The 112,874-nt window shown below is 68.9% G+C and carries 119 protein-coding genes, 1 pseudogene and 1 riboswitch (2 of these 121 running past the window's edge); of the genes and pseudogenes, 43 read left to right on the top strand and 77 right to left on the bottom strand.

The features are described from left to right. Window positions 1–938: the 5' portion of a cysteine--tRNA ligase gene (gene cysS / locus TPAU_RS02970; RefSeq protein ID WP_013125285.1), read on the bottom strand. 460 nt of this gene lie to the left of the window's left edge; 938 of the gene's 1,398 nt are visible here — the first part of the coding sequence; it begins with the start codon at window positions 936–938; its stop codon lies beyond the left edge, outside the window. 85 nt (window positions 939–1,023) lie between these two features. On the opposite strand from cysS, the gene rarD reads away from it, so the two are divergent. Further along, window positions 1,024–1,947 (top strand): EamA family transporter RarD, encoded by a 924-nt coding sequence (gene rarD / locus TPAU_RS02965; protein WP_013125284.1) that lies wholly within the window; start codon window positions 1,024–1,026, stop codon window positions 1,945–1,947. Here the strand turns inward: rarD and ispF are convergent. From ispF to TPAU_RS02950, 3 genes are read right to left on the bottom strand one after another with little or no spacing between them, the layout of a single operon-like run. Then, complete coding sequence (gene ispF / locus TPAU_RS02960; protein WP_013125283.1) at window positions 1,932–2,405, bottom strand: 2-C-methyl-D-erythritol 2,4-cyclodiphosphate synthase; 474 nt, start codon at window positions 2,403–2,405, stop codon at window positions 1,932–1,934. The genes rarD and ispF overlap by 16 nt on opposite strands. Then, window positions 2,402–3,064: a 2-C-methyl-D-erythritol 4-phosphate cytidylyltransferase gene (gene ispD, locus TPAU_RS02955; protein ID WP_013125282.1), complete on the bottom strand. Its 663-nt coding sequence runs from the start codon at window positions 3,062–3,064 to the stop codon at window positions 2,402–2,404. Before ispD ends, ispF begins: the two co-directional genes overlap by 4 nt. After that, entirely contained in the window at window positions 3,061–3,549 is a 489-nt protein-coding gene (locus tag TPAU_RS02950) for a CarD family transcriptional regulator (RefSeq protein ID WP_013125281.1), read from the bottom strand. Before TPAU_RS02950 ends, ispD begins: the two co-directional genes overlap by 4 nt. Window positions 3,550–3,883: 334 nt before the next feature. Between TPAU_RS02950 and TPAU_RS02945 the strand changes: the two genes are divergently transcribed. Genes TPAU_RS02945 through disA form a run of 3 tightly spaced genes read left to right on the top strand, consistent with a single transcriptional unit; the run spans window position 3,884 to window position 6,994 of the window. Then, on the top strand, window positions 3,884–4,474 hold the full coding sequence (locus TPAU_RS02945; protein ID WP_013125280.1) for a hypothetical protein: 591 nt from the start codon (window positions 3,884–3,886) through the stop codon (window positions 4,472–4,474). 41 nt (window positions 4,475–4,515) lie between these two features. Further along, window positions 4,516–5,901, top strand: a complete 1,386-nt coding sequence (gene radA / locus TPAU_RS02940) for a DNA repair protein RadA (protein WP_013125279.1) — start codon at window positions 4,516–4,518, stop codon at window positions 5,899–5,901. Window positions 5,902–5,911: 10 nt separating this feature from the next. Next, a complete protein-coding gene (gene disA, locus TPAU_RS02935; protein ID WP_013125278.1) occupies window positions 5,912–6,994 on the top strand; it encodes a DNA integrity scanning diadenylate cyclase DisA in 1,083 nt (360 codons plus the stop codon). Here the strand turns inward: disA and TPAU_RS02930 are convergent. Both TPAU_RS02930 and TPAU_RS02925 read right to left on the bottom strand, forming a co-directional pair. Next, window positions 6,991–7,785: a BsuPI-related putative proteinase inhibitor gene (locus TPAU_RS02930; RefSeq protein WP_013125277.1), complete on the bottom strand. Its 795-nt coding sequence runs from the start codon at window positions 7,783–7,785 to the stop codon at window positions 6,991–6,993. The genes disA and TPAU_RS02930 overlap by 4 nt on opposite strands. 60 nt (window positions 7,786–7,845) lie before the next feature. Continuing rightward, window positions 7,846–8,499: a carbonic anhydrase gene (locus TPAU_RS02925; protein ID WP_013125276.1), complete on the bottom strand. Its 654-nt coding sequence runs from the start codon at window positions 8,497–8,499 to the stop codon at window positions 7,846–7,848. Between the two features lie 18 nt (window positions 8,500–8,517). Between TPAU_RS02925 and TPAU_RS02920 the strand changes: the two genes are divergently transcribed. The 5 genes from TPAU_RS02920 (at window position 8,518) to TPAU_RS02905 (ending at window position 12,322) form a co-directional block, all read left to right on the top strand. Further along, the gene (locus tag TPAU_RS02920) at window positions 8,518–9,429 is read left to right on the top strand and encodes an HhH-GPD family protein (RefSeq protein ID WP_013125275.1); all 912 of its coding nucleotides are present in this window, start codon (window positions 8,518–8,520) and stop codon (window positions 9,427–9,429) included. Between the two features lie 45 nt (window positions 9,430–9,474). After that, complete coding sequence (locus tag TPAU_RS02915) at window positions 9,475–10,452, top strand: oxygenase MpaB family protein (RefSeq protein ID WP_013125274.1); 978 nt, start codon at window positions 9,475–9,477, stop codon at window positions 10,450–10,452. A 9-nt stretch (window positions 10,453–10,461) separates the two neighbouring features. Then, complete coding sequence (locus TPAU_RS02910; protein WP_013125273.1) at window positions 10,462–11,307, top strand: SDR family NAD(P)-dependent oxidoreductase; 846 nt, start codon at window positions 10,462–10,464, stop codon at window positions 11,305–11,307. Between the two features lie 88 nt (window positions 11,308–11,395). After that, the gene (locus TPAU_RS23075) at window positions 11,396–11,560 is read left to right on the top strand and encodes a hypothetical protein (protein ID WP_013125272.1); all 165 of its coding nucleotides are present in this window, start codon (window positions 11,396–11,398) and stop codon (window positions 11,558–11,560) included. 45 nt (window positions 11,561–11,605) lie between these two features. Then, a complete protein-coding gene (locus TPAU_RS02905; protein ID WP_013125271.1) occupies window positions 11,606–12,322 on the top strand; it encodes a DsbA family oxidoreductase in 717 nt (238 codons plus the stop codon). Here TPAU_RS02905 and TPAU_RS02900 read toward each other — a convergent pair whose 3' ends face one another. The 4 genes from TPAU_RS02900 to TPAU_RS02885 all read right to left on the bottom strand — a co-directional run bounded on the left by TPAU_RS02900 (window position 12,323) and on the right by TPAU_RS02885 (window position 15,454). Beyond that, window positions 12,323–12,892, bottom strand: coding sequence for a TetR/AcrR family transcriptional regulator (locus TPAU_RS02900; protein ID WP_013125270.1), 570 nt, complete (start codon window positions 12,890–12,892; stop codon window positions 12,323–12,325). It lies immediately after the preceding gene. Beyond that, window positions 12,876–13,811, bottom strand: coding sequence for an SDR family oxidoreductase (locus TPAU_RS02895; protein WP_013125269.1), 936 nt, complete (start codon window positions 13,809–13,811; stop codon window positions 12,876–12,878). Before TPAU_RS02895 ends, TPAU_RS02900 begins: the two co-directional genes overlap by 17 nt. 78 nt (window positions 13,812–13,889) lie before the next feature. After that, a complete protein-coding gene (locus tag TPAU_RS02890; RefSeq protein ID WP_013125268.1) occupies window positions 13,890–14,675 on the bottom strand; it encodes an Fpg/Nei family DNA glycosylase in 786 nt (261 codons plus the stop codon). Window positions 14,676–14,677: 2 nt separating this feature from the next. Beyond that, complete coding sequence (locus tag TPAU_RS02885) at window positions 14,678–15,454, bottom strand: alpha/beta fold hydrolase (protein ID WP_013125267.1); 777 nt, start codon at window positions 15,452–15,454, stop codon at window positions 14,678–14,680. 25 nt (window positions 15,455–15,479) lie between these two features. Here TPAU_RS02885 and TPAU_RS02880 point away from each other — a divergent pair, with 25 nt between their 5' ends. Then, window positions 15,480–15,815, top strand: a complete 336-nt coding sequence (locus tag TPAU_RS02880; protein WP_041944266.1) for an antibiotic biosynthesis monooxygenase family protein — start codon at window positions 15,480–15,482, stop codon at window positions 15,813–15,815. Between the two features lie 80 nt (window positions 15,816–15,895). After that, window positions 15,896–16,582, top strand: a complete 687-nt coding sequence (locus TPAU_RS02875; RefSeq protein ID WP_013125265.1) for an HdeD family acid-resistance protein — start codon at window positions 15,896–15,898, stop codon at window positions 16,580–16,582. Window positions 16,583–16,659: 77 nt separating this feature from the next. Here the strand turns inward: TPAU_RS02875 and TPAU_RS02870 are convergent, their stop codons facing one another. Further along, a complete protein-coding gene (locus TPAU_RS02870) occupies window positions 16,660–17,235 on the bottom strand; it encodes a TetR/AcrR family transcriptional regulator (RefSeq protein ID WP_049825757.1) in 576 nt (191 codons plus the stop codon). Between the two features lie 243 nt (window positions 17,236–17,478). Between TPAU_RS02870 and TPAU_RS02865 the strand changes: the two genes are divergently transcribed. From TPAU_RS02865 to TPAU_RS02850, 5 genes are read left to right on the top strand one after another with little or no spacing between them, the layout of a single operon-like run. Then, the gene (locus tag TPAU_RS02865) at window positions 17,479–18,828 is read left to right on the top strand and encodes a flavin-containing monooxygenase (RefSeq protein ID WP_013125263.1); all 1,350 of its coding nucleotides are present in this window, start codon (window positions 17,479–17,481) and stop codon (window positions 18,826–18,828) included. Beyond that, the gene (locus tag TPAU_RS02860; RefSeq protein WP_013125262.1) at window positions 18,825–19,625 is read left to right on the top strand and encodes an SDR family NAD(P)-dependent oxidoreductase; all 801 of its coding nucleotides are present in this window, start codon (window positions 18,825–18,827) and stop codon (window positions 19,623–19,625) included. Before TPAU_RS02865 ends, TPAU_RS02860 begins: the two co-directional genes overlap by 4 nt. Further along, the gene (locus TPAU_RS23390) at window positions 19,622–19,852 is read left to right on the top strand and encodes a hypothetical protein (protein WP_245537834.1); all 231 of its coding nucleotides are present in this window, start codon (window positions 19,622–19,624) and stop codon (window positions 19,850–19,852) included. Before TPAU_RS02860 ends, TPAU_RS23390 begins: the two co-directional genes overlap by 4 nt. A gap of 12 nt (window positions 19,853–19,864) precedes the next feature. Then, on the top strand, window positions 19,865–20,386 hold the full coding sequence (locus TPAU_RS23385; protein ID WP_281054802.1) for an acetoacetate decarboxylase family protein: 522 nt from the start codon (window positions 19,865–19,867) through the stop codon (window positions 20,384–20,386). Between the two features lie 5 nt (window positions 20,387–20,391). Further along, the gene (locus TPAU_RS02850) at window positions 20,392–21,618 is read left to right on the top strand and encodes an oxidoreductase (RefSeq protein WP_013125261.1); all 1,227 of its coding nucleotides are present in this window, start codon (window positions 20,392–20,394) and stop codon (window positions 21,616–21,618) included. Between the two features lie 471 nt (window positions 21,619–22,089). On the opposite strand, the gene TPAU_RS22825 is transcribed toward TPAU_RS02850, so the two are convergent. From TPAU_RS22825 to ftsH, 19 genes are all read right to left on the bottom strand, one after another. Then, a complete protein-coding gene (locus TPAU_RS22825; protein ID WP_147291141.1) occupies window positions 22,090–22,449 on the bottom strand; it encodes a hypothetical protein in 360 nt (119 codons plus the stop codon). A 14-nt stretch (window positions 22,450–22,463) separates the two neighbouring features. Further along, window positions 22,464–23,150 carry a hypothetical protein gene (locus TPAU_RS02840; protein WP_013125259.1) on the bottom strand — a complete coding sequence of 229 codons (687 nt, stop codon included), beginning with the start codon at window positions 23,148–23,150 and terminating at the stop codon, window positions 22,464–22,466. Window positions 23,151–23,248: 98 nt separating this feature from the next. After that, window positions 23,249–23,815 carry a 3-hydroxy-9,10-secoandrosta-1,3,5(10)-triene-9,17-dione monooxygenase reductase subunit gene (gene hsaB, locus TPAU_RS02835; RefSeq protein ID WP_013125258.1) on the bottom strand — a complete coding sequence of 189 codons (567 nt, stop codon included), beginning with the start codon at window positions 23,813–23,815 and terminating at the stop codon, window positions 23,249–23,251. A 72-nt stretch (window positions 23,816–23,887) separates the two neighbouring features. After that, window positions 23,888–24,676 (bottom strand): phytanoyl-CoA dioxygenase family protein, encoded by a 789-nt coding sequence (locus tag TPAU_RS02830; protein WP_013125257.1) that lies wholly within the window; start codon window positions 24,674–24,676, stop codon window positions 23,888–23,890. A gap of 336 nt (window positions 24,677–25,012) precedes the next feature. Beyond that, window positions 25,013–27,580, bottom strand: a complete 2,568-nt coding sequence (locus tag TPAU_RS02825) for an ATP-dependent Clp protease ATP-binding subunit (protein WP_013125255.1) — start codon at window positions 27,578–27,580, stop codon at window positions 25,013–25,015. Between the two features lie 310 nt (window positions 27,581–27,890). Next, the gene (locus TPAU_RS02820; RefSeq protein WP_013125254.1) at window positions 27,891–28,235 is read right to left on the bottom strand and encodes a histone-like nucleoid-structuring protein Lsr2; all 345 of its coding nucleotides are present in this window, start codon (window positions 28,233–28,235) and stop codon (window positions 27,891–27,893) included. Between the two features lie 139 nt (window positions 28,236–28,374). Then, complete coding sequence (gene lysS, locus TPAU_RS02815) at window positions 28,375–30,171, bottom strand: lysine--tRNA ligase (RefSeq protein WP_013125253.1); 1,797 nt, start codon at window positions 30,169–30,171, stop codon at window positions 28,375–28,377. Between the two features lie 34 nt (window positions 30,172–30,205). Next, window positions 30,206–30,580 (bottom strand): rhodanese-like domain-containing protein, encoded by a 375-nt coding sequence (locus tag TPAU_RS02810; RefSeq protein ID WP_013125252.1) that lies wholly within the window; start codon window positions 30,578–30,580, stop codon window positions 30,206–30,208. A 161-nt stretch (window positions 30,581–30,741) separates the two neighbouring features. Continuing rightward, window positions 30,742–31,599, bottom strand: coding sequence for a type III pantothenate kinase (locus TPAU_RS02805; RefSeq protein WP_013125251.1), 858 nt, complete (start codon window positions 31,597–31,599; stop codon window positions 30,742–30,744). Beyond that, a complete protein-coding gene (panD, locus tag TPAU_RS02800) occupies window positions 31,599–32,006 on the bottom strand; it encodes an aspartate 1-decarboxylase (protein ID WP_013125250.1) in 408 nt (135 codons plus the stop codon). The genes TPAU_RS02805 and panD overlap by 1 nt, the downstream gene beginning before the upstream one ends. Before the next feature lie 2 nt (window positions 32,007–32,008). Beyond that, window positions 32,009–32,935: a pantoate--beta-alanine ligase gene (panC, locus tag TPAU_RS02795; protein WP_013125249.1), complete on the bottom strand. Its 927-nt coding sequence runs from the start codon at window positions 32,933–32,935 to the stop codon at window positions 32,009–32,011. Continuing rightward, window positions 32,932–33,873 carry a Rossmann-like and DUF2520 domain-containing protein gene (locus TPAU_RS02790; protein ID WP_013125248.1) on the bottom strand — a complete coding sequence of 314 codons (942 nt, stop codon included), beginning with the start codon at window positions 33,871–33,873 and terminating at the stop codon, window positions 32,932–32,934. Before TPAU_RS02790 ends, panC begins: the two co-directional genes overlap by 4 nt. 111 nt (window positions 33,874–33,984) lie before the next feature. After that, on the bottom strand, window positions 33,985–35,130 hold the full coding sequence (locus TPAU_RS02785) for a DUF6779 domain-containing protein (protein ID WP_013125247.1): 1,146 nt from the start codon (window positions 35,128–35,130) through the stop codon (window positions 33,985–33,987). A 101-nt stretch (window positions 35,131–35,231) separates the two neighbouring features. Next, window positions 35,232–35,759, bottom strand: a complete 528-nt coding sequence (locus tag TPAU_RS02780; protein ID WP_041944264.1) for a DUF3180 domain-containing protein — start codon at window positions 35,757–35,759, stop codon at window positions 35,232–35,234. After that, a complete protein-coding gene (gene folK / locus TPAU_RS02775; protein WP_013125245.1) occupies window positions 35,756–36,244 on the bottom strand; it encodes a 2-amino-4-hydroxy-6-hydroxymethyldihydropteridine diphosphokinase in 489 nt (162 codons plus the stop codon). The genes TPAU_RS02780 and folK overlap by 4 nt, the downstream gene beginning before the upstream one ends. Then, window positions 36,241–36,624, bottom strand: coding sequence for a dihydroneopterin aldolase (gene folB / locus TPAU_RS02770; RefSeq protein WP_013125244.1), 384 nt, complete (start codon window positions 36,622–36,624; stop codon window positions 36,241–36,243). The genes folK and folB overlap by 4 nt, the downstream gene beginning before the upstream one ends. Continuing rightward, window positions 36,624–37,496 (bottom strand): dihydropteroate synthase, encoded by an 873-nt coding sequence (folP, locus tag TPAU_RS02765; RefSeq protein ID WP_013125243.1) that lies wholly within the window; start codon window positions 37,494–37,496, stop codon window positions 36,624–36,626. Before folP ends, folB begins: the two co-directional genes overlap by 1 nt. Further along, on the bottom strand, window positions 37,493–38,089 hold the full coding sequence (gene folE, locus TPAU_RS02760) for a GTP cyclohydrolase I FolE (protein ID WP_013125242.1): 597 nt from the start codon (window positions 38,087–38,089) through the stop codon (window positions 37,493–37,495). The genes folP and folE overlap by 4 nt, the downstream gene beginning before the upstream one ends. Window position 38,090: 1 nt before the next feature. After that, window positions 38,091–40,496, bottom strand: a complete 2,406-nt coding sequence (gene ftsH, locus TPAU_RS02755) for an ATP-dependent zinc metalloprotease FtsH (protein ID WP_013125241.1) — start codon at window positions 40,494–40,496, stop codon at window positions 38,091–38,093. A gap of 158 nt (window positions 40,497–40,654) precedes the next feature. Between ftsH and TPAU_RS02750 the strand changes: the two genes are divergently transcribed. Further along, the gene (locus tag TPAU_RS02750) at window positions 40,655–41,092 is read left to right on the top strand and encodes a DUF2628 domain-containing protein (protein ID WP_013125240.1); all 438 of its coding nucleotides are present in this window, start codon (window positions 40,655–40,657) and stop codon (window positions 41,090–41,092) included. Between the two features lie 3 nt (window positions 41,093–41,095). Here the strand turns inward: TPAU_RS02750 and TPAU_RS02745 are convergent, their stop codons facing one another. From TPAU_RS02745 to dacB, 5 genes are read right to left on the bottom strand one after another with little or no spacing between them, the layout of a single operon-like run. Further along, complete coding sequence (locus TPAU_RS02745) at window positions 41,096–42,406, bottom strand: amidase (protein WP_013125239.1); 1,311 nt, start codon at window positions 42,404–42,406, stop codon at window positions 41,096–41,098. Then, window positions 42,403–42,969, bottom strand: a complete 567-nt coding sequence (gene hpt, locus TPAU_RS02740; RefSeq protein WP_013125238.1) for a hypoxanthine phosphoribosyltransferase — start codon at window positions 42,967–42,969, stop codon at window positions 42,403–42,405. The genes TPAU_RS02745 and hpt overlap by 4 nt, the downstream gene beginning before the upstream one ends. Then, window positions 42,966–43,904, bottom strand: a complete 939-nt coding sequence (gene tilS / locus TPAU_RS02735; RefSeq protein ID WP_013125237.1) for a tRNA lysidine(34) synthetase TilS — start codon at window positions 43,902–43,904, stop codon at window positions 42,966–42,968. Before tilS ends, hpt begins: the two co-directional genes overlap by 4 nt. After that, window positions 43,901–44,938: a zinc-dependent metalloprotease gene (locus TPAU_RS02730; RefSeq protein ID WP_013125236.1), complete on the bottom strand. Its 1,038-nt coding sequence runs from the start codon at window positions 44,936–44,938 to the stop codon at window positions 43,901–43,903. The genes tilS and TPAU_RS02730 overlap by 4 nt, the downstream gene beginning before the upstream one ends. 6 nt (window positions 44,939–44,944) lie before the next feature. Next, window positions 44,945–46,315, bottom strand: coding sequence for a D-alanyl-D-alanine carboxypeptidase/D-alanyl-D-alanine endopeptidase (gene dacB, locus TPAU_RS02725; RefSeq protein ID WP_013125235.1), 1,371 nt, complete (start codon window positions 46,313–46,315; stop codon window positions 44,945–44,947). Window positions 46,316–46,428: 113 nt separating this feature from the next. Between dacB and TPAU_RS02720 the strand changes: the two genes are divergently transcribed. Next, entirely contained in the window at window positions 46,429–46,929 is a 501-nt protein-coding gene (locus TPAU_RS02720; protein WP_013125234.1) for an inorganic diphosphatase, read from the top strand. A 69-nt stretch (window positions 46,930–46,998) separates the two neighbouring features. Here the strand turns inward: TPAU_RS02720 and TPAU_RS02715 are convergent, their stop codons facing one another. The 7 genes and pseudogenes from TPAU_RS02715 to TPAU_RS02690 all read right to left on the bottom strand — a co-directional run bounded on the left by TPAU_RS02715 (window position 46,999) and on the right by TPAU_RS02690 (window position 53,707). Further along, window positions 46,999–47,676, bottom strand: a complete 678-nt coding sequence (locus tag TPAU_RS02715) for a hypothetical protein (protein WP_013125233.1) — start codon at window positions 47,674–47,676, stop codon at window positions 46,999–47,001. A 36-nt stretch (window positions 47,677–47,712) separates the two neighbouring features. Continuing rightward, entirely contained in the window at window positions 47,713–49,242 is a 1,530-nt protein-coding gene (locus TPAU_RS23380; RefSeq protein WP_245537873.1) for a tRNA-ribosyltransferase family protein, read from the bottom strand. Further along, a pseudogene (locus TPAU_RS23375) lies at window positions 49,237–50,901 on the bottom strand (MDR family MFS transporter); the annotation flags it as partial. The gene TPAU_RS23380 and the pseudogene TPAU_RS23375, both read right to left, overlap by 6 nt. Further along, a complete protein-coding gene (locus TPAU_RS02705) occupies window positions 50,902–51,375 on the bottom strand; it encodes a MarR family winged helix-turn-helix transcriptional regulator (RefSeq protein ID WP_013125231.1) in 474 nt (157 codons plus the stop codon). 108 nt (window positions 51,376–51,483) lie between these two features. Then, complete coding sequence (locus TPAU_RS02700) at window positions 51,484–51,975, bottom strand: YbaK/EbsC family protein (protein ID WP_013125230.1); 492 nt, start codon at window positions 51,973–51,975, stop codon at window positions 51,484–51,486. Window positions 51,976–52,002: 27 nt separating this feature from the next. Beyond that, entirely contained in the window at window positions 52,003–52,392 is a 390-nt protein-coding gene (locus tag TPAU_RS02695) for a hypothetical protein (protein ID WP_013125229.1), read from the bottom strand. A gap of 25 nt (window positions 52,393–52,417) precedes the next feature. Further along, complete coding sequence (locus TPAU_RS02690; protein ID WP_013125228.1) at window positions 52,418–53,707, bottom strand: aminotransferase class V-fold PLP-dependent enzyme; 1,290 nt, start codon at window positions 53,705–53,707, stop codon at window positions 52,418–52,420. A 65-nt stretch (window positions 53,708–53,772) separates the two neighbouring features. After that, window positions 53,773–53,884: riboswitch (SAM riboswitch) on the bottom strand. Between the two features lie 170 nt (window positions 53,885–54,054). Here TPAU_RS02690 and TPAU_RS02685 point away from each other — a divergent pair. Together TPAU_RS02685 and TPAU_RS02680 are read left to right on the top strand one after the other, a co-directional pair. Next, window positions 54,055–54,528, top strand: a complete 474-nt coding sequence (locus tag TPAU_RS02685; RefSeq protein ID WP_013125227.1) for a Dps family protein — start codon at window positions 54,055–54,057, stop codon at window positions 54,526–54,528. Window positions 54,529–54,546: 18 nt separating this feature from the next. Next, window positions 54,547–55,332 (top strand): HAD-IIA family hydrolase, encoded by a 786-nt coding sequence (locus TPAU_RS02680; RefSeq protein WP_013125226.1) that lies wholly within the window; start codon window positions 54,547–54,549, stop codon window positions 55,330–55,332. Window positions 55,333–55,401: 69 nt separating this feature from the next. Here the strand turns inward: TPAU_RS02680 and TPAU_RS02675 are convergent, their stop codons facing one another. Further along, entirely contained in the window at window positions 55,402–56,568 is a 1,167-nt protein-coding gene (locus TPAU_RS02675) for an RtcB family protein (RefSeq protein WP_013125225.1), read from the bottom strand. A gap of 214 nt (window positions 56,569–56,782) precedes the next feature. After that, complete coding sequence (locus TPAU_RS02670; RefSeq protein ID WP_083773754.1) at window positions 56,783–57,970, bottom strand: MFS transporter; 1,188 nt, start codon at window positions 57,968–57,970, stop codon at window positions 56,783–56,785. Window positions 57,971–58,194: 224 nt separating this feature from the next. Between TPAU_RS02670 and TPAU_RS02665 the strand changes: the two genes are divergently transcribed. Continuing rightward, complete coding sequence (locus TPAU_RS02665; RefSeq protein WP_013125224.1) at window positions 58,195–58,773, top strand: TetR/AcrR family transcriptional regulator; 579 nt, start codon at window positions 58,195–58,197, stop codon at window positions 58,771–58,773. A 93-nt stretch (window positions 58,774–58,866) separates the two neighbouring features. Here TPAU_RS02665 and TPAU_RS02660 read toward each other — a convergent pair whose 3' ends face one another. Further along, window positions 58,867–59,391 carry a GNAT family N-acetyltransferase gene (locus TPAU_RS02660; RefSeq protein ID WP_013125223.1) on the bottom strand — a complete coding sequence of 175 codons (525 nt, stop codon included), beginning with the start codon at window positions 59,389–59,391 and terminating at the stop codon, window positions 58,867–58,869. Between the two features lie 9 nt (window positions 59,392–59,400). Continuing rightward, entirely contained in the window at window positions 59,401–60,078 is a 678-nt protein-coding gene (locus TPAU_RS02655) for a DUF3885 domain-containing protein (RefSeq protein ID WP_013125222.1), read from the bottom strand. Between the two features lie 123 nt (window positions 60,079–60,201). Here TPAU_RS02655 and TPAU_RS02650 point away from each other — a divergent pair, with 123 nt between their 5' ends. Further along, entirely contained in the window at window positions 60,202–61,416 is a 1,215-nt protein-coding gene (locus tag TPAU_RS02650; protein WP_013125221.1) for an HNH endonuclease, read from the top strand. A gap of 13 nt (window positions 61,417–61,429) precedes the next feature. Then, a complete protein-coding gene (locus TPAU_RS02645) occupies window positions 61,430–62,095 on the top strand; it encodes a copper homeostasis protein CutC (RefSeq protein WP_218022122.1) in 666 nt (221 codons plus the stop codon). Between the two features lie 25 nt (window positions 62,096–62,120). Here the strand turns inward: TPAU_RS02645 and TPAU_RS02640 are convergent, their stop codons facing one another. Genes TPAU_RS02640 through TPAU_RS02630 form a run of 3 tightly spaced genes read right to left on the bottom strand, consistent with a single transcriptional unit; the run spans window position 62,121 to window position 64,210 of the window. After that, complete coding sequence (locus tag TPAU_RS02640; protein WP_013125219.1) at window positions 62,121–63,323, bottom strand: O-succinylhomoserine sulfhydrylase; 1,203 nt, start codon at window positions 63,321–63,323, stop codon at window positions 62,121–62,123. 9 nt (window positions 63,324–63,332) lie between these two features. Beyond that, window positions 63,333–63,746, bottom strand: a complete 414-nt coding sequence (locus tag TPAU_RS02635) for a rhodanese-like domain-containing protein (RefSeq protein ID WP_041944636.1) — start codon at window positions 63,744–63,746, stop codon at window positions 63,333–63,335. Beyond that, a complete protein-coding gene (locus TPAU_RS02630; RefSeq protein ID WP_013125217.1) occupies window positions 63,743–64,210 on the bottom strand; it encodes an Rv0361 family membrane protein in 468 nt (155 codons plus the stop codon). Before TPAU_RS02630 ends, TPAU_RS02635 begins: the two co-directional genes overlap by 4 nt. 148 nt (window positions 64,211–64,358) lie before the next feature. On the opposite strand from TPAU_RS02630, the gene TPAU_RS02625 reads away from it, so the two are divergent. Further along, on the top strand, window positions 64,359–65,747 hold the full coding sequence (locus TPAU_RS02625) for an FAD-dependent oxidoreductase (RefSeq protein WP_013125216.1): 1,389 nt from the start codon (window positions 64,359–64,361) through the stop codon (window positions 65,745–65,747). 93 nt (window positions 65,748–65,840) lie between these two features. On the opposite strand, the gene TPAU_RS02620 is transcribed toward TPAU_RS02625, so the two are convergent. Further along, window positions 65,841–66,209, bottom strand: a complete 369-nt coding sequence (locus tag TPAU_RS02620) for a hypothetical protein (protein ID WP_013125215.1) — start codon at window positions 66,207–66,209, stop codon at window positions 65,841–65,843. A gap of 147 nt (window positions 66,210–66,356) precedes the next feature. Next, on the bottom strand, window positions 66,357–67,202 hold the full coding sequence (locus tag TPAU_RS02615) for a S1 family peptidase (protein ID WP_041944263.1): 846 nt from the start codon (window positions 67,200–67,202) through the stop codon (window positions 66,357–66,359). 207 nt (window positions 67,203–67,409) lie between these two features. Between TPAU_RS02615 and TPAU_RS02610 the strand changes: the two genes are divergently transcribed. The 3 genes from TPAU_RS02610 to erm all read left to right on the top strand — a co-directional run bounded on the left by TPAU_RS02610 (window position 67,410) and on the right by erm (window position 69,790). Continuing rightward, a complete protein-coding gene (locus TPAU_RS02610) occupies window positions 67,410–67,928 on the top strand; it encodes a hypothetical protein (RefSeq protein WP_013125213.1) in 519 nt (172 codons plus the stop codon). Between the two features lie 188 nt (window positions 67,929–68,116). Next, window positions 68,117–68,839 carry a siderophore-interacting protein gene (locus TPAU_RS02605; RefSeq protein ID WP_013125212.1) on the top strand — a complete coding sequence of 241 codons (723 nt, stop codon included), beginning with the start codon at window positions 68,117–68,119 and terminating at the stop codon, window positions 68,837–68,839. Window positions 68,840–69,028: 189 nt separating this feature from the next. Beyond that, window positions 69,029–69,790, top strand: a complete 762-nt coding sequence (gene erm, locus TPAU_RS02600) for a 23S ribosomal RNA methyltransferase Erm (protein ID WP_013125211.1) — start codon at window positions 69,029–69,031, stop codon at window positions 69,788–69,790. A gap of 3 nt (window positions 69,791–69,793) precedes the next feature. Here the strand turns inward: erm and purT are convergent, their stop codons facing one another. Beyond that, window positions 69,794–71,554, bottom strand: coding sequence for a formate-dependent phosphoribosylglycinamide formyltransferase (gene purT / locus TPAU_RS02595; RefSeq protein WP_245537833.1), 1,761 nt, complete (start codon window positions 71,552–71,554; stop codon window positions 69,794–69,796). 120 nt (window positions 71,555–71,674) lie between these two features. Between purT and TPAU_RS02590 the strand changes: the two genes are divergently transcribed. The 5 genes from TPAU_RS02590 (at window position 71,675) to vanX (ending at window position 76,728) form a co-directional block, all read left to right on the top strand. After that, window positions 71,675–73,048: a sugar porter family MFS transporter gene (locus tag TPAU_RS02590; protein ID WP_013125209.1), complete on the top strand. Its 1,374-nt coding sequence runs from the start codon at window positions 71,675–71,677 to the stop codon at window positions 73,046–73,048. A 1-nt stretch (window position 73,049) separates the two neighbouring features. Beyond that, on the top strand, window positions 73,050–74,000 hold the full coding sequence (locus tag TPAU_RS02585) for a PfkB family carbohydrate kinase (RefSeq protein ID WP_013125208.1): 951 nt from the start codon (window positions 73,050–73,052) through the stop codon (window positions 73,998–74,000). A gap of 66 nt (window positions 74,001–74,066) precedes the next feature. Further along, on the top strand, window positions 74,067–75,065 hold the full coding sequence (locus TPAU_RS02580) for a D-isomer specific 2-hydroxyacid dehydrogenase family protein (RefSeq protein ID WP_013125207.1): 999 nt from the start codon (window positions 74,067–74,069) through the stop codon (window positions 75,063–75,065). Beyond that, window positions 75,062–76,096, top strand: a complete 1,035-nt coding sequence (gene vanA / locus TPAU_RS02575; protein WP_013125206.1) for a D-alanine--(R)-lactate ligase — start codon at window positions 75,062–75,064, stop codon at window positions 76,094–76,096. Before TPAU_RS02580 ends, vanA begins: the two co-directional genes overlap by 4 nt. Next, window positions 76,096–76,728, top strand: a complete 633-nt coding sequence (gene vanX / locus TPAU_RS02570; protein ID WP_013125205.1) for a D-Ala-D-Ala dipeptidase VanX — start codon at window positions 76,096–76,098, stop codon at window positions 76,726–76,728. The genes vanA and vanX overlap by 1 nt, the downstream gene beginning before the upstream one ends. Before the next feature lie 57 nt (window positions 76,729–76,785). Here the strand turns inward: vanX and TPAU_RS02565 are convergent, their stop codons facing one another. The 5 genes from TPAU_RS02565 to TPAU_RS02545 all read right to left on the bottom strand — a co-directional run bounded on the left by TPAU_RS02565 (window position 76,786) and on the right by TPAU_RS02545 (window position 82,409). Further along, complete coding sequence (locus tag TPAU_RS02565; RefSeq protein WP_013125204.1) at window positions 76,786–77,913, bottom strand: sensor histidine kinase; 1,128 nt, start codon at window positions 77,911–77,913, stop codon at window positions 76,786–76,788. After that, complete coding sequence (locus tag TPAU_RS02560; RefSeq protein ID WP_013125203.1) at window positions 77,906–78,580, bottom strand: response regulator transcription factor; 675 nt, start codon at window positions 78,578–78,580, stop codon at window positions 77,906–77,908. The genes TPAU_RS02565 and TPAU_RS02560 overlap by 8 nt, the downstream gene beginning before the upstream one ends. A 47-nt stretch (window positions 78,581–78,627) precedes the next feature. Continuing rightward, window positions 78,628–79,257, bottom strand: a complete 630-nt coding sequence (locus TPAU_RS02555; protein ID WP_013125202.1) for an LpqN/LpqT family lipoprotein — start codon at window positions 79,255–79,257, stop codon at window positions 78,628–78,630. Then, the gene (locus tag TPAU_RS02550; protein WP_013125201.1) at window positions 79,257–80,909 is read right to left on the bottom strand and encodes a RodZ family helix-turn-helix domain-containing protein; all 1,653 of its coding nucleotides are present in this window, start codon (window positions 80,907–80,909) and stop codon (window positions 79,257–79,259) included. Before TPAU_RS02550 ends, TPAU_RS02555 begins: the two co-directional genes overlap by 1 nt. A 213-nt stretch (window positions 80,910–81,122) precedes the next feature. Continuing rightward, on the bottom strand, window positions 81,123–82,409 hold the full coding sequence (locus TPAU_RS02545) for an adenylosuccinate synthase (RefSeq protein ID WP_013125200.1): 1,287 nt from the start codon (window positions 82,407–82,409) through the stop codon (window positions 81,123–81,125). An 84-nt stretch (window positions 82,410–82,493) separates the two neighbouring features. Between TPAU_RS02545 and TPAU_RS02540 the strand changes: the two genes are divergently transcribed. Next, window positions 82,494–83,129, top strand: a complete 636-nt coding sequence (locus tag TPAU_RS02540; protein ID WP_013125199.1) for a hypothetical protein — start codon at window positions 82,494–82,496, stop codon at window positions 83,127–83,129. Between the two features lie 4 nt (window positions 83,130–83,133). Here the strand turns inward: TPAU_RS02540 and TPAU_RS02535 are convergent, their stop codons facing one another. Together TPAU_RS02535 and TPAU_RS02530 are read right to left on the bottom strand one after the other, a co-directional pair. After that, on the bottom strand, window positions 83,134–84,300 hold the full coding sequence (locus tag TPAU_RS02535; RefSeq protein WP_013125198.1) for an FUSC family protein: 1,167 nt from the start codon (window positions 84,298–84,300) through the stop codon (window positions 83,134–83,136). Next, on the bottom strand, window positions 84,260–84,679 hold the full coding sequence (locus tag TPAU_RS02530; RefSeq protein WP_013125197.1) for a DUF3151 domain-containing protein: 420 nt from the start codon (window positions 84,677–84,679) through the stop codon (window positions 84,260–84,262). The genes TPAU_RS02535 and TPAU_RS02530 overlap by 41 nt, the downstream gene beginning before the upstream one ends. Before the next feature lie 104 nt (window positions 84,680–84,783). Here TPAU_RS02530 and TPAU_RS02525 point away from each other — a divergent pair, with 104 nt between their 5' ends. Both TPAU_RS02525 and TPAU_RS23070 read left to right on the top strand, forming a co-directional pair. Next, on the top strand, window positions 84,784–86,511 hold the full coding sequence (locus TPAU_RS02525; RefSeq protein ID WP_013125196.1) for an Rv0361 family membrane protein: 1,728 nt from the start codon (window positions 84,784–84,786) through the stop codon (window positions 86,509–86,511). After that, window positions 86,508–87,038, top strand: a complete 531-nt coding sequence (locus tag TPAU_RS23070) for a hypothetical protein (RefSeq protein WP_041944262.1) — start codon at window positions 86,508–86,510, stop codon at window positions 87,036–87,038. The genes TPAU_RS02525 and TPAU_RS23070 overlap by 4 nt, the downstream gene beginning before the upstream one ends. A gap of 7 nt (window positions 87,039–87,045) precedes the next feature. Here the strand turns inward: TPAU_RS23070 and fbaA are convergent, their stop codons facing one another. Next, a complete protein-coding gene (fbaA, locus tag TPAU_RS02515; protein ID WP_013125194.1) occupies window positions 87,046–88,074 on the bottom strand; it encodes a class II fructose-bisphosphate aldolase in 1,029 nt (342 codons plus the stop codon). 50 nt (window positions 88,075–88,124) lie between these two features. Between fbaA and TPAU_RS02510 the strand changes: the two genes are divergently transcribed. From TPAU_RS02510 to TPAU_RS02495, 4 genes are read left to right on the top strand one after another with little or no spacing between them, the layout of a single operon-like run. Further along, a complete protein-coding gene (locus TPAU_RS02510; protein WP_013125193.1) occupies window positions 88,125–89,996 on the top strand; it encodes a Na+/H+ antiporter in 1,872 nt (623 codons plus the stop codon). 18 nt (window positions 89,997–90,014) lie between these two features. After that, window positions 90,015–90,734, top strand: coding sequence for a DedA family protein (locus TPAU_RS02505; protein WP_013125192.1), 720 nt, complete (start codon window positions 90,015–90,017; stop codon window positions 90,732–90,734). Window positions 90,735–90,742: 8 nt separating this feature from the next. Further along, window positions 90,743–91,378, top strand: coding sequence for a DedA family protein (locus tag TPAU_RS02500; RefSeq protein WP_013125191.1), 636 nt, complete (start codon window positions 90,743–90,745; stop codon window positions 91,376–91,378). Further along, window positions 91,378–93,027 (top strand): ABC-F family ATP-binding cassette domain-containing protein, encoded by a 1,650-nt coding sequence (locus TPAU_RS02495; RefSeq protein WP_013125190.1) that lies wholly within the window; start codon window positions 91,378–91,380, stop codon window positions 93,025–93,027. Before TPAU_RS02500 ends, TPAU_RS02495 begins: the two co-directional genes overlap by 1 nt. Window positions 93,028–93,054: 27 nt before the next feature. Here TPAU_RS02495 and TPAU_RS02490 read toward each other — a convergent pair whose 3' ends face one another. From TPAU_RS02490 to TPAU_RS02465, 6 genes are all read right to left on the bottom strand, one after another. Continuing rightward, window positions 93,055–95,103: a tetratricopeptide repeat protein gene (locus tag TPAU_RS02490; protein ID WP_013125189.1), complete on the bottom strand. Its 2,049-nt coding sequence runs from the start codon at window positions 95,101–95,103 to the stop codon at window positions 93,055–93,057. A gap of 217 nt (window positions 95,104–95,320) precedes the next feature. Further along, window positions 95,321–96,442 carry a glycoside hydrolase family 76 protein gene (locus TPAU_RS02485; RefSeq protein ID WP_013125188.1) on the bottom strand — a complete coding sequence of 374 codons (1,122 nt, stop codon included), beginning with the start codon at window positions 96,440–96,442 and terminating at the stop codon, window positions 95,321–95,323. 87 nt (window positions 96,443–96,529) lie between these two features. Next, a complete protein-coding gene (locus TPAU_RS02480) occupies window positions 96,530–97,228 on the bottom strand; it encodes a TrmH family RNA methyltransferase (protein WP_013125187.1) in 699 nt (232 codons plus the stop codon). Next, complete coding sequence (gene pyrE / locus TPAU_RS02475) at window positions 97,225–97,788, bottom strand: orotate phosphoribosyltransferase (RefSeq protein WP_013125186.1); 564 nt, start codon at window positions 97,786–97,788, stop codon at window positions 97,225–97,227. The genes TPAU_RS02480 and pyrE overlap by 4 nt, the downstream gene beginning before the upstream one ends. Next, complete coding sequence (locus tag TPAU_RS02470; protein WP_013125185.1) at window positions 97,785–98,477, bottom strand: type III secretion system chaperone family protein; 693 nt, start codon at window positions 98,475–98,477, stop codon at window positions 97,785–97,787. The genes pyrE and TPAU_RS02470 overlap by 4 nt, the downstream gene beginning before the upstream one ends. A 32-nt stretch (window positions 98,478–98,509) precedes the next feature. Beyond that, a complete protein-coding gene (locus tag TPAU_RS02465) occupies window positions 98,510–98,956 on the bottom strand; it encodes a hypothetical protein (RefSeq protein WP_013125184.1) in 447 nt (148 codons plus the stop codon). 145 nt (window positions 98,957–99,101) lie between these two features. Between TPAU_RS02465 and TPAU_RS02460 the strand changes: the two genes are divergently transcribed. The 3 genes from TPAU_RS02460 to TPAU_RS02450 all read left to right on the top strand — a co-directional run bounded on the left by TPAU_RS02460 (window position 99,102) and on the right by TPAU_RS02450 (window position 100,950). After that, complete coding sequence (locus TPAU_RS02460; protein ID WP_041944261.1) at window positions 99,102–99,464, top strand: YidH family protein; 363 nt, start codon at window positions 99,102–99,104, stop codon at window positions 99,462–99,464. After that, window positions 99,461–99,733 carry a hypothetical protein gene (locus TPAU_RS02455; RefSeq protein WP_013125182.1) on the top strand — a complete coding sequence of 91 codons (273 nt, stop codon included), beginning with the start codon at window positions 99,461–99,463 and terminating at the stop codon, window positions 99,731–99,733. Before TPAU_RS02460 ends, TPAU_RS02455 begins: the two co-directional genes overlap by 4 nt. A gap of 65 nt (window positions 99,734–99,798) precedes the next feature. Beyond that, complete coding sequence (locus TPAU_RS02450) at window positions 99,799–100,950, top strand: glycerol dehydrogenase (protein ID WP_013125181.1); 1,152 nt, start codon at window positions 99,799–99,801, stop codon at window positions 100,948–100,950. 59 nt (window positions 100,951–101,009) lie between these two features. Here TPAU_RS02450 and TPAU_RS21720 read toward each other — a convergent pair whose 3' ends face one another. From TPAU_RS21720 to TPAU_RS02425, 5 genes are all read right to left on the bottom strand, one after another. After that, on the bottom strand, window positions 101,010–101,771 hold the full coding sequence (locus tag TPAU_RS21720; protein WP_049825753.1) for a hypothetical protein: 762 nt from the start codon (window positions 101,769–101,771) through the stop codon (window positions 101,010–101,012). Window positions 101,772–101,959: 188 nt separating this feature from the next. Then, window positions 101,960–102,340 (bottom strand): PPOX class F420-dependent oxidoreductase, encoded by a 381-nt coding sequence (locus TPAU_RS02440; RefSeq protein WP_013125179.1) that lies wholly within the window; start codon window positions 102,338–102,340, stop codon window positions 101,960–101,962. A 19-nt stretch (window positions 102,341–102,359) separates the two neighbouring features. Next, window positions 102,360–103,397, bottom strand: a complete 1,038-nt coding sequence (locus TPAU_RS02435) for an alpha/beta hydrolase (protein WP_013125178.1) — start codon at window positions 103,395–103,397, stop codon at window positions 102,360–102,362. Between the two features lie 97 nt (window positions 103,398–103,494). Next, the gene (clpB, locus tag TPAU_RS02430; RefSeq protein ID WP_013125177.1) at window positions 103,495–106,035 is read right to left on the bottom strand and encodes an ATP-dependent chaperone ClpB; all 2,541 of its coding nucleotides are present in this window, start codon (window positions 106,033–106,035) and stop codon (window positions 103,495–103,497) included. Between the two features lie 145 nt (window positions 106,036–106,180). Then, window positions 106,181–107,065 carry an SGNH/GDSL hydrolase family protein gene (locus TPAU_RS02425; RefSeq protein WP_013125176.1) on the bottom strand — a complete coding sequence of 295 codons (885 nt, stop codon included), beginning with the start codon at window positions 107,063–107,065 and terminating at the stop codon, window positions 106,181–106,183. Between the two features lie 266 nt (window positions 107,066–107,331). On the opposite strand from TPAU_RS02425, the gene TPAU_RS02420 reads away from it, so the two are divergent. After that, window positions 107,332–108,480: an FAD-binding oxidoreductase gene (locus tag TPAU_RS02420; protein WP_013125175.1), complete on the top strand. Its 1,149-nt coding sequence runs from the start codon at window positions 107,332–107,334 to the stop codon at window positions 108,478–108,480. Window positions 108,481–108,487: 7 nt separating this feature from the next. Here the strand turns inward: TPAU_RS02420 and TPAU_RS02415 are convergent, their stop codons facing one another. The 6 genes in view from TPAU_RS02415 to dnaK are tightly spaced (at most 54 nt apart) and all read right to left on the bottom strand, a layout consistent with a single transcriptional unit that may run on beyond the window. Continuing rightward, on the bottom strand, window positions 108,488–109,249 hold the full coding sequence (locus TPAU_RS02415; protein WP_013125174.1) for a S1/P1 nuclease: 762 nt from the start codon (window positions 109,247–109,249) through the stop codon (window positions 108,488–108,490). 54 nt (window positions 109,250–109,303) lie between these two features. Continuing rightward, a complete protein-coding gene (locus TPAU_RS02410) occupies window positions 109,304–109,564 on the bottom strand; it encodes a hypothetical protein (RefSeq protein ID WP_013125173.1) in 261 nt (86 codons plus the stop codon). A gap of 21 nt (window positions 109,565–109,585) precedes the next feature. Continuing rightward, complete coding sequence (locus TPAU_RS02405) at window positions 109,586–109,984, bottom strand: heat shock protein transcriptional repressor HspR (protein ID WP_013125172.1); 399 nt, start codon at window positions 109,982–109,984, stop codon at window positions 109,586–109,588. Continuing rightward, window positions 109,984–111,186: a molecular chaperone DnaJ gene (gene dnaJ / locus TPAU_RS02400; protein ID WP_013125171.1), complete on the bottom strand. Its 1,203-nt coding sequence runs from the start codon at window positions 111,184–111,186 to the stop codon at window positions 109,984–109,986. The genes TPAU_RS02405 and dnaJ overlap by 1 nt, the downstream gene beginning before the upstream one ends. A 16-nt stretch (window positions 111,187–111,202) precedes the next feature. Beyond that, on the bottom strand, window positions 111,203–111,802 hold the full coding sequence (grpE, locus tag TPAU_RS02395) for a nucleotide exchange factor GrpE (RefSeq protein ID WP_013125170.1): 600 nt from the start codon (window positions 111,800–111,802) through the stop codon (window positions 111,203–111,205). Beyond that, window positions 111,802–112,874, bottom strand: partial view of a molecular chaperone DnaK gene (gene dnaK / locus TPAU_RS02390; RefSeq protein WP_013125169.1) — the 3' portion only. The gene runs 769 nt beyond the window's last position; the window shows 1,073 of its 1,842 coding nt (coding positions 770–1,842); the start codon falls outside the window, past its right edge; its stop codon occupies window positions 111,802–111,804. Before dnaK ends, grpE begins: the two co-directional genes overlap by 1 nt.

Raw genomic sequence — 112,874 nt, 5'->3', positions numbered from 1 at the left:
TACGCGGTGGCGGCCTCGGCGAGCGCGCCGGCCGAATACTCCTGCATCGACCGGTAATGCGCCGAACCGAGGTAGTAGCGCAATTCGACGGCACGAACCTGGGTGAGCAGGTTCGGGATGGAGACCACGTTGCCGAGCGATTTGCTCATCTTCTCGCCGGACATGGTGACCCAGCCGTTGTGCAGCCAGTAGTTCGCGAACGGGTCTCCCGCACCATGCGCCTGCGCGATCTCGTTCTCGTGGTGCGGGAACACCAGATCCATACCACCGCAGTGGATATCGAACTGCCCACCGAGGTAGCTCGTGGCCATCGCGGAGCACTCCAGATGCCAGCCCGGACGGCCGTCCCCCCACGGGGAGGGCCAGCTCGGCTCACCCGGCTTCGCCGCCTTCCACAACGTGAAGTCCAGCGGATCACGCTTGCCCGCGGCAAGGGTCTCGCCCTGCTGCACGTCGTCGACCTTCTGCCGGCTCAGCGCGCCGTAGTCGGGCAGTGAACGGACGGAGAAGTACACATCCCCGGCGGAGGCGTACGCATGCCCGCGCTCGATCATCCGCTCCATGTAGGTGACCATCTGGGTGATGAAGCCGGTGGCCCGCGGCTCGGCGGACGGCGGCAGCACGCCGAGCGCGTCGTAGGCGCGGGTGAACTCGCGCTCATGCGTCGCGGCCCATTCCCACCAGGGGCGGCCCGCCTCGGCGGCCTTGCGCAGGATCTTGTCGTCGATATCGGTCACGTTGCGCACGAACGCCACGTCCAGGCCCGTGGCGAGAAGCCAGCGGCGCAGCACGTCGAAGGCGACACCGCTGCGGATGTGCCCGATATGGGGCACGCCCTGCACGGTGGCGCCACAGAGGTAGATGCCGGCCTTGCCCTCGACGAGGGGCACGAAGTCACGAACCTCGCGGGTCAGGGAGTCGTACAGGCGCAGCGTCACGCCGATTGATTCTACGGGTCGCGGTGCGCGCGCCTCGCAGGTCAGGGGCTTCGACGGTGCGCGCCCACAAAGGTAGGATCATTCGGTGACCGATCGCGATGTCTCCGAGGCGACCCGCGGCACCGCCATGGGCGTCGCCGCGTACCTGCTCTGGGGCCTCTTCCCGCTCTACTTCGACGCGCTCAAGCCCACGGGCCCGTGGGAGATTCTCGCTCACCGCATCCTGTGGACGCTGGTGCTGTGCGGCGCCGCACTGGTGATCCTGCGCGACCTCGGCTGGATCCGGCCGGTGCTGCGCCAGCCCCGGCTGCTCGCCGGGGTGACGATCGCCGCGTTGCTCATCTCCACCAACTGGATCGTCTACATCGTGGCGGTCACGTCGGGGCACACATCGGACGCGGCCCTCGGATACTTCCTCAATCCGCTGGTCACGGTGGCGCTCGGCGTGGTCGTCCTGCGCGAGCGGCTGCGGCCACTGCAGTGGGTCGCGGTCGGCATCGGCGTGCTGGCCTTCATCTACCTCGCCGTCGTGGCGGGGACCTTCCCGGTGACCGCGCTGGCGCTGGCGTTCTCGTTCGGGCTCTACGGTCTGGTGAAGAACAGGGTGGGCGTGCACCTGAACGCGCTGCAGGGCCTGACGCTGGAGACGGCGATCCTGGCGCCCATCGCCGCGGCCGTGCTCGTGGGCATCGGGATATGGGGCGGCGGCCTCGACTTCGCGCGCCACGGCGCCGGCCACGCCGCGCTACTCGCGTTCGCGGGTGTCGCGACCGCGGTCCCGCTGCTGCTGTTCGCCGCGGCCGCGCGCCGGATCCCGCTGGTGACCATCGGACTGATCCAGTTCGCGACGCCCATCATGCAGCTACTGTGCGCGGTGCTGTTCCTGGACGAGCACGTCTCGCCGGAGCGCTGGGTCGGCTTCGGGATCGTCTGGGTCGCGCTGATCCTGCTCACGCTCGACACCGTGCTGGCGCTGCGCCGCACGCGGTCCGGTCAGCTCGCGGCGTAGATCAGCGCCGTCGCCACCGCCGCGATGCCCTCACCGCGGCCGGTGAGACCGAGGCCGTCGGTCGTGGTGGCGGAGACGGAGACCGGGGCGCCGAGCAGCTCGCTCAGCACCTGTTGCGCCTCGTCGCGCCGCGGCCCGACCTTGGGCCGGTTCCCGATCAGTTGCACTGCGGCGTTGCCGACGGCGAAGCCGGCCTCGGACAGCAGTGTCCGCACGTGGGTGAGCATCTCGGCGCCGGTGATGCCGACGTTGTCGGAGCGGCCCACCCCGAAGACGGTGCCGAGGTCGCCGAGGCCGCCAGCGGAGAGCAGCGCATCGCACAGGGCGTGCACGGCCACGTCGCCGTCGGAGTGCCCGGAGCAGCCGTCCCCGTCGAAGAGCAGCCCGAGCATCCAGCATTCCCGGCCCGGCTCGACAGGGTGGACATCGGTACCGATACCGACGCGGGGAATTATCATTTGTGCTCCTGCGCAAGAACTTCCGCGATCCGCAGATCGAAGGCGGTGGTGATCTTCATCGCGAGCGGGTCGCCGGTCACGGTAGCGACGGTGCCGCCGGCCCGCTCGACCAGACCCGCATCGTCCGTGGCCGACTCGTTGGGCGCCGCATCGTAGGCGGCGCGCAGAGCCTGCGCGGTGAATCCCTGGGGCGTCTGCACGGCCCGCAGGTCGGCCCGGTCGACGGTAGCGGCGACGGCACCGCCGGCATCCACGCGTTTGATGGTGTCGGCGACGGGCAGCACGGGAATGACCGCGCTCGCCCCCTCCCGCAGGGCTGCGACCACTCGGTGGATCATCGGTCCCGGCGTCAACGGTCGGGCGGCGTCATGCACCAGCACCAGATCGGCGTCGCCCGCGGCGGCGAGGCCGGCCCGCACGGAGTCCGTGCGTTCAGCCCCACCCACGACGACGCGGGCACGCGGGACGAGGGCGCGGGCATCATCGACCAGGTCGGCGGGCACCATGACGACCACCTCGTCGACCGCCCCGGACGCGAACAGGCCGTCCACCGCCCTTTCGAGCAGTGAACGGCCCTGCAGAGTCACGAAGGCCTTGGGCCGATTGAGGCCCAAGCGCGTCCCCTGCCCAGCGGCGGGGACCAGCGCGACGACGGTCAGGAGGCCGCCGCCAGCGCCTCGTCCAGAAGGGACTCGGCCTTACCGTCGTCGGTGGCCTCGGCGAGTGCGAGCTCGCCCACGAGGATCTGGCGGGCCTTGGTCAGCATCCGCTTCTCACCCGCCGAGAGGCCACGATCCTGCTCACGACGCCACAGGTCGCGGACGACCTCGGCAACCTTGTTCACATCGCCTGAAGCGAGCTTCTCGAGATTCGCCTTGTACCGGCGCGACCAGTTCGTCGGCTCCTCGGTGTGCGGCGCACGCAGAACCTGGAAAACCTTATCCAGGCCCTCCTGGCCGACCACGTCGCGAACGCCGACGACCTCGGCGTTCTCCGCGGGAACCTTGACCGTCAGATCACCCTGCGCGACCTTGAGCACGAGGTACTCGCGCTCACGACCGCCGATGGTCTTGATCTCGATAGCTTCGATCAGTGCGGCACCGTGATGGGGGTAGACAACGGTGTCTCCGACCTTGAAAATCATCTGATCCTTGCCCCTTTCGATATGACCAGGATAACACGGGGCGATATCGGGCTGCTCGGCAACTCCAGGCAACACCGCAGGTCAGGCGTCATGAGCGGCTTGACAAACCCAGACCTGGTTGTTCTCCGGCGCGATCACCGAGCACCGAAACGCATCCCTTCCGGGGACGACGCCGGTCGGGACGGCCGTGCCGGAAGCCGCGCGACGGGCGCGGCCGACACGGCCGCCGGTGCCCGGCGGCGCGCCGCAACCGGCCTTCTACTACGCTGCGTGGTGACATACTCAGCTCGTCCGCACGCGGGTGCCGCCGCGCGGAGGGAACACTGGAGGAACCGTGTCCGCACGCACCGTCTCGACCCGACGCACCCTCACCGCCGCCGCGGGTGCCCTGCTCGCAACCGGCGCCCTGCTGTCGGTGTCCGCCTGCGGTGCGGGCCAGATCTCGCAGACCGCGAACCAGGTGGCTGCCATCAACGGCGCCAACCACAACTTCGTCGATCAGAAGAAGGTCCTGAGCGACGTGCACGTGCTGTATCCGGTCACGGCCGGCCAGGGCAAGCTCGCGTTCGTGCTCAGCAACATCGACCCGGACAACAAGAACGGCGGCGACCGCCTCGTCGCGATCACCGACCAGAACGGTCGCAACGCCACCATCAGCGGTGACACCTCGCTGCCCGCCGGCGGTTCGCTGTACGGCGCCGCGCCCCAGGGCAGCGACGACAACGCGGACCTCACCCGTCTGAAGGTGACCCTCCCGGTCGACGGCTCGTGGCGTCCCGGCCTCACCAACGAGCTCACCTTCCATCTGCAGAAGTCGGGCGCACTGAAGATCGCCGTGCCGCTCGACGCCGGCGCCCTCCCCGCCTCCGCCGCGGGAGTCACCGTGACCGGCGGCGCCGAGGGCGAGAAGAAGGGCGGCCACTGAGCCACGCCCCCGGCGGCCTGACAACCGCGAGGTAGGTCACCATCGCCAAGCCCAAGGTGCAGTACACCTGCTCCGAATGCGGTCACACCGTGGCCAAGTGGGTCGGCCGCTGCCCGTCGTGCGGCGCCTGGTCCACGATGGAGGAGGGTGCGCCCGCCCGTGTCGGAGGAGGCTCCGGCCCCACCGCGCACGTGGGGCTGACGCTCCCGTCCACCCCCGCAGTGCCGATCACCCGGATCGACCCGAACTCCACGCGGGCCCTACCCGTGGGGATCGGCGAACTCGATCGCGTGCTGGGCGGCGGCATCGTCCCCGGCTCCGTGATCCTGCTGGCCGGCGAACCCGGCGTCGGGAAGTCGACGCTGCTACTCGACGTGGTGCACCGCTGGGCCTCGACGGGTCGCGGGAAATCCCTTTACGTGACCGGTGAGGAGTCTGCGGGGCAGGTCCGGTTGCGCGCCGAGCGCACCGGCGCCCTCTCCGACGAGCTCTATCTCGCAGCCGAATCCGATCTCGGAACGGTTCTCGGCCACGTCGAGCAGATCTCCCCCACTCTCATGGTGGTCGACTCGGTGCAGACCCTGTCGGCCTCCGGCGTCGACGGGGTGCACGGCGGCGTCACGCAGGTCCGCGCGATCACTGCCACCCTCACCTCGCTGGCGAAGGCCTCCGGGATCGCGGTGATCCTCGTCGGCCACGTCACCAAGGACGGCGCCGTCGCCGGGCCCCGGTCGCTGGAGCATCTGGTCGACGTCGTACTCAGCTTCGAGGGTGACAAGCACTCCACGCTGCGTATGGTGCGCGGCATCAAGAACCGCTTCGGCGCGTCCGACGAAGTGGGCTGCTTCGAACAGCGCGAGTCCGGCATCGCTCAGGTCACCGACCCGTCGGGGTTGTTCCTGCACCACCGCGACCAGGCCGCGGCCGGTACCGCGGTCACCGTCGGTCTCGACGGTAAGCGTCCCATGCTGGGCGAGCTCCAGGCCCTCGTGACGCCCACCCCGCTGCCGCAGCCGCGGCGCGCGGTGTCCGGCCTGGACTCGGCCCGGGTGGCGATGATCCTGGCCGTGCTGACCAAACACGGCGGCATCGAGAACCTGGCACAGAAGGACGTCTACGCGGCGACCGTCGGGGGCATGAAGATCACCGAGCCGGCCGCCGACCTCGCGCTGGCGCTGGCCATCGCATCCGGTGCCGCCGATACCGCGTTGCGGCCGAATACGGTGGTGCTGGGCGAAGTGGGCCTGGCCGGAGAGGTGCGCCGCGTGACCGGCGTCGAACGCCGCCTCGCCGAGGCCCACCGGATGGGATTCACCCATGCGATCGTGCCGCCCGCGCAGGAGAGGCTGCGGGTGGGCGATATGCGGATCGCCGAAGCCGCCACGGTCGCCGAGGCCGTCCGCCTCTCAAGGCAACGCAAGGGTTAACCTGACCCGCATGGATCTCGACGTCGCGGACCGCGCCTTCGCGGGCAACGCCGCACTCCGCGAGACCGTGACCCGGGTAGCGCCCGGCACCGGGCTGCGCGATGGCATCGAGCGGATCCTGCGCGGGCGTACCGGTGCGCTGATCGTGCTGGGCTACGACGACACGGTGGAGCGGATCTGCGACGGCGGATTCCACCTGGACGTCGAGTTCGCGCCCACCCGGCTACGGGAGCTGTCCAAGATGGACGGTGCGGTGGTGCTGTCCACCGATGGCAGCCGCATCGTGCGGGCGAACGTGCAGCTCGTACCGGATCCGGCGATCCCCACGCAGGAGTCCGGTACCCGGCACCGCTCCGCGGAGCGCACCGCCATCGAGACCGGCTTCCCCGTGATCTCGGTGAGCGCGTCGATGTCGATCGTGCACGCCTATGTGGCCGGGGTGCGACACGTGGTCGAGGACGCTGCGCCGATCCTGTCGCGGGCGAACCTGGCGATCGCCACGCTGGAGCGGTATCGGCACCGGCTGGACGAGGTGCTCGGTGAGCTCTCGCGAGCGGAGATCGAGGACGTGGTCGCGGTGCGCGAAGTGGCGCACGTGGTGCAGCGATTGGAATTGGTGCGGCGGCTGGCCATCGAGATCGAGCAATCGGTCCTGGAGTTGGGCACATCGGGCCGGCAGATCGCGTTGCAACTCGAAGATCTTCTGGGCGAAGCGGTCTCGCTGCGCGACCCGGTACTGCGGGATTACCTGCCCGGCGACGCCGATGTAGGCGAGGTGGTCGCCCGCATCGATGGGCTCAGCGATGCGGACCTCCTCACCGCGTCGACAGTGGCTGCTGCCCTCGGCTTTTCGGACACCGTGGAGGCGCAGGATCAGCCGGTGTCGCCACGAGGCTATCGCCTGCTGGGCTCGATTCCACGGCTACAGCGCCACCAGATCGAAGCGCTGGTCGCCGCTTTCGGCTCGCTACAGACCCTCCTGGCAGCGTCGGCCGCCGATCTGCAGGGCGTACCCGGCATCGGAGCGGTGTGGGCGCGCCAAGTGCGCGAGGGGCTCTCGCGACTGTCCGAGCTCTCGGTGGAACGGTACTAACCCCCGGGGGCGGGAACGGGCGCCGGCGGAGCCGGTTTGGTCACGTTGAAGGTGACGGGTGCGCTGCGCTTGGCGCCGAACTGGGCGACCACCTGGTAGGCGCCGGGGGCGACGGGCACGCGCTGCGCCTGGCAGCCGGGCGCCGAGGTGGTGCCGGCCCACTGCAGCTTGTACCGGATCTGCTGGCCCGGCTGCAGCACCTCGTTCTTGATCTCGGGCTGGAAGGTGCAATCGAAGTTCGACCACAGCTGCTTCGAACCGTCCAGGGTGAGCACGGCCAACTGCTGCTGCCCGGTCCCGATATCGCGGGAGCAGGGCACCGACCCGGCATTGGTGACCGTGGCTTCGAAGGTCGGCTGCTCACCCACCGCGTACGAGGGCTTATCGGCAGCGACGACCACGGAGATGTTGGTATCCGGACACGGCCCACCGGCGACCACGGCGCCCGGCGTGGGCACGCCGCCACCGGACTGCGGCGCACCGGAGGACTGGGCGCCCGACTGCGGGGCACCGGATGGGGACGCGCCGGACTGCGGGGCACCGCTCTGCCCCGCGGCGGATCCGCCTCCGGGTGCGCCTGATTCGCCGCTCGACGGCGGCTGCGAGGACGGCAGGTCCGTCTGCGTGGCCGACGACGAATCGGCCGCAGCGGGCTCGGATGAGTCCTTGCCTCCGCCGACGAAGACGATCAGCAGCACCACTACGAGGACCGCCAGCGCCGCGAGGGCCGCCGCCAGTACGCGGCGGCGCCAGTAGATCTCGGGCGGCAGGGGTCCGTTGGGTTCAAGCACGGTTCAACGGTATCGTTTGTCCGGCCTTGGGCCGCTGACCTGCGGCGGCGTGTCGAGAACTCAGGACGCGTCGACGGCCTGGAAGGGAGTCGTCGGCGCCTCGCCGATATCGCCGACCACGCTGCGCAGGTGCACCTTGCCCTCGGCCAGCTCGTAGGTCAGGCCCACGATCGCGACACGGCCGTCGGCCACGTGGTCGGCGATGATGCGGGAGCGCTCCTGGAGCAGCTGCGCGGTTTCCTGCACGTGCTGTGCGGTGAATTCGTTGACCTCGGTGAGGCCTTCGCGGCGGCCCGCCAGGATCGACGGGGTGAGCCGCTCGACGATGTCACGGATGAATCCCGGCGGAACAGTGCCGGTGTCGATCGAGTTCACGGTCGCGGCGACGGCGCCACAGCTGTCGTGCCCGAGGATCGCGATGAGCGGCACGTTCAGCACCTCGATCGCGTACTCGATGGAGCCGAGCACGGCCGAGTCGATGATGTGGCCGGCGGTGCGCACGACGAACATATCGCCGAGCCCCTGATCGAAGATCACCTCGGCCGCCACGCGGGAGTCGCCGCAGCCGAACAGCACCGCGGTGGGCGACTGGCCGGCGGCCAGCTCGGCGATGCGGGCGTGCCCCTGGTTCGGGTGGATGGACTTACCGTCCACGAATCGCCGGTTGCCGTCGCGGAGGGCGCGCCAGGCGCCCGGAGGTGTCGAAGTAGGCATGGGTCCATACTGCCTGGTGTGCAGCGCTCTCACGACCCGGGCCCGAAGATCGATTCGGATTTCACATCGGTCCTTCATTGGTTCGACAGAACTGAACGAGACCTCCCGTGGCGGGCCGACGGCGTGACGCCGTGGCAGATCCTGATGAGCGAGGTGATGCTGCAGCAGACGCCGGTGGTCCGAGTGGAAGCGATGTGGCGGGAGTGGGTTCGTCGCTGGCCGACACCCGCCGATCTCGCTGCCGCGACCGGCGCAGACGCCGTGCGGGCGTGGGGCAAGCTCGGCTATCCGCGGCGCGCCATGCGGCTACACGCATGCGCGCAGGCGATCGTGGCAGAGCACGCCGGGGTGGTGCCCGAGACCGTCGAGGAGCTTCTTGCGCTGCCGGGAATCGGCGACTACACCGCACGGGCGGTGGCGTGTTTCGCCTTCGGACAGGACGTCCCGGTGGTCGACATCAACGTGCGGCGGGTCCTGGCCCGCGCCGTTGCGGGCGACTCCGACGCAGCGGCGCCGTCCGCCCGGCGCGACCTGGCGGCGGCCACCGAGGTTCTGGAAACGGTTCCGGCGCAGCGCCGGCCGCGACTGTCCGCAGCGCTGATGGAACTCGGAGCCCTGGTATGTACCGCCCGGTCGCCACGGTGCGGCGAGTGTCCGGTGCACGCGGGGTGCGCGTGGCTCGCCGCCGGGGCACCGGAGGGCACCGTGGCCCCGCGGAAGGTCCAGAAGTACGAGGGAACGGACCGGCAGGCGCGCGGACGACTGCTCGATGTGCTGCGCGCGGCCGACGGTGCCGTGCCGCGCGCGGCACTCGACCTGGCCTGGGAACGTGACACCGCGCAACGTGACCGGGCGCTGGATTCACTCCTACTCGACGGTCTCATCGAGCAGACCGATGACGGCCGGTTCGCGCTGTCCGGCGAGGCCTGACACATTTTTATTCACTGATGTAGGAATTGGTGATAGATTCGCCGCATGAAGCTCTCAGACGGCCCTCTTCGCGTTACCGACCAGGGATTCTTCGGCCCAGAATCTCCCACCTGGAAGGTGTGGGCGTCTCCCACCGCACTGATCGGTTTCCAGCGCTCCGTGGTACTGGAGCATTTCGATCCCAATCTCACGGCCGCTGTCGCAGACTCCGCCGGCATCTACACCGACCCGTTCGGCCGACTCGACCGGACACTCGCCTACTTCCTGCTCGTGGCCACCGCGGATTCGAAGACCGCGATCGAGGCGTCCGAACACCTGATGGATGTGCACCGCAAGGCCACCGGAATCGAACCGATCACCGGAAAGCGCTACAGCGCCAATAATCCCGCATCGCAGCTGTGGATCCACGTGACCGGCTGGCACTCGGTGCTCACCTGCTACGAGACGTACGGCCCCGGTCCACTGACTCCCACGGAAGAGGCGCAGTACTGGCGCGACTGCGTGCTCGCTGCCGAGTTGCAGACCTGCGATCCCGCCGAGGTGCCCACCTCACGCGATGAGGTGCGTGCCTACTTCGACCGGGTCCGGCCGGGCCTGGCGCTGACCGAACGCGCTCGACGTGGCATGCACTACCTGTTGCGCCCGCGCGACCGCGGCGCGCGGTTGCGGATCGGTGGCTCTCTCATCGCCCCTGCCACCATCGCCACGCTGCCCCGCTGGATGCGCGAGATGGGCGGCTTCGACCAGCCACGGATGGCCGACGCCGCCTATCCGCGGGTCGTGCGGCTCGCGGTGCGAGCAGCCTCCGCTCGCCACGCCGCCGGCACCGTCGCACTGGGCACCCTGGTCGCGCCGATGACGGGCGCCATCCTCCGGCGGCACTTCGCACAGCGAGCAGAACCCGCCGCGGGCGTCGTGACGCCGGCCCAGGCCCGCGAACGGTACGGCCGCACGGCGTCCGACAACGCTGATGCGACCCACTCGGTGGCGAGCAGCGAAGCACCGTTCCTTACTCCGAAGTAAGATAGCGGCATGACCACACCTACCTATGTTGTGACCGGCGCGAACGGCGGCCTCGGCCAGGTCGTCACGCGCCGCCTCGCCGCCACGGGCGGCCGCGTTGTGATGGCCTGCCGGGACATCGACGGCGCGCGGCGCATCGCCGACGGCATCGACGGCGATATCACCGTCGGGAAACTGGACCTGGGCGATCTCGACTCCGTGCGTGCCTTCGCCGATTCCGTTGGCGATGTCGACGTGCTGGTGAACAACGCCGGACTGATGAACATCCCGCTCAAGCGGACGAAGCAGGGCTTCGAGATGCAGTTCGGGGTGAATCATCTGGGGCACTTCCTACTCACCGGGCTCCTGCTGGACCGACTCACCGATCGGGTCGTGGCGGTCTCGTCGGTGGCGCACCGACAGAACTTCCGGTGGCGGATGGACGACCCGAACTACGAGCACCGCAAGTACCTTCGCAGCGAGGCCTACGGCCAGAGCAAGCTCGCGAACATGATGTTCGCGCGCGAGCTGCAACGCCGGTTCGAGGCGGCGGGTTCGGACAAGCGGGCCTACTACGTGCACCCTGGTGTGTCGCCGACCGGTCTGTTCACCCGCACCGAGACTCCGCTCGACCGGGTCGCCCGGCAAGCGGTCGCACTGCTGTCGAACCCACCCGAGCAGGCTGCGGAGGCCCTCGTCCTGGCCGCGACCGACCGCGATCTCGATCCGCACCCGTGGTGGGGCCCGAGCCAGCTGTTCCAGACCCGCGGCAAGGTGGGCAAGTGCTCGACCACCGCGGAGTCGAAGGATAAGACCAAGTGGGCCGAGCTGTGGGACGTCTCGGAGCGGCTGACGGGCTTCACCTACCCGGTGTAGTCCGGCGGCTCGCGGTCGCGGGCCGCGTGTGAGCGGATTGCTAGGCTGCCTCACCGACACTGGTACCAGCGAGACGAGGCGACGAGGGGTGTCCCCACTGAAGACGAGCGGCGATCGTGTGAATGCGGATCCGGAGGACGACCTGGACCCGTGGCCGGACCCGATGGTCACGGCGATCACGGCGCTCACGGCGATTCTCGTCGGCGCCCTGCTGGTGATCCTCTATCTGGCCTCGTCGCTGAATCTCTGGTGACGCATCCGGCGGAATGGCGCGCGGTGGCCCGGCGTTGACGCTGGTATGCGAGTGGACGTCTGGACCGATATCAACTGCCCCTTCTGCTACATCGGGAAGGCCCGGTTCGACAAGGCGCTCGCGACCTTCGAGCATGCGAGTGACGTTCAGGTGATCCACCGATCGTTCGAGCTCGATCCGTCGGCGGCCGAGGGCTCCTCGGAGCCGGTGGTGCCGATGATCGCGAAGAAGTACGGCATCTCCGAGGCCGAGGCCGCCGCGAACGAGCGCGGACTCGGCGCACAGGCGCAGGAGCTGGGGCTGCAGTACCAGGTGGCCGGCCGCGATGCGGGCAACAGTTTCGATATGCATCGCCTGCTGCACTGGGCGCTGGAGCTGGGGCGGCAGGAGGAGTTGCTGGACGCGTTGTACGCCGCCAACTTCGCCTCTCCGGAACCCGCTTTCGGAGACCGGAACCGGCTCGTGGCGATCGCTGAATCCGCCGGGTTCGACGGTGCCGCCGCCCGCGCGGTGCTCGACGATGAGACCGCCTACGCCGACGCGGTGCGCGCCGACGAGGCGACCGCATCGCGGATCGGCGTAGGCGGAGTCCCGTTCTTCGTCTTCGACGGCAAATACGCCGTGTCCGGTGCGCAGCTGCCCTCCGTATTCACCGAGGCCCTCGACCGGGCGTGGGCCGATCGGCCCGAACCGCTCACCGTGATCGGCGGTGACGATGCGGCCTGCGGTCCCGACGGCTGCGAGCTGCCCCCGCGCGGCTGATCAGGGTGCCGTGAGCTTCTCGACGGCCGCGGCAAGGGCCGCGTCGTCGAGCGCGAGGGCGGCCACATCGCCTCCGGCGGTGAGGATATCGCCGTGGATCAGCGCCAGGATCTCGATGAGCAGCGTGGGCGCCGGGGTGCCCGCGGTGACGGTTCCGGCGTCCTGCGCCGCCTGCAGCGCCGCGATCTTCTTCGCGTTCGACCCGGACGCCAGCTCCAGTTCCGCGAGCTCACCGGGACACTCGAGCGTGTGCCACAGCACCAGGCGCATCAGTTCCGGGTGTGCTCGATTGAAGGCACGTAACCGCACGGCGTAGCCCGAGAGGTCATCGGCGGTGAACGGCACGGTCTCCAACAGATCGGCCACGCGGAACTCGATCACTGCGTCGAAGAGCTGGCGCTTATTGCCGAAGTAGGCGTAGATCAACTGCTTGTTCGCCTCGGCCGCAGTGGCGATCCGGTCGACGCGGGCGCCCGCGAGTCCGTATTCGGCGAACTCGGCGGTCGCAGCGTCGAGCAGGCGGGCCTTGGTGGCAGCGGCATCACGCTGCTGCCTAGGCGCGGGCGGCATCGCTCGGCAAGTCGGTTCCGGTCACCTCCGCAGCGTACTTCCACAGCTTCGCGGCGACCTCGGCGTCCCGCATCCGGGAGTTCTTCTTCGTCACCCCGGTGGGGCCGACGAGGCCGAATCGCCGCTGCGGGCCGTAATACTCGCCGTTGCGTGCCTGCGGGTCGCTCGCGGCGAACAGCAGCGGCTCGGCGCCCTGTTCGGGCTGCTGCGACGGCAGGATCCGGCTGCCGAATCGCGTGATGATGGACTCGCGCTCGCGATCCTTGCCGAGGCTGGCGCCCGCGGTCTGCAGATTGGTCTGGGTATAGCCGGGGTGCGCGGCGTCACTGAGCAGGCCCCAGCGCCGTCGATCACTCACGGCGGCGAGGTGGTTCGCGAACAAGAGGTCGGCCAGCTTGGACTGCGCGTATGCCCGGGCGGGCGAATAGCGCCGCACGGACTGCGGATCCGCGAAGTCGATGCGGCCGAAGTTGGCCACCCCCGAACTCATCGTGGTCACTCGCGGCGCCGCCGACTCGAGGAGTACCGGCAGCAGCAGGTTGGTCAGGGCGAACGGGCCCAGAAAGTTCGAGCCGAATTGCAACTCGAATCCGTCTGCCGTCTCGAACCGCTCCGGCGGCGTCATCACACCCGCGTTATTGACGAGCACATCGATCGCGACGCGGTCCGCGAGGATGCCGTCCGCGAACGCCTGGACGGACGTCAGGTCCGCGAGATCGAGGCGCCGCACCTCGATGTCGGCTCCGGGCACCGCTGCGCGGATCTCCGCGCGTGCGGCCTCACCCTTCGCCGGGGTGCGGACCGCCATGACGACCTTCGCACCCGCTGCGGCGAGTCGCTTCGCGGCCTCCTTTCCGGTTCCGCTGTTCGATCCGGTGATCACGAAAGTCTTCCCCGACTGGTCGCTGACCTGGTACATCTCATTCTCCCTTGATGCAACTAACTGGTTAGTTGGAAGAATAGGCCGGCCAGGCACCCTTGTCAACCAAACGGTTAGTTAGTTGGCGTCCTGGCAGCGTGGACACCACCAGATGGTCCGCTCGGCCTCCCCGTCCGCACCCAGCGAACCTGCGCTGATGGCGGTCCCGCACCGCAGGCAGGGGCGCCGGGCGCGGTCGTAGACGAAGGCCCGCAGACCGTTCCGGTCGACGCCCGTGGTCACCCGCACCGACCGTCCGGCATTCGCTCGCAGCAGACGCGCGGCATCGTCGACCCAGCCCCGGAGGTCACCGCACGCCGCGACCTCCATCGCGGGATGCACTCCACGCACGAAGCACAGTTCGTTGCGGTACACGTTGCCGATCCCGGCCAGGTTCCGCTGGTCCAGCAGCGCAAGGCCGACGGGGCGCGCCGGTGTGGCCGCGAGGTTCTCCGCGGCACGCTCCGGATCCCATTGCGGTCCAAGCGGATCGGGCCCGAGGTGCGCGAGAGCATCGTCGACCGCCGCGGTGCGGAGGACCTCCAGAAAGCCGAGCGAGAAACCGACCACCTGCGCGCCGTCCACGGCGAGCACCGCACGGGCGGTGTGCCCGGGCCTGCGCCACCGCTCCCCGGGCCGGTACACATGCCACTGCCCCTCCATCTTCAGATGACTGTGCAGCGTCAGATCGCCGGCGGCGATCAGCAGGTGCTTGCCGCGGGCGCTGACATCGTCGACGGTGCGGCCGGTCAGATCGACGGTGGCGTACCGAGGCACCCGCAGGTCGCAGCCCGTGAGCACGCGCCCCGCGAGCACCGGCCGCAGGCGCGCGGCCAGGTTGTGCAGGGTGTCGCCTTCGGGCACCGCTAGTCCAGGCCGGAGAGGAAGGCCTCGACGGCGCCGCGGTAGCGGTCCGGGGCATCGTCGTGGGCGAGGTGACCGGCACCGTCGAACCGCACGTACCGCAGGTCGGGCCCGGCGTAGTCGCGCACCATCCGGTCCCCCACTCCGGAGGGAACGACGGAGAACTCCGCCTCGATCAACAGGGTCGGCACCGCTACCGCGCGCCATTGGTCCCAGTGATCGCGCAGCCCCCAGTGATCGGCGATGGCGCGGAAGGTCTCGAGGTCGCCGTGCAGCACTCCGTCATCGAAGGCCTCGTAGAAGTAGCGCCCTGCGACCGCGCCGAAGAGCTCCTCGCACTGCCCCTGCGTCGCGAAGCGATCCGGCCAGCTGGCGAACCACGGGGCCCAGGTGTCCGTGGACTGCCCGGTGAACTCGGGCGACATGTCCTCGACGACCAGCGCATCGACGAGTTCGGGATACTCGGCGGCGGTGCACCAGGCGTGCAACCCGCCCATCGAGTGGCCGACCAGAACAGCCGGGCCCTGGTCCAGCACCGTAAGGATCTCCGCCACATCGGCGACGAAGCGCTCGGTGGAGACGTCACCGCCGGGCACCGGGAGTCCCGTGCCGCGGTGGAACTCCGCATCGAAGGTGAACACCCGGCCGTACCGGCGCAGCCACGGGATCTGCCTGCGCCAGGTACGCCCCCGGCCCATCAGGCCATGCAGGAGCACGATCGGCCGACCGTCTCCATGACCGCCCCAATCCCGCAGGCCCACACACTCATCCACGAACACCAACTTACCGGGCTATGTTGGAGGCATGTCGGTAGTGAAGATCAACGCCATCCACGTGCCCGAGGCCGCGGGACCCGAGCTCGAGAAGCGATTCGCGGCCCGCGCGCACGCGGTCGAGAACTCGCCGGGATTCCTCGGCTTCCAGCTGTTGCGCCCGGTCAAGGGCGACGATCGCTACTTCGTCGTGACGCACTGGGAGTCCGAGGACGCCTTCACCGCATGGCGCGAGGGCCCCGCGCGCGAGGCGCATGCCGGCCGGCACGACCCGAACGGCGGCGAAGAGCGCAAACCGGTCTCCACCGGAGCCGATCTGCTGGAGTTCGACGTGGTGCTGGACTTCCCCGCCAAGTCCGCACCGTAAGTCCGCACCGTAGCGAAGTCCGGCCGCCACCGTGGGCGATGCGGTTTGTCGCGATTGTTGGGATCGCATAGGATCCGGTTATGACTACCAAATCGTTGCTTCGCGAAGATATTGAAACCAAGACCAAACAAGCCTGGTGGTCGCTTCTCGCCCTCGGCGCACTGTCGATCTTGTTCGGCGTGGTCGTCCTGGTGTGGCCCGGCCCGACCACTCTGGTCGCCGGGATCATGTTCGGCATCTTCTTGATCGTCGGCGGCATCGTCCAGGTGGTCGCCGGCATCATCGGCGACACCGAGAACCGCTGGCTGTCCGTGATCAGCGGCGCGTTGTCGCTCGTGCTCGGCGCGTTCTGCTTCCGCGACGACATCGCCAACTCGGTCGCCGTACTCGGCATCTTCATCGGCATCGGCTGGATCTTCGGCGGGGTCTGGCAGATCACCGCCGGGATCGCGGGCAAGCACCTGCCCAACCGCACCTGGACCGTCATCGCCGGCATCCTGACCCTGATCGGCGGATTCGTTCTGATCGCCAGCCCGTGGGACAGCATGATCATCCTCATGGTGGTCACCGGCATCTTCGCAATCGCCATCGGCATCGTCGAGATCATCGGCGCGTTCCGCCTGCGCAGCACGGCCAAGCAGGTCGGACAGGGAGTCGACGATGTGACCGGCGCGGTTTCGCAGAAGGTCGATGCGGTCACCGGCCGCGTCCAGGACGCGAAGGACCGGGTCCGCGGCACCGAAGGCGACCAGCCCACCGCCGAGTAAGAACGACAGAACGCGGCCCCCGTCCTTCGTCAGGGCGGGGGCCGTGTCGTGTCGATACGCTTGGCTGCCCTAGGTCGCTACCGGAGCCGGGCGAGCATCTCGCGTGCACCCAGAACGAGGCGTTCGCGGGGGAACACGTCCGGCCGGGCCAGCAACAGCCTGCCCGACTCGATCACCAGCGCGACGATCATCCGGGCGTACAACTCGGGATCGCCACCGCCCACACCGGTGTCGGTGTTCGCCGTCACCACATCGGCGACCATTGCAGCGGCCTGGTCACGCCCACGCTCCACAGTCCTGCGAAACTCCGGCGTGGCGCTATCGACCAACTGCAGAATCGCACTCCACAGATCAGGCGAGGCCTCGAACATCTCCAACAGATTTGCGTACAGCGCCACGACGAAATCCGGCTCAACCACCTGTTCCTTCGCCCGCGCTCCCGCTGCATAGCACTGCGCGAGTGCCCGCCCCTCCTCACGCGCCAACGACGCCCGCAACAACGCCGCAGAATCGTCGAAGTGTTTGTACACCACCGGCCGAGTTACACCGGCCGCCTCGGCCACCGACTCGATCGAGACCTTGTGCACACCGCGTTCGACCACCACCCGCAGTACCGCATCGAGGAGCTGTTCCCGGCGGTCCGCGGGCGTCATCCGGGGCGCGTACGGGCGCCTGGCCTCTGATTTCACGGCGTCCGTCATCACACCGGCCCTCCATCCGTCGACCGTCGAGTCCGCAGCAATCCTACGTCTTGCGTAGCTACACCGAACGAAGCTACAGTTTGTGTAGCTACAGTGGATGTAACTTTGGAGCCTAGCTCACATCGCGACTCCACTCCCGGATCCGCCGGATCCGACCGAACGCCGTTCGGTTCATCGGATGAGGAGCTTGTTGCAGTGGACAATCGACGTGATCGCGTCTGCGTGATCGGAGCCGGCTACGTCGGCAACGGTGTCGCGGGTGCCCTGAAGCGGGCCGGGGTGCCCTACGACCAGATCGAGGCCACTGACCGGATCGGCGGGAACTGGTCGCACGGCGTCTACGACTCGACGCACCTGATCAGCTCGAAGTCGTCGACCCAGTACGTCGAGTTCCCCATGCCCGCCGACTACCCGACCTTCCCCAGCCGGGCCCAGATGCTGGCCTACCTGCAGTCCTACGTCGACCACTACGGACTCACAGAGCACATCGAATTCGACACCGAGGTCGTCGATGTCCGGCCGGTCGACGCGAACGGCATGGCGGGCTGGTTCGTCCGCCTCGCCTCCGGCGAGGAGCGGCGCTACCGCGCCGTGGTGGTGGCCAACGGCCACTACTGGGAGCGCAACCTGCCGCAGTACCCCGGCGAGTTCACCGGCACACAGCTGCACTCGAAGGACTACAAGCAGCCCGCCGACTTCGCCGAGGGCGGCCGAGTGCTCGTGGTGGGCGCGGGCAACTCGGCCAGTGACATCGCCGTGGAGGCCTCGGCGACCTTCGGCTCGGCCGATATCTCCATGCGCCGCGGTTACTGGTTCATCCCCAAGGCCATGTTCGGCATCCCGGTCTCCGAACTCGACCGCGTGTGGTGGCCGATGCCCCTGCAGCGGGCGGGATTCAAGGTCATGCTGCGCCTGAGCTACGGCGACTACAAGCGGTACGGCCTCAAACGGCCCGACCACAAGCTGTTCACCCGCGACGTCACCGTCAACACCTCACTGATGTACGCGCTCCAGCACGGCAAGGTCAGGCCGCGACCCGAAATCGAGCGGTTCGACGGTGCCACCGTGCATTTCACCGACGGCACCTCAGCGGACTACGACACCGTGGTGTGGGCCACCGGATTCCACACCCGGTTCCCCATGCTCGACGAGTCGATGTTCGTCTGGGAGAACGGCGACCCCCTCCTGATCGAGCACGTGCTCGCGCCCCGGTTCGCCAACATCTACCTCATGGGACTTGTCGCCCCGCGTTCCGGGGCGGGCCGGATCATCTCGCACGGCTCGGCGTTTCTCGCCGAGGCGATCCCGGCGCAGGCGCACTTCGCCGAGCCGCTCTCCGATGTCGTCGCCCGCTGGATTCCGGCGCACTCATCGATGCTCGCCGGCTCCGCGGAGATCCTCGGCCGCATCCGACTACTACGCCAGGCGCTTCGGCTGCTGGTAGCCGCATCAGTGCTCCGCCCGCGGACCCCCGGCCTTCGCACCTCCGCACCCCCGGCCACCGCTCCGGTCGATTCCACCCCCAAGGAGAGCATCCCGTCATGAGCCTTCCCAACCCCACACCGGATTCCCGGATCGTCGTCACCGGCGCCTCGAGCGGAATCGGCGAGGCACTCGCCGAATCCTTCGCCCGCCGCGGACATTCGCTGATCCTCGTCGCCCGGCGCGAGGACCGACTGCGCACTCTCGCCGAGCGTCTAGCCGCCCGCTACGTGGTGCAGGCCGACGTCGAGCCCTGCGACCTGGCGGACGCGGCACAGCGCACCGAGCTGATCCGCCGCCTGGGCAAGGTCGACATCAGCGGGCTCTGCCTCAACGCCGGCTTCGCCACCTACGGCAGTATCCTCGAGTTGGACGCCGACCGGGAGCGTGAGCAAGTCGAAGTGAACGTGGTCGCGGTGCACGACATCCTCGTCGGCCTACTGCCCGCCCTGGTCGCGCGCGGCTCGGGCGTGGTCCTGATCACCGGCTCGACCGCCGGCAATCAGCCCAGCCCGAACAACGCCACGTATGCGGCCAGCAAGGCGTTCGCGAACACCCTCTCCGAGTCGCTGCACGGCGAGCTCGCGGGGAGCGGCGTCACCTGCACGCTGCTCGCCCCCGGCCCGGTGCGCACCGAGTTCGCGGAGGTCTCGAATCTCGGCGCCATCGAACAGCACCTGCCCGGATTCGCCTGGGTCAGCGCCGCAGCCGCGGCAGAGGCCGCCGTGCGCGGCGCCACCGCGGGACGCCGCCGGGTGGTTCCGGGCGCGACCGCGAAGCTGCAGGACTTCGGTGGCAAGTACACACCGCGCACCATTCTCAACCCGATCCTCCGCAAGGCGTACGGAGACTTCCGATGAACCGCCGCGGATCCGAGTACGGCCTGCGCGGCAGTCTGCGGCAGGCGCTCAAGCTGGCTCCCCCGCGCGGCATGCTGTATCGCGACGCCCACTACTTCACGGCGACGGTCGAGGTCGACGTGCCGACGATGCAGTCCTGGCTCCCGTCGGGCGTGCGGGCGGTCACGCCGGGCCGTGCCGATGTCTTCACCGCCTGGTTCCCCGATTGCACCTACGGTTCGGTCTAACACGAGGCCGGAATCTTCGTACATATCAAGACGATCGGCGGGCGCACCGGTATCCACTGCCCGTGGATGATCCTCGACGACGATGTGGCCCTGATTCTGGGTCGCGAGCTGTTGGGCTATCCGAAGAAGCTCGGCGAGATCGAGTGGAACCTCGACGATCCCTTCATCTCCGCTACGGCGTCGCGCCGCGGCACCGACCTGATCACCATGAGCGGCCGACTCGGCGCGGTGATCGAGACCGCTCCCCCGATCCTGGGGCGCCCGCACCGCAACGTCACCGGAACCCTCGGTGCCGCGCTTCCCCGGATCGTCGGATTCACCCCTGGCGAGCACCCGATCGAGGCCCGGGAGGTCCAGCTCGACGACTTCCGGATCGGCGGCACCGACCGCGATCCCATCGACCGGATGGGGTTGGGCCCCGTCGTCGAGGCCCGCCTGCACCGGGTGAATCTGTCGGCCGGCATCCCACCGGTTCCGCTGCGCCCCTTGACTCCCCTGTTCTCCCTGACCCGCCTGCGACCGAGAGTGCTGTGAGCATCATGACCGAATCCCTCCTGTCCGAATCCCTGGTGCTGCCCTGCGGGCAGGCCCTCTCCAATCGCATCGCCAAGGCCGCCATGAGCGAACAGCTGGCCAAGCGCGATGGCACCGCGAGCGACGAACTCCGCCGCCTGTACGCGGTCTGGGCCAGCGGCGGCGCCGGCCTGCTGCTCTCGGGGAACATCATGATCGACCGGGATGCGCTCACCGAGCCCGGCAACGTGATCCTCGACGACGCCCGCGGCCTGGACCAGATCCGTGCCTGGACGGGGGCCACCAACGGCACCGAGGCCAAGATCTGGGCCCAGATCAACCACCCCGGGAAGGTCGCGGTCTCGCCTTTCAACCGGCGGCCCATCGCACCGTCGGCGCGACGCAGTACGGTGCCCGGATACAACATCCGCAAGCCCCGCGAGCTCTCCTCGAGCGAGATCGGCCGCATGATCGCCAAGTACGCCCGGACCGCCGAACTGGCCGTCGCGGGCGGCTTCGACGGCGTGCAGGTGCACGCCGCCCACGGCTATCTGCTCTCCCAGTTCCTTTCGCCGCTATCGAACCAGCGCAACGACGAGTGGGGCGGAGACGAGACCCGACGCATGCGGGCACTCCTGGAGACCGTCGCCGCGGTGCGCGCCGCCGTCGGCACCGGCATCCCCGTCTCGGTGAAGCTGAACTCGACCGACTTCCTGCGCGGCGGATTCGACTCCGATCAGGCGCTCACCGTGGCACTCGCGCTGGGGGAGGCCGGGATCGATCTGCTGGAGATCAGCGGCGGCGGCTACGAGCAGCCCGCCATGACGGGGGTCGCAGCCGGCCAGGAGACGGGGGCCGACGGACGCGGCTACTTCTTCGAGTTCGCGCAGCGGATCCGCGCCGCATCGACGGTCCCGATCATGCTGACCGGCGGCCTGCGCAATCCCGTCGCCATGGAAGAGATCCTCGCCGGGGGCGTAGTCGACGTGATCGGAGTGGGTCGCCCCCTGACCTTCCTGCCCGACTATCCGCGGCAGCTACTCAACGGCCGGGCGCCTGCCCTCCCCAAGAGTGCTCCGCGGGTGGGATACCGACCCGCGGATGGATACCTCGAACTCGCCTGGCACAACAACCAGCTGCATAGGATCGCGGCCGGTAATACACCGCAGCGGCGACCCGGTATCCGCACGCTCGCCCAGTCGCTCTCGCGCATCACTGTGGCCGCCGGCAAGCAGATGTCGATTCCGCGGTAGCCGCACCCATCCGTCCACGCGATCTCAGGAGTTCGAGGTGGCCATCGCCGACTTCATACCGACCGAAGTCCGCACCATCCCGCGGTCCGATTCCGCCACCGGATTCACCCGCGTCGATCAGTTCGACCGCATGCACTCGGCCGGCGGCGGATTCGGGGCCAGGCTGCGCATCGCACGACCGTCGAGACCACCTACGAGCAGTACAACTCGGTGGTGATCGAGAAGACGCTGGTCGATCGCTCCCAGCTGGACAGTCGGTTCCTGCAGTTCTTCCCGTCGAGCGAGCTCACCGCAAATGTGGTGAACCCCGGACCCCTGCCTGAAGTCCGGCACGTGGACGGCACCGTCGACCATCGACTCCGAGCTGATCCACGCCTTCCGGCCGGATCTGCGGAACCATCGCGTCCGCGGCACCGAAGGCGATCAGCCCACCGCCGAGTAAGAACGACAGAACGTCGCGTCGTGTCGCGATCACCTCTTCGATCGGTACCCGTAGCGCCGGATCGCAGCCAGCGCCGCACGCGCCGCCGGTATCGAATCGACACGCTCGGACACCGCCGTCACGAGTTGCGACTCCCGATTGCCGAACCGCGGGTCGGCCTGGATGAGTAGCGGTACGGCACACGCCAGCAGGTACTCCTGATACGCCGCATGTGTCGCGTCGAGGTCGGCGAGTACTTGCTCGGCCGTCCCCCGCAGCCGTCCGGGCGGCAGCCGCACGGGCGCGGCGGCTGCCGGGGACAGGTCTTTGGAATAGCTGGCGAGCGACCAGATCTCCGCCCACTGCAAAGACGGCTCCCGGACGAGCAGTGCACGATAGTGCGACAGCACGTCCGCATCGCCGATCAGCAACCGCCCGTTACCGCGCCGCGGTGCTTGAACGCCGAGGAGAGCGGAAAGCCGTTCCGCTGCTCCGTCGGAGCGTGTTCGTATCCGCAGTTGCGAGTGAGCCTGTGCAACGCCATCCCGCGCCCGATCACCGCACGAGGCTCGTCGTTTGCCGGCCCGTCCACGATGCGCTCGGCTCCCTGGAGCACTGCCGTGGGATCGACGAACACACCTCCATCATCGGCAGGCCGGAAGATCGCGTCACAAACACCGTCCGCAGACTTCCCCCAGCACCGCGCGAGTGCCTGCGCCGCGTCTCGAGTCCCTCCCGCCATCGCGACTGCGGCCGTCATGGCCGGTACGAGGTCGCGTGCCGCGGCACCGTTGTCGACCATTTCGCCGACCCGCACCCAATCGACCTCGAGCCCGGCTTGTTCGCACACCTCGGCGCTGCGCTGCACCGCAACGGAATCGGCAGCACGGGCGGCGTAAGGCCGGACTCCCGGCACGACTGCCGCAAGCAGGTTCGCGTTAGCGCCCGAGATCTTGCCGAGCCACCCGGCATCGGACCACAGCCGCCAGATGGTCGAGCGGGAAATGCCGGAGAGCGCGACCACATCGGCAGCAGTGAGATCGGCAGCCGCCGCGATCTCCCCGAGGGTGCGCTGCCGGATCGACAATGCACCGTCGCCCTTGCCCTCCATCGCGCACCTCGCTGTCACCTGGGCACCGCGATGAGGTCACGGCGCACTGATGTTTAACGATACGAAATCATGCAGACGATCGCAGAGAAGCGGGTCGCTCAGAGCCAGGCGCCGGCGTCCCACGTGAGGAACGACTCCAGGCTGGAGGCGGGGTGCAGTCGCGGGTGTTCGGTGGAGAGGTAGGCGCCGCGATAGAACAGCAGCGGCTTCTCCTCGCTGACATCGCCGAGCGCATGCACGCGGCCGATCGCGATGTGGTGATCGCCACCGTCCAGCACGCTTTCCAGCGTGCAATCCATCCAGGTGAGCGAGCCGTCGATGGTGGGATTGCCGAGCGGCGACGGGCTCCAATCGAGGCCCTCGAACTTGTCGTCGACGGGCCGACCGAACGCCGCGCTCACCGACTCCTGCGCCTGGCCGAGCACCGACACCGAGAAGGTCTTCGACGCCTCGATGTGCTTCCACGTGCGGGAGGTCTTCATCGGACAGAACAACACCAGCGGCGGGTCCAGTGACAGCGCCGCGAACGACTGGCACGCGAATCCCACCGGCTTCGCGTCGGCCGAGGTGGTGCCGATGATGGTGACGCCGGTACAGAACTGCCCCATGACGTGACGGAAGGTGCGTGCATCGAATTCCGGCTCGTCCGGCCCCGCAACAGTCATACGACGAACCTACTCCGGCACCGATTCTCGCCCGCAGGCGGAATCGTGATGTTCACCACCGGCGCGACGAGGTCAGGTGCCGAGCAGGATCGCCCGCTCGACCGGAGTGTGCGCGGTGCGGCGCCGGTCGAGGTCGGTCCGGTACCGCGGTAGGAGTGGAGGCTGCGCGAGGAAGCGCGGACCCCGGCCGCGGCCGGGACGAAGCGGTTGCGCCGCGTGCACCAGGAACGGGTGGCAGAGGTAGACATCGCCGGCGGAACCAGTCGCGTGAGCCTCCGGCAGATCCTCTGTCGCCTCGTACTCGTCGCGCATGCCGAAGACCTCGACCCCGGTATCGCCGTAGCGCTGCAGCGCCGCCGCCATCCGCAGGTGCGATCCGACGCGGATGCGGGTGGGCGCATCGTCGGGCCCGGTATCCGAGAACAGGAACAGCATCAACAGAGCGCGACCGTCGCTGCGGTGATTGACGCGCCAGCGCAGGAAGTTGCCGGGATCCTCGCCGGGAAAGCTCGCATCGATGTGCCAGCCCGTATCCACCGGATCCTCGTCCGAGGGGAACCGAACAGGGAACGTGCCGAGCGAGACCCGCGGCAGCCAGCGGCCGCTGCCCACCAATCGGTTGGCGGCCTCGCTGATGGCCGGTGCGGTGGCCGCGACGCGGAACGGTTCCTCGCCGTGGTCGCCGAGCCGCACCACGGGCTGTACCCAGGTGGACGGGGCGTCGGGCCTGCAGCCCGCAGTCGCGGTGAGCTCGTCCCACAGGATCGCGCGGGCGGCCGCCGCAGTGGCGGCGCTGAAGGCGCCGTCGAGCCGCACGAATCCGTTGCGGATGAAATCCTCGACCTGCGCGTCGGTGAGCACTGGAGTCCTCTCAGTCGGTGAACACCCGACTGTGCCAGCGACCTCCGCGACTGCGCGACCGATTTTCGGCCGGGACGATCAGTCCGCGAGGACGAAGCCCACGGTGCTGCCCGGCACCGTGAGCGCACACAGCGACACGAAGACCCGAAGGTAGTACAGCAGTGACTGACGGAACGTGCGGTTGCTCATCTCGACCTCCACCCAGCCCGAGGAGAATGTGACACCCCGAGGGTACGCCCGTCTTTGCGATCACGCACGCCGTGGTGCGGCGATACGAAAGAGCCCGCCATCCGGTTGCGGATGGCGGGCCCCTCGGCGGTGCTTACGCGGTGATGCTTACGCCGACTCGCTCGGCGACTCGCCGGCCAGCGCGGGCACGGCATCGTCGGAGGATTCGGACTCGACCGGCGCCGGCTTGGGCTTACCGGAGAAGACGAACTTGGCGTCCTCCCCCTTGCCCTCGCCGTCCCAGCCCTCGACGTCGACCACGACGATCTGGCCGGGGCCGAGCTCGCCGAACAGGATCTTCTCGGACAGGTTGTCCTCGATCTCCCGCTGGATGGTGCGACGCAGCGGACGGGCACCGAGCACCGGGTCGAAGCCGCGCTTGGCGAGCAGCGACTTGGCCTGATCGGTGACCTCGATCTCCATGTCCTTGTTCTTCAGGGCCACGGCCACACGGCTGAGCATCAGATCGACCATCTCGATGATCTGCGGCTGGGTCAGCTGGTGGAAGACGACGATGTCGTCGATGCGGTTGAGGAACTCCGGGCGGAAGTGCTTCTTCAGCTCGTCGTTGACCTTCTGCTTCATCCGGTCGTAGTTCGCCCCGTCGGAATCGCCCTGGGTGAAGCCCAGGCCGACGGCCTTCGAGATATCGCCCGTACCGAGGTTCGACGTGAAGATCAGGACCGTGTTCTTGAAGTCCACGGTGCGGCCCTGGCCGTCGGTGAGACGACCGTCCTCCAGCACCTGCAGCAGCGTGTTGTAGATCTCGCTGTGCGCCTTCTCGATCTCGTCGAACAACACCACGGAGAACGGCTTGCGGCGCACCTTCTCGGTGAGCTGGCCGCCCTCCTCGTAGCCCACGTACCCGGGAGGGGCGCCGAACAGGCGCGAGGCGGTGAACCGGTCGTGGAACTCGCCCATGTCGATCTGGATGAGCGCATCGTCCTCGCCGAACAGGAAGTTCGCCAGCGCCTTCGACAGCTCCGTCTTACCCACACCGGACGGGCCGGCGAAGATGAACGAGCCCGACGGGCGCTTCGGATCCTTCAGGCCGGCGCGAGTGCGACGGATCGCCTTGGACACCGCCTTGACGGCGTCCTCCTGGCCGATGATCCGCTTGTGCAGCTCGTCCTCCATGCGGAGCAGACGGGTGGTCTCCTCCTCGGTGAGCTTGAACACCGGGATACCGGTCCAGTTGCCCAGGACCTCCGCGATCTGTTCCTCGTCGACCTCGGCAACCACGTCGAGATCACCGGCGCGCCACTGCTTCTCGCGCTCGGCGCGCTCACCGATGAGCTGCTTCTCCTTATCGCGCAGCGACGCGGCCTTCTCGAAGTCCTGCTCGTCGATCGCCGATTCCTTCTCGCGGCGGGCGTCGGCGATCTTGTCGTCGAACTGCCGCAGGTCCGGCGGAGCGGTCATCCGGCGGATGCGCATGCGCGCGCCCGCCTCGTCGATGAGGTCGATCGCCTTGTCCGGCAGGAACCGGTCGTTGATGTACCGGTCCGCCAGGGTGGCGGCGGCCACCAGCGCGCTGTCGGTGATCGAGATGCGGTGGTGCGCCTCGTACCGGTCGCGCAGGCCCTTGAGGATCTCGATGGCGTGCTCGACGCTCGGCTCGCCCACCTGGACGGGCTGGAACCGACGCTCCAGGGCGGCATCCTTCTCGATGTACTTGCGGTACTCGTCGAGCGTGGTGGCGCCGATGGTCTGCAGTTCACCACGGGCGAGCTTGGGCTTGAGGATCGACGCGGCGTCAATGGCGCCTTCCGCGGCTCCGGCTCCCACGAGCGTGTGCAGCTCGTCGATGAACAGGATGATGTCGCCGCGCGTGTCGATCTCCTTGAGCACCTTGCGCAGGCGCTCCTCGAAGTCACCGCGGTAGCGCGAGCCTGCCACCAGGGACCCGAGGTCCAGGGTGTAGAGCTGCTTGTCCTTGAGCGTCTCCGGAACGTTGCCGTTGACGATGGCCTGCGCGAGGCCCTCGACCACGGCGGTCTTACCGACGCCGGGCTCACCGATCAGCACCGGGTTGTTCTTGGTGCGCCGGGAGAGCACCTGCATGATGCGCTCGATCTCTTTGGACCGGCCGATCACCGGGTCCAGCTTGCCCTGGGCCGCCGCGGCGGTCAGGTTCCGGCCGAACTGGTCGAGGACCAGAGAGGTCGACGGGGTGCCGGCCTCGCCACCGCTGGAGGCGCGGGCACCGGCGCCGGCGGGCTCGCCGCCCTCCTTGCCCTGATAGCCCGACAGCAGCTGGATGACCTGCTGGCGCACGCGGTTGAGATCGGCGCCCAGCTTCACCAGGACCTGGGCGGCCACGCCCTCGCCCTCGCGGATCAGGCCGAGCAGGATGTGCTCGGTACCGATGTAGTTGTGGCCCAGCTGCAGCGCCTCGCGGAGCGAGAGCTCAAGGACCTTCTTGGCACGCGGCGTGAAGGGGATGTGGCCGGACGGGGCCTGCTGCCCCTGCCCGACGATCTCCTCGACCTGGCTGCGCACACCCTCCAGGGAGATGCCCAGCGACTCGAGAGCCTTCGCGGCCACGCCCTCACCCTCGTGGATGAGGCCCAGCAGGATGTGCTCGGTGCCGATGTAGTTGTGATTGAGCATCCTGGCTTCTTCTTGCGCCAGGACGACGACGCGACGAGCGCGGTCGGTGAACCTCTCGAACATGGCCATTTTCCTCACATCCCGGTTACGACGGGGACAAGCTGGCGGCGTGTCCCGTAGCTAGCCGTCTGCACTTGACGTCTTCTCACTGTAGTTCTTCACTGATCGGCGGGGTTGGGGCGCGTGCCCCCTGAGCGGGCTGGAGCCCGTTCTCCTTCGCCGTCAGCTCCGGATACACCAGGTCAAACGCACCCCCGGCGGGATTTGATCCCCGTTCCGCCGTGAGCGAAAACGGGCGTGATCGGCGTCGGACTCGCGTGAAACGCACGTCGCCCCGGTGCGCGGCGGCGCACCGGGGCGAAGCGGGGAAGTTCTAGTTGGCCTCGTTGTAGGCGTCGATCACGTCCTGGCTGATCCGGCCACGGTCGTTCACCTTCAGGCCGGCGCCGCGAGCCCAGTCCCGGATCGCGGCGCTCTGCGAACGGTCGATCGGGGTGCGGCCGCGCGGGGCGGACGCGGCACGGGCGCCGCGCTTGCGGCCACCACTGCGGCGCGCACTCGCGATCCAGGTATCGAGCGACTCTCGCAGCTGCGCCGCGTTCTTCGCCGAAAGATCGATTTCATACGTGACGCCGTCCAGACCGAATTCCACGGTCTCGTCGGCGGTCTGCGTATCGTCAACGTCGTCGACAAGCGTAACGGTGACCTTGCGCGCCATGAGTAGTCCTCTTCTAGTCTCGTATCAATGCTGGAATTGCTCCCCGAAACACGAGTCTATACACGGATCCGCGTTTACCGCGATTCCCCAGCGGTATTTCTGTCGCGATTCTGTAACGATTTTACATTTGGTTCGCGGACTAATTCGGTTGAATCCGGTCGCTCGCGACCAGTTCTCGTACGCGTTTCGCACCGATCGCAAGCAGCAGGGTAGGAAGACGGGGACCGGTGTCTCCGCCCACCAACAGCCGATAGAGAAGCACGAAAAATGCGCGTTGCGCTGCGCCGAGTTCCTTATCCCCCTTGACGATCTGATCCGCCCCCAGGCCGCGCTGCACCTTGGCGACGCCGTACACCTGATGCGTGATTCCGGCGAGCGTCCAATCGTCCTCGAGGCGGCCGAGCCCCTCCGGGGCCGGGGTGCCGGAACCGTCGAGCAGTAGTCGCAGGGCGGCACGTTCATCGTCGGTCAATCCGCGCAGCAGATCGGTGTCGGGCGCGGTCCGCACCACGGTCCGTTCCTGCGCCGGCATCTGCTCGGCGACCCAGGTGGTTGCCTTGTCCAGCCGCGGGCGCAGCACATCCAGGCCGGTCAGAGGCTCATCCGGTTCCAGGGCACCGAGGATGCGCAGGGTTTGCTCATCGTCGCCGGTGGTGATGTCGACAACGGACGCCAGGGTGCGATAGGGCATCGTGCGCGGTGTGAGCGCGAGCGCGCGCACCTGTCCCTCGACCGGATCGGCGACCGAGGCGGCGCGGGCGTAGGCGGCGATGTCACCGGGCTGTGCCTTGTCGCCGGCCACCTTGCGGGTCAGGGCGTCCCATTCGTCATAGGTGCGCGGCAGTTCTCCATCGAGCGCCACGTCGAAGGACTGATTGGGCTTCTTGCGTCCGTACAGCCAACGTAACAGCGGCGGCTCGAGGTATCGCAGCGCAATCGCGGCGGTCGGCACTCCGCCCTTCGAGGACGACATCTTCGCCATTCCACGGATTCCGACGAATGCATACATCGGCCCGAGGGGGCGCCGCCATCCGAAGATCGGCGCCACATCCTTACCTACGGCGAACGAAGAACCGGGCGACTGATGATCCACACCCGAAGGCTCGAATGTGATCTTCTCGAATGCCCAGCGCATGGGCCAATCGACCTTCCACACCAGCTTGCCATCAGTGTGTTCGCGGAGGATCACGGTCTCGGTGTGACCGCAGCGACACTGATATTTCAAAGCGGTCGACTCGTCGTCATATCCGATGACGGTCGTGAAATCGGTGCCACAAACGGAGCAATACGGCTTATACGGGTAGTAACCGGAATCGCCGGACCCGTCGGCCTCGTCCGCGGAACCCGATGCGGCGTCGGCGGCTTCCGCGTCGGCCTCAGGCTGATCGACCGTGACGCCGCCCTTCTTCGCCTTGTCCAGGGTTCGGTAGCGCTCCAGAATCGCGTCGATCCGCTGACGCTCGGCCATGGCGTGGAGCACCTGGTCGATGTAGGCACCCGAGGAGTACATCTGCGTCTGGCTGATCCCGCGGTAGGTCACACCCAGCTCGACCAGCGCCGTCTCCAACTCCCGGCGGAAGTGCTCCGCCCAGTTGGCGGCGTCGGATCCGTACGGTGCGGGCACCCGGGTCAGCGGCTTACCGATGTGCTGCTCCCAGGTCTCATCGACACCGTCGATCGTGGGGACCTTGCGGAAGCGGTCGAAGTCGTCCCACGAGATGATGTGCTCGACGGTGCGGCCGCGGCGGCGCAGTTCGTCCGCCACCAGGTGCGGCACCATCACCTCGCGCAGGTTGCCGAGATGGATCGGCCCCGACGGGGAGATACCCGATGCCACCTTCACCGGGGCGTCGTTCTGCTCCGCGAAGGCGACCGCCTCATCGGCGAGGCGGGTCACCCAGTCGTCCAGGGGCGCATTCACAGGGGCTACGGTCACGGACCGCAATACTACCGTCGCAGAATGCGCGACCTCACGCCTCGTGCGCGGCGAACTGCGCGACGGCGCGGCGGTAGGACTCGGAACCGGTGCCGGTGCCCGTACCACCGGTGACGCCGAGCGACAATGCGCGGAAGCCGCCGTCCACGGAGGACGCCTGCACTCCACGATCGCGCAGGCGGGTGGCGATCGCGGCGGCGGTGGCGCCGTTGCCGCTGACCAGCAACCATCGGGTATCGGGGCCGGCGGCGGCGAGACTGGTCGACAGGCCCGGCACGAGGCGGGCGATCACGGCGGCGGCATCGAGGGCGACGGCGCCGGGCAGGATGCCGTCGCGGCTGCGTTCGGACTGGTCACGCAGATCCACGAGGATGGCGTCGTCTGCGGGGGTGAAGTGCACGGGGTGCATCGGGATTCTCCAGGCGGGAGGCGAACGCTCGGACCGGCGTTCGGCAGCGGAAGGGGGTCGGGTTCCTAGCGGACCCGACAACACTCCATGCAGCTGCGCACCTGGCTCATGACAGCGAAATTAGCATCCGGCGTGCGGCGCGGCAACAATTGCGCTCACCACTACACCGAATCCCGCGGGTGGGCCTTGCGCTCGGCGCGGGTGGCCCGGCTGGCGATCTCACGCAGGTAGACGGCCCGCAAGCCCTGCAGGGTGAGGTCCGCGCGGCGGTCCGTGATGGTCGCGCATTCGGCGGCGACGCCATCGTCGTACCCGCCGGTGGCGATCACGCGAGCATCGGGCACGGTCTCGAGGGCACGGCGGACCAGCGCGTCGACCAGGCCGGCGAATCCGTAGATGATCCCCGACTGCAGCGCCTCGACGGTGTTCTTTCCGACCACCGAGCGAGGTGGGACCAGCTCGACCCGGCGCAGCGCGACGGTCCGTTCGGCGAGCGCGTCGAGGGCGCTGCCCACGCCGGGGGCGATGGCGCCGCCGAGGAACTCCCCCTTGGCGCTGACCACGTCGACCCGCGTGGAGGTACCGAAATCGACCACGATGCACGGTGTTCCGGCGGATCGGCCGCAGACCTCGAAGGCACCGGCCGCGTTCGCCACCCGGTCGGTGCCCACCTCACGCGGATTGTCCACGTGGAGCGGGACCCCGGTCTTCACACCGGGTTCCAAGATCACGTGCTGGGCGCCCGGGTAGTACCGCGGCGCCATGGCGCGCAGCGAACGCAGCAGCTCGGGCACCGTGGACAGCGCGGTCACCCCGGTGACGGCGGCGGGATCGAAGCCGGGCTCGGTGCCGGGGCCGGTGAGGAAGCCGCGGATCACCAGGGCGAGCTCGTCGGAGGTCATCCGGGGATCGCTGCGCAGCCGCCAGGTACCGAGCAGTTCGCCCGCGCCCCCGTCGGTTCCGGCCGCGAACAGTCCGACGGTGACGGACGTGTTCCCGGCATCGATCGCCAGCAGCACTAGATCCGCCCGGTCACGAGGCCGTAGCCGTCGGGGACACGGGCGGCGTCGGTGGACAGTTCGACCGGCTTGTTCTCGGCATCGACGAACACCACACTCGGTGCGTAGGTCTTCAGCTCCCGCTCGTCGAGCTGGCCGTAGGCGATGAGGATCACGATATCGCCGGGGCTCACCAGATGCGCTGCGGCACCGTTGATCCCGATCACTCCGCTGCCTCGCTCACCGGCGATGGTGTAGGTCTCCAGCCGGGCGCCGTTGGTCACGTCGACGATCGCGACCTGCTCTCCCTCCAGCAGGTTCGCGGCGTCGAGGAGATCGGCGTCCACCGTCACCGAGCCCACGTAGTGCAGGTTCGCTTCGGTCACGGTGGCGCGGTGGATCTTGCTGGTCATCATGGTGCGCAGCATCTCTACGCCTCCCCGCCGATCGCTCCCGCCGGCTCGGGCTCGGGCTCCGAGAGGAATCCGGTGCCGATCGCGACGCCCACGTTGTCGAGCAGCCGGGTGGTACCGAGCCGTGCGGCCACCAGCAGTCGGCCGTCGCCGTGCGCGGGTGCGGGGCCGAGGTCGGGGGCGCGCAGCTCCAGATACTCGACCTGGACGTCGGGGCGGGAGGCGAGCACCTCGCCGGCGGCGGCCAGGATCGCGGTCTCCCCGCCCTGGGCGGAGTAGGCCCCCGCGAGGAGGGCCGCGGACAGTGCCGTGGCGGCGTCGCGCTGCGCTTCGTCGAGGTAGACGTTGCGCGAGCTCATGGCCAGGCCATCGGGTTCGCGCACCGTCGGGACGCCGACGATCTTGACGTCCATGTCGAGGTCGGTCACCATCTGTCGCACCAGGACCAACTGCTGGTAGTCCTTCTCGCCGAAGTAGGCGGTGTGCGGGCGGACGATGTTGAGCAGCTTGTTCACCACGGTCAGCATGCCGGCGAAATGCGTCGGTCGGCTGTCGGCCTCGAGTCCCTGACCGGCCGGACCGGGATGAATGGTGGTGCGCGGCCCGTTCGGGTACATCGCGGCGGCGGACGGCGCGAAGACCAGCTCGACGCCCGCGGCGCGCAGCTTCTCGACATCGGCATCGAGCGTGCGCGGGTAGGCGTCCAGATCCTCGCCGGCCCCGAACTGCAACGGGTTCACGAAGATCGAGACCACGACCACGGCTCCGGTCAGCTTCGCGGCGTGCACCAGCTCCAGGTGGCCGTTGTGCAGCGCACCCATGGTGGGGACGAAGGCGATCTGCCGGCCGGTCGACTTCAGCGCCGAGGTCACCCGGGTCAGCTGCGCCGGATCATGGTGCACGGTCAGCTGACCCGGCGTGTACGGGCGGGTGGGAGCGCTCATCGGTCTTCTTTCTCGAGGACGGGATCGATCATGGCTGAGGTACCGGACTGGGCTGCTGCCCTCCGGGATTGGCCGCGGTACGCGTCGGTGATCAGGGGATCGACGGTGTCGAGCGCGGCGAGGTGGCGGGCGACCGCCTCGGCGTCACCGCGAGCGGCGGGACCCGTGAGAGCAGCCGGTCCGGTGCGGAGGGCGTTGTCCAGGGCGGCGCGTGCCAGCGGAGCGAGGACGCGTTCGGCGAGTCCGGCCTCCGGGCCCCCGACGGTATCGAGACCCACCCCGCCGGCGAGTGCGGCGCGGAGTGCGAGCACGGCATCGTCGACCAGCGCCACCAGGTGATTCGCACCGTGTGCGAGGGCGGCGTGGTACAGCGGACGCGAGATCTCGGGGACCCGCACGGGCTCGGCACCGATCTCGAGTGCGAGGGCCTGACCGACGGCGTGACCCACTTCGTCGGCGGCGGTGATCCCGATGCAGCTGGAGGCCAGCCGCGCGGTGTCCTCGGGATCGTCGACGAAGGTCATCGCGGGGTGGAAGGCGATCGTGGTGCAGCCGAGGCGGGCGAGCGGGGCGAGCACGCCCACGCCGAGGGCGCCGGAGGTGTGCAGCACGATCGCCGAGGGATTGATCGCGACGGCCAGGTCGTCGACCAGGGCGGGAAGGTCGGTGTCGGGTACGGCCAGGATGAGCAGCTCGGCCTTCTCGGCGATCACCGCGGGCGTCTCGATCCGGGCCTCCGGCAGCCGTAGTCCGGCACGGGTGCGGGAGCGGTGCGTCCGTGCGGCCGTTGCGGTGACGATGTGCCCGGCACGCTCGAATGCGGCTCCCAGCGCGGTTCCGACCCGGCCCGCGGACACCACGCCGACGGAGAGCCTGGCCGGCGCGGGGGGATTGGGGATGCCCGCCAACAGATCAGGCGAGTCCTGAAACTCGGGCATGGGAGATGAGCCTCCAAAGGGGTCGTTCCAGTCCCGCAGCGCGGGTACCAGACGGTCAGTGGAAGGTTATGCCCGCGGCGCGGCGCGGGCAATGCCGTGTGAGCTAGTTCATCACTCCGGCTTGCGCCGGCGGCCGCCGCTGCGCTCGGTGTCGGCGTTCATCCGGGCGATCAGCTCGGCCACGGTGCTGCCCGAGGAGTGCTGGCCGCGCGTGCTGTCCTGCTCGTGCACGTCGTCGTCCTCCGGCCGCGTCTCCTGCAGCGGCGCCGCGGGCGTGGGTTCGGCGGCGGGGAAGGGCGGCACGGTGGGGATGCTGTGCACCTGGTCCGCGGGCGCGGGCTGCTGCGGAGCGCGCTCCGGCGGGGCGTACTGAGCGAACTGCGGCGGCTGCTGCTGCGCGGCATCCGGGGTGAACCGGCGCGGAGGGAAGGGCGGGCGGTAGCCGGACTGCGGGGCCAGCGGGACGAAGGGCTCGTCGCCGTCGATGTGGTCGATGTGCTCGACGTCGACCGGCTCGGCATCGACCGGCGGCGCAGCGGCCGGCGACTGCGGGTCGACGACGGCCTCGAAGACCGCGGTGGGCGTGTCCTCCTGAGGCCGGTTCGGCGCGGAGGGCGCGTCGACGGGCTGCTCCGCGGCCGCCGGGAAGTCCGGGACGTCGTTCACCGCGGAAGCGGCGCCGTAGTAGCTGTCGACGTCGGGCACCGGGGGCGGCACGCCGGCGAAATCCTGCTGCGCGCGGAATCGGTCGTCGTCTTCGAACACGGACTTGGCGCGCTGGGCGTCGATCGCGCGCTGCTCGGCGGCGGCGTACAGCTCGGTGTACGACGGGCCCAGGTCGCGACCCAACAGCTCTTCGAGGTTGGCGCGCAACGCGAGCACCTCTGCCTTGAGTGCTGTGAGCTCTTCATTGGACTCGTGCCGCAGCTCGGAGCGCAGGTCGTGCTCGAGCTGCAGTTCGTATTCGCGCCGGGCGGAGATCTCGCGCTCGAGCTGGAGCTCGTAGACCGCCTTGAGACCGCTCTCCTTCGACTCCGCCGAGCGGATGTCGCGGGCGTTGCGAGCGATCAGGAATGCGGCGATCACCAGACCCCAGACCAGCAGTATCAGGGCGAGAAGACCCCAGCGCTTGTCGTCGGAGAAGATCCACATCCCGGTACCGGCCACGGCCAGCACGATCACCGCACCCAGCATCCACTGCCCGGCACCGGCGTTGGACCTACGCGGGGCTCGCTTCCGATTGCCGGGATCCATCATGATCGTGACACTACCGTTTACCGGCCACGATCCGACACATGCATCACGGAATGTCGCATACGCCGACTTCCGTCCCATCATTCACAAAAGCAACGGCAGGCTCAGGCGGGCGAGGTGTCGGCGGGTTGCTCGTCGGGGTCGTCCGGTGTGCGGCAGCACTGTTCGAGCCACAGCGCCGAGGCCAGCAGCAGCCCCGCGCCCACCAGGCCGATCCACGCGCCGGGCCGGTCGGCATGAGTCGCGGTCAGCTCACTGCCCTTGGTGAGCAGGAACGCGAGCGCGCCACCGAAGAAGCCCAGCGAGACGGCCCCGAGGTACGCCGAGGCCTTCGCCAGCGCCACGGCGCGGGCCACGGCGATCGGATGCAGGCGTCCGGGCCCCATCCCCACCTGCCCCTTGGCCAACCGAGAACGGATGAGCTGCGCGATCCACAGATCTGCGGCGGCGATGCCGTAGAGCATGGCGCCCGCCCAGATCGGGATCGGCGGCACCAGGTCCTTGACCAGGATGTACGTACCGAGACCGACGCCCAGCACGATCACCACCAGTTCGATCCACCCGGTGCTGCGCATGCCGGGGCCCTGCGGATCGCCGGACCGGCCCCGGGGATCGGGCGACGGTGCGCTCACAGCGGCGTCACCTCTGCGACCTCGCCGGCGGGCAGTGCGGCGAGCAGGTCGTCGACGGTGCCATGGCCGGGTAGCTCGGCCGCGGGGTCGACCGCGCGCCACGGCACCAGCACGAACGCCCGCTGATGGGCCCGTGGGTGCGGCAGGGTGAGCTCGGGATCGTCGGAGCGGATCGGTACCTCTGCGTCCCAGACCGCGATGACGTCCACATCCAGCGTGCGTGGGCCCCAGCGCACGTCGCGGATCCGGTCGGCGGCAGCCTCTTGATCGCGAGCGAAGTCCAACCAGCCGGCGGCGGTCCGCGACGGATCGTCGGCGAGCACGGTGGCGTTGATGAAGTCGTCCTGCTCCACCCCGCCCCACGGCGGGGTGCGATACAACGGCGACGCCGCCACCAGCGCCGGGCCGAGCGCCGTGATCGCGCCACGGACCGCGGTCTCGGCATCACCGAGGTTGGCCCCGATCGAGAGAACCGCGCGGGTCACTGCGGCACCCCGCGAGCGCCGGCGCGGGAGCGACGGGCGACGACCGCCACGTCCGCGAAGGTCAGCGGGATCGGAGCCGACGGCTTATGCACCGTGACCTCGGTGGCGTAGACCCGCGGGTCGGCGGCGATACCGTCGGCGATCTCAGCGGCGACGGTCTCGATGAGGTTGCGCGGCTCCCCCGCCACGATGTCGTGCGCGAGCTGAGCCAGTGCCCCGTAGTCGACGGTGTCGGCCAGGTCGTCGGAGGTCGCCGCGGGCCTGGAGTCGAGCCACAGCACCAGGTCGACGATGAATTCCTGGCCGTCGCGGCGCTCGTGGTCGAAGACACCGTGGTTCCCGCGCACCCGCAGTCCGGTGAGCTCGATGCGGTCGGCCATCAGATTCCGCCCTTCTTCCAGGCCCGCGCGACCGCAATGGCGTCGGCGGTGGCCCGGACGTCGTGTACCCGTACACCCCAGACTCCCTCCCGGGCGGCGAGGGCGGAGATCGCGGCGGTCGCCACCTCGCGACCGGCCGGAGCACGACCGCCGAGCAGCTCGCCCAGGAAACGCTTGCGCGAGGCACCCACGAGCACTCGGAACCCGGTGTCTTGCAAGGTGTTCAATCCCCGCAGCAGTGCCCAGTTGTGATCGCCGTTCTTGGCGAAGCCGAGCCCGGGGTCGAGCACGATCCGCTCGGGGGCGATACCGGCAGCGATCGCGGCATCGGCCTGGTGCAGCAGCTCATCGCGCACTTCGGTGACCACATCGGTGTAGTCGGTGACGCCGTGGTGGATTCCGCTCCAGGTGTCGGCCCCCGGCGCCCCGGGCGACGGCCTCCAGTGCATGAGGATCCACGGGGCGCTCGAGCCGGCGACCACACCCGCCATCGCGGGATCGGCACGGCCACCGGAGACGTCGTTGACGATGGCGGCGCCCGCGTCCAGGGCGGCGGCGGCCACGGAGGCCCGCATGGTGTCCACGGAGACGGCGATCCCCTCGGCGGCGAGCGCGGTGATGACGGGAACCACCCGGTCGCGCTCGACCTCTGCGGGCACACGATGTGCGCCGGGGCGGGTCGATTCGCCCCCCACGTCGACCACCGCTGCACCCTCGGCGACCAGCTCACGGGCGTGCGCGAGCGCGGCGTCCAGGTCGAGGTAGCGGCCGCCGTCGGAGAACGAATCGGTGGTCACGTTGACCACGCCCATGATGAGGGTGGCCCCGCCGGGCCGGGCCGGCGGTGCCGCGGCACGGCTGGCGGCGTTCACCGGCGCAGGATGAGTTCGAGCGCCTCAGCCCGCGAGGTGGCGCTGTCCTTGAACGCCCCGCGCACGGCCGATGTGGTGGTGCTGGCCCCGGGCTTGCGGATGCCGCGCATGGCCATGCACAGGTGCTCGGCCTCGATCACCACGATCACGCCCCGCGGATCGAGTTTGCGCACAACAGCATCGGCGATCTGGGCGGTGAGCCGCTCCTGCACCTGCGGCCGCTTGGCGTACAGATCGACGACGCGGGCCAGTTTGCTCAGGCCGGTGACGCGCCCGCTGGGGCCGGGAAGGTAGCCCACGTGGGCGACGCCGTGGAAGGACACCAGATGATGCTCGCAGGTCGAGTACATCGGGATGTCCTTGACCAGCACCAGCTCGTCGTGATCCTCCCCGAAGGTGGTGTCCAGCACCGAATCAGGGTCGGTATGCAGGCCGCCGAAGACCTCCTGGAAGGCGCGGGCCACGCGTTCGGGAGTCTTCTTCAGTCCCTCCCGTTCGGGATCCTCGCCGACCGCGATGAGCAGCTCCCGCACGGCGGCCACGGCACGCTCGTGGTCGAAGGGCGCGATCGCCGCCCCGTCGCCCGCCGCCACGTCAGCTCTCGCTCGAGCGGTCCGGACCCGACTTCTGCTCCGGGTCCTGCCCCTGCGGCGCTTGGCCCGGCTGCTGTCCGGGCTGCCCCTGCGGGGGCCACCCGGGTGCCGACCAGCCGGCGGGTGCGCCGTAGTCCGGGCGGCTGCCGCCGGCCGGCGGCTGACCGTACTGGCCCGGCTGCGGGTACGGATTCGGGGCCGGCGGGTAGCCGCCCGACTGGCCCGGGTAGGGCTGGTTCGGATACTGCGGCCCCGGATACCCCTGCGACTGCCCGCCCCACTGATAGCCCGGCTGGCCGTAGCCCTGTCCGTAACCCGGCTGACCGCCCGGCACGGGCCACGGCTGCGCCTGCGGCCCCTGCCCGTTGACCTGGCCGTTCTGGCCCGACGGTGCCGCCGCCGCGGCGAGCGCGGCCTGCTCGGCCTTCTTCCGCTCGGCCTCCTCATCGACCGGGGGCCACGGATCGCCGTTCTCGATGGCGATCTCCTTGGGCGTCTTGATCGGCGGCTTGGTCGACGGCGTGCGGGTACCGAAATCGTCGAACTGCGTGATCCGCGGGCGCTTCTCGACCGAGGCGAAGATCCGCTCGAGATCCTTGCGGACGAGTGTCTCCTTCTCCAGCAACTCCCCTGCGAGCACGTCGAGCACATCGCGGTACTCGTTGAGGATGGCCCAGGCCTCGGTGTGCGCGGCCTCGACCAGCGAGCGCACCTCCTCGTCGATCTGGCTCGCGACGGCCTCGGAGTACTGCGCCCCACTGCCGATGCCGCGGCCGACGAACGGGTCACCGTCGTCCTGGCCGTAGCGGACGGCGCCGAGCCGCGCGCTCATGCCGTACTCGGTGACCATGCCGCGGGCGATCTTGGTGGCCTGGTCGATATCACTCGACGCGCCCGTGGTGGGCTCGGCGAAGACCAGTTCCTCCGCGGCGCGACCGCCCATCGCGAAGATCAGTCGTCCGATCATCTCGTTGCGGGTGTACATGCCCTTGTCGTTCTCGGGCACGGCCAGTGCGTGACCGCCGGTGCGGCCGCGGGCGAGCACCGTGACCTTGTACACCGGGTCGAGTCCCTCGGTGGCCCACGCGGCCAGGGTGTGCCCGCCCTCGTGGTAGGCCGTGACCTTCTTCTCGTGCTCGGAGATGATCCGGTTCTTGCGGCGCGGTCCACCGACCACACGGTCCACGGACTCCTCGAGGATCGGCGCCGTGATCTGCGAGCCGTTCTCGCGGGCGGTGAGCAGCGCGGCCTCGTTGATCACATTGGCCAGATCCGCACCCGACATACCGGGGGTGCGCTTGGCCAGCCCGGACAGATCCACGTCGTCGGCGAGCGGCTTGCCCTTGGCGTGCACCTCGAGGATCGCCTTGCGGCCCGCCATATCCGGATTCGACACCGGGATCTGGCGGTCGAAGCGGCCGGGGCGCAACAGCGCCGGGTCGAGGATGTCGGGGCGGTTGGTGGCCGCGATCAGGATGATGCCTTGGCGATCGCCGAAACCGTCCATCTCGACGAGCAGCTGGTTGAGGGTCTGCTCGCGCTCGTCATGGCCGCCGCCCATACCGGCGCCGCGCTGGCGGCCGACGGCGTCGATCTCGTCGACGAAGATGATGCAGGGGCTGTTCTCCTTGGCCTGCTCGAACAAGTCGCGCACGCGGGAGGCACCGACACCGACGAACATCTCGACGAAGTCCGAACCGGAGATGGTGAAGAAGGGCACGCCGGCCTCACCGGCGACGGCGCGCGCGAGCAGCGTCTTACCGGTGCCGGGCGGGCCGTAGAGCAGCACGCCCTTGGGGATCTTCGCGCCCAGTGCCTGATAGCGGGCCGGGTTCTGCAGGAAGTCCTTGATCTCGTAGAGCTCCTCGACCGCCTCGTCGGCGCCCGCGACATCGGCGAACGTGGTCTTCGGCATGTCCTTGGTGAGCTGCTTGGCCTTACTCTTGCCGAAGCCCATGACGCCGCCACGGCCGCCGCCCTGCATCCGGTTCATCAAGAAGAAGAACAGGCCCACCAGCAGCAGGATCGGGAGCAGCATGAACAGCACCGACTGCCAGATCGACTCCGCGGTCACGTTGGTCGTGTAGTCCTGCAGCGGCTTGCCGTCGGGCGTCTTCGCGTCCTGGACATCGGCGAGGATGTCGCGCGAGGTGCCCGCCGGGTACTTCGCGAAGATTTTCTTGCCCTCGACCCCGTCGATCGGCTTGTCGATCGTCACGCGCAGCGTCTGCTCGCGGTCGTCGATCTGCACGTCCGTGACGTTGTTCGCCTGCAATTGACTGAGGACCAGCCCGGTGGACACCGGGGTGTAGTCGCGGTCCTTGCTGTTGACCATGGTGAAAGCCCAGATCAGGAGCACGAAGCCGGCGATGATCGCCAGCGTCCGGATGAGTGATTTGCGTTTCATATCGCTTCGCCTCGCGGCTCGTAGTCCTTTTCCAGCGGCGGGCGCGGGTAGCCGCGCAGGTCGACTTCCCAGGTTACCGTGCGCCCCGCACGTGTCGCCGGGCGCGGCCGTGCGCCCTGGGCGAACATGTCCGATTCGGCCCGGATAGGGTTCGCCGCGTGACCGATCCCCAGTATCCCCAGGCCCCGGTGGCCGCACCGTCGCCCACGTGGAACAGCCGCTTCGACTTCTACAACACCTATGGCCATCCCTCCGCATCGGCGCACGGGGCGGCCGCGTTCAAGCAGTTGTCCTTCGGGGAGCGGTTCCGGCTCACGGCGAACGGTCCGGCGTTCTTCTTCGGCCCGATCTACTTCGCGATCAAGGGACCGTGGCGCAAGGGTCTGAGCCTGTTCGGCGTCGCCGTCGCGATCAGCGCCCTGATCGGCGTGATCGAGCTGGCCTTCGACATCTCGTTCCCCGCTGCCGGGTTCGGCGCCGCTATTGGCGTGCTCTATTCCACGGCCGCGAACTGGGCGTACTACCAGCACGTGGCCTACGGCAGCACCAGCTGGAATCCGTTCGAGGGTGTTCCGCTGCTGCGGGCCCGGAAGTAGGGCTCAGGCCTCGAGCTTCGCGGCCACGGCCAGCAGATCGGCCTCGCCGCCCGGGCGTGCGATGAGCTGCACACCCTCACCGCGGAAGGGCACCGACATCGCGGGCCAGCCCAGTAGGTTCCACAGGCTCGGATAGGGCGCATAGTTCAGGCTCGCGGCTGCGCTGGCCACCCACGGCAACGCGCTGTACCGGCGTGCCTGCGCAGGCCGGCGGGCCAACGTCGGGGTCACCAGGACGTCGATCCGCTCATTCGCGAAGAACCGCTCCAGCTCGGATTCGATGGCCGCGGCATCGGCGGGCCGCACCAGGCCTCGTGCCGTCACGACCCGTCCGAGCGCGGCGTGCCTGCGGGTTCGGGCCTGGAGCAGTGCGGCAGTGGCGCCGCGGGCGACGATATCGTCGGCATCGGTGGCGGCCGCGGCCACCCACCGGGCCAGCAGCGGCAGCGGCGACGCCGGATAGGGCACGCGCACCTCATGCACCGAATGCTCCCGAGCCGTGAGGACAGCGGTGGCATCGCGCACCGCCGCTGCGATGGTGCGCGAGGTGACGGTGGCCGGGGTCGGACGGTTGAGTCCGAGGCCGATACGCAGCCCGGCACCCTCGCCGATCTGCGCGAGCTCGGGCCGTCCGGCCATCACCGACAGGCCGAGGGCAGCGTCCCCCACGGTCCGGGTCATGGGCCCGTTCTCGGCCATGCCGAACCAATTCGTGGGGCCGAGCTCGGCGGGGACCACGCCTCGGCCGGGCTTGATCGTCACGATCCCGGCGGCCGCAGCGGGTCCGCGCAGCGAGCCCAGGCCGTCGTTGCCGTGGGCCAGCGCGACGTGTCCGGCGGCCACCACCGCGGCACTTCCGCCGGAGCTGCCACCCGGGGTACGGCCGGGACGATGCGGGTTGGCGACCACGGCCTCCGCATCGTCGGTCATCGCCCACAGGCACAGCTCGGGTACCCGGGTGAGGCCGACCACCACGGCACCCGCCGCGCGCAGGCGCTTCACCACGGGGTGATCGCTCCGTTCGACCGGCAGTCCGGCGCCGCATTCGGCGGACACTCCATCGAGGATCCGGTGCCCGGACACCGCCACGTTGTCCTTGATCGCGATCGGCACACCCGCCAGCGGCAGTGCGTACCGGTCGGGGCGCGCGTCCACCGCTGCGGCTTCGGCGAGCGCTTCCGCGGGACGGAGCACCCGCCAGCCGTTCACCTCGTCGTCACCGATGCGGGCCAGTGCCTCGCGGGTCGTCTCGACGGCGGTGTGCCGGCCCTCGCGTACCCCGTCGGCCGTCGCCGCAGCGGTGAGCAGGGTCATTCGCTGTAGACCTTGGGCTCCAGGATGCCGATGTAAGGCATATCGCGGTACCGCTCGGCGTAGTCGAGCCCGTAGCCGACGACGAATTCGTTGGGGATGTCGAAGCCGACCCACTTCACGTCGACGTCCACCCGCACGGCGTCGGGCTTACGCAGGAGCGTGACCACTTCGAGCGAGTTCGGCTGCCGTGTCGCGAGGTTGCGCAGCAGCCAGCTCAGCGTGAGACCGGAATCGATGATGTCCTCGACGATGAGCACATCACGGCCGGCGATATCGCGGTCGAGGTCCTTGAGGATGCGCACCACGCCCGAGCTCGACGTCGACGAACCGTAGCTCGAGACGGCCATGAACTCGAGCTGCGTGGGCACCGGTAGCGCCCGGGCCAGGTCGGTCACGAACATGACCGCGCCCTTGAGCACGGTGATCAGCAGGAGGTCGGTCTCCCGGTCTCCGTATTCCTCCGCGATCTGCGCCGCGAGTTCCGCAATCCGCTGCTTGATCTGCTCCTCGGAGAGCACCACCGAGGCGATGTCTCCCGCGTACAACTCACCCGTGCCGTTCACCACGCACTCAGAATGCCACCTGTGCGGTGCACCTGCAGCCGCCGCCCCGCACTTCCGCCCGGCACCGCGGCCGGTCCCTGGCCGTGCCAGTCGCTGACCAGGGCATCGACCGCGGCGAGGTGTGCGGCGGTGAGAGCGCGGGCGCCGCGGCCGGCGAGCCAGGCGCGCAACGCCCTTCGCCGGAGCGCGGGCGGCAGATGTTCGATGTCGGCGACCGGAAGCTCATCGCCCGACGGCGCGGGAGTGAGAGCGTCGAGTGCGTCGTTGTCGTCACGCAGCGACGCGGCAGTGCGGGCCAGGGCCTGCGCCACTCCCCCGCCGAGAACCTCTTCCAGGAGCGGAAGCACCTCGTGGCGCAGCCGGACCCGGGTGTAACGCGCATCGGTGTTGTGGGGGTCGTCCCAGGGGTCGAGGCCGAGTTCGGCGCACGCCTGGCGGGTGACGGCGCGACGCACGCCGAGCAGGGGCCGCCCGTAGGGCTCGGCCCAGGCCGCCATGCCGGCGAGCGAGCGGGCGCCAGAGCCCCGACCGAGACCGAGCAGCACGGTTTCGGCCTGATCGTCGAGGGTGTGCCCGAGCAGCACGGGCAGGCCGTCACGGTGGGCGTCGAGTGCGCGGTAGCGGGCGGTCCGGGCCGCGGCCTCCGGTCCTCCGGCGGCGTCGACGATCACGGTCAGGACGTCGGCGCGGCGAGCCCCTGCGCTGCGGGCCTGGCCGGCGGCGCGAGCGGCGGTGGCCGCCGAGTCCGGCTGCAGACCGTGGTCGACGACCAGCGCGACCGGCTCCAGCCCCGCGGCGACGGCTCCGGCGAGCAGGGCCAGGGAGTCCGGACCGCCGGACACGGCGACCGCCACCGTCGACGGTGCGCCGTACCGTGCCGCCCAGTGCTGCACGGCGCGGCGGATCTGCAGGGCCGCGGGGCCGGGCCGGCTCACGGGGCCGGTGCGCCGAGGACGCGGGCCATCCACCGGGCGGGTTCGTCGAACTCCTCATCACGGGGCAGGGTGTCGGGACCGGACCATACGGTGTTGAACCGGTCCATGCCCACGTCGGCCACCACGGCATCGACGAACTTCTTACCGCGCACGTACTGCGCGATCTTCGCATCCACGCCGAGGAGGGCACGCAGCACCCGCTGCAGCGGATTCGCGGGCGAGGCGCGGCGCCGGTCGAAGGCCGCACGGATGGTGGCGACAGTGGGCACCACCGTCGGTCCGGCGGCATCCATCACGTGGTCGGCGTGCCCTTCCAACAGGGTTCCCAGGATCAGGAGGTTCTCGATGGCGGCGAACTGCTCTGCGGGAGCGGCGATCTGGAGTAGCCCGATCACCCCGTCGTGCCGTTTGCCACCGCGCAGTGCGGCGTTCACCCGGTGCAGCAGATCGGCGACTGTGCCGCTGTCTCCGTCGCCGGTCAGAGCGGCAACGTTGTCCCGCATGTGATCCCGCAGCCACGGGTTGGCGGCGAACTGCACCCGATGGGTCACCTCGTGCAGACACACCCACATCCGGAAGTCATCGGGGTCGAGACCCAGGGCGCGTTCGACACGCAGCACGTTGGGCACGACGAGAAGCAGCTCACCGTCGGAGGTGCCGAACGGATCGTATTGTCCGAGAATCGATCCGGAAACGAACCCGAGCATGCCGCCGGCCTGCAGTCCGGCGATCCGGGCTCCGATACCGGGGCGGCCGCTGTGATCGCCGTCGAGCAGAGCGGCCATGGACCGCGCCGCCGCATCGACCCACTCCCGGCGGTCGACGGTGCGCGCCGCCGGTATCCGCGCACCGGTGGCCAGGCCGGTGACGTCACGCACGTGCCGTTCGGCTTCGGCTGCGAAGCCGATGAGCTGGGCTGCGGCGCGGTCGCGGGTGTACGCGGTGGTCGCCGGTCCACCACCGGCGAGCCGTCGCGCGGCGGCGGCCGCGAGCGACCAGTCGACCTGCGGGCTGCGGTGACGGCGGGTGGCCATGGCGATTCAGCGGCAGCCGCAGCCGCGCAGCGCGGCCGTCACCGCGTCCATCGCGGGGCGCGCGACGTCGACGGGGGTTCCGGAGGACATGAGCGTGAAGGTGATGATCGAGCCCTCCCGGTCGGCGACGAACCCGGACAGGGTACTGACGCCGGAGAGGCTGCCGGTCTTGGCGCGGACGTATCCGGCACCGGGCCGGTTCGCAGTGACGTACCGGTCGGCGAGCGTTCCGCTGGAGCCGCCGACGGGCAGCATATCGAGCAGCGGACGCAGCTGCGGCTTGCCGTTCCCGGCTGCGGCGGTGAGGATCTCGTCGAGCACCTTCGCGGAGATGCGGTTCAGCGTGGAGAGGCCGTCGACATCGGAGAGCTCGACGCCCGTGAGGTCGAATCCGGCATTGCGCAGGGCCGCCGTCACGGCGCGGGCGCTGCCGTCGAAGGACAGCGGCTGGCCGCCCGCAGCGGCGACCTCGCGCCCGATGGACTCGGCGAGCACGTTGTCCGAGTGGATCATGGCGTCGCGCAGCCGCACATCGAGCGGTGCGCTGCGCACGGAGGCGAGTTGCGCCGCACCCGACGGAGCGGTCCCGGTCGAGACGGCGGTGGGCGGCAGACCCAGCGCGGTGGCGAGCGCGCGCCCCGCCGATACGGCGGGATCGGGGACGCGCGGCGAGTAGTCCTCGCCGGGGCGAATGCGACCCGCGTCTGCGGTGAGCGCTTGCATCGGCGTCACATCCCCGCCGGCGATATCGGCCCGCTCCCAACCACGAGCCAAGTCGGGGCCGGTGAACAATGCGGTGTCCACCACCACACGGGTGATCTTGGTACCGCCGCGCCGCAGCTGTGCGGCCAGATCGGAGATCTTGGGAGCATCGGTGAACATCGAATCGGATCCCGCGCGCAACGTCGGATCGCCCGCGCCCACGAACACCACTTCGCCCGGCTGTGCGCCGGCGACCACGGTGGTGGTGATCCGCTTGTCGGCCGGCAGAGTGAGCAGCGCGGCGGCCGCTGTGAGCACCTTGGTGGTGGACGCCGGAGTGCGGGGCCGGGCTGCGTCGCGTTCCCAGAGCACGCCGCCCGATGCGGCGTCGGCGATCACGCCGGTGAAGTCGCCGAGGTCGGGGTTCTGCAATGCCGCCGCGATCTGTGCGCGCACTCCCGCCGCGGTGGGAGCGGAGGTGGCGGCCACGGGCGCGATCGCCGGAGTGTAGGCCTGCTCGGCCGGGCGGGGCGGTACCTGCGCGTCGAGGTCACGGCTGTCGCGGTACGCGGCGTACCCGAGGGCCGCGGCGAGAACGCCGACGACGACCAGCGCCAGCACGATCACGGTGACCGCGAGGCGCACGAGGGTTCGTCGGATCCGCGAGCGTGGCACCGCACCACCCTAACGGCACCGTGGCGGCGGGGTGCGGAGTGAGCGGGTCGCATCGAGTGCACAACGGGTATCCTCAGCGTGCATGGTTGTCGCTGAGCGAAGGGAACTACAGCGTGGAATTCGAGGTCACCGTCGAGATCGCTAAGGGCTCGCGGAACAAGTACGAGGTCGATCACAAGTCGGGTCGTCTCAAGCTGGACCGCTACCTGTACACGTCGTTCGGCTACCCCACCGACTACGGCTACATCGAGGACACCCTGGGCGAGGACGGCGATCCGCTCGATGCGCTGGTCCTGCTGCCGGAATCGGTGATCCCCGGGTCGCTCGTGGACTGCCGGGCCATCGGCATGTTCAAGATGGAGGACGAGAAGGGCGGCGACGACAAGGTGCTCGTGGTGCCCGCCGGCGATCCGCGCTGGGACGCCATCCAGGATCTGGAGCACATCGACAAGTTCGAGCTGGATGCGATCGAGCACTTCTTCGTGCACTACAAGGATCTCGAGCCCGGCAAGTTCGTGAAGGGTTCGACCTGGGTCGGAAAGGCCGAGGCGGAGAAGGAGATCGCCGCGTCGATCGCCCGCGCCGAGGCGGCCGCCGAGGGCATCGACAGCTAGCTTCACCCGGACGCGACGAACGCGGCGGCGAGGATCACCTCGCCGCCGCGTTCGCCGTGTGGTGGGCGGTTAGAGCTTGGCCGCGACCCGCTTGACCATGTCCTCGAAACCTGTCCGGTCGAGGGTGCCATCGGCGCCGGGATTGGCGAAGACCATCGCGGTGACGCCGCCCTTGCTGAAGTAGGCGTTCGCGGACTCGGCCTTCTGATCGCCCACCGATCGGGCGAACTCCAGCACGAAGCCCTGCGCACCCGTCCCCGTCGGGAGGTCTTTGCGTGTCGTCGTCTGCTCGACCGCCCCGAGCCGCACCGCGGCGCATTCACCGGTACCGGCCGCCTCGAAGACGGAGAGCTTGGCTTCGGCGGGCAGGAAGTTCACGCCATAGGCCACCTGCTGAGCTCGGGCGACGTTCTGCTGGGTCCCGAACTTCACGGTGTCGGCCACCTCCTGCTGCGCCGCGACGTTCTTGTCCTTGCATCCCGCTGGCGTGATCTCCACGTCCTTCATCTGCTGAACGGCCTGCAACGAGCTCATCAGGGCGGTGTCAGCGGGCACCGTGGTCACGGTGAAGCCCTCGGGCAGATCGGCCTGTACCAGCGCCTTCGACGCGGCCGGCGACGGACCATCGGCCGTGGACGACGGCGCGGCGTCTCCTCCCCCGCCGTTGCCGCACGCCGCCAGGACGAGGCCGCCGACGGCGGCGCCGGCGAGGACGGAACTGAAACGGACCGGATCGAAGCGGCGCACGGGAGTCTCCTCAGACGGTGGAAGGACCGAAATCGGTTAGACCTTAGCGAAGCGCCGCAGGAAGGATTCGGTGAAGGCCGGGTACCGGCCGTCCGTCAGTGCACGCCGGGCGTCCGCCGCGAGGGTCGCGAAGAAGTGCTCGTTGTGCAGGGTGCACAGCGTGACTGCCAGGCCCTCGTTCGCGGCGAACAGATGATTGACGTACGCCCGAGTGAACTCGTCGGCCGGGTTGGCGGGGCCGCGACGATCTGCGCCGGGGTCGATCGGCCGGAAGTCGGCACGCAGCTGGGGGTCCGTGAGGTCCAGGACACCGTCACGGGTGAAGACGCGACCTTCCCGGCCCGCCTCCGCCGCAGCGGTTCCGTCGAACAGGTCGATACCGGCCTCGATGGCTGCGAACAGGTCCGCGGGGGTGGCGACGGTGGCGAGGTGTCGTGGCCGTTCCCGGTCGAGTTCCTCGGTGGCAGCACGCAATTGCAGAGCTTCCGCCGCCGCCGACCGCACTCCATCGATGCGGTAGCCGCCGAACCCGAGCCCGCCCGACTGCACATCCTGTTCGGACAGGCGACGCAGGCCTCGCGCCGCGGCGCGGCGCAGCCCGGCATCGGCGCCACCGGTGACGACGGCCCACAGGGACTGCCGGTCACCGCGGTCGGCGGTCTGCCACGAGTGTTCGACCAGCGCACGGGCCGCCCACTGCTGGCTGCGGTTGACGCCGGCCTCCAGCTGGGCACGGGGTGCGGTGGCGGCAACCGGATCGGCCATGGCGAACGCGATATCGACGCCGATCCGGTGCGCGACGCGCACCGCTTCCTCGGGGTCCCAGCGATGCGCACCGCCGTCGAGGCGGCTACGGAAGGCGATGCCCTCGTCGGTGACCCGGGTCTTCTTCGCGGCGGCGACGGCGGTGATGCCGGTGTCGCCGAGGACCGGACCGGCCCACGCCATGGCCCGACCGATCCCGCCGGCACCCTCGATCATCGCGGTGCCGGGTTGCAGGTACAGCTCGTGCAGATCGACGGTGACGGCCTGCACACCGAGCGCGGCGAGCATCTCGGGGGTGATGCCGGCAACGGCGCCACGAGCGGCGACGGGCAGGTAGGCGGGCGTGGCGATCTCGCCGTGCGGGGTGCTCAACGTGCCGGTGCGCGCGGCGCCCGGGCCCTGCACCTCGATCCGGAATCCGGTGGGATCGGAGGCGCCGACGGCACGCAGCCGGGTGTGGCCGGCGATCGCGCGGTATCCGGTGCGCAGTTCGGCGAGCTCCGCGGCGAGCTCCGCGTTCTGGCTGCGCAGTTCGGCGATCTCGGCGAGCGCCGGATCGACACGGACGGGTGCGGTGCGGTCGTCGTCGGGCGGCACGGGTTCGACGGTACGCGGCCCGGGCGCCCGTGTCTGCCTCGCGACCGCGCGCGATGCGGTGCCGACACCGGTCGTCCCGGGTGGGTGGGCGCCGACGGGAGCCGGGGAGACGGGCGCCGTATCCGCCGCGGCGGCGGGTTCGGGCTCGGCAACGGGGCCACCGGCGAGCACGGCGCCGACGACCTCCTCCTCAATCGTCTCCATGGCGGGTGCGGTACGCAGCGGCACCGACTTCCAGAACAGCACCAGGAGCAGACCGATCGCGGAGAGCACCGTGACCGCCAGGAAGACGGTGTCCATCGAGTCGGCGAAGCCGGCCTTGAACGGGTGAACCAGGGTCGACGGGAGCTTCTGCAGGGCCGAGGTATCGGACATGATCCCGCTCACGGCACTCGAATCGCGCGCGGCGAGCTTGTTCGCGAACTCCTGCGCGGCCTGGCCGTCGTGGCCCGCGGCGGCGCGCTGGAGTGCTGCCGTGTAGTCGGGATCAGCCGCGGCATCGGTCAGTCGCGACTGCATGTTCTTCGGCATCTCCGAGAAGAGCACGGAGAGGAAGACGGCGACGCCGAGTGTGCCGCCGATCTGGCGGAAGAAGGTGGCGGCGGCGGTGGAGACGCCCATGTCCTGGGGCGGAAGGATGTTCTGCATCGCCAGGGTCAACGGCTGCATCAGATTGCCGAGACCGAAGCCGATGAGTGCGGCGCCCGCCATCACGGCCGCGAGGCGCACATCGGCGGTCACGTAGTGCAGCGCCCACATGCCCACGGTGAGCAGCACGGCTCCGATGATCGGGTAGATCCGGTAGCGCCCCGTGCGGGAGATCATCTGGCCGGCCAGGATCGAGCCCATCATCAGTCCCAGCACCATGGGCAGCATCATGAAACCGGCCACCGTCGGGCTGGCACCGCGCACCACCTGGAAGTACTGCGGCAGTAGCGAGATCCCGCCGAACATCGCAGCGCCCACCACCACCGAGATCAGCACGCCCTGCGCGAAGATCCGGTTCCTGAAGATGCGCAGCGGGATGATCGCGTCCTCGCCCATCATCTTCTCGATGATGATGAACGCGAGCACGCCACCTGCCCCGACGGCGTAGCAGGTGATGGACTTGGTCGAGCCCCAACCCCATTCGCGGCCCTGCTCGGCCACGATCAGCAACGGCACGATGCCGACGGCGAGCATGAAGGCGCCCACCCAGTCGATCCGCACCCCCTCGCGGCGGGTGTGCGGCAGCTGAAGGACGCGATACACCACGAGCAGCGCAATCACGCCGATCGGCACGTTCACCAGGAACACCCAGCGCCAGCCGGTGATACCCAGGATGCTGTCGGCGCCGGAGAAGACGCCGCCCAGAACGGGGCCGAGCACCGAGCTGGTGCCGAACACCGCGAGGAAGTAGCCCTGGTAGCGGGCGCGTTCGCGCGGCGGCACGATATCGCCGACGATGGTGAGCGCCAACGACATCAAGCCGCCGGCGCCGAGTCCCTGGACGGCGCGGAACGCGGCCAGCTCGTACATCGATGTGGAGAAGCTGCACAGCAGTGACCCGAGCACGAAGACCGTGATCGCGAACATGAAGAACGGCTTGCGTCCGTAGATGTCGGAGAGCTTGCCGTAGAGCGGCGTCACGATGGTCGACGTGATCAGGTACGCCGTGGTCACCCAGACCTGCAACTGGTAGCCGCTGAGATCGTCGGCGATGGTCCGGATCGCCGTCGAGACGATGGTCTGGTCCAGTGCTGCCAGGAACATGCCGGTCATGAGTCCGGCGAGGATGTAGAGGATCTGCTTATGCGTCAGTGGTCCGCTCGGCACGCCGGCGGCCTGCTCGGGTGATTGGTTCTCCAGCGTCGTCGCCGTCATCTAATCCTCCCGGAGCAGCCGCAGGGCCTGCTCGAACTGGTCGAGGGCACGGCTGCCCAGTTTCACGAACTGCTCGATCTCCTCGTCGCTCCACTCCTGCAGGAGCGGGCGCAGCCGGATGTTGCGCTGTTCGCGGATGAACGCCACCTTGTCGCGGCCGGCCTGGGTCGCGGCGACGAGAGCCGCGCGGCGGTCGGACGGATCGGGGGTGCGTTCGGCGTAGCCCTGGTTGGTCAGGGTGGTCACGTACCGGCTCGCCGTGGACGGGTCGGTGTGGATCTGCTCCGCGAGCACCGAGGAGCGCATGGGCCCGTCCTTCACCAGGGCGAACAGTGCCGAGTACGCGGCCAGCTCCACACCGTCGGGCGCGACGGCATGCCGGGTCATCGCGGCGTGTCGCTCCTTCAACCGGGTGAGGTCGGCGATCACGCGGACCAGGTCCTCGATCCGCTCCGCCCGTTCGTCGTCGGTCATCTCGCCTCCGCAGCATCCTCCTGGATCGCGCGTACTGCGATCACGGGACCAAACTACGTGCAGCCTACAACTACTAAGGCGCGTAGTCGATTCGGGCGAAGCGGCCGATCACGCCGATGTCCGCACTATTGCGGCCCCGGTCAAGGCCACAAGCGCATCGAAATCGGTGCGGAAGAGAGTGTCGTGGGTACCCGCCGCCGCGTACAAGTCCGGATAGTCCCGCAGCGATTCGTCGATCACGGTGCGCAACGCCGACGGATGCCCGACCGGTGAGACGCCGCCGATCACCTGACCGGTGGCCGCGACCACGTCGTCGGGCGTGGCGCGAGAGATCCGGCAGTGGCCGAGCCGCTCCGCGAGTCCGGCGGTGTCCACCCGGTGCCGACCGCTCGACAGGACCAGCAGAGGCGCACCGTCGGCGAGGAAGATCAGGCTGTTCGCGATCGCTCCCACCTCGCACCCCAGTGCCGCGGCAGCCTCGGCGGCGGTCGCGGCGCCGCCGGGCACGACGCGCACAGTATCCGGGTGGCCCGCCGCGACGAGAGCAGCGCGGACCGCCTCGGTGCGTCGGGAGAACGAGCTCTGGTCGGCGTCCGTCATGCCGACCAGTATGCCCCCGACCTGGGGTTACGCGGCCAACAGGGAGGCGATGAGCTGCTGCGTCCGATCTCCGCCCACGGGTCGGAGCACCACCGCGTCGGCCACCTCGGCGGCGTACACGTCCTCGATCAGCGATTTCAGGCCCGACGGGGTGCCCACGTACGTCACACCGTCCGCGGTAGCGCCGAGGCCGGCGTAGCTAGCACGGGCCTGGGCGGCGTGTTCGTCGATCACCACGTCCACCTCGAGCGCCACCGCATCCGGTTCCCGCCCGGCCCGCGCCGCCTCCGCGCGCAGGTAGTCGCGCTGCTTCTGGGCCAGCCGCAAATCGGCGGCGCGTACCCGGGTGAGCTCCGTCGCGGCGGGTTCGCCGTCGACGACGATCACCAGGGCGGGGCGGGAGGCGGTCGCGGTCATCGCATACTCCGTGTTCTCGTGGGTTCTACTTCGGCAGAGCGGTCAGGTCTTCCAGGGCGCGCACCAGACGATGCACATCGTTCTCCGCGGTACCGAGGCCGAGACTGGCTCGGACGGCACCGTCGTAGCAGCCCAATCGGTTAACCACGGGATGGGCGCAGAACTTCCCGTCGCGCACGCCGATCCCGTATCGCGACGACAGGAACTCGGCGACCTCGCGCGGGGTGTACCCGTCCACAGTGAAGGCGACGATGCCCACGCGATCAGTGGAGTCGGCCCAGATCCGCAGCGGCCGCACGCCGTCGAGGCGGGTCAGCGAACCCAGTAGGAGATCGGTCAAATAGTGCTCGTGACGGGCTATCTCGGACTCGCCGAGGGCGGCGATGGCCTCGCAGGCTGCGCCGATCGCGACGGCGCCCAGCACGTTCGGGGAACCGGCCTCGTGCCGCGCGGGGCCGGTGTGCCAGGCCACCTCCACCGACTTGGCGACCGGGGTGCCGATCACCTCGTAGCTGGCGCCGCCGCCGCAGCGGTACGGCTCGGCCTCGTCGAACCAGTCGGCGCGCCCCACGAGGACACCGGAGCCGAAGGGGGCGTACAGCTTGTGCCCGGAGAAGGCCAGGTAGTCGACACCGCTGTCACGCAGCGAGATTCGACGATGCGGCACCAGCTGTGCGCCGTCCACCGCGATCCTGGCGCCGTGCCGGTGGGCCAGCGCGGCGAGCCGGCGGATCGGGAGCACCTCGCCGGTGACGTTCGACGCGCCGGTCACGCTGAGGAGGGCGGCCGGGCGGCGCGCGAGCTCGGCCTCGACGGCCTTCAGGGTGCCCTCGATCGACAGCGGCGCCGACACCACACGGGCGCCGATCCGCTTCCAAGGCAATAGGTTCGCGTGATGCTCGCAGTCGAGGACGACCACCTCGCCGGGCACGCACGCGGCCAGCAGGTTCAGTGAATCGGTGGTGTTCCCCGTGAAGATCACGTGATCGTCGCCGCGGGCACCGATGAAGTCGGCAACGATGTCGCGGGCGGCCTCGTACCGCGCCGTCGAACGCTGCGAGAGGTACCCGGCGCCGCGGTGCACACTGGCGTACTCCGTGAGCGCGGTCGCCACCGCTTCCTGGACCGCGACCAGGGCGGGAGCACTGGCGGCGTAGTCGAAGTTGGCGTAACGGACCGTCGCCCCGTCGGCGAGGGGAACGAATTCGTCGGCGCCCGTGACGCGGGCGATGGGGCCGAAGGCGAGTGGGCCCGCAGACCGCTCGGGGCTGGCGAGGGTCGGAGCCGGGCAGGTGCGATCGAGAATCGTGGTCATCGTGAAACATCCTTCGTGTCAAGGACTCGTCGCCCGATGAGGACCGGCAGTGCCGGACAACGACGAATCCGCGCTTGCCGCGCCCGTTCGGCGCGGCCAGGTCGTCACCCGGAGCACCCCACCGCGGTGGAGGGTTGCCGACCAGCGAGCCGGGGCTTCGCGCTGGCACTCATGACCTGACGCAAGAATGCACTGGGTGGGCAGCGCCCGTCAAGGCTGAAATCACGGCGCGCGAAACTCGGGGTGAGCCTTCTCACCTTTTCTGGAATCGTTCCAATTAACTCGGTAATGTCGTGCGTACCGGGTGAACAGCCCGTCGAGATCCATTCCCCACCAAGGAGGTAACGATGTCGAACCCCATCACCAGCACCCTGTCCGACGAGGCGCAGAAGGTCGCCGGCGATGCCCTGCAGGGCTCCCTCGTCGACCTGATCGACCTCGGACTGATCGCCAAGCAGGCCCACTGGAACGTGGTCGGATCGCAGTTCCGCTCGGTGCACTTGCAGCTGGACGAGCTGGTCACCGATTCCCGCACCTTCGTCGACGAGGTGGCCGAGCGCGCCGCCGCCATCGGCGTGAGCCCGGACGGCCGCGCGGAGACCGTCGCGAAGACCGCCGCCACCGTCGGCTTCGAGGCCGGCTGGCAGCAGGACGACGCCGTGGTCGGTGCGATCGTGAAGAACCTGGCCGCCGTGGTCGCCGCGCTGCGCTCACGGATCGAGGCCACCGAGTCCGCCGATCCGGTCACCCAGGACCTGCTCATCTCGATCACCGCACGCCTGGAGCAGCTGCACTGGATGTGGCAGGCCCAGCAGGCCTAACGGCGTAGATTCAGCACCATGGAGCAGTGGCACTATCTGATGGACATGGACGGAGTCCTGATCCACGAGGATCACCTGATCCCGGGAGCGGACGCCTTCCTCGCGGAACTCACCGCGAACGACACGCCCTACATGGTGCTGACCAACAACTCGATTCGCACGCCGCGGGACCTGCGCGCCCGGCTGCTGGCGACGGGATTGGACATCCCCGAGCGAAGGATCTGGACGTCGGCGTTGGCGACCGCCAAATTCCTGCAGGAGCAGCGGCCGGGCGGAACGGCCTACGTGGTCGGCGAATCAGGTCTCACCACGGCGCTGCACGAGGTGGGGTACGTGCTCACCGAGAACGATCCCGACTACGTCGTCCTCGGTGAGACGCGGAACTACTCCTTCGAGGCGATCACCACGGCGATCCGGCTGATCGAGCGCGGATCACGGTTCATCGCCACGAATCCGGACCCAACGGGGCCGTCGAAGGAGGGCTCGCTCCCCGCCACCGGCGCGGTGGCCGCGCTGATTCGCGAGGCCACCGGCCGGTCGCCCTATTACGTGGGCAAGCCGAATTCGCTGATGATGCGCTCGGCTCTGCGGGCGCTCGGTGCGCATTCGGAGGACACGTTGATGATCGGTGACCGGATGGACACCGACATCGTCTGCGGTCTGGAGGCGGGCCTCCAAACCGTCCTGGTACTCACAGGCATCTCGTCGCGCGAGTCGGTGACGCTGTATCCGTACCGGCCCACCCGGATCATCGACTCCGTGGCGGATCTGGTGGGCGGCACGGACACTCCGTTCCCCGCGTAGTCAAGGACGTTCGGGTCGTTCGGGTACCACCGCTGGTACCCGAACGACCCGATGTCGTGAGCGCCGTTGTCACTGCCCCTTGACGTTGACGATCTGCCGCAGCACGGCGCGCACCGTCACCAGCTCGGCCGCATCGGTCATCACCCTGTCGATCGGCTTGTACGCCTGCGGGATCTCGTCGACGAAGTCCGCGCTATCACGGAACTCGATCCCGGCCATGGCCTCCCGCAGTTGCTCGTGCGTGAACGTCCTGCGCGCCGCGGACCGGGAGTACTCCCTGCCCGCGCCGTGCGGTGAGCTGTTCAGCGACGGCGGGAAGCCCCTGCCCTCGACGATGTAGGACGCGGTACCCATCGAGCCCGGGATCAGGCCGAGCTTGCCCTCGGCGGCCTCGATCGCCCCCTTCCTCGATACCCACACCTCCTTGCCGAAGTGCTTCTCCCGCTTGGTGAAGTTGTGGTGGCAGTTGATCCTCTCGGCCTCGGAGACGGGCGTGCCCACCCACTCCCCGAGTTGCCGGATCACCCGGTCCATCATCTCCTCGCGGTTGAGCAGCGCGAAGTGCTGCGCCCACTTCAGCTCGGCGATGTACCTGCGGAACTCGGGCGTGCCTTCGACCAGGTAGGCCAGGTCCGGGTCCGGCAGATCGATCCACCACTGCCTGCAGAGGCGGGTCGCGACGGCAATGTGCTGCTGGGCGATCTTGTTGCCCACGCCACGGGATCCGGAGTGCAGGAAGGCCCACACGGTGTCGTCCTCGTCGAGGCTGATCTCGATGAAGTGGTTTCCGCCGCCGAGGGTGCCCAGCTGCAGCGCCCAGTTCCCGGCGTACTGCGCGGGATCGAACTCCGCGCGTTCGGCGAGTGCGATCAGCTCCGCGATCCGCGGCTCCGCCGTGGCCACCACCTTCGTGTTGTAACGGCCCGGAGACAGCGGGACCGCCCGCTCGATGGCCTCACGCACCGTCGCGCGGTCGTCTGGAAGGTCGGACTTCGTGAACTGGGTGCGGACCGCGATCATGCCGCATCCGATGTCGACGCCGACCGCCGCGGGGATGACGGCGCCGAGGCTCGGGATGACCGAGCCGACGGTGGCGCCCTTGCCCAGGTGGGCGTCGGGCATCAACGCGATGTGCGGGTAGATGAACGGCAGCTTCGCCGTGGTGATCGCCTGCTCGCGGGTCTTCTCGTCCAGGATGGACGCCCACGAGACCAAGGACTTACTGATCTTCTCCATGTCTTTCTCGTCTCGGTGTGATGATCACCGACCCGAGCGATCGTGCGCGTCACGCGTGAGAACCGGGTCGGCGGTGGAGCGACGGCCCGGGGTGCCGCAGGTTATGCGGACATACCGAACCGGCGGCAGAAGTAGCACTGCCGCAGTTCGGGGAGTTCGCGCATAACCATGCGGTGCACAGTAGCCAACCGAATGGCACCCGTCCATGGACTTTTCAATCGGTACCTGCGAACACCGACCGACGCCGCGCAGCGAGAGCACCGATCGCCACAGTGCCGATGAGCGCGGCCATGATGTGGAAGGCGAGGCGGTAGGCAGCCACATCCCCAGGGATGGACCCGGTCGCCGCGACGAGCGCGGATAGGCCCAATCCGGCACCGACTTGTTTGGTGCAGTTCATGATTCCCGACACCAATCCAACGGCACCTGCCGGTGCGCAAGCCACCGCGGCCTTCGTCAGCGGGAGCGTGAACAGTCCGGCGCCGACCGCGATGAAGACGGCGGGAACGAACACCGCACCGAGGTAGGTGTCGCCGGATTCGAGGCGACTCTGGACCAGGAACCCGGCCGCCGTCGACGCGGCACCGGTCGCGATCAACACGGGTGCGCTGACCCGACGCATCAGCGCGGGCGCCACGCGGAGACCGACCGCGAGCTGAATCAGTGTGTGCGGCAGGAACCCCAGCCCCGCCTGCGAGGGCGTGTATCCGAGAACCTCCTGCATCTGCAGGCTGAGAAACATCCACATCGGCACCAACGCGGCGCCGGCCAGGAACACCCCGGCGTTGCCCCAGCGGATCGGCCGCGACAGGAAGACCTCACGCGGTACGAGCGGATACGCAGAGCGCCGGTCGCGCACGACGAACGCGCCGACCAGTATCGCGCCGAGGCTCGCAGCCACCCCGGCGTCGGCGAATTCCCGCTGCCCCGCTGCGCTCACCGCGTAGGCGAGGGCGAAAAGCCCGGCGGTGACCGCCGCGGCAGGCACTCCGTCGATACCGGGGCGCGGGCCGCTCACCCGGCCCGGTACGGCCCGCACGGCGAGCACGAGGGCGACGACACCCAACGGCACGTTGATCAGCAGCGTCGCGCGCCATCCGGCGTGCTCGGTGAGCAAGCCACCGAGCACGTTCCCGGCGGCGCCACCAGCAATGCTCATGGCGCTCCACCAGGCCATGGCCGATGTGCGCGTCCGATCGTCGACGAAGACCGACGTGATTGTGGCGAGCGTCGCGGGAGCGAGGACCGCCGCGGCGGCGCCCTGGGCGCAGCGCCCGACGAGCAGCACCTCAGCGGTCGGCGCAGCGCCTGCGAGCAGGCTCGCCGCTGCGAACGCCGCGGATCCGGTCACGAAGGCAGCCCGGACGCCGAGGACATCGGAGAGTCGGCCGCCGACCAGCAGAAAGCCGGCGTAGGGACGCGGTCACGACCCACTGCTGCGTGATCGTGGTGAGCCCGAGGTCCTCGCGCACGGACGGTAGCGCGACGTTAACGACGGACACGTCGAGCGTGATCACCAGCTGCGCGAGACACACGGCGACGAGAACACTTCCGCGCACGCCCCTCCTTCATACGTCAGATGTATCATTACGCATGTGATACAAATATATCAACAAAGGAGGGTTCGTGCCGCGCACCGTCGACCATGGCGAACGACGCTCGGAGCTGACCGACGCCGTGGCTCGCATCGCTGCACGCGACGGCCTGCAGGCCGTGACGATGCGAGCGGTCGCGGCGGAGGCGGGAGTGTCGCTGCGGCTCGTGCAGTACTACTTTGAGAACAAGCACGGGTTGCTGATCGGCGCCATGCGGCGACTGGAGGAGCAGTCGAACGCCCGCTGGCGTGCACGGCTGTCGAATACCGCCGATCCGCGAGCGATGTTGCACGCCTTCATATCCGAAGCCCTACCAACCGATCCGGAGAGCACAGACTTCTATCGGGTCAGCGCCGCATTCGGCGAACTGGCGCGGACGGATACGGAACTCGCCGCCGAACCCCTCGCTGGCGGGCTCACGCGACTGAGGTCGACGGTTCTCGACACCTTTCGCGCCGCCGACCTCCCGCCCGATGCCGACCCGGAGGCAGAGACCGACGCGCTGATCTCCCTGTGCAACGGCCTCAGCACCGCAGTGCTACTCGGCCATCACACCGCCGACCGGGCCGTCGCGATCGCGAGCTATCACCTCGACCGTGTATTCCGCTGACGTCTACGCAAAAGCCACTGAATTGGTCCATGTTTCAAGTGAAACAGTTGTCAGTCGGCGCTCGTGGCCTTGCATTCCGAGCATCCTCTATTGTCACTCGACGACAGCGGAGAGTTCCTCCGCTGTCAGAGGACGGTCTGCGAAAACCAGCCTGATCACCGTCGGGTCCGGATTGCCCGCATCCGGTGCGCGGTGGACGAGCGACAGGCCGACCTTCTCCGCCACCCGCGCGGAGGCACGATTGTGTTCGACGAGGTAGGCGACCACCGGGAGTGAATCGTCATGCCGTCGCGCGGCATCGACCGCCGCTTGCGCAATCATCGTGGCCAAACCTCGCCCCTGCACGTCCGCAGCGAGGCGATATCCGAGGTTCCAGAATGCGCCACGGCGACGATCACATCCGCCGTAGCCGATGATCGAATCGCGATTTCGCACGATCGAGGGGCCGAGGCCGTCGACCTCCCACTGCATCATCCACCTGTTCACCAGCGACCGGGTCTGGTCGATCGATGAGGGGCGCAAACTCGGATAGTGGGTCCACACCCTCGGGTCGGAGACGATGACATGCAGGTCCGCTACATCGGCCTCGGTGGGGCGGCACAGGTTCAGGTCGTCCACAACTTCCTCCTAGAGCCCATGGTCCCAGGGCGAGCGCCACTGCGCGAACAGCTCGGACACTCGATCTCGTTCAGCTGGTGTCGCCAGGATGAGGTCTGAGCCGCCGTCGTAAGGGTGGTGGACCCAAGAGACGGCCGAGTCCGTCACCATGACGTCGAAGGCGCGTTCGTCGGCGACGGCGCGAAACAGTTCCCGCAAGGCCGGTGCGTGTCGGTGGACACGGTGCACGTACAGGTGAGCCCAGGCCTGTTCCTCTCCCTCGTCCTCGCCCTCCGAGACGCTGCGCCAATAGCGTGGACGTGGAAGCAAACCGGTCAGCAGCGACGAGCGGCGGACGGGGCGCGGCGACATCGCGAACGAGAACGAACATGTCACCACAGTCAGGATCTCCTCGTCCCCGCGTAGCTCGTCGAGAACGGCGAAGTAGCGCCGCAGCAGCTCGGCATACTCCTCCTCAGTATCCGCATAGCGCTTGCTCCCCGGGAGACTGTGCAGCCGTACCCACCTGCTGTTGTGTACGCCGCGAAGGTCGATCGCACGCAAGGGAGTGTCACCGAGGATCCTCGTCCACGCGGCGTCGAACTCCGCGATGTCCGCCGCTGTCGGCCGCTGGATCCCGGCCAGGTCGCGCTTCGACGATGCCCGCTCCGTGTGGGATCGCACGTTCTCAGCCTTCTGTGAGCGCATGGCATGAACGCTAAGCGATCAAGCCTCTCCATGCCACGGGGGTGATCGGTCGAACTGAAAACTGCTGAATAGGTTGATGTTTCAAGTGGGAAACTTGTCAGTCGGTGGTCGTAGTGTGTGAGCATGGAAGTAGAAGACGTCAGTTCCAGCGCGGCGGGTGGCGAGGTGATCGCAGGACTCGGTGAACTGGAGCGGTTGCGGGCGCGGGTGGTGTTCAATCAGTACCGGTTGATCGTCGAGCTGTTGCGCACTCGGGTGTGTGAGCGGATCGCCGCCGGGGTGGCACAGGAGCGGTGGGAGGCCGGTGTCGCGTCCGAGGTGGCGCTCGCGCTGCGGGTCTCGCCGCACCGGGCGACGGCGATGCTGTCGCGGGCGAAGACCCTCGAACGCGACCTGCCGGCCACCTTGTCCCGATTGCGTGATGGAGATATCTCTCCGGAGGCGGTGGAGGTGATCGTCGCCGGTGTTTCGCATCTGGAACCACGCTTGAAAGGCGAGGCCGATACCGTGCTGTGCGGGGAAGGTTTCGCGGCGTCGGGGCTCGGGCTGAAACGGTTGCAGGATCGGGTGAAGGAAGTCTCCTATCAACTCGACGCGCAGGCCACGGTCGACCGTGCGGCGCTGGCGGCGAAAGATCGTCGGGTCACGATCCGTCCGGCACCGGACTGCATGGCGCGGGTATCGATCCTGCTGCCGGTCGCCCAAGCCGTGGGCCTGTACGCAGCGGTGAAGACGGCCGCCGACAGCGTCTTCGGCACACCCGGCGAATCACGCAGTCGCGGGCAGATCATGGCCGACACCGCGTTCGCGCGGATCACCGGCCGCGACGCCGCGGACGGTGTGCCGGTCACGGTGAATCTGACCATGCCCGCCACCGTTCTCCTGGGTGAGGAGTCGGGGATCGCGCACCTGACCGGCGGCGGCACACTGCCGGCAGAGATCGCCCGGCACCTCGTCGGCAGAGCGTCGGAGAAGGCGATCGGATGGGTCAAACGCCTCTACGTGCAACCGGACTCGGGTGCGGTCGTCGGGCTCGATTCCCGCTCCCGGCTGTTCCCAGCCGGGCTGGCGGAGCTGATCGCAGCGCGGGATCGGTACTGCCGCACCCCGTACTGCGACGCCCCGATCGCGCACACCGACCACATCACCGCACACGCCCACGGTGGCGCCACCAGCCTGCACAACGGGCAGGGACTGTGCGCCGCGTGCAACTACGCCAAAGAAGCCGCGGGTTGGTCCAGCCGCACCGTCGACGATCCGAGCGGGCGGCACACCGTCGAAACCCGCACCCCGACAGGACATCTCCACCGATCCACCGCACCGCCGCATGCGGCGTGAGTACTCTGACGTCGTGACCGGACTCCTCGAAGTCATCGCCCTCACCGCGGCCGACGCTGTCGCGGCGCAGGAGGGCGGGGCCGATCAGGTGGAGCTGGTCGCCGATATGGCGGCGGACGGACTCACTCCCGAAGCACCCACCGTGACCGCGGTCCTTGGGGCCGTGGATATCCCGGTGCGCGTGATGCTGCGACTGAGCGCGGGCTTCGCGGTGGGCGATGTCGATGAACTGCTCCGCCGTGCGAACATGCTGCACGACGCGGGCGCCGACGAGTTCGTACTCGGCTTCCTCGCCCCCGACGGTTCCCCAGACCTTGCGACGATCGAACGGATCGTGCACGAGCTCCACGGCGCCCCCTGGACTTTCCACCGCGCCATCGATCACTGCTCGAACCGAGACGACCTGCGGGCAAGCATCTCCGGACTCACCGGGTTGGACGCGATTCTCACCGCGGGCGCCGCCGACGGAGTGGATGCGGGGATCGACGTTCTCCTCACCGAAGAACCAGGGCCGCAGCGGATCCTGGTCGGCGGCGGTCTGCGGATCGATCATCTCCCGCGCCTGCGGGCCGCAGGCATCGACGGCTTTCACGTCGGCAGCGGAGCACGCCCGAACGGCTGGTGCTCCCCCGTGTCGGCGCCGGCGGTACGACTGTGGCGGAACGCGATCGACGACTGACGCGCAGCTACCACCCGCCCCAGAATCAGCCCAGTGCGCGGTCCAGATCGGCGATCAGATCGTCCACGTTCTCCAGCCCCACCGACAGGCGCAGCATGGAATCGGTGAGGCCGATCTTCGCCCGCCCCTCCGGTCCGGTTGCCCGGTGCGTGGTGGTGGCGGGGTGGGTGATCAGCGACTTGGCATCGCCGAAGTTGTTGGAGATGTCGATCACCTGGAGCCGGTTGAGGAACTGGAAGGCCCGATCCTTACCGCGCACATCGGAATCCGCGAGTTCCAGGGTGATCACCGTACCGCCGGCCTTCATCTGCCGCGTGGCCAGCTCGTGCTGCGGGTGCGAGGGCAGGAACGGGTAGAGCACCTTCGATACGCGCGGATCGGCGTCGAGAAATTCCGCCACCTTCTGCGCATTCGCACTGATCCGCTCGGCGCGCAGGTCCAGCGTCTCCAGCGCCTTCACCAGAACCCAGGCGTTGAACGGTGCCATCGCCGGGCCGGTATGCCGCATGAGCTGCTTGACCGGACCATCGATGTAATCGAACGCACCGAGGATCGCACCGCCCATCACGCGGCCCTGTCCGTCCATCGACTTGGTGGACGAGTGCACGATCACATCGGCACCGAGTCCGAAACAGTCCTGATACCCGACGGGCGTGAAGCCGGCATCGAGCACCACCTGGGCGCCCGCCGCATGGGCGAGATCGGCGACGGCGCGAACATCCACCAAACCCTGCATCGGGTTCGCCGGCGTCTCGAAGAACACGGCCTGGGCCGGAACGCTGAGCGCCTCCTCCCACTGGGCAAGGTCCTCGCCATCCACGAACACCGTCTCGATTCCCCAGCGCGGCAGGATCTCGTTGCACACCACGTAACAGGAGCCGAACAGCGAGCGTGCCGCCACCAGCCGGTCGCCGGCCTGCAGCAGCGCGCCGAGCGCAGTGAACACCGCCGACATTCCCGACGCGGTCGCGAAACAGGCCTCTGCACCTTCGAGCAGCCGCAGCCGCTCCTGGAACATTGCCACCGTCGGATTGCCGTAACGGGAGTAAACGAACCGGTCGATGTCGCCGTTGAACGCCGCCTCGGCGGCCTCGGCGCTGTCGTAGGTGTACCCGGAGTTGAGATACAGCGCCTCGGAGGTCTCCTCGTGGTTGCTGCGCAGCAACCCGCCGCGAACACCGATCGTCTCCGGGTGGACTCCGTCGGGAAGGGCGTTGAACTCCGTCATGGTGCGAGTCTAGAACTGCCGCCAGGGGAGCCCTTCGGCCCGCCAGCCCACGGCCCCGCGGTGCCCTTCGGCGTCGAGGCCGCCCTCGAAACCGTCGAGCACATTGAAGGCACGCTGTATGCCCGCCGCCGTGGCCGCCTCTGCGGCGCCGATCGACCGGTGCCCGGAGCGGCACAGGAAGGCCACGGGCGCATCGTCGGTGACGCCCTTGCGGCGGAGCTCGTCGACGAAAGTCGCGTTCAGCGCACCGTCGGGATAGGTCTGCCATTCGACGAGCACCACGGCGCGGCGTAGCACCGTGAGGTCCGGGATGCCGACGTAGTTCCACTCGGCCTCGGTGCGGCAGTCGACGAGGACGGCGTTCGGATCGTCGTGCAGCAGCTGCCAGGCTTGAGCCGGCGTGATGTCACCTGCGTAGGTCACGAGCACTTCTTCCACTTGCCGTCCTCGCGGACGAACTTGGCCTGTTCGGTCTTCTCGGGCGCCTTGCTGTACTTGATGACCAGGTCTGCGGTGGCGCTGTCGCCGTTGACCTGCACGTTCTTAATGCCGTTCTCGTCCAGCGTGGCATCACCCTCGCGCTCGACGGCGGCCTTGCGGGCGTCGGCGAAGCCGGCTTCCTGCGGGAAGTCCGGGGCGGAGCGATCCTTGGCGCAGGTATTGGCGACCAGATCGGCGTACCGGCCGTGGTTGAGCGCGCCGTAGTACTGGCCCACGGTCTGACTGATCTGTCCGGAATCGGGAACCCGCTGTTCGGACGGGCGGATGAAGTTCCAGGTGAGAATGCCGCCGATGGCGATCACCGCGATGACCAGCGCGATCAGGAAAGGAGTCGCGGTGGTACCCCGTGCGTCGCCCTGGTCCGGCGTGTCCTTGTCTGCGGTCACGTCAAGCCTCTACCCTCTTGCTACTAGAACACGTTCCAGAGGTGGTGCGGGTGGGATGGACCACCCGCACTAGGAACGGTCCATTAGTCCGCACTAACCTGGTGTGGACATCAACTGCTGGTTTGCACACAAAGGTAGCCGACACTCAATGACCGAACAGAACCGCCCGTTGCGGGTAGCGATCGTGGGTGCGGGCCCCGCAGGCATCTACGCGGCCGACGCACTCATGAAGTCCGACGAGGCCAAGGACCCCGGCGTCAGCATCGATCTCTTCGAGAAGATGCCCGCCCCGTTCGGCCTGATCCGCTACGGCGTCGCCCCGGACCACCCGCGCATCAAGGGCATCATCACCGCCCTGCACAAGGTGCTCGACAAGCCGCAGGTCCGGCTGCTCGGCAACCTCGACTTCGGCAAGGACTTCTCGCTGGCCGAGGTGCGTAAGCACTACGACGCGGTGATCTTCTCGACCGGTGCCGTCGCGGACCGCAATCTCGACATCCCCGGCATCGACCTGGACGGCAGTTACGGTGCCGCCGAATTCGTGGCCTGGTACGACGGGCACCCGGACTTCTCGCGCGAGTGGCCGCTGGAAGCCGAGAAGGTCGCGGTTCTGGGGGTGGGCAACGTCGGCCTCGATGTGGCTCGCGTGCTGGCCAAGACGGCCGACGAGCTGCTCCCCACCGAGATCCCGCCGAACGTCTACGAGGGCCTCAAGCAGAACAAGGCCACGGAGGTGCACGTCTTCGGTCGCCGGGGCCCGGCGCAGGTGAAGTTCACCCCGCTCGAGCTCAAGGAGCTGGACCACTCGCAGACCATCGAGGTGGTCGTGAGCCCCGAGGACATCGAGTACGACGAGGGCTCGGCGAAGGCCCGGCGTGAATCGAAGATCACCGACCAGGTGGCCGTGATCCTGGAGAACTACGCGATCCGCGAGCCGAACAACCGTCCGCACAAGCTGTTCATCCATCTCTTCGAGTCGCCTGTCGAGATCCTCGGCGAGGACGGCAAGGTCGTTGGCCTGCGCACCGAACGCACCGAGCTGGACGGGACGGGCAACGTTAAGGGCACCGGCAAGTTCACCGACTGGGAGCTGGGCGCCGTGTACCGCGCCGTCGGCTACCTCTCGAACGACCTGCCCGAGATCCCCTTCGACGATCAGGCCGGCGTGATCCCGAACGAGGCCGGCCGCGTCATCGACGCTGGTGAGCACATTCCCGGCGTCTACACGACCGGCTGGATCAAGCGCGGCCCCGTCGGCCTCATCGGCCACACCAAGGGCGACGCCAACGAGACCATCGCCTGCCTGCTGGAGGACTTCCACGCGGGCAAGCTGAACCAGCCGGCCGACCCGTCGCTCGAAGGCGTGACGAATTGGCTCGACGATCACGAGACCCCCTACACCACGTGGGACGGCTGGTACCGCCTCGACGAGCACGAGCGCAGCCTGGGCGAGGCCGAGGGCCGCGAGCGCGTGAAGGTCGTCGAGCGCGACGATATGCTCGCAGCATCCGAGCCGAGTAAGGTCCAGCCGAGCTAGTTCCGGACCCCAGTACGACGGTGCCGCCGTCCCGATTCTTCGGGGCGGCGGCACTTTTCGCTCACGCTGATTCTAATTCGGAGTGCGTGCCACTCACTGCCACGTGAAGCCGAACGGTCCGTGCGTACACGTGAGCATGCCCCCGATGCCGACCCGTTGCGCACCGACCGCGGTGCATTTCTCGCCCGTCTCCGGGATTCCGGTGCTGCGATCCTGCCAGCGGCCGCCCCGACACCGGAGCCCGGGCGCAGTGTCGCCGATCGAGCAGGCCTTACCCTCGCGCGGCGGCGCGTAGTCGTGTTGCCATGTGCCTGCTCGACACTCGTATCCGGGCTTCTCCTCGAACATCCGGCACTCGTCGTCGCCGAACGGGCTACCCACCGGACTCGCCGACGCGGCGAGCGGGCTCATCGATACCGCGACCGCGGCCCCCATCATCGCGACCCAACGCAGCGCATGCATCGCATTCCTCCCCCTTGTTGTTTCGAATAGCACAACAATAAGGGAACTCCCAGCTGATGCGAGCCGTCTCACCGCGAACCCGAGGAAAGACCACCGGCGCAGCCCACGGAAGTCGTGGACTGCGCCGGTGGCGGTGAGAATTGTGGGTCAGAAGACGCCGACGGGAACCGTTCCGTCGACGGTGATGACCTCGCGCACCTCAGGAGACGAAACCCGCTGGGCCGCCGGCGTACCCGCGGTCACCAGGCGCAGTCCCCCGCCCTGGGCGAGCGCGTCGCGCAGGCTCCAGTAGAAGGTCATCCGGGGCACGTCGCGCGGGGCCTCAGCGGCGGTGCCGCCCGAGACGATGCCCAGCGCGGCGCCGTCGGACAGGCGAATCAGCGGGCCACCACTGTCGCCGGGGCGGCTGGTGATGTCGGTGCTGATCTGGGTGGGGCTCACGACCCGCACCACGCCGCAGCGCCATCCCGAGGTGACCCCCTGCTGGCACACGCGGTCGCCCACGCGGGCCTCACCCACACGAGTCGGCCGCACCGGACCACGCTCGGCGGCGCTCTTCGTGGTGGGACGCAGATCGATGACACCCCAGTCAGGAGCCGTCAGATCCTCGGGGAGCACGTAGCCCTCGGGGGTCGTCCGGGCCGGCGGATTCGACGACTGCGCGAAGGTCCCCACCCGCACCAGCGCGTCGGGCTTACCGGGAACCGGGGCGCCCACGGCCTGCCCCCGCTTACCGCAGTGTCCGGCGGTCAGTGCGACGCGGCGTCCATCCGGACGCTCGGCGACGAACGCGACGGTGCAGGTCGACGCCAGCACACGACCATCCGCACGCCGCTCCTGTACGACCCCGATCTCCGAACCCGGTGCAACGACCGGTGCTGCGACTCGCGCCGGAGCGGGAGCGGGAGCAGCCGATACGGACGGCACCCCCACACCGCCCACCAGTGCAGCAGCTGCCATCGACGCGGCGACGACACGTCCAACCCGAACCATTCCGACTCCATCCTCCAAATTCGTAATTGCCAGCAACAAACCTATGGGGTGGCACCCCTCCCCGCCAAGTCCTGGCGCAACAGTGTGGCGCTCGTCGGCATTGCTTGCATTACCATTCGGGCCTGATAGCTGCGGACAGGGTGTAGACCTCGGCCGGTGCGCAGACGGGGCGCGGTCCCCGTTTCCCCCTCGCGGAAGGACGCCGGCATGACGAATCCTGATGACCCCACTCGTCGCTACCAGCAGCAGTCGTACCCGACCCAGCAGCAGCCGGGCTACCAGCAGGCGCCCACACCCGACGGTCCGCCGCCCGAGGTCTGGGCCCGATACGCCGGCGGCATGTTCGTGCTCGGCCTGCTCGCCGTGGGCGTGCTGTGGGTGATGAACCTGTTGGCCAACGTCGTAGGCAATGCCGTCTCCAGCAATTGGTGGACGCACAATCTCACGTCCTCGGCCTACTGGTTCGCGATCGGACTGACCATCGTGGCGGGCGTGATCTACGCCCTCCTGTTCGTCGTCGTGCCACGCAACACCGTCGGCCGGTACTGGAGCGCCTTCGGAGCGATCGCGGTAATCGGAGCCTTTCTCAGCCCACTCGTACCGGGCATCGACAGCACGAACTGGGGCGAAGCGCTCTACCTGATCACCCTCCGCGTACCGGTGGTCATCCTGATCGTGTCCCTCACGGGCGTGAACGGCTCGTCCCTCACCGCGCGTCAGCGTTAGCCCAGTCCCACACCGGCCACACGGCCGCCGCACCGAGTACGCCGTGGCACCGATCGCGAATCTCCCGCGGAGTGGCCGCAGACATAGCGCCACCGCCGGGCCACTGCCAGACGCTTTCACGACCGCAACGCCGCGCGCTGCGAAGATCCGCTCGCCGACCTCCAGTTAATTAGGGTAGGCTCAGCTTTATGGGTAGAGGAGTGACGGGCCTGATCCTCAAAGCGATGCGGGCCGACGACTACGTGTTCACCGTGCTCTCCACGGAGGCTGTCGGCGAGCACTATCACCGCATCCGATTCGACGGTGGCACCTTCTTGACCCAGAACCCCTGGTTCCCGACGATGTGGGTGCGACTGTGGGTGCCGAAGAACGGCGAAGCCACCACCGACGAGGACGACGGCACCCTGGCCCAGCGCGGGTACACCATCATCGACCCCGAAGGCAGCGAGTTCACCATCGAGTTCGCCATCCACGACGGCCCCGCGCCCCGCTGGGCCCGCGACGCCGAACCCGGCGACCGCATCGCCGCCACCATGATGGGCGCCGATCTCGCAGTGCCCGACAACCCGGCACCGTCGGAGTACATCCTGGTCGGCGACGCCGCGTCGATCCCGGCGATCAACTCGCTTCTCACCACGGCGACGGCCCCATGCCGGGTGTTCCTGGAGTACCAGCACGCCGCCGAGCGCGACCTGCCGGTGCGCAGTGAGAACGTCACCTGGGTTCCCCGTGAGGGCCGCGGCGCCACGCTGGTCTCCGCCGTGACCAAGGCCGCGATTCCACACGACGCCTTCCTGTTCGTCGCCGCGGAGACGAAGGCGACGCGCGAGATCACCAAAGCCGCGAAGAAGGACTTCGGTCTCACGAAAGACCGAATCAAGTCCCAGGCCTACTGGTTGCAACGAGGCTGACCGAAATCCGGTGGAACCTCACCGGTATCTCCGCATAAGGTTCCGCTCATGGGAGCCGCAGTAGCAGTGGTGGAGCGCGGCCGCGCCTAGCGCGGTGAAGCCCTCCACCCCGAACCCGCTTCACCGCCTCAGCATTCCGCTGGGCGGCGGTCAGCGCTGCCCGGGTCAGATCGAACCCGGAGAATCCCCTTGCCCACCTACCGTGGCGGCCGGCACGAGCACGGCCAGAACTTCCTCACCGACCGGCGCATCATCGCGTCGATCCTGAACATCATCGCCGAGAGCGACGGTCCGATCCTCGAAATCGGCCCGGGCGCAGGCGCACTCACCGTTCCCCTCGCGAACCTCGGGCGACCGCTCACCGTCGTCGAGATCGACGAGAAATACGTTCACGCGTTGCGCCGCACGAGGCTCGACGCCACCATCGTCCACGGCGACTTCCTGCGCCACCGTCTGCCCGACGAGCCCGCCACCGTGGTCGGGAACCTGCCCTTCCACCTCACTACCGCGATACTCCGTAAACTCCTGCACGCCCCGCACTGGACCGACGCCGTCCTGATCACGCAATGGGAGGTGGCCCGCCGTCGCGCCGGCGTGGGCGGCTCCACCCTGATGACCGCACAGTGGTTGCCCTGGTACGAGTTCCGTCTGATCCGTCGGCTACCGGCTACCGCGTTCACTCCACGGCCGGGTGTCGATGCCGGCCTACTGACCGTCACCCGCCGTCCCGATCCGTTGATGCCGTGGAGCGCGCGGCGCGCCTATGCCGCGTTCGCCCACGCCGTGTTCACCGGCCGCGGGCGCGGACTCGCCGCGATCCTCGCGGGCATCACGCGCCGGGACCGTGCCACCGTCGAGCGCTGGGTCGCGGCGCAGGGATGGCGGGGCGCCCCCTTGCCTCGCGACCTCGACGCCGCCCAGTGGGTCGACGCATTCACGCGATTCGGCTGACCATCAGTCCTGGTGCGGACGCTGCGGCGCCATACCCATCGAGGTAGGCGGATTGTGGTCGTACTCCTCCGCGACCTGCTGACTGTCGGCCTCGGGCGCCGTCGGACTACTCACCGCGGGCCGCCGCTGAGGCTGGATAGGCCGCGGCTGCGCGGGCCGTCGCGTGGCGACGGGATGCATCGCGGTCGGTCCGGACGGGACGTCGGCCGCACCGTCGCCGCTTCGGGGCGCCTGTGGAGCGGGAGGGGCGACCCGGCCGGCTCCCGGACGAACCACCGGCGACGCGGCGGTCGGCGGTGCCGCAGGCGGCGCCTGTTTCGGCCGGACCACCGGCGACGCGGACGTCGGCGGCGCAGAGGCCGGCGGCGGCGCAGCCGGACCTGGATGCGCCGGTGGGCTGGGCGGCGCCTGCGGCGCGGGGCGCTGCGTCGGAATCGCCCGCGTCGACATGTCCTCCTGGACCTGTGGGCGCTGGATCGGGACGGCGACGGTGGCGGGCGCACCCGGATCCACCGGATCCGAACTGTCGACCACCTGGACGCGGTTCGCGGCCTCCTGCGCGTTCGCGCGCGCCACCTCGACGGTGTCGGCCGTCGCGACCACGACGCCCAGGCGCCGCTTCGCGTACCCCTCCGGCTTGCCGAACAGCCGGATGTCGGTCTCGGGGATGTCCAGGGCACGGGCCACGTTGTCGAAGGCCACCGAGCTGCTGTCCTTCGTTCCGTAGATCACCGCCGACGCGGCGGGCGACATGAGCGACGAGTCGACCGGCATCCCCAGGATCGCGCGGGCGTGCAATTCGAACTCCGAGAGCCGCTGTGAACCGAGCGTCACCAGGCCCGTGTCGTGCGGGCGCGGCGAGACCTCGGAGAAGTACACATCGTCGCCCTTGACGAACAGCTCGACGCCGAACACGCCTCGTCCACCCGTGCCACCATCGCCGAGGGCGGTGGTGATCCGCCCGGCGACCGACGTCGCGGAGTCGTACGCGGTCTGGCTCATCGGCTGCGGCTGCCAAGACTCGACGTAGTCGCCGCCCTGCTGCCGGTGCCCGATGGGCTCGCAGAACCGGGTGATCACCTTGCCCCGCTCCGAATCGAAGACACGCACGGTGAGCAGTGTGATCTCGTAATCGAAATCGACGAAACCCTCGACGATCACGCGCTCGTTACGCACCCGGCCCCCGGTCACTGCGGCCTCCCAGGCGCCATCGATCTCGTCCGGGGTGCGCACCACCGTCTGGCCCTTGCCCGAACTGGACATGACGGGCTTGACCACGCACGGGAAGCCCACCTCCCGGGCTCCGGTGCGCAGTTCCTCGACCGACGATGCGAAGGCGTACGGCGAACACGGCAGGCCCAGGTCCTCGGCGGCCAGCTTGCGGATGCCCTCGCGGTCCATCGTCAAGGAGACGGCGCGGGCGGTCGGAATGACTTCGGCGACGCCCTCCTCCTCGACGGCGATCAGCGCCTCCGTGGCGAGGGCCTCGATCTCGGGGACCACGTACCGCGGTTTCTCCTGTTCGATCACCCGGCGCACGGCGTCGGCATCGGTCATATCGACCACGTGACTGCGATGCGCGACCTGCATCGCGGGGGCGTTCGCGTACCGATCGACGGCGATCGTCTCGACGCCGAGGCGCTGGAACGCGATCAGCACCTCCTTGCCCAGCTCACCGGACCCGAGCAGCAGTACCTTCGTCGCTCCGGGCGTCAGGGCGGTGCCGATCCTGGGGTTTCCGCCGGTCTCGGTGAGGTTCGTCATGGGGTCCATCATGGCAAACCCACCCGGCCCGAAGCACGCCGCAGACCCGGGCGGCGCACGTTCGGTCGTGTTCATCCTGTTGTGCCACGCGCGGCTGCGGCCGGTGCCTATGTTCAGGAGATGAAAGCACTGGTGATCCGCAGTGCCGTGGTGGCGTCGCTCGGCGGCCTCATCTTCGGCTTCGACACCGCGGTGATCTCGGGGGCCGAGAAGCAGATCCAGGAGCTGTTCCAGCTCAGCGATGCGATGCTCGGCTTCACCGTGACCACCGCGCTCATCGGCACCATCATCGGAGCGCTGGTCACCGGAAGACCCGCAGATCGCTTCGGCCGCAAGAAGGTGCTGTACCTGATCGGTCTGCTGTACGTGGTGGGGGCGCTCGGCTCCGCGCTCGCCGGGTCGGTCGAGGCGCTCATGCTGTTCCGGTTCATCGGCGGCCTCGGCGTGGGCGCCTCCAGCGTGTGCGCTCCGATCTACACCGCCGAGGTGTCGCCGCCCGCACACCGGGGCCGGCTGGTGGGGCTGGTGCAGTTCAACATCGTGCTCGGCATCCTGGCGGCTTACGCCGCCAACGCGATCATCCGCGCCATCGACGATGGCCCGGACGCCTGGCGCTGGATGCTCGGTGTGATGGCGGTCCCCGCGGCACTATTCCTCGTGCTCCTGGCGACGGTGCCGGAGACGCCGCGCTGGCTCGCCGCGCACGGCCGCATTGATGAGGCCCGGTCCACCTCCGAGCGGCTGTGTACGACACCGGAGGAGGCCGACGTGCAGATGGCCGAGATCGAGGAATCGCTCGCCGCGGAGGCGGGCACGCGGGGCGTGAAGTTCTTCACCCGCGGCCACCGCAAGGTGATCATGCTGGCCGTGGCAATCGCCTTCTTCAATCAGATGTCGGGCATCAACGCGATCCTCTACTACGCACCGCGCGTCATGGAGGATGCCGGCGCCAGTAGCAACGCCGCATACCTGATGAGCATCGCCGTGGGCGTCGTGAACCTGGTCGCCACGATGGCCGCACTCACCGTGATCGACAAGCTGGGGCGGCGCCGGCTGATGTTGATCGGCTCGGTGGGCTATCTGTTCTCCCTGGGCTTCCTGGCAGCCGTCATGTTCCTCTACGACGGTGCCTACGACGGGACATCCGCAATCCTGATCCTGGTGGGGTTGGCGGTCTTCATCGCCTCGCACGCCTTCGGGCAAGGCGCGGTGATCTGGGTATTCATCTCCGAGATCTTCCCAAACCGGATCCGCGGCCGCGGGCAGGCGCTCGGCAGCTTCACGCACTGGATGTGGGCGGCCATCGTCACCTTCGCCTTCCCTCCGATCGTGGGGGCGCTCGGCGGCGGCGTCGCCTTCTCCATATTCTTCGTGGTGATGATCCTGCAACTGGTCTGGGTGATCCGCGTGATGCCCGAGACCAAGGGCGTTCCGCTCGAAGAGATGGAGGCCGCGTTGGATATCGACGATGCAGCCGCCGCGAAGGGACACTGATATGACCGACCGGACCCTGTGTCTCGGCGAGGCACTCGTCGACGTGGTTCTGCGCGACGGTGCCGAGCCCGTCGAGCACGTCGGCGGCAGCCTGTTCAACGTGGCGTGCGGGCTGGCAGCACTGGGGGATCCGGCGTCGATCCTGTCGTGGTGGGGCCGGGACGAACGGGGCGCTCGCATCACCGGCGCGGCAGCCGGAGCGGGCGTCGAGATCGTCGCCGGGACCGAGGATGCCCCCGCCACTCCCCTGGCGTATGCGCACCTCGACGCCGAGGGCCGCGCGAGCTATGAATTCGACCTGCAGTGGCGAGTGCCCGAGACCGGCGACCTGGAGCGGTACGGGCACCTGCACACCGGCAGTTTCGCGGCCACGCTCGGGCCCGGCGCCGACGGTGTGCGCGATGTGGCCGCCCGGATCCGCGATCACGCCACCGTGTCCTACGACCCGAACATCCGGCCCGCCCTCATGGGAACCCCGGCTGAGGTACTGCCGCGCATCACCGAGCTGATCGGGCTCGCCGATGTGGTCAAGGCCAGCGACGAGGACATCTCCTGGCTGCATCCGGGGGAACCGGTCGAAGACGTCATGCGCCGGTGGGTCGCGGCGGGCCCGGCGCTCGTGGTGGTCACCCGCGGGCCATGGGGCGCGTACGCGCTGCTCGCCGGAAACCGGGACATGCTGCATGTGGACCAGTTGACCGTCGAGGTCGCCGATACGGTGGGCGCCGGTGACTCCTTCATGGCGGGACTGATCTCCGGACTGCTCGACGCCGGCTACCTGGGCTCGCGGTACGCCGCTCGGCGGCTACGCGGCGCACGATGGAGCGATGTACAACCCGCGCTGCACCGGGCCGTGATCACCTCGGCGCTCACGGTGAGCCGGGCGGGCGCCTACGGCCCCTCGATGACCGAGGTCGAGACGGTACGCGCGCGGGACACCACCCTGCGCTGACACCTATCGTCCGCATATCCAAATCCGGATACGCCCCGGCAACGTCGTCTCTCGTTGACTGGGTGCATGACCCAGACAACGATCGCCCCGCTCGCGGCTCGTGCGCCGCGCCCGACCGGCATCACCGTCTACGGCTGCGCGGACGACGAAGCCGCGTTGTTCCGGAAGGCGGCGCCCCGGTGGGGAATCCCTCTCATCATCACCGAGCTACCCCTGTCCGAGGAGAACGTCATGCTGGCGTTCGGCCGCAGGACCATCAGCGTCGGCCACCGCACGCCCGTAACCCATCCCGTTCTGCTGGCACTGAGCCGGATCGGGGTTCGCTACGTATCCACCCGAAGCGCAGGGTTCGACCACATCGACGTCGAGTACGCGGCCCAGTTGGGGATCACCGTGGGCAACGTCGACTACTCGCCGGACAGCGTGGCCGATTACACCCTGATGCTGATGCTCATGGCGATCCGCGACGCCAAAGCGGTGATGCGGCGCACCGACTCCCACGACTACCGGCTCAGCCGACACCGCGGCCGTGAGCTGCGCGACCTCACCGTCGGCGTGATCGGCGCCGGTCGCATCGGATCGGCGGTCGTCGAGCGTCTCACCGGATTCGGCTGCCGTGTCCTGACCGCGGACACCCGCCCTGGCGATGACCATGTGAGCCTCGACCACCTCCTGGCGAGCAGCGACATCATCACACTGCACACCCCACTCACCGCGGACACTCATCACCTGCTCGATGCGGCGCGGATCCACCGAATGAGGCCGGGAGCCATCGTGGTCAACACCGGCCGCGGCGCCCTCATCGACACCGATGCTCTCGTCGACGCCCTGGAGGCCGGACATCTCGGCGGCGCAGCCCTCGACGTGCTGGAGGGCGAGCACGGCATCTTCTACACCGATCGTCGCGACCGGCCCGTGCAGAACTCGGCGCTGCTGCGGTTGCAGCACTTGCCGAACGCGATCATCAGCCCGCACGCCGCCTACTTCACCGATCACGCGCTCCGCGACACCGTGCACAACAGCCTGCTGAACTGCCTGACTTTCGAGGAGAACGAGAACTCATGAGCAGGATCAGGATCGGCGTCCTCTTCGGTGGCGCCTCCGAGGAGCATCCCGTCTCCGTGAAGTCGGCCCGGGAGGTCGCGCGCAACCTCGATCCGGACCGGTACGAGGCGCACTGGATCGGCATCACCCGAGACGGTGCATGGCGCCTGTGCGCAGGGCCTGAGAACGACTGGGAGTCCGGCTCCGTCCCTGCGATGCTCTCCCCGGACCGCGGCGATCACGGGCTGCTGGTGCGCGAGGCCGGCAGGTACCGGGTGGTCGAGCTCGATGTGATCCTCCCGGTGCTGCACGGCCGGTTCGGCGAAGACGGTGCGGTGCAAGGGCTGTGCGAGCTCTCCGGTGTCGATTACATCGGCTGCGATGTGCCGAGCTCCGCCATCTGTATGGACAAGTCGCTCGCCTATGTGATCAGCTCCGCGGCCGGTATCGCGACCCCGGAGTTCCGGATCGTGGCGGGGCACGAAGCACCCGACCCCGCCGAGCTCGCCTACCCGGTGTTCGTCAAACCGGCCCGCTCCGGCTCGTCCTTCGGGGTGAGCAAGGTGACGGCCCCGGACGATCTGCCCGCTGCCATCGAGGCGGCTCGGGAGTACGACTCGAAGGTGCTCATCGAACGGGCCGTCGCGGGCAGCGAGGTGGGCTGCGCGGTACTCGGCGATGGTCGCGGGCTCACGGTCGGCGAGGTCGACCACATCGCACTGTCGCACGGCTTCTTCCGGATCCACCAGGAGGACTCCCCCGAGACCGGATCGGAGAACTCGACACCGATCGTGCCCGCCGACATCCCGGCGGAATCCCGTGCCCGCGTGCAGCAGACCGCGCGCGCCATCTACCGGGCCCTCGGCTGCTCCGGCCTGGCCCGGGTGGACATGTTCCTCACCCCCGGCGGCGAGGTCGTCCTCAATGAGGTCAACACGCTGCCGGGTCTCACCTCATACAGCCGCTACCCCCGGATGATGTCCGCCGCCGGGATATCCCTCGCCGAGGTGCTCGACCGCCTCGTCTGCCTCACTCGCACAGGAGGATCGTGATGAACACCGACTTCGTCTACGTCGACGAGCACGTCCCGGGAGTTCGCTGGGACGCGAAATACGCCACCTGGGACAACTTCACCGGCAAGCCCGTGGACGGCTACCTGGCCAACCGGATCGTGGGCACCCGCGTTCTGTGCGCCGGCCTCCGCCTGGCGCAGCGGCACGCAGCCACCCTGGGATACGGATTGCTGCTGTGGGACGGGTACCGGCCGCAGCGCGCCGTCGACCGGTTCGTGGCCTGGTCCCGACAGCCGGAGAACGGCAGGACCAAGCAGCGGCACTACCCGAACATCGCCCGCGCCGACATGTTCGAGCTCGGCTATGTGGCCACCCGTTCCGGACACAGCCGGGGCAGCACCGTCGATCTCACCCTGTACCACCTGGATTCCGGCGACCTCGCCGATATGGGCGGTGACCACGACCTGATGGATCCGGTCTCGCACCACGGTGCGCCCGGCATCGGCGAGCCCGCGGCCCGCAACCGCGCCCGGCTGGCCACGATCATGGAGGACGCTGGATTTCTCCGCTACGACAGTGAATGGTGGCACTACACGCTGCACGACGAACCCTTCCCCACCACCTACTTCGACTTCCCGATCACTCTTGCGGCGGGCAGCCGCGCCGCGTGAGCGCCGCTCCGCCGGCGGCGGCCTCCTGGTCGACGACGTGCTGACGGCGGCGGGTGCTCACGGTGATCCGGTCGCGGCGGGCAACCGCACCGTGACGCGCAGGCCCCCGTCGGGCCGGGGCGTGAGGGTGAGCGCACCGTCGTGCGCGCGGACGATCCGGTCCACGATCGCCAGACCGAGACCGACCCCGGCGTGGCCGCCGCTGATCCGTCCGGTGCCGCGCTGGAAGGGCTCGGTGAGCGTGGCCACCACCTGCGGGCTCAGCGGAGCGCCCGTGTTCTCGACGGTGAGCTGCGCACCGTCGGCGACGGTCTCGGTACGCACGCGCACGGTACCGCCGCCCGGCAGATTGTGCACGATCGCGTTGTGCACCAGGTTCGTGGCAACCTGCTGGATGAGGGCCGGGGAGCCGGTGGTGGGGGTGAGTCCACCGACGGCCTCGAGCACGACACCCCGCCCTTCGGCGAGCGGGAGCAGGGTCTCGACGGCCTCCTCCGCGATCAGCGACAAATCGACGGATTCACGGGTGAACGAGCGACGATCGGCGCGGCTGAGCAGGAGCAGAGCCTCGGTGAGATCGATGGCCCTCGCGTTCACGAATTGCAGTCGGCTGACCAGCTCGTCGTCGTCGCGCTCGGGATCGCTGCGCGCCACGTCGAGCAAGGTCTGGGTGATCGCCAACGGGGTTCGTAGTTCGTGAGATGCGTTGGCGGCGAAGCGTTGTTGTTCGGCCACGTGCGCCTCCAGCCGGGCGAGCATGGCGTCGAAGGCGTCGGCGAGCTCGCGGAACTCGTCGGCCCGGCCCTCTAGATGAATGCGATGAGCGAGCGAGCCCTCCGCAGCGAGTCGGGTGGCATGGGTGATCCGGTTGAGCGGAGCCAACATCCGGCCGGCCAGCAACCAGCCGCCGACCAGTCCGAAGATCAGGAGCAGACCCAGCACCAACGTCGCCTTGGGCGCGAAGGCGGCCTGCAGGTCTGCGCGGTTGGGGATACCCATGAGCTGCGGTCCCGCACCGGAGCCGGGTTCCCGCGGGCCGAGATCGGGTACGGCGATGACTTCGGGCACGTACCGCAGGAGGAACACCCACACGACGGCGAGCAGCAGGCCACCCGCCACCATCAGGAATCCGGCGTAGCTGAGGGTGAGTTTGAGCCGGGCACTCAGTCCCGGCGGCCTAGTCATCACAGGCCCCTGCGTCGATCCGATAGCCGACCCCCGGCACCGTCGCCACGATTCCCGGCTCCCCGAGGCGCTTGCGGAGCGCCGACACGGTGATCCGGACGGCATTGGTGAACGGATCGGCGTTCTCGTCCCAGGCCCGTTCGAGCAGTTCCTCGGCGCTGACCACGCCGCCCTCCGCGGCCACCAGCACCTCCAGCACCGCGAACTGCTTGCGGGTCAGGGCCACGTACTTGCCGTTGCGGAACACCTCGCGCCGGAACGGATCCAGGCGCAGTCCGGCGATCTCCCGCACCGGAGGCCGACTGTGGGCGCGTCGGCGGTCCAGGGCGCGCAATCGCAGCACCAGTTCCCTCAGCTCGAACGGTTTGGTGAGGTAGTCGTCGGCACCCAGCTCGAACCCGGACTCCTTGTCGTCGAGGCGGTCGGCGGCGGTCAACATGAGGATCGGCATGCCCGTGCCCGAGGCGACGATGTTGGCGGCGATCTCGTCGCCCGACGGCCCCGGGATATCGCGGTCGAGCACCGCGATGTCGTAGCTGTTCACACTGAGCATTTCGAGCGCGGTATCGCCGTCGCCGGCGATGTCGGCCGCGATGGCTTCCAGCCGTAGGCCATCACGCACCGCCTCCGCCAGGAACAACTCGTCTTCGACGACCAGCACACGCATGCGGCCATGCTACGAGCCGCGGTGTATCGCGGGTGTATGGAAATCGATTACACGTCGGTGATCTTCAGGCCCTCCACGAGGGTCTGGACGTCGCCACGCAGCGTCTGCGCCTGCTTCTCCGTCGTGGTCACCAGGAGCTGAACAGCGAGGCGCTGCTGCGCACCGGAGTGGATCACGTAGGTCGAGGAGACCGCGAGTCGGCGACCTTTGCCGTCGTCGTAACTGCCCCGGATCGTCGACGACGGATCGCCGTCGCGGGTACCGATCTGCACGGAGTCCTGGCGGAATCCGGGATAGCGGGTGGTATCGACCGGTCCCCGGCGGACGGCTTCGGCGGGGTCGATATCACCCGTGAGCCGGTGCACGAGGACCGTTGCGTTCGGCGTGAATCCTTCGCTGGTGGCACGGGTATCGGCGATCACCGCGAACGTGTTGGGCAGCTGGAACGCGCTGTCGACGAACCAGTTCGGTGGCTGCTGCACAGCGATGCGGACGCCTTTGAGGTCTGCCGCCGTCTGCGCGACGACGGCGACGCCGTGCGACTTGAGGTATTCATCGAGCGTCATATCGGTAGCGGCCGTGGTGGTCGTAGCCGGGGCCTCGTCGCTCGACCCCGAACATCCGGCGGCGACGAGCACCGCAGCCGTGGTGAGCAGTGCGAAGAGCGTGCGCCGCACTACTTGTCCTTGCCGAGCGTGACTCCGATGAGTCCGCCGATGGTGCCGATCGCGAGGTTCGCCGCGCCGCCGATGCCACCGCCGATCGTGCGCCCGAGGAGTTCGGCGGTCGGTCCGACGATCCGGGGCAGGCCCGGCACGTCGAACGGGGAGGCTCCCACCTTGCCGATCAGCTCACCGATCGCCGCGCCGAGACTGGGGAATCCGGTCGCGGCACCGACCACGGCGCCCGCCGGACCGGCGCTCGCGGCGCCCTGGAGCCCGGCCTCGGCACTGGCTCGCAGCGCGGCGAGCAGCGGAGTGCCCGTGGTCGCGGAATCGTAAGCTCCGCCGATGATCCCGCCGATGCCTCCGCCTGCCGCGGCACCCCGGAAACCGCCGGTGAGCGCGTCTCCGACCACATCGCCGACGACGCCGCCGATCGAGCCGCCGATCCGAGCGCCGGCGTACGGCAGACCCGCAGCGAGGAAGGGGACGAGGACCACTCCGACACCGGTGGCGGTGGCCGCCGCGGAAGCCACGGCCGCGAGGGACGTGCCGATCGCCCCTCCGACCGCCGTGCCCGTGGCACCGGCGACTGTCTTGGACAGCGGGACCACGACTTGCTCCGCCGAGGTGAGGACGGCACCGCCGAGGCCGGGAAGGCTACGCCCGAGCTCGGTCGCGGCTCCCTTGACCGTGGCACCGGCGATCCCGAGGCCACCACCGATCAGATCCAGTCCGTGGTTCCAGCCCAGCAGCTCGCTCGCGGCCCCCTCGGCGGCACCAGCGGCGACCGCGGCGATCGCGGAGCCGATCGACGAGCCCAGGGTTCGCGCGGGCGTGGCGAAATCAGCGCCGCCGACCACGCCGACGAGGCCACCGGTGCCGGTGCCGATGAGGCCGCCGAGGGCGCCGCCGATGTCCCGGGCGAGCTGCACGAACGGGCTCGACGGTGCGGCGGGCACGGTCGTGTCGCCGCCCGGCGAGGCGGTATCGGTGCGCGGCGAGGCGGACGGTGCGACCGTCGGCTGCTGCGCATCCGACTGTCCTGTCGCGGTCTTCGGGGTCGCGGTCGCCGACGTGCTGGCGCCCGACGGTGAGGGTTCGGACGACGCCGTGGCCGACGGCGCGGTGGCGGACGGTACGACCGCCGCGCTGGGCGCGGCGGTTCCCGCCTGCGTCGTGGCGGGCGCTACAGCGGTCGTCGGCGCGGCCTCGGTGGTGCCGGTCGGCGTGGTCGTCGCAGTGGGCTGCTCCGGGGCGGACCCGGTCGCGGTCCCGGTGGTCTGGGTTCCGGTCGCGGCAGCGCCGTTCGCAGTCCCGGCCGACGCGGTCCCGGTGGTCTGCGCACCGGTCGCGGTCCCGGCGGTGCCGGACTTCTCCGCCGCGGTATCCGTCGCCGTGGGCGATCCGGTCTCGGTGCCGCTCGCTGAACCCGCAGCGGTGGGCGCGTCGTTCGACTCCCCTGCGGCAGAGCCGGATCCGGACGAATCAGATCCGGACGAGGCCGAACCGTCCGACGGATCGCCGGCCGTGAGCACGTACTCGACACCCGGCGACGACCGCTCCGCGGTCGGCGGTACTGCGAGTTGGGCACCGACGACGCCCACGACGGTGGCGACGGCGAGTACCGACGTCAGCGCACCACTACGAATCGACTTCAGCTTCATGAGCGCCCCAGGGTTATCGAGGACCGGCACGGGAGGTCGGCCCCGTGACGACGTCGCGAGGCCGGAATTCGGAAGGCCGGCACACCATTTCGCTGTGCAATATCAACAACCAGGGTTGTTGTTCGGCCGACGTTGGTAACCCTAAGCCCGGAGGGGGAACGCCGCTACCCGACGGCCCTGTGAGGACCGTCTCAGTCGAAGGGTGGGACGGCGTCAGACGATGGGGCGGCGAACGATCGTCTCGTCACGGCCGGGCCCCACACCGATGCACGAGATGTGCGCACCGGAGAGTTCCTCGAGCCGCAGCACGTAGTTCTGCGCGTTCTTCGGCAGCTCCTCGAAGGTGCGGCATTCCGAGATGTCCTCCCACCAGCCGGGCATCGTCTCGAAGATCGGCGTGGCGTGGTGCACCTGCGACTGTGTCGTGGGCATTTCGTCGTAGCGGACACCGTCGATCTCGTAGGCCACGCAGATCGGCACGTTCTCGATGGAGCTGAGCACGTCGAGCTTGGTGAGGAAGTAATCGGTGATGCCGTTGACGCGGGTGGCATAGCGGGCGATCACGGCGTCGAACCAGCCGCAGCGGCGGGCGCGGCCCGTGGTGACGCCCACCTCGCCGCCGTGCTTGGCGAGGTACTCGCCCCACTCGTCGAACAGCTCCGTCGGGAACGGGCCCGAGCCGACGCGGGTGGTGTACGCCTTGAGGATGCCCAGCACCGTGGTGATGCGCGTGGGCCCGATACCCGAGCCCACCGACGCACCGCCGGAGGTGGGGTTCGACGAGGTGACGAACGGATAGGTGCCGTGGTCCACATCGAGCAGAGTGCCCTGCGAGCCCTCCAGCAGCACGGTCTCGCCGCGCTCGAGCGCCTTGTTCAGCTCGAGGCGGGTGTCGGCGATGCGGTGCTTGAAGCTCTCCGCCAGCTCCAGCGTCTCATCGACCACCTGGCGCGGGTCGAGGGCGCGGCGGTTGTAGATCTTGGTGAGCACCTGGTTCTTGAACTCCAGGGCCGCCTCGACCTTCTGGGTGAGGATCGACTCGTCCAGCACGTCCTGGGCGCGCACGCCGACGCGGGCGATCTTGTCCTGGTAGCAGGGTCCGATCCCGCGGCCCGTGGTGCCGATCTTCTTGTTACCGAGGAAGCGCTCGGTGACCTTGTCGATGGCCACGTGGTACGGCATCAGAAGGTGTGCGTCGGCCGAGAGCAGCAGATTCGAGGTGTCCACGCCGCGAGCCTCAAGACCGTCGAGCTCCTGCAACAGGACCGACGGATCGACCACGACGCCGTTGCCGATGACGTTCTTCACGCCCGGGGTGAGAATGCCCGATGGAATCAGATGGAGGGCGAACTTGTCGCCGTTGGGCAGGACCACGGTATGGCCGGCGTTGTTGCCGCCCTGATACCGCACCACCCACTGGAGTTTCTCCCCCAGGAGGTCGGTGGCCTTTCCCTTACCCTCGTCGCCCCACTGGGCACCGATCAGCACGATCGCGGGCATGAACGATCTCCTTCCGGCTCACAATCCAGCACTGGATTCACCTCGAATTCTTGTGAGCCGTACTGCGACCTTACAGTAGGTGCGGTGAGCTCCGTGACCCAGAGCACCGTCGTGCTGCGTGCGCCAGACGTCCGTATCCCCGCCGGACTGCGCGACCTCGAGACCGTCACCGTCGACCTGGATTCGGTCAAGGCCGAACTCAAGCGGAAGATGCCGTACCCCCGGCGGCTGATCGTCGCCGGCCCGGACGAACTGCTGGCGGCGGTGATCGCCCGCCTGTTGGCGGCCGAACGACTCGACGTGGAGGTCGCCTTCGCCCCCACCGAGAACTCCCGCGCCTCGGCGATCTACCCGCCGGGCGACCCGCTCACCGGCGTACCGCGCTCAGTGCCGTTGATCCGCGATGACCGCGGTTTCGTGCTGGTGGGCCAGGCCCGGATCACGGGACCCGACGGTGGCCCGCTCACCGGCGAGACCTTCGTCGACTCGGAGAAGCTGTTCACCGGTCAGGCCAAGGCGATCATCGTCGAGCCCACCGGCTCCGGTGCGGGGGTACGCGCCCGGCTGGCCAAGGGCATGCGCCGCAAGTGGCTCAGCGGTCGCGCGGCGCAGACCGGCGGACTGGAACTGGTCGTCACCCGCGACGGTCGCACCGACCCCTCGGTGGTGACCCGCTCGACCTTCTACCGGCATACCGACGACTGGCTGCTGATCAGCTGAACCGTCAACGGGGTTGTTCCGGCGTGGGCCGGGCCCGCAGCACAGCGATCGCCGAGGTGCGTTTGAGCCCGGCCACCTGCAGCAGGTCGACGATCGTCGAGCGCAGCTGGGCGTAGATCACCACCTCGTTGAGCGGCGCACCATCGCCGATGTCCAGTTCGTTGGCGCGCCGCGCCGCAGAGCGCAGGACCCGCGCGGCGTCGGCCTGGTCGGGTTTGGCCCCGGGGTCGGCGAGCACCACATCGCGCAGCGTCTTGAACGATTCCGCGAGCCGGCCGATCTCAGTGACCAGCGCAGGGTCGATCTTCTCGGCCTCCTGGTTCGAGGCGATCGCGCGGCGGGCCATGACGCGCACGTTCCGCACGGCGTTGTCGAGCGGATCGGCGATCGCCTGCAGCCGATCCATCCGGCCGCGCGAGCTCCAGAACACCGGCGAGACCTTGGCGATCTCGATGCCGCCCGCCAGATCTGCGGTGAGCTGGTCGAGATCGGGCTGGGTGGAGCGCGCCGTCTCCAGGGCCCAGTCGAGCGAAGCCCGGTCACCGTCGGTGAGACCGGCTGCGATGGACGCGACGACCCGGCGCATGGTGTCGAGCACCTTCGCGGCGTCTTTGCGGGGCCGCCGCGCCGGATTGTTCGGGATCAGCGCGGCGATGATCACGCCGACGAGACCGCCGATGAGGGCATCGAGCATGCGGTTCCAGCTGGCCGCCGACCCCGGAGGCAGCAGGGTGGCGATGAGCACCGCGGACGAGGCCGCCTGCATCGGTACCAACGGCCCGCGGTCGGCGAGCACCGCGACCGACATCGCGATCGCCACCACCAGAGCGAGCTGCCACGGGCCGGTGCCGATCTGGCTGACCAGCAGATCGCCGACGCCGATGCCCACGGTGACACCGCCGACCAGCTCCAGGGAACGACGCAATCGCTGATTGAGCGAGAGGCCGAGGGAGATGACCGCGGCGATCGGCGCGAAGAACGGTGAGACGTGGCCGACCACGTCCTTCGCGATGTACCACGCTAGGCCCGCCGCGAGCGCGCACTGCAGGATCGGCAGCTTGGAACTCCACAACCGCCGAGTGCGGCTCTGGATGACCTCCGGCAGCGCGTTGTGCCGGCGCCGAAGGCGACTAGTCGCCGAGGCCGAGCTGGCCGGCGGCTTCGGGGTCACTGTCGTTCAGCAGGTCGAGGCAGCGGAGGTACTCGTCCTCTTCACCGATCGTCGTGGCCGCGCGGGCGAGCGCTGCGACCGCACGCAGGAATCCGCGGTTGTTCTCGTGGCTGTAGGGCACGGGACCGAAGCCGCGCCAGCCCTGGCGACGGAGTTGGTCGAGTCCGCGGTGGTAGCCCGTGCGGGCGTAGGCGTAGGCCGCGACGGGCTGGTCGTCGGCGAGGGCGGCCTCGGCCAGCGTGGCCCAGGCCAGAGACGAGGTCGGGAAATCGGCCGCCACCTCGGCCGCCGGGCGGCCCTTGGTCAGCTGCAATTCGGGCTCCTCGTCGAGGTCGAGGAGCACCGGGGGCGGGCCGAGGAGATCACCGAACGACGTCATGGGCCCAGTCTTGCACGCCGGCGGGCGGCTAGTCTGTCAGGTGTTCCGCATGCGGCGTGCCGCCCGCGGATGAGGTTCGATGGTGACGAGGGGATGGCGGATCAATGGCTCGGGATTCATACCGGCGGGCGTTCTCGCGAGTGCGGGATCAGGTGGCACCGCGGGTTTCCGAGGGCGCCAAGAATGCGTACACCGCGTACCGCAATTATCGACAGTCTCGGGAGGCGAACCGCCCCGATGTGCGAGCCGCGTCCACCGCGGGCTCCCTGGGCAGCGCCCCGGGCGACGCGGTGACGCCGTCGCACTCGGATTCGCTGGCCGAGCTGGTCGAGCAGGCGGCGCCGCCAGCCGCACCCAGCGAGGCGGAGACCACCGCGTTCGCGGCCACTCCGAAGGACGACACCGCCACCTCGAAGACCGTGGGTGCCTCCGATGCGGAGACCCGGGTGATCCCGGTGGCGCAGCGGGGCGGAGCCGACGCCGACGAGGCTCCGGCGGACGATGCCGAGACCCCCGCCGACGCCGACGAGGATCGCACCGAGTCCGGTCCGGCGGCGCCGAGCGAGGCCGAGACCCGTGCCTTCGCCGTGGTGCAGCGCGACGCGGTGGAGTCACCCTCGGACGATGCCACCGACGATGCCACCGACACTCCCGACGAGGCCGCCTCCGACGAGGAGACGGCCGCAGATGCGTCACCGTCACCGCTGCGCACCGTCGGCCCCGTCGCCACCACGCCTCCCGTGGAGGAGGGCACCGATGCCGACTCCGGCGAGGCCGATGCTGACGCCGGCGACGCCCCGGACGACGAGGCACCCGCCGACGAGGCCGATACCGAGCCGGACGAGGACACGGCCGTCGACGACGAAGCCGCCACGACGGAAGAATCCGGTGACGACGACGCCGCACCGGACGACGAGACCACGCCGGAACCAGCTGCACCGTCGCCGCTGCGCACCGTAGGACCGACCGCGACCGCACCGCCCGCGGCCGACACACCCGCATCCGATGATGCTGACGAGGCCGACGAGGTAGGTGCCGCCGACGAGGGCGAGGACTCCGACGACGAGCCCGCCACCGAGGTGATCGCGGTCGCCGACACCGTGTCGCAGGACGACGCCGACACCGACGCCGACGCGGCCACCGAGGCGATCCCGGTCGCGGCACCGTCGAACCCGGATCAGGCGGCGATCGACACCGAACAGAACGAACTGCCCGACGCCACACCCGCGACCGAGACCATCCCGCTCACCGGCGCCGCGGCGGCCGCTGCCGCGGCGGCGCCCACCCACCAGGCACCGGCGCTGCCCGCCGATAACCCGACCGAGCGGTCGGTACCCGAGTACTACGCCCCCACCACCCAACGCCCGCTACCCGAACAGTCCGGCGGAAACCGGTGGAAGTGGATCGCGGCCGGGGTCGTCGTGGTGATCGCCGCGATCGTCGGCATCGTGCTGCTGGTGAGCGGCGGGGCCGGCGGGGCGGACCAGACGGACCCGAGGGTGCAGGCCGCCACCAGCACGACCGACTTCGTCGGCGCCATCAACAGCGGCGATCTGAACGCACTGCGCGCGCAGACCTGCGGCGCTGCCAAGCAGTACTACGACCGGATCAGCACCGACGAGTACCAGCGCGTCCACGACAACGCCAAGGCCGACGGCCTGCTCCCCGAGCTCGACGGCCTGCAGGCGATCGACGTCAACGGCGACCGCGCCGAGGTCCAGGTCGAGGTGCACTACACGGGTCAGCCCGACGCCAAGGTCAAGAACACGCTCACGCTGGCCAAGGACGAGGCGGGCGCCTGGAAGGTGTGCACGAAGATGGGCGACCAGTGAATTCACCGTCGGAGCACCCCACCCGCCGCACCGGGCGCCCGGGCGACGCCCCGAATCCGGCGCCCCAGCCCGAGCCGGGTACCGCACCGCAGACCCGAGGCGCACCCGCCCGCAAACCACCCGCGGCGCCCTCCGCGCCGAAGCTCGCCTACTCCGAGCTGCCGCCCACACCGCTCCAGCCGCAGGCGCCGTCGCACACCGAGCAGATCAAGCGCGGCTCGTCGCGGATCGTTCCACCGCCGCGCACTCCACGCAGCCCGGCCAGGCCGGGACAGCCCGGACCACACCGGCCGATCGCGCCCAACGCGGAGACCATGATGCGACCGGCGCAACCGCAGGCACCGGCACCGCGGCATCCCGCACCGGCACCCGCGCCCGCTCCCGCTCCCGCTCCCGAACCGGCCACCCCGGCTCCCGCGGCGACGCCCCGCAACGCACGACCGCGGCTCACCGGCCCGGAGTGGGCGGCGGCCGCGGTCATGGTGATCCTGGTGCTGGCCGTGGTCCTGGGATTGGCCCTGGCCTAGCGGTCGACTACTTCGCGCTGATCGACTTCCCCGCCGAGTGCAGGTCGTTACAGGCCTCGACGACGCGCTCGGCCATCGAGGTCTCGGCCTTCTTCAGGTACGACCGCGGATCGTAGGTCTTCTTGTTGCCCACCTCGCCGTCGATCTTCAGCACACCGTCGTAGTTGCTGAACATGTGACCGGCCACCGGGCGGGTGAAGGCGTACTGGGTGTCGGTGTCCACGTTCATCTTCACCACGCCGTAGCTCAGCGACTCCTCGATCTCGCTCTTGAGCGAGCCCGAGCCGCCGTGGAAGACGAACGAGAAGGGCTTGCTGCCCTCCGGCAGGCCCTGCTTCTGCGCGGCCACGGCCTGGCCGTCGCGCAGCACGGACGGGCGCAGCTTGACGTTGCCCGGCTTGTAGACGCCGTGGACGTTGCCGAAGGTGGCGGCCAGCAGGTAGCCGTCGGTGCCGAGCGCGTCGACCGTCTTCGCGAAGTCCTCGTTGCTGGTGAACAGCTTGTCATTGATCTCGTTCTCGACGCCGTCCTCCTCACCGCCGACCACGCCGATCTCGATCTCCAGGATGATGTTGGCCGCCTTGCACTTGGCCAGCAGCTCCTGCGCGATCTCCAGGTTCTCCTCCAGCGGCACCGCGGAGCCGTCCCACATGTGGGACTGGAACAGCGGGTTCTGGCCGTTGTTCACGCGCTCCTGCGAGATCTCCAGCAGGGGACGGACCAGGCCGTCGAGCTTGTCCTTCGGGCAATGGTCGGTGTGCAGCGCGACGGTGACGTCGTACTTCGCCGCCACGACGTGCGCGAACTCGGCGAGCGCGACGGCGCCGGTGACCATGTCCTTCACACCCAGGCCCGAACCGAACTCCGCGCCACCGGTCGAGAACTGGATGATGCCGTCGCTGCCGGCGTCGGCGAAGCCCTTGATCGCCGCGTTGATCGTCTCGCTCGACGTGCAGTTGATGGCCGGGAAGGCGTAACCGCCCTTCCGAGCGCGGTCCAGCATCTCCCGGTAGGCCTCGGGGGTTGCGATGGGCATGTTCATGTCCTCCTGAGCGGTCTGCGTTACTTCAGTGTCAGACTATCGCCATGGAGCTCGCAGTTGGGCTGGTCGCCCTGGTAGCGACCGTTCTGGTGGTCAGTGCGTTCTGCGACAGACTGGGACTGGCCGCCCCCTTGGTCCTCACCGTGATCGGCATCGCCGCATCGTTCGTCCCGGCGATCCCCGATGTGCCGTTGCACCCGGATGTGGTTCTGCTGGGCCTACTTCCGCCCTTGCTGTACGCCGCGGCATCGCGAGCCTCACTGGTCGACTTCAAGGCGAACATCAAGCCGATCGGCATGTTGTCGGTGGGGCTGGTGCTGTTCACCGCGGCCGCTGTGGGGGTGGTCACCTCCTGGCTCCTCGATATCCCGTTCGCCGCCGGACTCGCGCTCGGCGCCATCGTCGGACCACCCGACGCCGTGGCCGCGACCGCCGTGGGGCGCCGCATCGGTCTGCCCCGCAAGGTGACCACGTTGCTGGAGGGCGAGTCGCTGTTCAACGACGCCACATCGATCGTGTTGCTGCGGACGGCCATCGCAGCGGTCGCGGGCACGATCGGGTTCTGGCAGGTGCTCGGTTCGTTCGCACTGAGCGCCGTGGGCGGCGTCGTGGTGGGTGTGATCGCCGCGATGCTCATCCGGTTCGCGCTGCGCCGGCTCACCGATCCGGTGCTCACCACCGGTATCACGCTGATCAGTCCGTGGATCGCGTACCTGCCCGCCGAGCACATCCATGCGTCGGGCGTGGTGGCCGTGGTGGTCGCCGGGCTGATCGTCGGTTACAAGGCACCCACCGACCAGACCGCCGTCGGCCGGATGTCGGCGCGGATCAATTGGAGCACCGTCCAGTTCCTGCTGGAGAACGCCGTCTTCCTGTTGATCGGGTTGCAGATGCGCACCATCTTCGAGGGCGCCGACGCCTCCCCGATCGGCTGGCCGCTCATCCTGACCACCTGCGCCGCCGTGATGATCACCGTGATCCTGGCACGGATGGTGTTCTGCGCACCTGCCGCGCTCATCGCGGTCCGCGTCGACGAGACCGCGGAGCGACTCAACGTCGGCGAGCTGACGGTGCTGTCGTGGGCCGGTATGCGGGGCGTCGTCACGCTCGCAGCCGCGTTCATCCTGCCGCTCGACTTCCCCGACCGGGAGGTCCTGCTGTTCGCCGCGATGACCGTGGTGGCCGGCAGCCTCCTGATCCAGGGCTCGACGCTGCCCGCCCTGGCGCGTGCCCTGCACGTGCGCGGCCCGAACGCCCGCTCGGACGCGTTGCAACAGGCCGTGGTGATGCGGTCGGCGATCAACGCCGGGCTCGAACGCCTCGACCAGATCGAGGCCAGCCCGAAGAACTCGGTGCCGGGTCCGGTGATCGACGGGATCCGGGAGCGCGCGATCAGCCGCGAGCGGTCGTTCTGGGAGCGGCTGGGGCCCGACGCGCACGACACCCCCGCTGCCCAGGTACGGGAGGTCCGGCTGCAGATGCTCGACGCCGAGCGCGCCGAGGTGCTGCGCCTGCGCGACAGTGGGCAGGGCGATCACGAGGTCCTCGAGCAGGTGCTGTCGATGCTCGACGTGGAGGAGGCGATGCTGACGGTCTCCGCGAACCGCAGCGAACGCGTCGCCGTCGCCGAACTGCTGACCCCGCCGTGGAGCTCCGACGAGTGCGACCACCTGCGTGTGTCCGATTCGTTCGGAGATCCGGTTCCGCTGAGCGAGAACTGTCTGGAATGCGTCGCGGCCGGCGAGAATCCGGTGGCGCTGCGACTGTGCCTGACCTGCGGACATGTGGGCTGTTGCGATAGCTCCGAGGGGAAGCACGCCACCGCACACCACGAGCTGACCAACCACCCTGTGATCCGCAGTTTCCAGCCCGGGGAGTCCTGGCGCTGGTGTTACATCGACGAGCTACTCAAATAGACCCGGTATCCTTGCCAGGTGTATTTCACTGACCTGACGCTGGCCACCTCGACCACCCTTCAGGCCTTCTCGATCTCGGACATCACCGACCCCGTCGCCGTCCTCAACGCCTTCGGCCCGATCGCCCTGGTGGGCCTGCTGCTGGTCGTGTTCATCGAGTCCGGCGTGCTGTTCCCCGTGCTCCCCGGCGATTCGCTGCTGTTCGTCGCCGGCCTGCTCACCGCCGCCGGCACCGGCGCGGCGGTCGGTGAGGCCACGTACACCGGCTCGGCGATGTCGCTCCCCGTGCTGCTGATCGGCGTGCCCATCGCCGCGATCCTCGGCTCGCAGGTGGGCTACTTCATCGGCCGTTTCGGCGGCGAGAAACTGTTCAAGCCCGACGCGCGCTTCCTCAAGACCAAGTACCTCGACGAATCGCACGAGTTCTTCGAGAAGTACGGCCCGGCCACACTGGTGCTGGCCCGCTTCGTGCCCTTCGTCCGCACCTTCGCGCCGGTCGCCGCGGGCGCCGCGCACATGAACTACGTGAAGTTCGTCATCTGGAACGCCATCGGCGCCATCATCTGGGGCGACGGCATCCTGCTGCTCGGCGTCTGGCTGGGCCAGATCGACTGGGTGCGCGACAACATCGACAAGATCTTCATCGGTATCGTCCTGGTCTCCGTGCTGCCCATCGTGTGGGGCGTCGCGAAGAAGTACCTGTCGGACCGCCGCGCGAACTCCTCCGCCAGCGCGTAGGTCCCGCTGTGCTCGAATTCGTCCAGAACGCCGGGCCGGTGATGATCTGGCTCGTCGTGGCCGGATTCGTCTTCGCCGAATGCGCGTTCATCATCGGGCTGTTCCTGCCGGGCGACTCGCTGCTGCTCACCGCGGGTCTCGCGATGGCCACCACCGGGCACTCCGCGGCCTCGGTGTGGGGGCTCGCGCTCGCCGCCTTCCTCGCCGCCATCGCCGGTAACCACGTGGGCTACGGCATCGGCGAGAAGATGGGCGATCACGTGCTCGCCAAACAGGACGGCCGCTACCTCAACGCGCACAATCTGCATCGGGTCAAGGAGCTGATGGACAAGCACGGATTCTTCTCCGTGCTCATCGCCCGCTGGATCCCATGGGTGCGCACCCTGTGCCCGCTCGTCGCCGGCGCGGTGGGCATGGACAAGCGGAAGTTCACCATCGCCTCGGTCCTCGGCTCGCTGATCTGGGCTCCCTTTCTCCTGCTGGTCGGCTACTACGCCTCGTCGGCCCTCCAGGACTACAAGTGGGTCCTGGACTGGGCGCTGCGCGGCATGATCGTGATGCTCGTCGTGGGCACCGTCGTGGGGATCATCGGCTACCGGCGTGAGATGGCCAAACCGAACGTCTCCGTCGATCTCGAGGACTAGTGACCGTCCTCCAGGCGCGCGATCTGTCGGTCGCCTACGCCGACCGCAGCCTGTTCTCCGGCCTCGATCTGGTGATCGCCCCCGGCGACGTCGTCGGGCTGGTCGGCGCCAACGGTGCCGGCAAATCGACCCTGCTCGCGCTGCTCGCCGGGTTGCACGCCGACGGCGGGCCGGAGGTCACGGGCACCGTCGAGAAGTCCCCCGCCGATGCCCAGGTGGGATACCTGGCACAGGAGCCCGAACGTCGGCCGGGCGAGACGGTCGCGCAGTTCGTGGCCCGGCGTACCGGTGTCGCCGCGGCGGAGGCCGAGATGAACGCCGCGGCGGAAGCCCTGGCGGTCGACCCCGCCGAAGACCGGTACACCCCCGCCCTCGACCGGTGGCTCGCGCTCGGCGGCGCAGACCTCGACCAGCGACTGACGACGATCCTCTCCGAGGTCGGCCTGCCCGATCCGGAGGCGGAGATGACGGGGCTCTCGGGCGGGCAGGCCGCCCGCGCGGGCCTCGCGGCGGTGCTGGCATCCCGATACGACGTACTGCTGCTCGACGAGCCGACCAATGACCTCGATCTCGCGGGCCTGGAGCTGCTGGAGCGCTTCGTCGTCAGCAGCTCAGCCGCGACGGCCTTGGTTCTGGTCTCGCACGACCGGGAGTTCTTGGCCCGCACCGTGACCACGGTGGTCGAGCTCGATCTCGCGCAGCAGCAGATCGGGGTGTACGGCGGCGGCTACGAGGCCTACCTGGTGGAGCGCGACGTCGCGCGGCGGCACGCCCGCGAGGAGTACGAGCAGTACGCGGGCAAGCTCTCGGATCTGCAGGACCGCGCGCAGATGCAGCGGAATTGGATGGAACACGGTGTGCGCAACGCGCGCCGGAAGATGAAGAACGGCGACCCCGACAAGGCGGGCCGGAAGGCGCGGCTGGAATCGACCGAGAAGCAGGCCTCGAAGGCGCGGCAGACCGAGCGCGCCATCGAGCGGCTCGAGGTGGTCGAGGAGCCTCGCAAGGAGTGGGAGCTGCGGATGGAGATCGCCGCCGCGCCGCGCAGCGGCACCGTGGTCGCCACCCTGTCCGGCGCCACCGTCCGGTACCCGCAGCTCACCGTCGGGCCGATCACGGCGGCGGTGGAGTACGGCGACCGGATCCTGCTGACCGGGCCGAACGGCGCCGGTAAATCGACGCTGCTCGCGCTGCTGCTCGGGCGCCGCGCACCGTCGGCCGGGACGGCGACCCTGGGCTCCGGCGTCGAGATCGGTGAGATCGACCAGGCCCGTGGGCGTTTCCTCGGCGACGATGCGCTATTGGACGCCTTCTGCGCTGAGGTGCCCGAAACGTCACCCGCCGATGTCCGCACTCTGCTGGCGAAGTTCGGGCTGCGCGGACATCACGTGCTGCGACCGGCCGCGTCACTCTCACCGGGTGAGCGCACCCGCGCCGCTCTCGCCCTGCTGCAGGCTCGCGGGGTCAACCTGTTGGTGCTCGACGAACCGACCAACCACCTCGATCTGCCCGCCATCGAGCAGTTGGAGCAGGCCGTCGAATCCTTCGACGGCACAGTCATCCTGGTGACCCACGACCGACGCATGCTGGACACCGTGCGCGCCACCCGCCGCTGGCGGATGGAAGCCGGCCACATGCACGAGGGATGACCTGTCCCTCGACGGCGAGGCTTCGACTCACTCGGCCGGTGCGCGCAGGCCTACCCCCTTCTCATCCACCAATCCCGTACGCAACAGCAGCGTGAGCGCCCAGTCCTGATCGTTGGCGAGTGGGTCGGCGCGGTACGCCGGAACACCGTCCACCGTGCTCGGCAGGACGAACGCCGCAGTCGCACTTCCGTCGTCGAAGAACGACGCGAGGTTGGCGGCGAAGATGGCTGTCGCGGTATCGACGGAGTTTCTCGGACGATCGGCGCTCGCCAGCTGCATCAGGGCGATCGCCGTGAGAACGCTCCAGTGATGCGGAAACACATCGCCCCACTGCCGATTCTTACCGAACCAGTATCCGTCCCAATGCCGAATGGATATCTCGTGGAGCCTGACGTGAGGTTGCCGGCCGCCGAACGCCATCATCCAACGAACGGCTTCGGGGAGCCGCCGCCGGATCGCGACCTGATCGGGCGCGATCCGCAATGCCGCCGCGTACAGCGTCACCAGCGGTGCCACCATCGACTGTTCGTATCGGACCTCGTGGTTCGGCAACCGCGTGCCGAGCTCGGCGAAATGCCGTGCACTGGCGACGAGGTGCTGCCGGAATCCTTCTGCGTCCTCGTGCTCGTCCGCCGCATCCAAGAGTTCGCACACGAAGAGCGTCGCTTCGGGATGGCCGATCGAAAGGTGCGATTCGGCGCCGAGCTCGATGCTGCGTTCCAGGATGCGCACCGCCGAGTCCAGATCTTCACGGCGCGCGTAGATCTGGAACTGATCGGCGAAGAACTGCACCAGCCACGGGGCGTTGTACAGCCTCGTCTCGGAATGGTGCGTGACGCTGCCCCAGAGCGGAGCTCCGCTGGGATCGAGCAAGCGCTCTCTGGCGAAGTCCGCCCAATCATGAAGCACGTCATCGACTTCCGCGCCTACCCATCCCCTGCGCCTGGCCTGTTGTATCAGCGTCGGCATCGCAAGACGTTCCGCTCCATCGGACCAGTCCGGCCACCCGCAGGTGCTTCGCGTCAACCCGGCCCGACAGTCGTAGGGCACGAAGGCGTGAGCGTCGATCCCTCCGCGTTCCACCGCGCGCTGACGTTCGATGATGAATCCGATTCGCCGTGTCACGATGTCCCGGACCGGCCGGTGAAAGAGAACAGCCGCCTGCGATCGCCCGATCTCGATGTACTGCACACCCGAGGCCTCGGATGTGACCGTGGCGCCCTCGGCGCCGCGAGCGACGACGACTCCGGCCGAAGCGCGCACCGAATCGGACCCGCGCACCGTGATGGGCTCTCCGATCGGCGCCGCATAACGATCCAGACTCCACGAGGGAGCGACCGCATCGAACGCGGCCTCGCGCGACTCGTGCCATCGGACGGTCCACGCGATGGTCCACTCACCGCCGGGCGAGATCACCACCTGCTCTTGACCACCGAATGCACTCGGGTTCCGTGCGGCATCCGTCGGATGCACCACGATGTGCCCCCGCACGTTCGATGACGTGAACTGGTTCCTGGAGTCGATGGAGTACGCCCGAAGTTCGCCTTCGGTCGTCGATAACGACAGCGCCGCACGAGATCCCGACATCGGCTCGGCGATCACCCACGAATTCGCCCCACCGGGCCATACGTGCGCGTGGACGCCGCGATCGAGCGAGATCTCGGCATCCTCGTAGACGTCCCGGAACGGGACGGTGATTCCGATGCTGCCCAGCATGAGCTCATCGTCTGTTCGATTGCGGAACGTGTACCGCTCGCTGAGTCCGGCACCCGCCCGGCGCTCCACCACGAGGTCGAGACCACCGCCCAGGTCGAACGTCGCGACCGAGGAGTCCTCCCGCATGACGAGACGATCGGGGACGTTCCACCGAAACCCCCGCTCCGGAGTGATCACGAATCCACTTCCCCACCGGTGCTCGGAGGAGTGCCAGGTGTCGACCGAGTCGTCGAGCAGGTACTTCACCTCGGGATACTGGTCATGAACGAAATCGACGGGACTGCCCGTCTCACCGTCGATGCGTACGCGCCCTCCCGCTAGGGGCCACACGAGGTCCGGGCTCTCCACAGGCACCGTCATCGGCTACTTGCTCCTCAGTCCACAGTCGCGCGCGGACCCGGAGTTCTCTCACGCCTCAGGCACGGCCGAGACCGGGCCGTGCGAGCCGCGGCTTCGAGACAACAGATCCGCGCATTGCAATCGCACGTGTTAATCAAAATCGATCATAATCGATCACGCGTGAACCTGTGATGTTTCTCGTCAGCCCGGCGGACAAGCCGGCGGCCAGTACCCGGAATCAGGCGCGGGCCAGCGCCGCCGCAGCCTCCATCGCCATCCAGCCGCCGATCTGCACGGACAGGTCACGCTCCGGGGTCTCGCTGGAGCGCACCGTCCCTCCGGTGAAATACGCCGCCTGCCCAGTGGATCCGGGGATCCGGGCATCGCGGGTCCAGTCGGCGCTGAACAGCACCTTGCCATCGACTTCCCGCGCCCCGCGCCAGGCCGCCTCGGCGGAGGCCAGCACGATCTCCGCTGCGGCATCGCGCACATCATCAGTGCCGGGACCGCCACGCAACTGCACCGCGGCGAGAGCGAGATAGCGGATCAGGATGCCGTTGAACAGACCACCGTCGCCGCCGTCGCCGCCCGCGATCACGCGCCCCTGCGTCATCCGCCGGGACACGGCGTCGATGAGCCGGGCGACCCGCTGGGCGTGCCGCGGATCGCCGTCGGCCGAGAGCTCGGTGTCCAGCCCCAGGGTGACCCCCTGGCAGTAGGTGTACTTCTCGGGATACAACTTCCCATTCTCGGGATCGTCGTAACTACCGTCCACACCGTCGTTGATCAGACCGGTCTCGGGATCGAGCAGCCGCCGGTAGATCCAGTCCGCCGTCTGCTCGGCACGTTCGGTCTGCCCCATCCGCGCCAGGTAGATCCCGGCGGGTCCGTTCGCCGGAGTATTGAGGAACAGGCCCGTGGTGCGCCACGGGATGCCCCCGCCCGCCTCGGGCACCCACGCCTTCATGAAGGTATCGGTGAGAGTACGAAGGCGGCGTGCGGCGTCCACACCCGCGTACCGCTGCGCTCGCTCCAGCGCCAGTCCCATCCACGCCATATCGTCGTAGTAGGAATTGGTGACCCGCAACAGGTTCCGCAACCGGTGACCGCGCGCGAGCTGCACCACCAGCGTGCGGGTACTGGGGGCGCCGTCGCGGATGTAGGCATCCACGGACACGTCGAGCAGGTGTGCCTGCCACCAGTAGTTCCAACTCAGCAGCAGCGCATCGCGACGGGTGGGCGGGTAGGCCGGCACACCGAGCCGGGTTCCGGGGATCCCCCACACCGGCCGCACGTGCCGATCGACCACCGCCGATTGCGCCGCGGCCGCCCGCTGGTTCCATTCCACCGCCGTCGTCATATCCACATCAGACCATGTACGAACGACGAAAGGCGCCGCTGGCGGCGAGATTTATGTCGCAGTTCGCGACCGAACGGCGACGATGCGCTACCAGGCGGCGTCCAGGTCGGCGTGTTCGCGTACCCAGGCGTGCATGGCGATACCGGCCGCGACCCCCACATTGATCGAGCGCGTCGAGCCGAACTGGGCGATCGACACCGTCGTTCCCGCCACGCGGCGGGCATCACCGGAAACACCGGGCCCCTCCTGGCCGAACAGCAGGACACAGCGGCGCGGGAGCGAGCCACGTTCCAGCGGCACCGATCCGGGCTGATTGTCCACCGCGACGATCGGAAGGTCGTGTTCGGCGCACCACGCCGCGAAGGACTCGGCGTCCGGGTGATGCTGCACGTGCTGGTAGCGGTCGGTCACCATGGCGCCCCGACGATTCCACCGACGACGTCCCACGATATGCACCGTCCGCGCCCCGAAGGCATTGGCCGTGCGCACCACCGTGCCGATGTTGGCATCGTGGCCTAGGTTCTCGATGGCCACCTCGAACGGGTGTCGGCGGCTGTCCAGATCGGCGACGATCGCCTCGCGCGTCCAGTACCGATAGGCGTCGACCACGTTGCGGCGATCCCCCTGGGCGAGCAGGTCCGGGTCGTATCGGGGATCGACCGGCAGCGGCACGCCGGGATGCTCCTGCTCCCACGGCCCCAACCCGACGGTATGCGGACCCGCGACGCCCGTGATCCATTCGGTGGGGCCGGCCTCCGCGCCGGCGGCTGCGTCGGGGTCGGTCACAGCCCCAGGTCGGCGAGGCCGAGCACCGAGCGGTACTCGAGTCCCTCTGCGGCGATCACCTTCGCGGCATCGGTCTCGCGGTCGACAACGGTGGCCACGCCCACCACGTCGGCACCGATATCGCGCAATGCACGGACGGCGGTGAGCGGCGAATTGCCGGTGGTGGTGGTGTCTTCGACCACCAGGACGCGCTTGCCCACCACATCCGGCCCCTCGATCTGCCGCTGCATGCCGTGGGCCTTGGCGGCCTTGCGGACCACGAAGGCATCGATCGACCGGCCGGGCGCGTGCATCACGGCCGTGGCCACCGGATCGGCGCCCAGGGTGAGGCCGCCGACGGCGGCGTAGTCCCAGTCGGCGGTGAGCTCGCGCAGCAGCGCACCGATGAGCGGCGAGGCCTCGTGGTGCAGTGTCGCGCGGCGCAGGTCCACGTAGTAGTCGGCCTCGATGCCACTGGAGAGCGTGACCTTGCCGTGCACCACGGCGAGCTCGCGGACCAACTCGGCGAGGCGGGCTTTGGCGGCCTGATCGACGGTTGCGGCCGCACCGGGTCCGGTCACCGTCGGGCCTCCTTGCCGCGCACGGGGACGGGCTGGCCCGGATCACGGGGTCCGCCCGAGGTGACCACGCGGGCGTGGCCCTCCGGCGGGAGCACGCGCAGCAGGTCGCCGAATCGGCGGACCGCCTCGAGCGCCTCGTCGAGATCGTCGGGATCGTCGGTGAGCGGCATCTGGCCCAGCGTCCAGGGCCCCTCGTTCCAGAGCGACTCGATGTGTGCGGGCACCTGCTCGGCGAACGTGATCATCCGGCGGTCCGCGACACGGCGAGCCACGTCGGCATTGTTCGTGTACAGGATGCGGGTGCCCAGCGCGCCGAGCGGCTCCATACCGGCCTCGACCGGCGGGTGCGCGTTCTCGGGGCGCAGATCCATCAGCGCGCCGGAGGCGGAACCGCGGTGCACCGCCGCGATGGTGGCGCTCTCGGCCAGGTCGAAGACGTAGGCGTTGGCACCGAAGTAGGTGCCGTGCGCCACGTCCACGACGGGCGGATCACCCGGCATCACCATCCCGCCGCGGTGGAACTCGTCCCTGAGGGACTCGTCCGACGGGCGGTAGACGAATTCGCGGCTGGTGGCCCAGGCCGCGCGCTCGGAATGGACATTCGGCGTGTGGTTGCGGTCATACCAGACCAGCGCGGCAGCGAGCGCCGCGCATACCACCGCGAGGATCAGGAACACTACGTACGACATCGCCACCTACAGTAGCCGGTCGGCGGGCCGATTCACCCGACCGATGGCGTGCCGGCGACGGAGATCTGACCGGCGTAGATCGCCAGGGCGGTCTCGCCGTCGGCGCTCACCTGGATGATCACCACATCGCCCACCTTGAGGTCGGTGAGTTTGCTCCCGTGCGTCGTGGTCACCTGCGTGTTCTCGTCGGTGCGCAGGTCAACGGTGTTGCCTCCGGGTGCGGAGCTCACTGTGAGGGCGCTCGCATCGATGCTGAGGATCGCCCCGATCACTTCGCGCCCGGGGGTGATGGCGACACCGGAGACCTTCTGATTCACGGGGACGCCGGAGGACACCGCGGGCGCCGCGTCGCGCCGCACGGAACCCAGTTCGGATGCGATGTGCAGGCTGTATGCGAGGCCCGCACCGACCACGCCGATACCGAGGAGACTGAGGACCGTGGCGAGCCAGGGGCCGCGTGATCGCGTTTCACCGCCCATGCGCGCAACCTCCTCGCACCTGTCGATCCTCCTCACTGAGCGGCACGGGTTTCACGTGCAGCCCTCGTGAACGTAGGCGCCGTGTCTGAGATGCACCTGTGAAAGGGGCGAGCGAATCGTTGTGACCCCCGCTAGCGTTGTCGCCGTGCGCAATCTCTGGCCGCCCCGCGAGCTCACCGAGGGCGAATCACCGGATGCGCGATTCACTTTGGCGAATGAACGCACCTTCCTGGCGTGGATCCGCACGGCACTGGGGCTGGTCGCCGCCGCGGTCGGGCTGGAAGCCTTCGCCCCCGACGTGGTGCCCGCCGCGGTACGCACGCCACTGGTGGTGATCCTGCTGGTGGTGGCGGCCGGCCTCGCCGGATACGCCTTCCGCCGCTGGCTGTCGGTGGAGGGGGCGATGCGCACCGGCCGACCGCTGCGCGGATCGCCTGCCACGGTGGTGCTCGCGGCGGTCATCGCCGTGACCGGCCTCATCCTCGCTGCGACGATCGCGTTCACGTGACCGGGCCCGCACCGTCGAGCCTGGCGGCCGAGCGCACGCAGTTGGCCCGGATCCGCACGCTGGTCGCTCTCATCCTGGTCGCGGCGCTGGTCGGGCGTCTGGCGATGACCGCGCGGCCACTGGTCGCGCTGCCGGTGCTCGCGGTCGTGGTGGTTGTAGTGACGCTCGCCTTCCGGCTGGGCAGGGCACCCGCCGGGGCCGGTCGTGCGCTGATCCTCTCCGGTGCGGTGGTGACGTTGGCGACGGTCGCCGCGGTCAGCGCGCTCTGAGGGGTGCTTTTCGCGCCGAGTCGTGCCACGTTGGAAAGTGACGCCAACGAAACGAGGAGCCACGCATGTCCGACACCGTCAGCACCGCGATCTTCGCCAGCCCGTCCCGCTACGTCCAGGGCCGGGGCGCGCTCGACGCCCTGGGCGAGCACGTAGCGAAGCTGGGCGGCACTCCGCTCATCGTCAGCGACGACACGGTGTGGGGCATCGTGCAGGACGGTGTGACCGCCAGCTTCGACGCCGCGGGGCTCCCGGTGACCCGGGTACCGTTCAAACAGTTCGCCACCCCGGCCGCCGTCGACGATCTGGTCGCGACCATCGGCTCCGGCGGCCACGACGTGATCCTCGGCGTCGGCGGCGGCTCGGCCATCGACGCCGCGAAAGCCGCCGGTCACCTCGCCGGAATCCGCTGGGTGAGCGTCCCGACGGCCGCCTCGTCGGACGCACCGACCTCGACGCTGGCCGTGATCTACACGGAGACCGGCGAATTCCTCGAATACCGCTTCTTCCCGCGCAACCCCGATCTGGTGCTGATCGACACCCAATTGGTGGCGAACGCTCCCGTCTCACTGCTGGTTGCGGGGATCGGCGACGCCCTGGCCACCTGGATCGAGGCCCGCGCCACCCGCCGCGGACGGGGTTCGACCATGGCAGGTGGCCGGCCCACCCGCGCGGGCACCGCACTCGCCGAGCTGTCGTGGGACATCCTGTGGGAGAACGCCGAACTCGCCATCGACGCCGTTCGCAGCAAGGTGGTGACGCCGGCGCTGGAGGCGGTCGTCGAGGCCAACACGCTGCTCTCGGGCCTGGGCTTCGAATCCGGCGGCCTGGCCGCCGCGCACGCCATTCACAACGGGCTCACCGCGGCGCCGCAGACCCACGGCCTGACCCACGGACAGAAGGTGAACATCGGGTCGATCACGCAGCTGGTTCTGGAGGGCGCACCGTCGGTCGAGATCGAGGACTTCGTCGAATTCACCACGGCGGTGGGCCTGCCGAACTCGCTCACCGAGATCGGCCTTACGCCCGACGACACCCCCGAGCTCCAGGCCATCGCCGAGGCCGCCACCGCCGCAGCGGAGACCATCCACAACCTGCCGTCGCCGGTCACGCCGGCGCAGGTGGTCGATGCCCTCAAGGCGATCGAGACCATCTCGCGCCGCGTGCGGATCGAACGCGGCCTCCCCGAGCCCGTGAAGTACGTCGCGAAGCACTGAGGTTTTACAGGTATCTGCGGCGATGAGGCTCATTCGACCGCAGGTACCTGCACAAGTTCTCAGCCCCGCCAACCGCGGTCTCGAAGTGCCGCACGAGTCTGGCGGAGAAACGCCTCACGGCCGTTCCGGAGGATCGACGCCGTGATCGGCAACACCTCCCAGCCGTAGTCATGGCGGAGCGTGTTCCGGCGCGCGATGTCCAGGCTCTGTTGCGCAGGGTCCGAGTGATCACGGCCGTCGTACTCCACCGCCACCTGGAATTCCTCCGCTGCGAGATCGAGCCGGAACCGTCCGCCATCCACGGGAACCTGCGGCACGAACATGCTGAGGCCGGCGCGGTGGAGGAGCAATCGCGTGAACGTCTCGGGCGGCGACTCCGCGCGTCCGTCGGCCCATCGAAGTGCGCGGACGACCCGTGTCGAACGGTGCAGGTTGTGGTGCCGCTCCAGATAATCGACGACCGCGTCGCGCGAGGTCACCGAGCGCCCGTACCCATCGAGCCGGAAACACTGATCGAGTGCGGCCACGGCATCGTCGCCCTCGGCGTACCGCACCACATCGATCGCGGTCCGGACGCCCGTGGTGAGCGGAAAGGCCTCACGGACAACCACATCCTCGTCCGGCATTGCACCGCACCGGACGACGATGCCTGCGCGCACCCGTCGGGCTGGCAGCCAGATCTCGATGGGCCTGCCTGCGGTGTACCCAGCTCCGTGTAGCGCGGCCGCGGTCCACCCGCACAGCACGGCGTGCGGATACAGCAGGAGGGCGGCCTCGATGCGCTCGACCAGCCCGACGACTGCACCGGCGGGCAGCCGCACACCTCGATAGACCTGCCTGTAGCGGGTCCGAATCTCGTGCGAGGTTGCGGTCGCGACCAGATCCCCACTGCGTATCCCCACATCCGTTGGACGCACGACGAGAGGCGTTCGGATCCGAAATATCCCGTTTTTGCAGGTCGCTGCGGAATTCACCGCCGTGTCGGCGCAGCTACCTGCAAAAGATCACCTCAGGAGGCGTCGCGGACGCGGATGCCGACGGTGCCGCCCTGACCCCGTCGGATCTTGGAGCCGGCCACGGTGAGGAAGCCGAGGATGCCGTACTTGCGCTGGATCCGCTGACCGGCGTCGGCGCCGTCGACGATCTCGGCCACACCCGCGACCTGCGGCCCTTCGGTCTTCTTGCCGCGGACATCGCAGGCCTGCACCAGGACCGCGGGGTTCTTGCGGATGCGCTTGACCTTCCACGAGTCGGTGACGGTCCACATCACCAGATCGGCGCCGTCGCGCACGGCCCAGAGCGGGGTCGACACCGCGCTGCCGTCCTTGCGGTAGGTGGTGAGCATGACGTACTTGGCGTCGGCGACACTTCCGACCGTGGCTGCACTCATGCGACCAGCGTAGACGTGCTCAGCCCGCGGGGTGGTTCTCCGCGGGCGCCGGCCACCGGCCGGGCACGCGGGTGGCGATCCACCGGGCGAGTGACGCGCTCACCTCGGCGGGTTTCTCCTCCGCCGTCCAGTGCCCGCAGTCGAGGATCACCTCGGTGAGGTTCGCACAGGCGGCGCGCATCGGATCGGCGAGCGATGAGCGCACCGTCTCCAGAGTGGCGTCGTATCGACCGTGCAGGAACAGCACCGGAACGTCGATCCGGCCGTGGTTCAGCTCGCGTGCTGCGTATTCGGCGTCCGCTGCGCCGTTGACGTACCAGGAGTTCGGGCCCGCCATACCGTTCCGCTCGAAGGCCGCCGTGTACACGGCGTGGTCCTCGGTGGTGAGCACCGCGGGGTCGATCGGAACCCGGGGCACGGCGCCGCCGCCGAACCAGCCCCCGTTGCGGCTCACGACCGCCGTCGGGGCGGGCCGGTCGAGGTGGGACGGCTCGCCGACGCGGAACAGGGCGGCGATGAAATGCGGTATGTCGCTCTCGAACTGGGCGGTCACCTCGTCGAAATGCTTGAGATAGTGCACCTGGTAGTCCCACTGCCCGTACGGGTACTCGTCGGCGGGGTACTTCTCGCGATCGATGAGGTCGACGGGGCCGGGGCCACCGGACGGGAAGTGCGGGACGTTGAGCGAGGCGACGGCGTCGACGACACCGGGGTGATGGGTGGCGATGTTCCAGACCACCGGCGCACCCCAGTCGTGACCGATCCAGATCGCCGCCTCGCGACCGACGCCGGCGAGCAGCTCCAGCATGTCGGCGACGATCTCCTCGCGGCGGTAGGCGTCCTTGGCGGCGGGAACACTGGAGGCTCCGTAGCCGCGCATGTCCGGTGCGATGCAGCGGAATCCGAGGCCACCGAGCGCGGTCAGTTGATGCCGCCAGCTGTACGACAGCTCGGGCCAGCCGTGGCAGAAGACGAGCAGCGGACCGTCCTCCGGTCCGGACGCCAGGTAGCCGGTGGTGTGCCGCTCCGTGCGCACGGTGTGCGGGGTGATCGTCATGGGTACACCCTGTCATCGATCGCCGCCCCGGGCACACGAACCCCGGGCACACGAAAGCGGGCGCGACCAGGAAGGCCGCGCCCGCTTCGGTGGGGTGTCAGTTGATGATCAACCGGTCGCCGTCCTCGCTGACGGTGACCTTCACCGGGTCACCGTCGCGGACGTCGCCCGCGAGCAGCGCTTTGGCGAGCTGGTCGCCGATCGACTGCTGCACCAGGCGGCGCAGTGGACGGGCACCGTAGAGCGGGTCGAAACCGCGCTCCGCGAGCCACCCCTTCGCCTCATCGGAGACCTGGAGGTCGAGTCGGCGCTGCGAGAGCCGCTTGCGCAGCTGATCGAGCTGGATGTCGACGATGCCGGTGAGCTGTCCGGAGTCGAGCGAGTCGAAGATGAGCACATCGTCGAGCCGGTTGATGAACTCCGGCTTGAACTTGGCCCGCACCGCGTTCATCACGTGGTCCTTGTCGCCGCCCGCACCGAGGTTCGACGTGAGGATCAGGATCGTGTTGCGGAAGTCCACGGTGCGACCCTGACCATCGGTGAGCCGACCCTCGTCGAGCACCTGCAGCAGCACGTCGAAGACATCCGGGTGCGCCTTCTCGACCTCGTCGAACAGCACCACCGTGTAGGGGCGGCGCCGCACCGCCTCGGTCAGCTGACCGCCGGCCTCGTAGCCGACGTAGCCGGGAGGCGCGCCGACCAGCCGAGCGACGGAGTGCTTCTCGCCGTACTCGGACATATCGATGCGCACCATGGCCCGCTCGTCGTCGAACAGGAACTCCGCCAAGCCCTTCGCGAGCTCCGTCTTACCCACACCCGTGGGACCGAGGAACAGGAAGGACCCGGTGGGCCGGTTCGGGTCGGCGACACCGGCGCGGGTGCGGCGCACCGCATCCGAGACCGCCTCCACAGCGGCCTCCTGGCCGATCACGCGCTTACCGATCTCGGATTCCATGCGCAACAGCTTGGCGGTCTCACCTTCGAGCATGCGGCCCGCGGGAATACCGGTCCAGGAGGAGACCACATCGGCCACATCGTCGGGACCGACCTCCTCCTTGAGCATCACCTCGCCGTCGGAGGCGGCACCCGATGCGGCCACGGCCTCGTCGAGTTCCTTCTCCAGCGCGGGGATCTGGCCGTAGCGCAGCTCCGCGGCGCGGCCGAGGTCACCGTCGCGCTCGGCGCGATCGGATTCGCCCTTGAGGTTCTCCAACTGCTCCTTGAGGGTGCGCACCGAATCGATGGCGCCCTTCTCGTTCTGCCAGCGGGAGGTGAGCTGGGCCAGCTTCTCCTTGTGATCGGCGAGCTCGCCGCGCAGCTTCTCCAGCCGATCGACGGAGGCCGCATCGGTTTCCTTGGACAGCGCCATCTCCTCGATCTCGAGGCGGCGCACGATGCGCTCCTCCGCATCGATCTCCTCCGGGCGGGAGTCGATCTCCATGCGCAGGCGCGAGGCGGCCTCGTCGACGAGGTCGATCGCCTTGTCGGGCAGGAACCGTGACGTGATGTAGCGGTCCGACAGCGACGCGGCCGAGACCAGCGCGGAGTCGGTGATGCGTACGCCGTGGTGCACCTCGTAGCGCTCCTTGAGCCCGCGCAGGATGCCGATGGTGTCCTCCACGCTCGGCTCGCCCACCAGCACCTGCTGGAAGCGGCGTTCGAGCGCGGCGTCCTTCTCGATGTACTGCCGGTACTCATCGAGCGTGGTGGCGCCCACGAGGCGCAGCTCACCGCGGGCCAGCATCGGCTTGATCATGTTGCCGGCGTCCATCGCGGAATCGCCGGTGGCACCGGCGCCGACGATGGTGTGCAGCTCATCGATGAAGGTGATGATCTGTCCGGAGCTGGCCTTGATCTCATCGAGCACGGCCTTGAGCCGCTCCTCGAACTCGCCGCGGTACTTGGCGCCCGCGACCATCGAGCCGAGGTCCAGTGAGATCACGGTCTTACCCCGCAACGACTCGGGCACATCGCCCGTGACCACGCGCTGGGCCAGGCCCTCGACGATGGCGGTCTTGCCGACGCCGGGCTCGCCGATCAGCACCGGATTGTTCTTGGTGCGCCGGCTGAGCACCTGCACCACGCGCCGAATCTCATTGTCGCGCCCGATCACCGGGTCGAGCTTGCCCTCGCGGGCCCGCGCGGTGAGATCGGTCGAGTACTTCTCCAGCGCCTGGTACTGACCCTCGGGATCCTGCGAGGTGACCTTCGCGCTGCCGCGGACGGCGGTGAAGGCCTCCTGGATCGCCTGCGGGGTGGCGCCGGCGTTGCCGAGAACCTGGGCGGCCTCGGACAGACCGTAGAGCACGTGCTCGGTGGAGACGTACTGGTCGCCCATCTCGGTGGCGAGCTTCTGTGCGGCCGTGATCGACGCGAGTGATTCGCGGCTCAGCTGCGGCTGGGTGGTGGAACCGCTGGCCTTGGGCTTGCGGTCCACGAGCTCCTGTGCACGGTTGCGCACCGTGACGGGATCGACGCCCACTGCCTTGAGCAGCGGCGCGGCGATACCGTCGGTCTGGTCCAGCAGCGCCACCAGCAGGTGCGCCGGAGAAATCTCCGGGTTGCCCGCGGCGGACGCCGCCTGCAGCGCCGACGTGAGCGCGGCCTGCGTCTTGGTAGTGGGGTTGAACGAATCCACTCTTCTGTGCCCTCCTGGGTCGTCTCGAACACGTCGTGCAACCTGAGCCCTACCGGCTCAAGTATGCCTTCATGTAGAGAACAACGCACCAAGAGTTGAGTCTGTTCCACTCAAGCCCGAGTTTTTTCGCGACTCGCGACCGGGTTCAGGCCAGGGCGGAGATACGGTCCGCGATCTGGGCATGGGCGGCCGCGGCCGGATGCCCGTCCTTCTGCGCCGGATACTCCCAGCCCTCGCCGAGCGGCGAGATCACAGCGACCGACGGGTCCACCGAACGCGCGGCGCCGATGATCGTGGCATCGGTCCGGTTCGCGGCCGGACCGCTGTGCACCGAGGGGAACACGGTGACCACGGCGATCCGCGCATTCGGCGCCTGTGCGCGGACCGTTCCGACCACCTGGCGCACCTGTCCGGCGATCGCGGCGTCGGACGCGCCCACATCGTTCGATCCGGCCTGCAGGACGACGAGGCCGGGGTTGCGGGCGGGCAGCTTCGCGGCAGTGGCCAGGCGCGCGATCGAGCCGTCCGCGTAGCCGGCGCCGGTCTTGGCGCTGACGTACACCGGGCGACCGGTCTCCGCGCTCACCCGGCTCGGGTACGCGGCGGTCTTGGACACGCCGTAACCGGTGGAGATCGACGCACCGATCACCACGATCGGACGACGGTCCGCCGGCCGCTGCTGCTTGGCCTGCGACCGAGCCTCGACGGGGCGCTGGACGGCCGGGCGCTGGACGTACTCGCGTTGCGCCACCGTGCGGGCGGCCGGCAGGTGCGCGGAGGGCGCCGCTGCGGCGGCCGCGGGTGCAGCGGCCTGGTGTGCGGCGGCCGGGGCAGCATCCTTCAGTACGGCGATCTTGGTGGCCGCGAGAGTCGTTGCCGCGGGGGCCTTCGGCGCCGGAGCATCGGCGATCGCCGGCGCCGGTTCGGCAGCGGCGTTCGCAGCAGCGAACGGCGCCAAGCCGATTCCCACCCCGAGCGCCAGGCCGTAGCCCCAGCGTCGCAGGTTCTTTCGACCAGGCAGTCCGGCCATACGAGTAGACCCTCTCGATCGTGCTCAATTGCGGGAAGTCCCGCCGCGAAACCCGCGGCGATTCGCCGTCCACCGACCGGGTGCGGTCGTTATGCAGACTCCGCAAATGTACTCGATCACCGCGGTCGACAGCCATATTCACACCACGGTGATGACGAACTTGCGACAGATGTCACGGGACCGTCACGACGTCGATCGCCGACACCGAATCCGCAGGTAGGATGGTCCGGTCCGAACAACGATCGAGGTGCAGGAGCGTAGGGCTTGTGGGATCGCATTCGCGGCACGGTCTGACCCAGATCGCAGCCGACTTGCGACCGGTCTCGGACGATTTCACCAAACGCCTGTTCGCGCGGCTGTTCGCGCTCGATCCATCGCTGCGCGAGCTGTTCCCGGCCAGCATGTCCTCGCATCGCGAGGTGTTCTTCCGGGTGCTCGACCACGTCTTCTCCGCGATCCCCGAGGCCGACGAGCACGACGAACTGATCGAATTCCTCGCGCAACTGGGCCGCGACCACCGCAAGTACGGTCTCACCGAAGCGCACTACACCACGATGGCCACCGCCCTGTCGGCCGAGGTGCGAGCGCTGTATCAGCCGCACGGTGGTCTGGATGCCGAGGACTCCGCCGTACTCGACCAGGCCGTGCAGATGATGACGGGTGTGATGCGCGGTGGAGCGCACTCCGACCCGACGCCCGCCCGCCGCAGCGCCGAGGTGGTCGAAGTGCTGCGGCCGCACCCCGGGCTCACCGTCGTCCGGCTGATCGCCGAGCAGCCGCTCCTGTTCCGCCCCGGCCAGTACGTGGAAACGCAGATTCCTCAGGTTCCTCGGCAGTGGCGCCCGTTCTCCCTGGCGATGCCGCCGAACACCCAGGGGCAGATGGAGTTCCATGTTCGCGCGGTGCCGGGTGGCGATCTGTCGAGCACCATTCACTCCGAAACCCGGCCCGGTGACCGGTGGCAGTTCGGACAGGTTCACGGACTGATGCGGGCCGACGGTGCGCGGCCGGTCACGCTGATCGCCGGCGGTACCGGGCTCGCGCCGATGAAGTCGATCCTGCTGGCCATGGCTGCCAGCGCGCACAATCCCGAGACTCACCTGGTGATGGGCGCGCGGTCGCCGGGCCAGCTGTACGACGCCGAATCGCTGGCGATGTTGGCGGCCACCAATCCGTGGCTGCGGATCACCCAGGTGACCGATGCTCGCCGCGATCCGTGGTGGCTCACGACGCCCGCACCGCCGGCCCGCGGGCTACCGCTGCGGCACGGCTCGGTGGTGGAGGCGATGCGCGCCCTCGATCTGCGCGGGCACCGGGTCCTGATCGCTGGCCCCGCCGGCCTGGTGCATGCCGCGCGGAACACGGCGCTCAGCGCCGGCGCGGAACCGGATCAGGTTCTGCACGACCCGATCTGAACCGGTTTCAGCCCAGAGTGTCGGTGAGCAGGCGGCCGAGCCGCTCCCCCGCGAGTCGCAGTTGCGCCTCGGCGACCGGCCGGTACTTCGCGGTGTAGTCCGCGCCGATCACCGACGACGAGGGGTAGGCACCGACGGCGATCCGGCAACTCTCCTGCGCCCACTGCGCCGGGTCGGTGGACCCCGGCTGTGGCGCGGGCAACGCGGCGACACGCGCGGCGCTGCTGCCGTCGAGCAGGCCCGAGTCCCACACCGCGTGCAGATTGGTCGACCTGCCGTTGTAGGTGAGCTTGACGCTGTTGCCGCCGCGGTCCTTGGCGTAGCCGGTGTGCATGGGCTGCTCGATGTCGCCGACGAAGTGCACCAGGAACTTCAGGGCGTCGCGGCGCTGGTCGGCGGGCTTGGCCTTATCGGCGAGGATCGCGCTCTGGTTGCGGATCGTCTCGATCACATTGGCACCACCGGAGCCGTTGATCTCGGGCGCGTAGACGCAGTCGTTCTCCGCGATATTGACGAAATGCCAGGGCGCGGTGGCGGCACCGTCGGGAGTGGATCGATACTCATCGGCCCAGGAAGCGACGCCGGCGAGGGTCGGATTAGGCTCGCCCTGCAGCAGTTTCGCGACCTCGGCGGATGCGGTGGGACTGAGCCTGGCGGCAGCGACGTCGCCGACGATGCCGTGACCTTCGACGCCCCATGCGGAGGCCGGGGCGATGGAGACGAACGTCAGGGCGGTGGCGGTGGCCAGAACCGACGCGATTCGTTTCATATCTTAACTATCAGGGCAGCGGCGGGTGACCGCAACCCGAGCGTCATCAGATCCTCATACGGGCCAGGCGTCGAGGCGCTCCCACGCGCCGAAGTGCGGCGGTTCGCCGCAGGAGACGACGAGACCCGCGTCGCTCACCAGCGAACGCGGGTCGTAGTCGTCGATGAAGTACAGCGCCGCCGGGTCGACGGTCGCCTCATCGGGTACCTCCCCATCGATGATCGCGAGCCGGAATCCGGCGCCGTCATCGGTGGGGTGATGCCGCACTGTGGTCCGGCCGCCGTCGGTGCGACGGAAGACGATGCGCTCGCTCATGAGAGCGATGCTGCCACCGATTCAGTCGCGGCGCCGGGTGCGCGGCTGCCAGACCACGAGGGCGCTGGACTTGGGCACGTGCACCAGTTCTGCGCCGGAGCGGTGCGCGGCGTCCACCTGCGCAGTGAGCTCCTGGACCCGGCGCTGCAGGGCGTCGACCTGGTTGGTCAGATCGATGATCCGTTTGATGCCGGCAAGGTTCACGCCCTCGTCCTGCGAGAGCCGCTGCACCTCGCGCAGGAGGTCCACGTCCCGGGTGGAGTAGCGCCGACCCCCGCCCGCCGACCGCTCGGGCTTGACGAGCCCGAGGCGGTCGTACGTGCGGAGCGTCTGCGCATGCATCCCGGCCAACTGTGCGGCCACCGAGATCATGAACACGTGGGCGTCCGGATCGTCAGGAATCTCCGGCGGGCGGGTCATCAGGCACCTGCCCAACCGCTCCGCGGATCGAACCCGGAGGCCTTCTCCGCTTCCGCGTAGGTGCGCAGCGCCGCCTGTGCCGCCTCGTCGAGCGAGCCGGGCACTGAGACCTGGACCTTGACCAGAAGGTCACCGTGTCCGCCGGACCGCTTCGGCACACCGCGGCCACGTACCCGGAGGGTCCGCCCATCGGTGGTCCCGGCCGGGATCTTCACGCCCACGGGCTGTCCGAGCGTCGGCACCGTCACCGTGGACCCCAGCGCCAGCTCGGAGAAGCTGACCGGGAGGGTGACGAGCAGATCGTCGCCCGAGCGGGTGAAGACGTCGTCCGCCTTCACGTGCACGACCACGAACAGGTCGCCCGACGGTGCGCCGCGCATCCCCGCCTGCCCCTGGCCGGCCAAGCGGATGCGCTGGCCGTCCTTGACGCCGGGCGGGATCTTCACGTTCACCGTGCGGGTGCGCACGGTGACGCCGGTGCCGCTGCAGTCGGTGCAGGGATCGTCGATCACCGATCCGGTGCCACGGCAGTCCGGGCACGGTTCGGAGAAGCTGAACGCACCCTGATTCCGGCTCACCAGACCGGACCCGTTGCAGGACTGGCACACCCGCGGACTGGTGCCCGGCTTGGCGCCGGAACCGTGGCAGGTGGTGCACGGCGACGGGGAGGTCAGCGTGATCGGGGTGGTGACCCCGAGCGTGGCATCGCGGAAACCGAGCGTGATCTCCGATTCCAGATCGTTGCCGCGCCGCGGCCGTGAGGGCTGCGGGCCGGAACCCGAAGCACCGCCCGGAGCACCGCCGCCGCGGTTGAACAATCCCTCGAAGATGTCCCCGAAACCGCCCCCGCCGCCGCCGGTGGCGCCGTCGAAGATGTCCGAGAACGAGAAACCGCCCGTACCGCCACCCGTGTTACCGAAGCCTCCGGTGCCGAAACCGCCACCGTTCGAGCCGAATCGACCGCCGCCGAACAAGCGGCGAGTCTCGTCGTACTCCTTGCGCTTGGCAGGATCGGACAGCACCGAGTTGGCCTCGGAGACGCGCTTGAAGCGCTCCTCCGCCTTCGCATCCCCCGGATTGCGGTCCGGATGCAGCTCGGCCGCGAGCTTGCGGTAGGCCTTCTTGATGTCGTCCTGGCTGGCGTCGGAGCTGACGCCCAGCTCGCGGTAGAAGTCCTGTTCAACCCATTCCCGCTGGGTCACCGGGCATCACCTCCTTCTAGGACTCGTCCTGATCGGCGTCGGTCGCGCCCTGGCCGGATGCATCCGGCTCGGGGCGATCGACCACGGCGACCATCGCGTTGCGGATCACCTTGCCATCGATCTGATAACCCTGCCGCAGTACCGCCCCCAGAACGGGGTCGGCACCGTCGCCCTCGTGCTGAACGGCCTCGTGGATCGACGGATCGAACTCGTCGCCCTCGGCGCCGAACGGCGCGAGACCGAGACCACTGAGGACACCGTCGAGCTTGTCGGACACGGACTTGAGCGGTCCGGCCTCGAGATCGCCGTGGCTGCGTGCGCGGTCGAGATCGTCGAGCACCACCAGCAGTTCGGCCACCACTGCCGCCTTACCCGCAGCGCGGGCGTCCACCACATCGCGCGCGGTGCGCTTGCGGTAGTTGGCGTACTCGGCGGTCACGCGCTGCAGATCGGCGGTCAGCTCGGCGACCTCGTCCGACGGTGCGTCGGTGCTGCCGGCCTCATCGGCCGCAGCCGCGGCGGAATCCTCCGCCGCGGCCGTGACAGTCCCTGCCTCGACCCCCTCAGCCTCCGTGTTCACCTCTTCCGGATCCACCGGATTCTCGGGGGTCGTCATTACTTCGCGTCCTTCGGATCCTCGTCGACGACCTCGGCATCGACGACACCGTCATCCGCCTGCGCGGCCTGTTCGGCGCCCTCCGCCTGAGCCTCGGCACCGGCCTGCGCGTACAGCGCCTGGCCCAGAGCCTGCGACTCGGTCGACAGCTTCTCGACGGCGGCCTTCACGGCGGCGATATCGGTGCCCTGCAGGGCCTCGTTCGCCTCCTTGATGGCGGCCTCGACCTTCTCCTTGTTCTCGGCCGGAACCTTATCGGCGTTCTCGGACAGGAACTTCTCGGTCTGGTTGACCAGCGACTCGGCCTGGTTGCGGGTCTCCGCCTCCTCGCGGCGAGCCTTGTCCTCCGAGGCATGCGCCTCGGCGTCCTTGATCATCCGGTCGATCTCCTCCTGCGACAGACCACTGCCGTCGGAGATCTTGATCGTGTTCTCCTTGCCGGTGCCCTTGTCCTTCGCGGTCACGTGCACGATGCCGTTGGCATCGATGTCGAAGGTGACCTCGATCTGGGGCACGCCGCGCGGGGCCGGCGCGATGCCGGTCAGCTCGAAGCTGCCGAGCAGCTTGTTGTGCGCGGCGATCTCACGCTCGCCCTGGAAGACCTGGATCTGCACCGACGGCTGGTTGTCGTCGGCCGTGGTGAAGGTCTCGGACCGCTTGGTGGGGATGGTGGTGTTGCGCTCGATGAGCTTGGTCATCACGCCGCCCTTGGTCTCGATGCCCAGGCTCAGCGGGGTCACATCGAGCAGCAGCACGTCCTTGACCTCGCCGCGCAGCACGCCGGCCTGCAGGGCGGCGCCCACGGCGACGACCTCGTCGGGGTTCACGCCCTTGTTGGGCTCCTGACCACCGGTGAGCTCCTTGACCAGGTCGGTCACGGCGGGCATACGGGTGGAACCACCCACGAGCACCACGTGGTCGATATCGCCCACGGAGATCCCGGCGTCCTTGATCACGGCCTGGAAGGGGCTGCGGGTGCGCTCCAGCAGATCACTGGTGATCTTCTGGAACTCGCTGCGGCTGAGGTTCTCGTCGAGGAACAGCGGGTTCTTGTCGGCGTCCACCGTGATGT

Source organism: Tsukamurella paurometabola DSM 20162 (assembly GCF_000092225.1).
GTDB classification, from domain to species: Bacteria; Actinomycetota; Actinomycetes; order Mycobacteriales; family Mycobacteriaceae; genus Tsukamurella; species Tsukamurella paurometabola.
Note: the sequence above shows the minus strand (reverse complement) of the source record. Positions and strands in the feature narration are given on the sequence as shown.

Coding starts and splice junctions, on each gene's coding strand:
- TPAU_RS02415 (WP_013125174.1), bottom strand. CDS start 109,249: ATGAAACGAATCGCGTCGGTTCTGGCCACCGCCACCGCCCTGACGTTC.
- TPAU_RS23380 (WP_245537873.1), bottom strand. CDS start 49,242: ATGGAGACGATTGAGGAGGAGGTCGTCGGCGCCGTGCTCGCCGGTGGC.
- vanA (WP_013125206.1), top strand. CDS start 75,062: ATGAGCAGGATCAGGATCGGCGTCCTCTTCGGTGGCGCCTCCGAGGAG.
- TPAU_RS02925 (WP_013125276.1), bottom strand. CDS start 8,499: ATGCCTACTTCGACACCTCCGGGCGCCTGGCGCGCCCTCCGCGACGGC.
- disA (WP_013125278.1), top strand. CDS start 5,912: ATGGATCTCGACGTCGCGGACCGCGCCTTCGCGGGCAACGCCGCACTC.
- TPAU_RS23390 (WP_245537834.1), top strand. CDS start 19,622: ATGAACCGCCGCGGATCCGAGTACGGCCTGCGCGGCAGTCTGCGGCAG.
- TPAU_RS02655 (WP_013125222.1), bottom strand. CDS start 60,078: ATGCGCTCACAGAAGGCTGAGAACGTGCGATCCCACACGGAGCGGGCA.
- TPAU_RS02870 (WP_049825757.1), bottom strand. CDS start 17,235: ATGACGCCCGCGGACCGCCGGGAACAGCTCCTCGATGCGGTACTGCGG.
- TPAU_RS02625 (WP_013125216.1), top strand. CDS start 64,359: ATGACCGAACAGAACCGCCCGTTGCGGGTAGCGATCGTGGGTGCGGGC.
- TPAU_RS02585 (WP_013125208.1), top strand. CDS start 73,050: ATGACCGACCGGACCCTGTGTCTCGGCGAGGCACTCGTCGACGTGGTT.
- TPAU_RS02850 (WP_013125261.1), top strand. CDS start 20,392: ATGACCGAATCCCTCCTGTCCGAATCCCTGGTGCTGCCCTGCGGGCAG.
- TPAU_RS02610 (WP_013125213.1), top strand. CDS start 67,410: ATGACGAATCCTGATGACCCCACTCGTCGCTACCAGCAGCAGTCGTAC.
- TPAU_RS02550 (WP_013125201.1), bottom strand. CDS start 80,909: ATGAAGCTGAAGTCGATTCGTAGTGGTGCGCTGACGTCGGTACTCGCC.
- TPAU_RS02790 (WP_013125248.1), bottom strand. CDS start 33,873: ATGCCCGAGTTTCAGGACTCGCCTGATCTGTTGGCGGGCATCCCCAAT.
- TPAU_RS02695 (WP_013125229.1), bottom strand. CDS start 52,392: ATGACCGCGACCGCCTCCCGCCCCGCCCTGGTGATCGTCGTCGACGGC.
- TPAU_RS02820 (WP_013125254.1), bottom strand. CDS start 28,235: ATGGCGCGCAAGGTCACCGTTACGCTTGTCGACGACGTTGACGATACG.
- ispF (WP_013125283.1), bottom strand. CDS start 2,405: ATGATAATTCCCCGCGTCGGTATCGGTACCGATGTCCACCCTGTCGAG.
- TPAU_RS02650 (WP_013125221.1), top strand. CDS start 60,202: ATGGAAGTAGAAGACGTCAGTTCCAGCGCGGCGGGTGGCGAGGTGATC.
- TPAU_RS02490 (WP_013125189.1), bottom strand. CDS start 95,103: ATGACGGTGCCTGTGGAGAGCCCGGACCTCGTGTGGCCCCTAGCGGGA.
- TPAU_RS02580 (WP_013125207.1), top strand. CDS start 74,067: ATGACCCAGACAACGATCGCCCCGCTCGCGGCTCGTGCGCCGCGCCCG.
- TPAU_RS02510 (WP_013125193.1), top strand. CDS start 88,125: ATGGAGCTCGCAGTTGGGCTGGTCGCCCTGGTAGCGACCGTTCTGGTG.
- TPAU_RS02880 (WP_041944266.1), top strand. CDS start 15,480: ATGTCGGTAGTGAAGATCAACGCCATCCACGTGCCCGAGGCCGCGGGA.
- TPAU_RS02910 (WP_013125273.1), top strand. CDS start 10,462: ATGACCACACCTACCTATGTTGTGACCGGCGCGAACGGCGGCCTCGGC.
- TPAU_RS02730 (WP_013125236.1), bottom strand. CDS start 44,938: ATGGCCACCCGCCGTCACCGCAGCCCGCAGGTCGACTGGTCGCTCGCG.
- folB (WP_013125244.1), bottom strand. CDS start 36,624: ATGGCCGACCGCATCGAGCTCACCGGACTGCGGGTGCGCGGGAACCAC.
- panC (WP_013125249.1), bottom strand. CDS start 32,935: ATGAGCGCTCCCACCCGCCCGTACACGCCGGGTCAGCTGACCGTGCAC.
- TPAU_RS02565 (WP_013125204.1), bottom strand. CDS start 77,913: ATGACTAGGCCGCCGGGACTGAGTGCCCGGCTCAAACTCACCCTCAGC.
- hsaB (WP_013125258.1), bottom strand. CDS start 23,815: ATGACTGTTGCGGGGCCGGACGAGCCGGAATTCGATGCACGCACCTTC.
- TPAU_RS02810 (WP_013125252.1), bottom strand. CDS start 30,580: ATGCACCCCGTGCACTTCACCCCCGCAGACGACGCCATCCTCGTGGAT.
- TPAU_RS02860 (WP_013125262.1), top strand. CDS start 18,825: ATGAGCCTTCCCAACCCCACACCGGATTCCCGGATCGTCGTCACCGGC.
- TPAU_RS02895 (WP_013125269.1), bottom strand. CDS start 13,811: ATGTACCAGGTCAGCGACCAGTCGGGGAAGACTTTCGTGATCACCGGA.
- TPAU_RS02485 (WP_013125188.1), bottom strand. CDS start 96,442: ATGACGACGGCGGTGGAATGGAACCAGCGGGCGGCCGCGGCGCAATCG.
- TPAU_RS02690 (WP_013125228.1), bottom strand. CDS start 53,707: ATGACCACGATTCTCGATCGCACCTGCCCGGCTCCGACCCTCGCCAGC.
- TPAU_RS02525 (WP_013125196.1), top strand. CDS start 84,784: ATGGCTCGGGATTCATACCGGCGGGCGTTCTCGCGAGTGCGGGATCAG.
- TPAU_RS02615 (WP_041944263.1), bottom strand. CDS start 67,202: ATGGTTCGGGTTGGACGTGTCGTCGCCGCGTCGATGGCAGCTGCTGCA.
- TPAU_RS02465 (WP_013125184.1), bottom strand. CDS start 98,956: ATGGGCGGTGAAACGCGATCACGCGGCCCCTGGCTCGCCACGGTCCTC.
- TPAU_RS02470 (WP_013125185.1), bottom strand. CDS start 98,477: ATGTCGTACGTAGTGTTCCTGATCCTCGCGGTGGTATGCGCGGCGCTC.
- TPAU_RS02425 (WP_013125176.1), bottom strand. CDS start 107,065: ATGGCCGGACTGCCTGGTCGAAAGAACCTGCGACGCTGGGGCTACGGC.
- grpE (WP_013125170.1), bottom strand. CDS start 111,802: ATGACGACCCCCGAGAATCCGGTGGATCCGGAAGAGGTGAACACGGAG.
- TPAU_RS02680 (WP_013125226.1), top strand. CDS start 54,547: ATGGAGCAGTGGCACTATCTGATGGACATGGACGGAGTCCTGATCCAC.
- TPAU_RS02440 (WP_013125179.1), bottom strand. CDS start 102,340: ATGAGTGCAGCCACGGTCGGAAGTGTCGCCGACGCCAAGTACGTCATG.
- TPAU_RS02530 (WP_013125197.1), bottom strand. CDS start 84,679: ATGACGTCGTTCGGTGATCTCCTCGGCCCGCCCCCGGTGCTCCTCGAC.
- TPAU_RS02620 (WP_013125215.1), bottom strand. CDS start 66,209: ATGCATGCGCTGCGTTGGGTCGCGATGATGGGGGCCGCGGTCGCGGTA.
- TPAU_RS02640 (WP_013125219.1), bottom strand. CDS start 63,323: ATGACGGAGTTCAACGCCCTTCCCGACGGAGTCCACCCGGAGACGATC.
- TPAU_RS02560 (WP_013125203.1), bottom strand. CDS start 78,580: ATGCGTGTGCTGGTCGTCGAAGACGAGTTGTTCCTGGCGGAGGCGGTG.
- TPAU_RS02685 (WP_013125227.1), top strand. CDS start 54,055: ATGTCGAACCCCATCACCAGCACCCTGTCCGACGAGGCGCAGAAGGTC.
- vanX (WP_013125205.1), top strand. CDS start 76,096: ATGAACACCGACTTCGTCTACGTCGACGAGCACGTCCCGGGAGTTCGC.
- panD (WP_013125250.1), bottom strand. CDS start 32,006: ATGCTGCGCACCATGATGACCAGCAAGATCCACCGCGCCACCGTGACC.
- fbaA (WP_013125194.1), bottom strand. CDS start 88,074: ATGCCCATCGCAACCCCCGAGGCCTACCGGGAGATGCTGGACCGCGCT.
- TPAU_RS02435 (WP_013125178.1), bottom strand. CDS start 103,397: ATGACGATCACCCCGCACACCGTGCGCACGGAGCGGCACACCACCGGC.
- ftsH (WP_013125241.1), bottom strand. CDS start 40,496: ATGAAACGCAAATCACTCATCCGGACGCTGGCGATCATCGCCGGCTTC.
- TPAU_RS02905 (WP_013125271.1), top strand. CDS start 11,606: ATGCGAGTGGACGTCTGGACCGATATCAACTGCCCCTTCTGCTACATC.
- TPAU_RS02840 (WP_013125259.1), bottom strand. CDS start 23,150: ATGGAGGGCAAGGGCGACGGTGCATTGTCGATCCGGCAGCGCACCCTC.
- TPAU_RS02410 (WP_013125173.1), bottom strand. CDS start 109,564: ATGAGCGAGCGCATCGTCTTCCGTCGCACCGACGGCGGCCGGACCACA.
- TPAU_RS02675 (WP_013125225.1), bottom strand. CDS start 56,568: ATGGAGAAGATCAGTAAGTCCTTGGTCTCGTGGGCGTCCATCCTGGAC.
- TPAU_RS02875 (WP_013125265.1), top strand. CDS start 15,896: ATGACTACCAAATCGTTGCTTCGCGAAGATATTGAAACCAAGACCAAA.
- TPAU_RS02915 (WP_013125274.1), top strand. CDS start 9,475: ATGAAGCTCTCAGACGGCCCTCTTCGCGTTACCGACCAGGGATTCTTC.
- TPAU_RS02705 (WP_013125231.1), bottom strand. CDS start 51,375: ATGACCGACGACGAACGGGCGGAGCGGATCGAGGACCTGGTCCGCGTG.
- TPAU_RS02950 (WP_013125281.1), bottom strand. CDS start 3,549: ATGATTTTCAAGGTCGGAGACACCGTTGTCTACCCCCATCACGGTGCC.
- TPAU_RS02605 (WP_013125212.1), top strand. CDS start 68,117: ATGGGTAGAGGAGTGACGGGCCTGATCCTCAAAGCGATGCGGGCCGAC.
- TPAU_RS02450 (WP_013125181.1), top strand. CDS start 99,799: ATGTCCGACACCGTCAGCACCGCGATCTTCGCCAGCCCGTCCCGCTAC.
- TPAU_RS02900 (WP_013125270.1), bottom strand. CDS start 12,892: ATGCCGCCCGCGCCTAGGCAGCAGCGTGATGCCGCTGCCACCAAGGCC.
- TPAU_RS02700 (WP_013125230.1), bottom strand. CDS start 51,975: ATGACGGACGCCGACCAGAGCTCGTTCTCCCGACGCACCGAGGCGGTC.
- TPAU_RS02590 (WP_013125209.1), top strand. CDS start 71,675: ATGAAAGCACTGGTGATCCGCAGTGCCGTGGTGGCGTCGCTCGGCGGC.
- TPAU_RS02405 (WP_013125172.1), bottom strand. CDS start 109,984: ATGACCCGCCCGCCGGAGATTCCTGACGATCCGGACGCCCACGTGTTC.
- TPAU_RS02745 (WP_013125239.1), bottom strand. CDS start 42,406: ATGACCCTGCTCACCGCTGCGGCGACGGCCGACGGGGTACGCGAGGGC.
- TPAU_RS02825 (WP_013125255.1), bottom strand. CDS start 27,580: ATGTTCGAGAGGTTCACCGACCGCGCTCGTCGCGTCGTCGTCCTGGCG.
- TPAU_RS02545 (WP_013125200.1), bottom strand. CDS start 82,409: ATGCCCGCGATCGTGCTGATCGGTGCCCAGTGGGGCGACGAGGGTAAG.
- TPAU_RS02785 (WP_013125247.1), bottom strand. CDS start 35,130: ATGATGGATCCCGGCAATCGGAAGCGAGCCCCGCGTAGGTCCAACGCC.
- purT (WP_245537833.1), bottom strand. CDS start 71,554: ATGACGAACCTCACCGAGACCGGCGGAAACCCCAGGATCGGCACCGCC.